This window comes from Pseudoduganella sp. R-32 (assembly GCF_049913245.1).
Taxonomy (GTDB): Bacteria; Pseudomonadota; Gammaproteobacteria; order Burkholderiales; family Burkholderiaceae_D; genus Rugamonas.
The window spans coordinates 1130146-1242732 of record NZ_CP183987.1; the positions used below are offsets into that span (position 1 = coordinate 1130146).

At 62.9% G+C, this 112587-nt stretch carries 101 protein-coding genes, 1 tRNA gene and 2 pseudogenes (2 of these 104 cut by a window edge); 61 read left to right on the plus strand and 43 right to left on the minus strand.

Annotation, left to right across the window (positions count from 1 at the left end; genetic code table 11):
* Window positions 1-1543, plus strand: the 3' portion of a protein-coding gene (locus tag ACN9MU_RS05290) for a CHASE domain-containing protein (RefSeq protein WP_426320907.1). It extends 1427 nt beyond the left edge of the window; only the last 1543 of its 2970 coding nucleotides appear in the window; the start codon falls outside the window, past its left edge; it ends in the stop codon at window positions 1541-1543.
* Here ACN9MU_RS05290 and ACN9MU_RS05295 read toward each other — a convergent pair whose 3' ends face one another.
* Window positions 1544-2908: a serine hydrolase domain-containing protein gene (locus tag ACN9MU_RS05295; protein WP_426320909.1), complete on the minus strand. Its 1365-nt coding sequence runs from the start codon at window positions 2906-2908 to the stop codon at window positions 1544-1546.
* 53 nt (window positions 2909-2961) lie between these two features.
* Window positions 2962-3357 carry a hypothetical protein gene (locus tag ACN9MU_RS05300; RefSeq protein ID WP_426168088.1) on the minus strand — a complete coding sequence of 132 codons (396 nt, stop codon included), beginning with the start codon at window positions 3355-3357 and terminating at the stop codon, window positions 2962-2964.
* A 209-nt stretch (window positions 3358-3566) separates the two neighbouring features.
* On the opposite strand from ACN9MU_RS05300, the gene ACN9MU_RS05305 reads away from it, so the two are divergent.
* The 3 genes from ACN9MU_RS05305 to ACN9MU_RS05315 all read left to right on the plus strand — a co-directional run bounded on the left by ACN9MU_RS05305 (window position 3567) and on the right by ACN9MU_RS05315 (window position 6935).
* Complete coding sequence (locus tag ACN9MU_RS05305; RefSeq protein ID WP_426320912.1) at window positions 3567-3776, plus strand: hypothetical protein; 210 nt, start codon at window positions 3567-3569, stop codon at window positions 3774-3776.
* A 118-nt stretch (window positions 3777-3894) separates the two neighbouring features.
* Entirely contained in the window at window positions 3895-5856 is a 1962-nt protein-coding gene (locus ACN9MU_RS05310) for a GAF domain-containing sensor histidine kinase (RefSeq protein WP_426320914.1), read from the plus strand.
* Entirely contained in the window at window positions 5853-6935 is a 1083-nt protein-coding gene (locus ACN9MU_RS05315) for a hypothetical protein (protein WP_426320916.1), read from the plus strand. Before ACN9MU_RS05310 ends, ACN9MU_RS05315 begins: the two co-directional genes overlap by 4 nt.
* A 174-nt stretch (window positions 6936-7109) precedes the next feature.
* Here ACN9MU_RS05315 and ACN9MU_RS05320 read toward each other — a convergent pair whose 3' ends face one another.
* Together ACN9MU_RS05320 and ACN9MU_RS05325 are read right to left on the minus strand one after the other, a co-directional pair.
* A complete protein-coding gene (locus tag ACN9MU_RS05320; protein WP_426168096.1) occupies window positions 7110-8615 on the minus strand; it encodes a DUF3369 domain-containing protein in 1506 nt (501 codons plus the stop codon).
* Window positions 8616-8727: 112 nt separating this feature from the next.
* The gene (locus ACN9MU_RS05325) at window positions 8728-9516 is read right to left on the minus strand and encodes a DNA-formamidopyrimidine glycosylase family protein (RefSeq protein WP_426168098.1); all 789 of its coding nucleotides are present in this window, start codon (window positions 9514-9516) and stop codon (window positions 8728-8730) included.
* Between the two features lie 55 nt (window positions 9517-9571).
* On the opposite strand from ACN9MU_RS05325, the gene ACN9MU_RS05330 reads away from it, so the two are divergent.
* The 3 genes from ACN9MU_RS05330 to ACN9MU_RS05340 all read left to right on the plus strand — a co-directional run bounded on the left by ACN9MU_RS05330 (window position 9572) and on the right by ACN9MU_RS05340 (window position 13006).
* Window positions 9572-10060 carry a GNAT family N-acetyltransferase gene (locus tag ACN9MU_RS05330; RefSeq protein ID WP_426344272.1) on the plus strand — a complete coding sequence of 163 codons (489 nt, stop codon included), beginning with the start codon at window positions 9572-9574 and terminating at the stop codon, window positions 10058-10060.
* A 108-nt stretch (window positions 10061-10168) separates the two neighbouring features.
* Window positions 10169-12352 carry a PhoX family protein gene (locus tag ACN9MU_RS05335; protein WP_426344273.1) on the plus strand — a complete coding sequence of 728 codons (2184 nt, stop codon included), beginning with the start codon at window positions 10169-10171 and terminating at the stop codon, window positions 12350-12352.
* Window positions 12353-12502: 150 nt separating this feature from the next.
* On the plus strand, window positions 12503-13006 hold the full coding sequence (locus ACN9MU_RS05340; RefSeq protein ID WP_426320924.1) for a DUF3016 domain-containing protein: 504 nt from the start codon (window positions 12503-12505) through the stop codon (window positions 13004-13006).
* Window positions 13007-13015: 9 nt separating this feature from the next.
* Here ACN9MU_RS05340 and ACN9MU_RS05345 read toward each other — a convergent pair whose 3' ends face one another.
* The 4 genes from ACN9MU_RS05345 to ACN9MU_RS05360 form a co-directional block, all read right to left on the minus strand.
* Window positions 13016-13459, minus strand: a complete 444-nt coding sequence (locus ACN9MU_RS05345) for a thioesterase family protein (RefSeq protein ID WP_426168106.1) — start codon at window positions 13457-13459, stop codon at window positions 13016-13018.
* Window positions 13460-13521: 62 nt separating this feature from the next.
* Window positions 13522-14781 carry a PQQ-dependent sugar dehydrogenase gene (locus ACN9MU_RS05350; protein ID WP_426168108.1) on the minus strand — a complete coding sequence of 420 codons (1260 nt, stop codon included), beginning with the start codon at window positions 14779-14781 and terminating at the stop codon, window positions 13522-13524.
* A 66-nt stretch (window positions 14782-14847) separates the two neighbouring features.
* Window positions 14848-15546 (minus strand): dienelactone hydrolase family protein, encoded by a 699-nt coding sequence (locus ACN9MU_RS05355; RefSeq protein ID WP_426320926.1) that lies wholly within the window; start codon window positions 15544-15546, stop codon window positions 14848-14850.
* A gap of 4 nt (window positions 15547-15550) precedes the next feature.
* Window positions 15551-16003: a host attachment protein gene (locus ACN9MU_RS05360; RefSeq protein WP_426168112.1), complete on the minus strand. Its 453-nt coding sequence runs from the start codon at window positions 16001-16003 to the stop codon at window positions 15551-15553.
* Window positions 16004-16150: 147 nt separating this feature from the next.
* Between ACN9MU_RS05360 and ACN9MU_RS05365 the strand changes: the two genes are divergently transcribed.
* Window positions 16151-18949, plus strand: a complete 2799-nt coding sequence (locus ACN9MU_RS05365; RefSeq protein WP_426168114.1) for a bifunctional diguanylate cyclase/phosphodiesterase — start codon at window positions 16151-16153, stop codon at window positions 18947-18949.
* On the opposite strand, the gene ACN9MU_RS05370 is transcribed toward ACN9MU_RS05365, so the two are convergent.
* Window positions 18930-20549, minus strand: coding sequence for a M28 family peptidase (locus ACN9MU_RS05370; protein WP_426344274.1), 1620 nt, complete (start codon window positions 20547-20549; stop codon window positions 18930-18932). The genes ACN9MU_RS05365 and ACN9MU_RS05370 overlap by 20 nt on opposite strands.
* Window positions 20550-20606: 57 nt before the next feature.
* Here ACN9MU_RS05370 and ACN9MU_RS05375 point away from each other — a divergent pair, with 57 nt between their 5' ends.
* The 5 genes from ACN9MU_RS05375 to ACN9MU_RS05395 all read left to right on the plus strand — a co-directional run bounded on the left by ACN9MU_RS05375 (window position 20607) and on the right by ACN9MU_RS05395 (window position 26008).
* Entirely contained in the window at window positions 20607-21416 is an 810-nt protein-coding gene (locus ACN9MU_RS05375) for an SDR family oxidoreductase (RefSeq protein ID WP_426344275.1), read from the plus strand.
* A gap of 166 nt (window positions 21417-21582) precedes the next feature.
* On the plus strand, window positions 21583-23739 hold the full coding sequence (locus tag ACN9MU_RS05380; protein WP_426320931.1) for a DEAD/DEAH box helicase: 2157 nt from the start codon (window positions 21583-21585) through the stop codon (window positions 23737-23739).
* A gap of 154 nt (window positions 23740-23893) precedes the next feature.
* A complete protein-coding gene (locus ACN9MU_RS05385) occupies window positions 23894-24811 on the plus strand; it encodes an alpha/beta hydrolase (RefSeq protein ID WP_426168123.1) in 918 nt (305 codons plus the stop codon).
* Window positions 24811-25257 (plus strand): AAA family ATPase, encoded by a 447-nt coding sequence (locus ACN9MU_RS05390; protein ID WP_426336923.1) that lies wholly within the window; start codon window positions 24811-24813, stop codon window positions 25255-25257. Before ACN9MU_RS05385 ends, ACN9MU_RS05390 begins: the two co-directional genes overlap by 1 nt.
* Window positions 25247-26008 carry a tRNA(His) guanylyltransferase Thg1 family protein gene (locus tag ACN9MU_RS05395; RefSeq protein WP_426344276.1) on the plus strand — a complete coding sequence of 254 codons (762 nt, stop codon included), beginning with the start codon at window positions 25247-25249 and terminating at the stop codon, window positions 26006-26008. The genes ACN9MU_RS05390 and ACN9MU_RS05395 overlap by 11 nt, the downstream gene beginning before the upstream one ends.
* A 283-nt stretch (window positions 26009-26291) precedes the next feature.
* Here the strand turns inward: ACN9MU_RS05395 and ACN9MU_RS05400 are convergent, their stop codons facing one another.
* Together ACN9MU_RS05400 and ACN9MU_RS05405 are read right to left on the minus strand one after the other, a co-directional pair.
* On the minus strand, window positions 26292-26612 hold the full coding sequence (locus ACN9MU_RS05400; RefSeq protein WP_426168129.1) for a nucleotide pyrophosphohydrolase: 321 nt from the start codon (window positions 26610-26612) through the stop codon (window positions 26292-26294).
* Window positions 26609-27058 (minus strand): GNAT family N-acetyltransferase, encoded by a 450-nt coding sequence (locus ACN9MU_RS05405; RefSeq protein ID WP_426168131.1) that lies wholly within the window; start codon window positions 27056-27058, stop codon window positions 26609-26611. The genes ACN9MU_RS05400 and ACN9MU_RS05405 overlap by 4 nt, the downstream gene beginning before the upstream one ends.
* A gap of 70 nt (window positions 27059-27128) precedes the next feature.
* Here ACN9MU_RS05405 and pepN point away from each other — a divergent pair, with 70 nt between their 5' ends.
* Entirely contained in the window at window positions 27129-29783 is a 2655-nt protein-coding gene (pepN, locus tag ACN9MU_RS05410; RefSeq protein WP_426344277.1) for an aminopeptidase N, read from the plus strand.
* Here pepN and ACN9MU_RS05415 read toward each other — a convergent pair.
* A complete protein-coding gene (locus tag ACN9MU_RS05415) occupies window positions 29780-31648 on the minus strand; it encodes a putative bifunctional diguanylate cyclase/phosphodiesterase (protein ID WP_426344278.1) in 1869 nt (622 codons plus the stop codon). The genes pepN and ACN9MU_RS05415 overlap by 4 nt on opposite strands.
* Before the next feature lie 148 nt (window positions 31649-31796).
* Here ACN9MU_RS05415 and ACN9MU_RS05420 point away from each other — a divergent pair, with 148 nt between their 5' ends.
* On the plus strand, window positions 31797-32681 hold the full coding sequence (locus ACN9MU_RS05420; RefSeq protein ID WP_426320940.1) for a CsgG/HfaB family protein: 885 nt from the start codon (window positions 31797-31799) through the stop codon (window positions 32679-32681).
* Between the two features lie 97 nt (window positions 32682-32778).
* Complete coding sequence (locus tag ACN9MU_RS05425) at window positions 32779-33426, plus strand: response regulator (protein WP_426168142.1); 648 nt, start codon at window positions 32779-32781, stop codon at window positions 33424-33426.
* Here ACN9MU_RS05425 and ACN9MU_RS05430 read toward each other — a convergent pair.
* From ACN9MU_RS05430 to ACN9MU_RS05480, 11 genes are all read right to left on the minus strand, one after another.
* Window positions 33400-34032 (minus strand): YoaK family protein, encoded by a 633-nt coding sequence (locus ACN9MU_RS05430; RefSeq protein ID WP_426320942.1) that lies wholly within the window; start codon window positions 34030-34032, stop codon window positions 33400-33402. The two genes, ACN9MU_RS05425 and ACN9MU_RS05430, sit on opposite strands and share 27 nt — an antisense overlap.
* Window positions 34011-34436 (minus strand): DoxX family protein, encoded by a 426-nt coding sequence (locus tag ACN9MU_RS05435; RefSeq protein WP_426168147.1) that lies wholly within the window; start codon window positions 34434-34436, stop codon window positions 34011-34013. The genes ACN9MU_RS05430 and ACN9MU_RS05435 overlap by 22 nt, the downstream gene beginning before the upstream one ends.
* Before the next feature lies 1 nt (window position 34437).
* Window positions 34438-36348: an amidohydrolase gene (locus tag ACN9MU_RS05440; RefSeq protein WP_426168150.1), complete on the minus strand. Its 1911-nt coding sequence runs from the start codon at window positions 36346-36348 to the stop codon at window positions 34438-34440.
* Window positions 36345-36602, minus strand: a complete 258-nt coding sequence (locus ACN9MU_RS05445; protein WP_426168153.1) for a DUF1427 family protein — start codon at window positions 36600-36602, stop codon at window positions 36345-36347. The genes ACN9MU_RS05440 and ACN9MU_RS05445 overlap by 4 nt, the downstream gene beginning before the upstream one ends.
* Window positions 36599-37255: a hydrolase gene (locus ACN9MU_RS05450; RefSeq protein ID WP_426168155.1), complete on the minus strand. Its 657-nt coding sequence runs from the start codon at window positions 37253-37255 to the stop codon at window positions 36599-36601. Before ACN9MU_RS05450 ends, ACN9MU_RS05445 begins: the two co-directional genes overlap by 4 nt.
* 20 nt (window positions 37256-37275) lie before the next feature.
* Complete coding sequence (locus tag ACN9MU_RS05455; RefSeq protein WP_426168157.1) at window positions 37276-38721, minus strand: catalase; 1446 nt, start codon at window positions 38719-38721, stop codon at window positions 37276-37278.
* A 3-nt stretch (window positions 38722-38724) separates the two neighbouring features.
* Complete coding sequence (locus ACN9MU_RS05460; protein ID WP_426320947.1) at window positions 38725-39699, minus strand: alpha/beta fold hydrolase; 975 nt, start codon at window positions 39697-39699, stop codon at window positions 38725-38727.
* Between the two features lie 92 nt (window positions 39700-39791).
* Window positions 39792-42788, minus strand: a complete 2997-nt coding sequence (locus ACN9MU_RS05465; RefSeq protein ID WP_426344279.1) for a sensor histidine kinase — start codon at window positions 42786-42788, stop codon at window positions 39792-39794.
* A 29-nt stretch (window positions 42789-42817) separates the two neighbouring features.
* On the minus strand, window positions 42818-44596 hold the full coding sequence (locus ACN9MU_RS05470; RefSeq protein WP_426344280.1) for a tetratricopeptide repeat protein: 1779 nt from the start codon (window positions 44594-44596) through the stop codon (window positions 42818-42820).
* A gap of 14 nt (window positions 44597-44610) precedes the next feature.
* On the minus strand, window positions 44611-45042 hold the full coding sequence (locus ACN9MU_RS05475) for a nuclear transport factor 2 family protein (RefSeq protein ID WP_426168168.1): 432 nt from the start codon (window positions 45040-45042) through the stop codon (window positions 44611-44613).
* An 86-nt stretch (window positions 45043-45128) separates the two neighbouring features.
* Window positions 45129-45977, minus strand: a complete 849-nt coding sequence (locus ACN9MU_RS05480; RefSeq protein WP_426168171.1) for a CAP domain-containing protein — start codon at window positions 45975-45977, stop codon at window positions 45129-45131.
* 52 nt (window positions 45978-46029) lie between these two features.
* On the opposite strand from ACN9MU_RS05480, the gene ACN9MU_RS05485 reads away from it, so the two are divergent.
* Window positions 46030-46569 carry a DUF2058 domain-containing protein gene (locus ACN9MU_RS05485; RefSeq protein WP_426168174.1) on the plus strand — a complete coding sequence of 180 codons (540 nt, stop codon included), beginning with the start codon at window positions 46030-46032 and terminating at the stop codon, window positions 46567-46569.
* Here ACN9MU_RS05485 and ACN9MU_RS05490 read toward each other — a convergent pair.
* Both ACN9MU_RS05490 and ACN9MU_RS05495 read right to left on the minus strand, forming a co-directional pair.
* Window positions 46559-47539: a cyanophycinase gene (locus ACN9MU_RS05490; RefSeq protein ID WP_426320954.1), complete on the minus strand. Its 981-nt coding sequence runs from the start codon at window positions 47537-47539 to the stop codon at window positions 46559-46561. The two genes, ACN9MU_RS05485 and ACN9MU_RS05490, sit on opposite strands and share 11 nt — an antisense overlap.
* 62 nt (window positions 47540-47601) lie before the next feature.
* A complete protein-coding gene (locus ACN9MU_RS05495; RefSeq protein ID WP_426336931.1) occupies window positions 47602-48306 on the minus strand; it encodes a glutathione S-transferase N-terminal domain-containing protein in 705 nt (234 codons plus the stop codon).
* 121 nt (window positions 48307-48427) lie between these two features.
* Between ACN9MU_RS05495 and ACN9MU_RS05500 the strand changes: the two genes are divergently transcribed.
* Window positions 48428-50866 (plus strand): penicillin acylase family protein, encoded by a 2439-nt coding sequence (locus ACN9MU_RS05500; protein WP_426344281.1) that lies wholly within the window; start codon window positions 48428-48430, stop codon window positions 50864-50866.
* Window positions 50867-50872: 6 nt separating this feature from the next.
* Here ACN9MU_RS05500 and ACN9MU_RS05505 read toward each other — a convergent pair.
* The 3 genes and pseudogenes from ACN9MU_RS05505 to ACN9MU_RS05515 all read right to left on the minus strand — a co-directional run.
* Window positions 50873-51103, minus strand: a pseudogene (locus ACN9MU_RS05505) (VapC toxin family PIN domain ribonuclease); the annotation flags it as partial.
* Between the two features lie 19 nt (window positions 51104-51122).
* The gene (locus ACN9MU_RS05510) at window positions 51123-51377 is read right to left on the minus strand and encodes a FitA-like ribbon-helix-helix domain-containing protein (protein WP_426336933.1); all 255 of its coding nucleotides are present in this window, start codon (window positions 51375-51377) and stop codon (window positions 51123-51125) included.
* A 79-nt stretch (window positions 51378-51456) separates the two neighbouring features.
* On the minus strand, window positions 51457-51918 hold the full coding sequence (locus ACN9MU_RS05515; RefSeq protein ID WP_426336934.1) for a hypothetical protein: 462 nt from the start codon (window positions 51916-51918) through the stop codon (window positions 51457-51459).
* Window positions 51919-52070: 152 nt separating this feature from the next.
* On the opposite strand from ACN9MU_RS05515, the gene ACN9MU_RS05520 reads away from it, so the two are divergent.
* The 5 genes from ACN9MU_RS05520 to ACN9MU_RS05540 all read left to right on the plus strand — a co-directional run bounded on the left by ACN9MU_RS05520 (window position 52071) and on the right by ACN9MU_RS05540 (window position 56547).
* Complete coding sequence (locus tag ACN9MU_RS05520; protein ID WP_426336935.1) at window positions 52071-53648, plus strand: methyl-accepting chemotaxis protein; 1578 nt, start codon at window positions 52071-52073, stop codon at window positions 53646-53648.
* A 114-nt stretch (window positions 53649-53762) separates the two neighbouring features.
* A complete protein-coding gene (locus ACN9MU_RS05525; protein ID WP_426168194.1) occupies window positions 53763-54347 on the plus strand; it encodes an RNA polymerase sigma factor in 585 nt (194 codons plus the stop codon).
* A gap of 23 nt (window positions 54348-54370) precedes the next feature.
* Window positions 54371-54946, plus strand: a complete 576-nt coding sequence (locus tag ACN9MU_RS05530; RefSeq protein WP_426168197.1) for a ferritin-like domain-containing protein — start codon at window positions 54371-54373, stop codon at window positions 54944-54946.
* Window positions 54943-55308: a c-type cytochrome gene (locus ACN9MU_RS05535; RefSeq protein WP_426168201.1), complete on the plus strand. Its 366-nt coding sequence runs from the start codon at window positions 54943-54945 to the stop codon at window positions 55306-55308. Before ACN9MU_RS05530 ends, ACN9MU_RS05535 begins: the two co-directional genes overlap by 4 nt.
* A gap of 36 nt (window positions 55309-55344) precedes the next feature.
* Window positions 55345-56547 (plus strand): diguanylate cyclase domain-containing protein, encoded by a 1203-nt coding sequence (locus ACN9MU_RS05540; protein WP_426336936.1) that lies wholly within the window; start codon window positions 55345-55347, stop codon window positions 56545-56547.
* Here the strand turns inward: ACN9MU_RS05540 and rnk are convergent.
* Window positions 56544-56927, minus strand: coding sequence for a nucleoside diphosphate kinase regulator (gene rnk / locus ACN9MU_RS05545; protein WP_426336937.1), 384 nt, complete (start codon window positions 56925-56927; stop codon window positions 56544-56546). The genes ACN9MU_RS05540 and rnk overlap by 4 nt on opposite strands.
* Window positions 56928-57375: 448 nt before the next feature.
* Here rnk and ACN9MU_RS05550 point away from each other — a divergent pair, with 448 nt between their 5' ends.
* From ACN9MU_RS05550 to ACN9MU_RS05680, 27 genes are all read left to right on the plus strand, one after another.
* Window positions 57376-58332, plus strand: a complete 957-nt coding sequence (locus ACN9MU_RS05550; protein WP_426320970.1) for a glycosyltransferase family 2 protein — start codon at window positions 57376-57378, stop codon at window positions 58330-58332.
* 17 nt (window positions 58333-58349) lie between these two features.
* Window positions 58350-59357, plus strand: a complete 1008-nt coding sequence (galE, locus tag ACN9MU_RS05555) for a UDP-glucose 4-epimerase GalE (protein WP_426320972.1) — start codon at window positions 58350-58352, stop codon at window positions 59355-59357.
* A gap of 117 nt (window positions 59358-59474) precedes the next feature.
* On the plus strand, window positions 59475-60341 hold the full coding sequence (gene galU / locus ACN9MU_RS05560; RefSeq protein ID WP_426320974.1) for a UTP--glucose-1-phosphate uridylyltransferase GalU: 867 nt from the start codon (window positions 59475-59477) through the stop codon (window positions 60339-60341).
* 148 nt (window positions 60342-60489) lie between these two features.
* On the plus strand, window positions 60490-61263 hold the full coding sequence (locus ACN9MU_RS05565) for a glycosyltransferase family 2 protein (RefSeq protein ID WP_426320976.1): 774 nt from the start codon (window positions 60490-60492) through the stop codon (window positions 61261-61263).
* A gap of 140 nt (window positions 61264-61403) precedes the next feature.
* Window positions 61404-62459: a dTDP-glucose 4,6-dehydratase gene (gene rfbB / locus ACN9MU_RS05570; RefSeq protein WP_426320978.1), complete on the plus strand. Its 1056-nt coding sequence runs from the start codon at window positions 61404-61406 to the stop codon at window positions 62457-62459.
* On the plus strand, window positions 62456-63334 hold the full coding sequence (gene rfbD, locus ACN9MU_RS05575; RefSeq protein WP_426320980.1) for a dTDP-4-dehydrorhamnose reductase: 879 nt from the start codon (window positions 62456-62458) through the stop codon (window positions 63332-63334). The genes rfbB and rfbD (ACN9MU_RS05575) overlap by 4 nt, the downstream gene beginning before the upstream one ends.
* A 12-nt stretch (window positions 63335-63346) precedes the next feature.
* Window positions 63347-64228 (plus strand): glucose-1-phosphate thymidylyltransferase RfbA, encoded by an 882-nt coding sequence (gene rfbA, locus ACN9MU_RS05580; RefSeq protein WP_426320982.1) that lies wholly within the window; start codon window positions 63347-63349, stop codon window positions 64226-64228.
* A complete protein-coding gene (gene rfbC, locus ACN9MU_RS05585; protein ID WP_426344282.1) occupies window positions 64228-64773 on the plus strand; it encodes a dTDP-4-dehydrorhamnose 3,5-epimerase in 546 nt (181 codons plus the stop codon). The genes rfbA (ACN9MU_RS05580) and rfbC (ACN9MU_RS05585) overlap by 1 nt, the downstream gene beginning before the upstream one ends.
* Complete coding sequence (locus ACN9MU_RS05590; protein WP_426336938.1) at window positions 64773-65591, plus strand: ABC transporter permease; 819 nt, start codon at window positions 64773-64775, stop codon at window positions 65589-65591. Before rfbC (ACN9MU_RS05585) ends, ACN9MU_RS05590 begins: the two co-directional genes overlap by 1 nt.
* Window positions 65581-66960 carry an ABC transporter ATP-binding protein gene (locus ACN9MU_RS05595; protein ID WP_426320988.1) on the plus strand — a complete coding sequence of 460 codons (1380 nt, stop codon included), beginning with the start codon at window positions 65581-65583 and terminating at the stop codon, window positions 66958-66960. Before ACN9MU_RS05590 ends, ACN9MU_RS05595 begins: the two co-directional genes overlap by 11 nt.
* On the plus strand, window positions 66957-69824 hold the full coding sequence (locus ACN9MU_RS05600) for a methyltransferase domain-containing protein (RefSeq protein WP_426320990.1): 2868 nt from the start codon (window positions 66957-66959) through the stop codon (window positions 69822-69824). Before ACN9MU_RS05595 ends, ACN9MU_RS05600 begins: the two co-directional genes overlap by 4 nt.
* A complete protein-coding gene (locus ACN9MU_RS05605; protein ID WP_426320992.1) occupies window positions 69821-70828 on the plus strand; it encodes a glycosyltransferase family 2 protein in 1008 nt (335 codons plus the stop codon). The genes ACN9MU_RS05600 and ACN9MU_RS05605 overlap by 4 nt, the downstream gene beginning before the upstream one ends.
* Window positions 70806-71753, plus strand: coding sequence for an NAD-dependent epimerase/dehydratase family protein (locus ACN9MU_RS05610; RefSeq protein WP_426320994.1), 948 nt, complete (start codon window positions 70806-70808; stop codon window positions 71751-71753). The genes ACN9MU_RS05605 and ACN9MU_RS05610 overlap by 23 nt, the downstream gene beginning before the upstream one ends.
* A 5-nt stretch (window positions 71754-71758) precedes the next feature.
* Window positions 71759-72283 (plus strand): hypothetical protein, encoded by a 525-nt coding sequence (locus ACN9MU_RS05615; RefSeq protein WP_426344283.1) that lies wholly within the window; start codon window positions 71759-71761, stop codon window positions 72281-72283.
* 97 nt (window positions 72284-72380) lie between these two features.
* A complete protein-coding gene (locus ACN9MU_RS05620) occupies window positions 72381-73394 on the plus strand; it encodes a GDP-mannose 4,6-dehydratase (RefSeq protein ID WP_426320998.1) in 1014 nt (337 codons plus the stop codon).
* A 7-nt stretch (window positions 73395-73401) separates the two neighbouring features.
* A complete protein-coding gene (locus tag ACN9MU_RS05625; RefSeq protein WP_426321000.1) occupies window positions 73402-74427 on the plus strand; it encodes a dehydrogenase in 1026 nt (341 codons plus the stop codon).
* Window positions 74427-75011, plus strand: a complete 585-nt coding sequence (locus ACN9MU_RS05630) for a D-sedoheptulose 7-phosphate isomerase (RefSeq protein WP_426321002.1) — start codon at window positions 74427-74429, stop codon at window positions 75009-75011. Before ACN9MU_RS05625 ends, ACN9MU_RS05630 begins: the two co-directional genes overlap by 1 nt.
* Window positions 75011-75697, plus strand: coding sequence for a nucleotidyltransferase family protein (locus ACN9MU_RS05635; RefSeq protein WP_426321004.1), 687 nt, complete (start codon window positions 75011-75013; stop codon window positions 75695-75697). Before ACN9MU_RS05630 ends, ACN9MU_RS05635 begins: the two co-directional genes overlap by 1 nt.
* Window positions 75698-75700: 3 nt before the next feature.
* Window positions 75701-76246: a D-glycero-alpha-D-manno-heptose-1,7-bisphosphate 7-phosphatase gene (locus ACN9MU_RS05640; RefSeq protein ID WP_426344284.1), complete on the plus strand. Its 546-nt coding sequence runs from the start codon at window positions 75701-75703 to the stop codon at window positions 76244-76246.
* Entirely contained in the window at window positions 76234-77334 is a 1101-nt protein-coding gene (locus tag ACN9MU_RS05645; protein ID WP_426336940.1) for an acyltransferase family protein, read from the plus strand. The genes ACN9MU_RS05640 and ACN9MU_RS05645 overlap by 13 nt, the downstream gene beginning before the upstream one ends.
* Before the next feature lie 245 nt (window positions 77335-77579).
* Complete coding sequence (locus tag ACN9MU_RS05650; protein ID WP_426344285.1) at window positions 77580-77726, plus strand: hypothetical protein; 147 nt, start codon at window positions 77580-77582, stop codon at window positions 77724-77726.
* The gene (gene rfbD, locus ACN9MU_RS05655) at window positions 77723-78601 is read left to right on the plus strand and encodes a dTDP-4-dehydrorhamnose reductase (protein WP_426320980.1); all 879 of its coding nucleotides are present in this window, start codon (window positions 77723-77725) and stop codon (window positions 78599-78601) included. Before ACN9MU_RS05650 ends, rfbD (ACN9MU_RS05655) begins: the two co-directional genes overlap by 4 nt.
* 12 nt (window positions 78602-78613) lie before the next feature.
* Entirely contained in the window at window positions 78614-79495 is an 882-nt protein-coding gene (gene rfbA / locus ACN9MU_RS05660) for a glucose-1-phosphate thymidylyltransferase RfbA (protein ID WP_426320982.1), read from the plus strand.
* Window positions 79495-80040, plus strand: a complete 546-nt coding sequence (rfbC, locus tag ACN9MU_RS05665; protein ID WP_426320984.1) for a dTDP-4-dehydrorhamnose 3,5-epimerase — start codon at window positions 79495-79497, stop codon at window positions 80038-80040. Before rfbA (ACN9MU_RS05660) ends, rfbC (ACN9MU_RS05665) begins: the two co-directional genes overlap by 1 nt.
* Entirely contained in the window at window positions 80040-80858 is an 819-nt protein-coding gene (locus tag ACN9MU_RS05670; protein WP_426336938.1) for an ABC transporter permease, read from the plus strand. Before rfbC (ACN9MU_RS05665) ends, ACN9MU_RS05670 begins: the two co-directional genes overlap by 1 nt.
* Window positions 80848-82212, plus strand: a complete 1365-nt coding sequence (locus tag ACN9MU_RS05675; protein WP_426321010.1) for an ABC transporter ATP-binding protein — start codon at window positions 80848-80850, stop codon at window positions 82210-82212. Before ACN9MU_RS05670 ends, ACN9MU_RS05675 begins: the two co-directional genes overlap by 11 nt.
* Before the next feature lie 52 nt (window positions 82213-82264).
* Window positions 82265-83938, plus strand: a complete 1674-nt coding sequence (locus tag ACN9MU_RS05680) for a hypothetical protein (protein ID WP_426323686.1) — start codon at window positions 82265-82267, stop codon at window positions 83936-83938.
* Window positions 83939-83949: 11 nt separating this feature from the next.
* Here the strand turns inward: ACN9MU_RS05680 and cysN are convergent, their stop codons facing one another.
* Window positions 83950-85869, minus strand: a complete 1920-nt coding sequence (cysN, locus tag ACN9MU_RS05685) for a sulfate adenylyltransferase subunit CysN (protein WP_426321012.1) — start codon at window positions 85867-85869, stop codon at window positions 83950-83952.
* A complete protein-coding gene (gene cysD / locus ACN9MU_RS05690; protein WP_426323688.1) occupies window positions 85869-86765 on the minus strand; it encodes a sulfate adenylyltransferase subunit CysD in 897 nt (298 codons plus the stop codon). Before cysD ends, cysN begins: the two co-directional genes overlap by 1 nt.
* A gap of 641 nt (window positions 86766-87406) precedes the next feature.
* Here cysD and cysQ point away from each other — a divergent pair.
* Window positions 87407-88198 carry a 3'(2'),5'-bisphosphate nucleotidase CysQ gene (cysQ, locus tag ACN9MU_RS05695; protein WP_426321014.1) on the plus strand — a complete coding sequence of 264 codons (792 nt, stop codon included), beginning with the start codon at window positions 87407-87409 and terminating at the stop codon, window positions 88196-88198.
* A 2-nt stretch (window positions 88199-88200) separates the two neighbouring features.
* Window positions 88201-88476 (plus strand): hypothetical protein, encoded by a 276-nt coding sequence (locus tag ACN9MU_RS05700; protein ID WP_426321016.1) that lies wholly within the window; start codon window positions 88201-88203, stop codon window positions 88474-88476.
* A gap of 309 nt (window positions 88477-88785) precedes the next feature.
* Here ACN9MU_RS05700 and ACN9MU_RS05705 read toward each other — a convergent pair whose 3' ends face one another.
* The 8 genes from ACN9MU_RS05705 to ACN9MU_RS05740 all read right to left on the minus strand — a co-directional run bounded on the left by ACN9MU_RS05705 (window position 88786) and on the right by ACN9MU_RS05740 (window position 96227).
* The gene (locus tag ACN9MU_RS05705) at window positions 88786-89142 is read right to left on the minus strand and encodes a hypothetical protein (RefSeq protein ID WP_426321018.1); all 357 of its coding nucleotides are present in this window, start codon (window positions 89140-89142) and stop codon (window positions 88786-88788) included.
* Complete coding sequence (locus ACN9MU_RS05710) at window positions 89139-89873, minus strand: class I SAM-dependent methyltransferase (RefSeq protein WP_426321020.1); 735 nt, start codon at window positions 89871-89873, stop codon at window positions 89139-89141. The genes ACN9MU_RS05705 and ACN9MU_RS05710 overlap by 4 nt, the downstream gene beginning before the upstream one ends.
* Window positions 89870-90778, minus strand: a complete 909-nt coding sequence (locus ACN9MU_RS05715) for a class I SAM-dependent methyltransferase (RefSeq protein WP_426344286.1) — start codon at window positions 90776-90778, stop codon at window positions 89870-89872. Before ACN9MU_RS05715 ends, ACN9MU_RS05710 begins: the two co-directional genes overlap by 4 nt.
* On the minus strand, window positions 90775-92739 hold the full coding sequence (locus ACN9MU_RS05720; protein ID WP_426321024.1) for an NAD-dependent epimerase/dehydratase family protein: 1965 nt from the start codon (window positions 92737-92739) through the stop codon (window positions 90775-90777). Before ACN9MU_RS05720 ends, ACN9MU_RS05715 begins: the two co-directional genes overlap by 4 nt.
* A complete protein-coding gene (locus tag ACN9MU_RS05725; RefSeq protein ID WP_426321026.1) occupies window positions 92736-93626 on the minus strand; it encodes a transketolase family protein in 891 nt (296 codons plus the stop codon). Before ACN9MU_RS05725 ends, ACN9MU_RS05720 begins: the two co-directional genes overlap by 4 nt.
* Complete coding sequence (locus tag ACN9MU_RS05730) at window positions 93623-94420, minus strand: 1-deoxy-D-xylulose-5-phosphate synthase N-terminal domain-containing protein (RefSeq protein WP_426321028.1); 798 nt, start codon at window positions 94418-94420, stop codon at window positions 93623-93625. Before ACN9MU_RS05730 ends, ACN9MU_RS05725 begins: the two co-directional genes overlap by 4 nt.
* On the minus strand, window positions 94417-95979 hold the full coding sequence (locus ACN9MU_RS05735) for a hypothetical protein (protein WP_426321030.1): 1563 nt from the start codon (window positions 95977-95979) through the stop codon (window positions 94417-94419). Before ACN9MU_RS05735 ends, ACN9MU_RS05730 begins: the two co-directional genes overlap by 4 nt.
* 172 nt (window positions 95980-96151) lie before the next feature.
* Window positions 96152-96227: transfer RNA gene (locus tag ACN9MU_RS05740), tRNA-Phe, on the minus strand.
* Window positions 96228-96297: 70 nt separating this feature from the next.
* Here ACN9MU_RS05740 and ACN9MU_RS05745 point away from each other — a divergent pair.
* The gene (locus ACN9MU_RS05745; protein ID WP_426168282.1) at window positions 96298-96786 is read left to right on the plus strand and encodes a hypothetical protein; all 489 of its coding nucleotides are present in this window, start codon (window positions 96298-96300) and stop codon (window positions 96784-96786) included.
* Window positions 96783-98117, plus strand: a complete 1335-nt coding sequence (locus ACN9MU_RS05750) for a GAF domain-containing protein (protein ID WP_426321032.1) — start codon at window positions 96783-96785, stop codon at window positions 98115-98117. The genes ACN9MU_RS05745 and ACN9MU_RS05750 overlap by 4 nt, the downstream gene beginning before the upstream one ends.
* A 12-nt stretch (window positions 98118-98129) precedes the next feature.
* Here the strand turns inward: ACN9MU_RS05750 and ACN9MU_RS05755 are convergent, their stop codons facing one another.
* Together ACN9MU_RS05755 and ACN9MU_RS05760 are read right to left on the minus strand one after the other, a co-directional pair.
* Complete coding sequence (locus tag ACN9MU_RS05755; protein ID WP_426336944.1) at window positions 98130-98816, minus strand: hypothetical protein; 687 nt, start codon at window positions 98814-98816, stop codon at window positions 98130-98132.
* A 161-nt stretch (window positions 98817-98977) separates the two neighbouring features.
* Window positions 98978-99973, minus strand: a complete 996-nt coding sequence (locus ACN9MU_RS05760) for a hypothetical protein (RefSeq protein ID WP_426336945.1) — start codon at window positions 99971-99973, stop codon at window positions 98978-98980.
* A 53-nt stretch (window positions 99974-100026) separates the two neighbouring features.
* On the opposite strand from ACN9MU_RS05760, the gene ACN9MU_RS05765 reads away from it, so the two are divergent.
* Both ACN9MU_RS05765 and ACN9MU_RS05770 read left to right on the plus strand, forming a co-directional pair.
* Window positions 100027-101913, plus strand: coding sequence for a PAS domain S-box protein (locus ACN9MU_RS05765; protein ID WP_426337623.1), 1887 nt, complete (start codon window positions 100027-100029; stop codon window positions 101911-101913).
* Window positions 101914-101952: 39 nt separating this feature from the next.
* The gene (locus ACN9MU_RS05770; RefSeq protein ID WP_426336946.1) at window positions 101953-103236 is read left to right on the plus strand and encodes a hypothetical protein; all 1284 of its coding nucleotides are present in this window, start codon (window positions 101953-101955) and stop codon (window positions 103234-103236) included.
* Between the two features lie 8 nt (window positions 103237-103244).
* On the opposite strand, the gene ACN9MU_RS05775 is transcribed toward ACN9MU_RS05770, so the two are convergent.
* Window positions 103245-103541 (minus strand): PsiF family protein, encoded by a 297-nt coding sequence (locus ACN9MU_RS05775; RefSeq protein WP_426168298.1) that lies wholly within the window; start codon window positions 103539-103541, stop codon window positions 103245-103247.
* A gap of 125 nt (window positions 103542-103666) precedes the next feature.
* On the opposite strand from ACN9MU_RS05775, the gene ACN9MU_RS05780 reads away from it, so the two are divergent.
* Both ACN9MU_RS05780 and ACN9MU_RS05785 read left to right on the plus strand, forming a co-directional pair.
* Window positions 103667-104533, plus strand: coding sequence for a CsgG/HfaB family protein (locus ACN9MU_RS05780; protein WP_426168301.1), 867 nt, complete (start codon window positions 103667-103669; stop codon window positions 104531-104533).
* 58 nt (window positions 104534-104591) lie between these two features.
* Window positions 104592-104840, plus strand: a complete 249-nt coding sequence (locus ACN9MU_RS05785) for a DUF1059 domain-containing protein (RefSeq protein ID WP_426168303.1) — start codon at window positions 104592-104594, stop codon at window positions 104838-104840.
* Here the strand turns inward: ACN9MU_RS05785 and ACN9MU_RS05790 are convergent.
* Window positions 104837-105991 carry a TIGR04552 family protein gene (locus tag ACN9MU_RS05790; protein ID WP_426344287.1) on the minus strand — a complete coding sequence of 385 codons (1155 nt, stop codon included), beginning with the start codon at window positions 105989-105991 and terminating at the stop codon, window positions 104837-104839. The two genes, ACN9MU_RS05785 and ACN9MU_RS05790, sit on opposite strands and share 4 nt — an antisense overlap.
* A 198-nt stretch (window positions 105992-106189) precedes the next feature.
* Here ACN9MU_RS05790 and ACN9MU_RS05795 point away from each other — a divergent pair, with 198 nt between their 5' ends.
* The 3 genes and pseudogenes from ACN9MU_RS05795 to ACN9MU_RS05805 form a co-directional block, all read left to right on the plus strand.
* Window positions 106190-106378 carry a hypothetical protein gene (locus tag ACN9MU_RS05795; protein WP_426344288.1) on the plus strand — a complete coding sequence of 63 codons (189 nt, stop codon included), beginning with the start codon at window positions 106190-106192 and terminating at the stop codon, window positions 106376-106378.
* Between the two features lie 18 nt (window positions 106379-106396).
* Window positions 106397-107623 (plus strand): annotated as a pseudogene (locus ACN9MU_RS05800) (DUF2169 family type VI secretion system accessory protein); the annotation flags it as partial.
* Window positions 107624-107653: 30 nt separating this feature from the next.
* Window positions 107654-112587, plus strand: partial view of an RHS repeat-associated core domain-containing protein gene (locus ACN9MU_RS05805; protein ID WP_426344289.1) — the 5' portion only. It continues 97 nt past the right edge of the window; the window shows 4934 of its 5031 coding nt (coding positions 1-4934); the start codon lies at window positions 107654-107656; its stop codon lies off the right edge, out of view.

Genomic DNA, 112587 nt, shown 5'->3' on the forward strand with positions numbered 1-112587 from the left:
AGCAGCAAGGCTGTGGTCCTTCCGCGACGTCACCGAACGCACCCTGAACGAGCGGCGCGAGGAAGGGCGCCACCAGGTGCTGGAATTGCTGGCCGCCGGTGCGCCGCAGCAGGAGGTGCTGGACAGCCTGATGCGCGGCATCGAGGTGGTCAACCCCGGCATGATCTGCAGCGTGATGCTGCTTGACGAAGAAGGCAGGCACCTGCACCTGTCCGCCGCCCCCAGCCTGCCGGCCTTTTTCAGGCAGGCCATCGACGGCTTGCCGATCGGCTTTGGCAACGGTTCCTGCGGCAAGGCCGTCACCAGCAACAGCCGCGTGATCGTGGCGGACATCGCCAGCGACCCGCTGTGGGCGCCGTACCGCGAGATGGCCTTGCGGGCGGGACTGGGCGCCTGCTGGTCGGAGCCGGTGCACGGCGCCAACGGCAAGGTGCTGGGCGCCTTTGCCATCTATCACCGCGAACCGCAGCGTCCCAGCGTGGCGCAGCTGGCCCTGATCGACCAGGCTGCCAGCCTGGCCGGCATCGCGGTGGAACAGGCGCGCGCCGCCGAAGCCTTGCGCGTCGGCGAGGCGCGCTTCCGCAGCCTGTACGACCATGCGCCGGTCGCCTTGTGGCAGCAGGACTGGTCGGCCGTGCGCGCGGCCTTGCTGGAGCTGGCCGATTCGGGCGTGGAAGATGTGGCGCAATGGCTGCAGGTGAACCCCAGCCAGCTGCAGCGCCTGGCCGGGCTGGTGCGCATCACCGACGTCAACGCCGCCGCGCTGGCCCAGGTTGGCGCCGACCCGGCCTGCAAGCGGCCGGACAAGCTGGGCCTGGCGCAGAATTTCGCGCCGTCGGCCATGCGGGAATTCAGGCGTGCGCTGCTGGCGATGGAGCAGGGCGCGCACCTGTTCCAGTGCGAAGGCAGCTTTCTGCGCCTGGATGGCGTGCAGCGCCAGAATGAACTGACGCTGCTGGTGATGCCGGGCCACGAACATGCGCTGGACTTCGTGATCGTGTCCACCATCGACATCACGGAGCGCAAGCGCCTGAATGAAGAGCTGCTGCAGCTGGCCACCACCGACTTCCTGACCGGCTTGCCGAACCGGCGCGAATTCATGGCGCGCCTGGAAGACGAGCAGGCCCGCCTGCAGCGCGATGTCGGCGGCCGCGCCGCCGTGCTGATGCTGGACATCGACTACTTCAAGGACATCAACGACGCCCACGGCCACGACTGGGGCGACGCCGTGCTGCGCCACCTGGCCGGCCTGATGCGCGATTCGCAGCGCAAGATCGACATGCTGGGCCGCGTGGGCGGCGAGGAATTCGCCATCCTGCTGCCGGGCGCCGACCTGGAAGCGGCGCGCGCTTTTGCCGAGCGCCTGCGCCAGCGCATTGCCGAGACCCCGATGGGACGCAATGGCAACAGCATCGCCATCACGGTCAGCATCGGCATCGCCAGCATGGCGTCGGCCGATCGCAGCGGCGACGCGGCCCTGGTGCGGGCCGACCACGCGCTATACCGGGCCAAGCGCGCCGGCCGCAACCGGGTGGAAGGCTGATCAGTCGGGGCGCATGCGCAGCTGTTCGACCTTGTCGCCCTTGCCCAGGCTCAGGTCGACCAGCATGGCGCCGCTGCCGTAGTTCAGGCGGTAGCTGTACTTGCGCACTTCGCCATCGGTGCTGCGCGCCAGCGCTTCCACCTTGCGCAGCGGTCCCCATTCCTGCAGGTCCTCCGACACCATGGCCAGGAATTCCGGCGGCAGGTCGCCCGCTACTTTGTCGCTCAAGCCTTCCGGCAGCTTGCGCTCGGCAATGCTGGCGAACATGGCCCGCACGCGTTCGGCCACGGCCGGTTCGGTTTCCGCAATCGCAGGCTTCGGCTTGACGGCCAGCGCCGGCAGGTAATGCGCGGCGACGATGTCCCCCAGCTTGCCGGGGCGCGCGCTGGCCGAATTGGCCAGCACCACCACCGACAGCCTGTCGTCCACGAAGCGGTACAGCTGCGAACGGAAGCCTTGCCATGCGCCGCCGTGGGCGATGGCGCGATGGCCGTTACGCTGGAACAATTGCCAGCCATAGCCGTATTCGGTGGCCGTGCCGTCGTTCAGTCTGGCCGGCGTCCAGCTGGCATTGCGCGCGCTGGCCGGGAGCACCTTGTCGCCATACAGCGCCAGGTCCCATTTCGCCAGGTCGCGCGCCGTCAGGTACAGGCTGCCGTCCGCCGTGGTGTTCAGGCGCGGCGCCACCCAGGACTGGTTCACCAGCTTGCCGCCCTTGCGTTCATAGCCGCGCGCGCGGTGCGGAATGATGTCGGCTTCGCTGATGATGCGGGTGCCCATGTCCAGCGGCGCGAAGATGCGCTCGCGCAGCTGGTCGCCATAGAACTTGCCGCCCGCCTTGTTGCAAATGAAGCCGAGCAGGTGGTAGCCCATGTTCGAGTACGACCATTTCTCGCCCGGTGCGAACAGCACGGGGATCTCCGCCTCCAGCGCGATCAGCTCTTCTTCCGTGTAATCCTTGGTCAGGTCCAGCCTGGCGTAAGGATCGCCCAGGCCCGAGGTATGCGACAGCAGGTGGCGGATGGTGATGCCTTCCCAGGCCTTGGGCGTGTTCGCCAGGTGCCGGGAAACAGGGTCGTCCAGCGACAGTTTGCCGTCTTCGGCCAGCAGCATCACCAGGGCCGCGGTGAAGGTCTTGCCGACCGAACCGGACTGGAAGATGGTGGCGGGCGTGACCTTGACCTTGTTTTCCAGGTCGGCCAGGCCATAGCCTTGTTCGCGGATGATCTTGCCGTCCTTCACGACGGCGATGGAAACGCCGGGGATATGGCTGCGTTTCATCTCCGCCAGGATGGCGTCATCGAGCTTGTCAGCGAAGGCGGGGGCAGAGAAGGCGAGGGAGAGCAGCAGGATGGTCGTGCGCATGGATGCAATCCTTGAGTTGCAAAAATTGCATTCTAGCACCCGATCCGGGCGAATCAGGCAGGGGCATGTTCCAGCGCCGGCGCGGCAGCTTCGGCAGGCTTGCGGTGGCGGCGCTTCACCAGCCAGTAAATGAAAAACGGGATCATCAGCGGCAGCAACAGGGGCGACACGGCCGCCATGGTCACCACGGCCGCCAGCGCCAGGGACAGGATCACGATCACGCCGACGCCTGCCATCACCACGGCCACGATGGCTGCCGCGAAGATCATCGCCACCGCCATCACGGCAAACACGCCGCCGGCCAGCACGGTACCGAACAAGGCGCCCAGCGGCCCGTCATAGTCCGTGTCGCCGACCGTGACGACGAGGTCGCTGGCATCGAAGGAGATCCAGGCTGCAACCATGCAGAAGAACAGCAGGACCAGGGACAGGGCAAATACCTTTTTCATGATGGGCCTCTTGGCGTTGAACATGGTGTTACTGTAGGCCCGGCGCCCCTTGCCAGCCATCCGCTTGCGACGAACGGTGGATTTTGCATGATGAATGGAAAAAGTCCGCCGTTCCGCCTTGAATTGATTGACTGTTTGCCTATACTGAATATCCGATCTCTGAGATGGAGGGGAATATGGCTTGGCTAGTAAGAGACGGGAGCCAATCGTTGCTCCTGGTAATCGACAGCGAACCGCGCCAGCGCAGCGCGATGATCGAGTTAGGCCCCAAAGGCCCGCCATCCGCACCACCGACGATTCCACCAATCATCATCAATCCCTTCAAATACCAGACGCCCGACCCGGCCATCGATCCGCGCATCACTCCCCTCGGCCCGCCGGTGTTGCCGCCTCGGCGGCCTGCCATGTCGCTGCATTGATCTGGCACAAACTTGGTTTTCCTGATACAGCCCGCGCACCACGCGGGCTTTGTTTTCCGCTGGCTAGCGTGGGCGCCTCCTGCTATATTTCCCAGACGCATCTAACCTTGGGAATAAGATGGAAAGCCGTCTGCGCCGCCTGGAGGCCGTCCAGGAAATCCTGCTGGAAATTGGCAAGCTGTCCAATAGTTGCACCGACATCTTGGTCTTCCTGCAGTCCGTGCACGCGGCACTGGGCCGCATCATGTACGCCGCCAATTTCTACGTGGCCCTGAGCGACCGAGACGCGCCCGGCAATGCGGTGCGCTTCGTCTATTTTGTCGACGAAGTGGACGACCATCCCTACAAGGACCAACTGGTGCAGCTGGCCACGCCCGACCAGTCGCCCACCGCCTGGGTCATCCTGAACAAGCAGCGCCTGGTGATGACGGGCGACGAACACCGCGCCCGCGCAGAAAACGAAGTGTTCGGCGTCGGCACGATCGCCGAGCACTGGGTCGGTTGTCCCTTGCTGGACCAGGACCATGAGGTGCTGGGCGCCATGGTGATCCAGAGCTACGACAAGGAGCACACCTACAGCGAGGAAGACCAGGCCCTGTTCGCGCAGATTGCCAACCACGTGTCGAGCGCACTGCAAGGCTTGCAGAGCATGGACCGGCTCGAGCGTGCCGTGCGCGAACGCACCTTGGAACTGGAGCGCGAAGTAGCGGAGCGCAGCAAGGCCGAACGCCTGCAGCGCGCGCTGTACGAGATTGCCAGCCTGTCCGCATCGGCATCGGCCGAATCGGACGCCAGGCTGCTGTACGCCCGCCTGCACGAGATTGTCGGCAGCCTGATCACCGCCCGCAATTTCCTGATTGCGCTCTACCATCCCAAGCGCGACGAAATGTCGATCCCTTACTTCGTCGACGAGAAGGACCAGGAAGCGCCGGTCCAGCGTTTCGAATACGGCGTCGGCATGAGCTCCTTCGTGCTGAAGAAGCGCCAGCCCATGCTGCTCGACGGGCCCGCGTTCGCGGCGCTGATGGAGCGCGGCGACATCAATGAACCGCTGGGAAACCAGGGCATCGCCAGCTGGATGGGTTGCCCGATGATGGTGGGCGAGCAAGCGCTGGGCGTGATCATCGTGCAAAGCTACGACGCATCCGTGGTGTACTCGCAGGCCGAACTCGATATCCTGGCCTACGTCGCCAACCACACCGCCGCCGCCATCGCGCGCACCCGCGCCGACCTGGCGATCCGCCGCGCCAAGGCCGAACTGGAAGAACAGAACACCGCGCTGGCCACCGCGCTCACGCAATTGCAGACGGCGCAATCGGAGCTGGTGCGGCAAGAGAAGCTTGCCTCGCTGGGGCGCCTGGTCGCCGGCGTCGCGCATGAAATCAACACCCCGCTCGGCATCTGCGTGACCGCCACCAGCCACCTGGTGGAAGAGCTGCGCCTGTGCCGCCTCGACCTGGCCGAGGGCACGCTGGACGAAGACGGCTTGAACCAGTTCTTCGACACGGTCGACCAGTCGCTCAAGATCATGACCACCAACACCCAGCGCGCAGCGGCGCTGGTGCGCAGCTTCAAGCAGGTGGCGGTGGACCAGTCGTCCGACAATATCCGCCACTTCAACCTGCGCAAATACCTGGATGAAGTGCTGCTGTCGCTGCAGCCCAAGCTGAAGGGCAAACCGATTGCCGTCAACGTCGACTGCCCGCCGGACATCCATTGCGAGAGCTTCCCCGGCGCCGTCTCGCAGATCGTCACCAATATGGTGGTGAACTCCCTGGTGCACGGCTTCGAAGAAGGGCAGAAGGGCACCATCCGCATCACCGGCAAGCTCGAAGGCGACCACGTGCTGTTCGATTACAGCGACGACGGCGTCGGCATGGATTCCACCACGCTGCAGCAGCTGTTCGATCCCTTCTTCACCACCAAGCGCGGCTCCGGCGGAAGCGGCCTGGGGGCGCACATCCTGTACAACCTGGTGACCGGACCGCTGGGCGGCACGGTGAAGGTGGTCAGCTCGCCCGGCATGGGGCTGCACTACCACCTGCGTTTCCCGCGCGACCAGCGCAAGCAGTCTGCATGAGGGCGTTTTTCCTTGCCTTCGCGGCGGCGTTTGCCTGCGCCGCCGGCGCCGCACCGCTGGCTGACCAGCCGCGCAGTTATCCTTTCAAAGACCAGCAAGGCGACGATGCAGTCGCCAAGCTGCCGTGGATCGTAGGCGGCGAGCCCGGCGTGGCTGAGCGTATCAACGCCTATGTGTACGACGCGTTCCTGCATACCCTGCCTTCGGCGGACGCCAAGGCCATCGGCGGCATGATCGACCCGGGCACCATGTCGATCGAATCGAATGGCATCAGCCCTGTGAACGGCGGGCGCATGGCGCGCGTTTCGCTGCAGCTGTCGGCTTGCGGCGCGCATTGCGGCGATTCGAATTTTGACTATTACTTCGATGTGTCGAATGGGCGCATGGTGGAGGCACTGGATGTGGTCACGACGGATGCAAAGGCCAGGTTGCTGCCCAAGGCGCGCAAGGCGCGCAGCGTGACGATGCAAAAGCACATCGCCGAGCTCAGGAAGCGCTTCAAGAAGGGCAAGGACAAATCCGATGCCGAAGACCAGCTCATACTGTATGAAAATTGCCTCGACAACGAAGAACAGCCAACTGCCGGCGATTTCGGCCACCTGGGCATCCGCGACAACCGCCTGGTGCTGCGTTCCATGTCCTGCGGCAGTTATTCGGTCCGCAGCATCGACGAGCTGGGCGACTTCGAGTACGTACTCAAGGGCGATGAAATGCGGCCCTACCTGAATCCCTACGGCCGCAAGCTGATGCTGGGCGAGGGCGACGCACCGGCGCCGCTGGTCGGAAAATCCGCCCAGCTGTACAAAGGCACAATCAACGGCAACCTGGCGGTGACGCTGTTTATCGGCGACAGCGGCCTGTCAGCAAGCCCGTCGCCGCAAGCCCACTATTACTATGACAAGCACCGCAAGCAGATTGAGTTGACGGTGCAGCGTCAGGGCGCGCAGCTGACCCTCACCGAGCGCGACAACGACGGCAAGCCATCTGGCGTGATGACGCTGAAGGTGTCCGGCGCAAGGCTGACTGGTGAATGGCGTTCCGGCGCCAAGCGTATGCCGGTCGAACTGGCCGCGTACTGACGAAAATTCGGGGTCAGGTCTGTCTTTTGGACAGACAGCGCACTCCTTTGACAAAAATCAAAACGGGGCGAATCGCAACCTCGCGTATTCGTTCTGTCCCGTCGTTTTTCGGTGACTTTGATTTTTATCAAACGTCGTTCACCGCTGTCCAAATGACAGACCTGACCCCGAATTTCAGTCGGGGAAGCGCTCGTTGATCGCGAGGGCCTTGTCCATATTGGCGATCAGCAGTTCGACGAATTTCGGGTCGAGGTGAGTGCCCGCCACCTCGCGCATGTGCTCCACCACTTTCTCGACCGGCCAGGCATCCTTGTAGCAGCGCTTGTGCATCAGCGCGTCGAACACGTCGGACACGGCCACGATCCGCGCGTACTCGTGGATATCGTGGCCCTTCAGCCCTTGCGGGTAGCCGCTGCCGTCGAACTTTTCATGGTGCTGGTGGGCGATCACGGCGGCTGCCTTCAGGATCGGGCGCTGCGAGCCGTCCAGGATCGACAGGCCGACCGTCGGATGCTGCTTCATGATTTCCCACTCGGCCGCATCGAGCTTGCCCGGTTTGAGCAGCACCGAATCCGGCGTGGCGATCTTGCCGATATCGTGCATCGGCGCCGCGTGTTTCAGCACGGCGGTTTCATCTTCCGGCATGCCGGAGGCGCTGGCCAGCAGGTGGCAGAATTCGGCCATGCGCCGCACGTGGTTGCCGGCTTCGTTGGAGCGCGATTCGACCACGTCGCCCAGGCGCATGATCAGCTCGGCCTGGGTGTCGGTGATTTCCTGCGTCAGCAGGATGTTGTCGAAGGCGATCGCTACCCCGCTGCAGAAAATCTCCAGCAGCTTCTGGTCGATCTCGGAAATCTCGTCCACGCCCTTCAGCACCAGCAGCGACGCCTTGCCGCTGCTGTTGGGGAAGTAGCCGACGAAGGTGTCGCCGGCCATGCGCGAGATGCGGTTGCGCTCGGCGTCCTTGAGCTGGGCCAGCAGCTCCGGCGTCAGCAGGCTGTCCTCGTCCTGGCCGATCTGGGCCAGCACTTCGTAATCGTGCTCGCCGCTGACGGCGCTGGCGCCGCGCAGGCGCACCAGCATGCTGTGCTCCAGGCGCAGCAGCGCGACCACCTGCTGCAGCAAGCCGTCGGCGAAGTCTTTCAGGTTGCGTGCCTGGAAGATGTGGGCCGAGGCGGCAATCACGCGTTCCAGGCCTTCGCGGTAATGCATTTGCTGCTGGCGCGCTTCTTCCACCTTCATGATGTCGCGGTAGGCGCGCAGGGCGGCGAAGGTGGTGGTGAACAGCTTGGTGCGATCGAGCTCGGTCTTTTCCTTGTAATCGTTGATGTCGTAATTGACGATCACGCGTTCTTCCGGCGCCTGGCCCGGTTGCCCGGTGCGCAGCACGATGCGGGTGAACTGGTTGTCGAGGTCTTCGCGCAGCCAGCGCGCCACTTCCAGGCCGGAGTCTTCGCGCTCCATCACGACGTCGAGGAAGACCAGGGCGATGTCTTTTTCCTTTGCCAGCACTTCCTTCGCTTCGGCGCCGCTGTATGCGTGCAGGAAAGCCAGGCCGCGTCCTTCCAGGCGAAACCGGCTCAGCGTGAGCTTGGTGATGTCGTGGATATCGGGTTCGTCATCAACCAGCAGGATGCGCCACGGCGCAAGTTTGGGCGTAGCAGAAGACAAGAAAGACATATTGGCAAATTCCAAATGTGACACACAGTCCTGGATGATGCGCAATTTTCAGGCGCATCAAATTGATTGTAGTCCTACCCATTGTTATTAACAACAGGCAATACTGGATGAGCTAAATCTTTACAACATCTACTGCGTCGCCGTAACGCTTTTGACAGCGCTCGCACCAGAACGTACGGCGCTGGGTGAGCCCGAGATGGGCCCGGTGCAGCTTGATATTACAGCGCGGGCACACGGCACGGTTGTGCACCAGCCAATGTTTTTTCAATTCAAACGCCAACTTCCATTGTTTGAACTCAAAACTGTATTGGCGCGCTTGCTTGACCAGCTCACGCAACTTTCCTTGTGGCAATTTACTTACCGTGGAGAGAGGGTGTATGTGTAAACGAAACAATACTTCGTTTTTAATAATATTGCCAACGCCAGCGAAGATGTCCTGGTCGAGCAGGACATCGCAGACAAGCCGCTCGGGATTGTCGCGCAGTTTTTTCAGCGCCAGGCGCGGACTCCAATGCGCCGACATCACGTCGCCGCGCCAATCGTAAGCCTGCTCCAGTTCCCCTTCCACCAGCTTGACCGAACAGGTATAGAAGTTCAGCTCGCCGCCTTCTTCGAATTGCAGCGACAGCCGCGGCTCGGCGCCTGCCTTGCGCTCGTCGATGCGGTAGCTGCCGAACATCAGGAAGTGGATGCGCAGCGTGTACAGCGGCAATTCGATCAGGAAGTGCTTGCCCCAGCTGCGTAGCGACAGCACCGGCTGGCCGGGCAGCTCGTCGAACGGCACGGCCTTGCTGTTGCCGCTGGCGCAGGCAATGGTGCGCCCTTCAAACGCGCGCACCTGTTCGCTGAGGATGACGATCGACGGGCCTTCGGGCATGGCGCACCTCCTTGCCGACAGCATCGGCGCTCCAGCGCGACGGCGCCGTGCGCACACGCACAATTGCTATACTCGCTGCATGCTGATCCGACCTACGACCGAACACGACTGGACCACCCTCAAGGAGCTGCGCCTTGCTGCGCTGCTTGATGCGCCAACTGCCTTTGGCGTGACGCACGCCAGCGCCGCTGCCAACCCGGATAGCCAGTGGCAGGACCGTGCCGCGGGGCGCGGGCCGGCGGCCTATCTGCTGGCCTTCGACGGCGGCATGCCGGTCGGCATGATCGGTGGTGTCCTGAGTCAAGCGCAGGAGTTCAGCGTGATCGCGATGTGGGTCAAGCCGGCACACCGCGGCAGTGGCGCGGCGGCAGCGCTGGTCGATGCCATGAAGCGGCACGCGCAAGCGCAAGGCCACCAGCGCGTGGTGCTCGAGGTGTCGCCTGCGAACGGACGCGCTGCAGCGTTTTACCGGAAGCTCGGCTTCCAGTTCCTGCCGCAATGGGAAGCACTGGAAAGCCACCCGCATATCCAGCTGCAGAAGATGGAGTGGCGGGCGAGCGAAAGGTGAACCGGCCGCTTCTTTCGTTTGCGGCGCGCAATCGGCTAGTCACAATGTTGTCATTTTCGCTTCCTAGAATGGCGGGCAGTTTCAACTCCCCCACTTTTGGAAAGCGTCATGGAAAACAAAATCGATCACGACGATATCGGCTACAACGATACCCCGAACGAGCACTTCAGCGAAATTCTCGACAAGCGCATCAGCCGCCGCAACCTGCTGCGCGGTTCGGTAGCGTCGGCCATCTCCGTGATGATGGGTTCTGCCACCCTGACCGCCTGCGGCGGCGGCGACGATGCACCGGTGGTCACCAAGCCGGAAACGCCGGCGCCGGTTGAAAAGCTGCTGGGCTTTGCGGCCGTGGGCAAGAGCCTGGCCGACCTGGTCACCGTGCCGGCCGGCTACACCGCCACCGTCATCTATGCACTGGGCGATCCGTTGACCGCTTCCGCCACGGCCTTCAAGAACGATGGCAGCGATGCCGACTTCGAGAACCGTGCCGGCGACCACCACGACGGCATGGAATTCTTCGGCCTGGACAGTGCCGGCAAACCTTCTGCCAGCGGCAACGACCGCGGCCTGCTGGCCATCAATCACGAAGCGACCACTAACGAAAAGCTGGCATCCTTCTTCATCCACGCCAATGGCGGCACCAACACCCTGCCGCGCCCGGCCGCGGAAATCGACCGCGAAACTTCGCTGCACGGCATCTCCGTGGTGGAAGTGCGCAAGAACGCAGGCAAATGGGAATACGTCAAGGATTCGGCATTCAACCGCCGCGTCACCTGCCTGACTGACTGCGACCTCAGCGGCCCGGTGAAAGGCAATGCCCTAGTGAAGACCAAGTACTCGCCGGACGGCAGCAAGATCCGCGGCACCCTGAACAACTGCGGCACCGGCCGCACCCCATGGGGTTCCTTCGTCTCCGGCGAAGAAAACTGGAGCGGCTACTTCACCCGCAGCGCTACCGACGATGCCGCGCGCGGCAACGACAAGAGCGTCGCCGCGCTCAAGCGCTACGGACGCAGCCAGGGCGCCGCTTCGCGCCACGGCTGGGAATCGGGCGGCGCCGACGACAAGTACGCGCGCTGGAACAACTCCAAGCTCGGTGCTTCGCTCGATGGCAGCGACGACTACCGCAACGAAATGAACGGCATGGGCTATATCGTGGAAGCCGATCCGTACAACAAGGGCAAGAATCTGCGCAAGCGCACCGCGCTGGGCCGCTACGCCCACGAAAGCGCCGCCTTCGGAAAGACCGTGGCCGGCCAGCCGCTGGCCGTGTACATGGGCGACGATTCGCGCAACGAGTACATCTACAAATTCGTCTCCACCGCCACCTGGAGCGAGGCCGACGCTGCGCCGGCCGACCTGCTGGCCACTGGCGACAAATACCTGGATTCAGGCAAGCTGTTCGTGGCCAAGTTTGCTGCCGACGGCAGCGGTTCCTGGATCGAGCTGAACATCAGCAATGCCGCCATCGCCGCTTACACGACCTATAAGTTCGCCGACCAGGCCGACGTGCTGGTCAACGCCCGCCTGGCGGCCGACGCCGTGGGCGCCACCAAGATGGACCGCCCGGAATGGTGCTCGGTCAACCCGGCCAATGGCGAGGTCTACTTCACCCTCACCAACAACAGCGCCCGTACCGCACCGGACGGCCCGAATCCGCGCACCTATGAAGACATGAAGGGCACGTCCAAGCAGACCGGCAACGTCAATGGCCACATCCTGCGCGTCAAGGAAAAAGACGGCAACGCTTCCGCCGCCTTTACCTGGGACGTCTACCTGTTCGGCGCCCAGTCCGATGCCAACCCAAGCCTGGTCAACCTGTCCAGCCTGACTGCCGACCAGGATTTCTCCAGCCCGGACGGCCTGGCCTTCTCGCGCTCCACCGGCATCTGCTGGATCCAGACCGACGACGGCGCCTATACCGACGTCACCAACTGCATGATGCTGGCCGGCCTGCCAGGCCAGGTGGGCGACGGCAAGAAAGTCACGCTGGCGTACGGCGCCACCAATGTCGACACCTTCGTCGGCAAGACCCCGACTGCCGACACGCTGAAGCGCTTCCTGGTCGGCCCGGTCGACTGCGAACTGACCGGCATCACCGAAACGCCGGATGGCAAGACGCTGTTCGTCAACATCCAGCACCCGGGTGAGGGCACGGCCAACGCCAATATCGCCGACCCGGCCAAATACACCAGCCAATGGCCAAGCAATGCCGGCTACGGCGTGGGCAAGCGTCCGCGTTCGGCCACCATCGCCATCACCAAGAACGACGGCGGGCGCATCGGTAGCTGATTGTAAAAAGTTGTCTGAAAAATGGGGTACGTCCCCATTTATTCTGGGCCGGACGTATCCGGCCCGTTTTTTTTGTCAGGAATTGTTTCAATGACAGCAGGGGCGGGGGCGAGGAGTATATTGAAGCTTATCTAGGAAAGGAAACCCATCATGAAACGCCAAACTCGCTTCTGGATCGCCGCTGCCCTGCTGCTGGCGGCGGCTGGCGCCGCCTCGGCAGGCGGGGTGACCGTCAAGTACCAGGACCCGGACAAATTCACGGACGTGCCGTTCTGGGAACAGGACCGTGACCAGGTGCTGAAGGAATTGACTACCCATTTCGAATCCCTGGCCAGGCAATTGCCGGCCAACCAGCAATTGTCGATCACCGTGACCGACATCGACCTGGCCGGCCGCGTCGAGCCGCGCCGCCGTTCCCTGCACGACTTGCGCATCCTGCGCGGCGGGGCCGACTGGCCGACCATGGAATTGCAATATACGCTGCAACAGGATGGCAAGGTGCTTGCCAGCGGCACCGACCGCCTCAGCAACATGATGTACCTGGACGGCCTGAACCGTTACGCGGGCGGTGATTCGCTGCGGTATGAAAAGCCGATGGTCGACGATTGGTTCAAGAAAACGTTCGGCGCACCGACCCAGCTCAGCAGCAAGTAATGTTGCCGCTCAGTCGATCCAGTTCACGCGGCTGAACTTGGCGCGGAAGTCGTCCGGCATCGGCACCACCTGGCTGTGGCGGTAGTGGTAGAACACGAAGCCTTGCTTGGCCATGGCAACCAGCGTGCCATCGGCCGGACGGGTGATGCGGAAGATGACGTCGCCGCCATACTTGTTGAAATCCATCACGCCTACCTCGAACAGCAGCTGGTCGCGCGCGTGCGCTTCGGCGCGGTAGGTGGTGGCCAGGTCGGTGACGATGATGCCGGTGCCGTCGGCTTCCGTTTCCTGCACGCCGAACTCGAACAGGAAGCGCGCCCGCGCTTCCGAGATCATGGAAATCATCGAGTCGTTGCCGAGGTGGTTGGCGCCGTTGATGTCGGTCACGCGGACCGTCAGCTGGGTCGAAAAGCAGAATTGGTCTTCCGGGAACGCAAGCGTCAGTCTGGCCATGTCTTTCGCGGGCTGGTGGGAAAGCGCCCATTGTAGCGCGCCTTCGCCACCGGGACCGGTCCTTACGGTTTGCGGATGATCTGGTACACCTTGCCGGATTCGCTCAGCATGTACAGCTCGCCCGCGGCATCCTGGCCGAAGGCCGGGACCTGGCCGATATCGCCCACCGCCCAGTCTTTCGCTTCGCTGACTGCGCCGTTGCTATACAGGAAGCTCTTCAGGAAGCCCTTGCAATAATCCGAATAGAGGTAGCGGCCGGCCAGTTCCGGCAAGGCCGTGCCGCGGTAGACAAAGCCGCCGGTGATCGAACAGCCGTTGGCATTGTTGCTGCCGTGGTCGTACTCGAAGACGGGCAGGGTCAGTCCTTGCTGGGAACAGGTGCTGGCGTTGTAGCAACTGGTCCCTTCCATGGTGTTCCAGCCGTAGTTGACTGCCTTGGCGCCGGCCGCCACCACGTCGACTTCCTCCTTCAAGGCCTGGCCGACGTCGGCAATGTACAGCGACGATGTCGTGTTGTCGAAGGCGAAGCGCCAAGGGTTGCGCAAGCCGTAGGCCCAGATTTCGCCGCGCTTGCCGGCTTGGCCGACAAAGGGATTGTCGGCCGGCACGTTATACAGCGGCGCCACCACGTCGTCCACCTTCAGGCGCAGCAGCTTGCCCAGCAGGGAGTCGAGGTTTTGCGCATTGCCGCTCGGGTCGCCAGCGCCGCCGCCGTCGCCGGTGCCGGCATACAGGTAGCCGTCGGCGCCGAAGGCCAGCATGCCGCCCATGTGGTTGGTGTACGTCGGGTGCGGGATGGTGATGATGCGCTTGAGCGAGTTGGCGTCGGCCACGTTGGCATCGGCCGAGACTTTCACTTCGTCGATGGCGATGTTGCTGAACTTGTCCGTGTAATAGATGTAGAAGCGGCCGGTCTGGGCGTAGTTCGGATGGAAGGCCATCGACAGCAGGCCGCCTTCGCCGTCCGTGCTGAGCAGGCCGGTCAAGTCGAGGAACGGCGTGCTGCGCAGCGTGCCGTCGCTGCCGAGGATGCGGATGCGGCCCGGGCGCTCGACAATGAAGCGGCGCGCATCGCCAGCCGGTGCGGTCAGCAACAGGGGAGTGCTGAGGCCGCTTGCCACTTCCTTCACGGCCAGCGCGAAGGCCGGCTTCGGCGGTTCCGGCGGCGGTGGCGCCGGTTGCGTCACGGGGGGCGAACTGCCACCGCCGCCGCCACCGCAAGCTGCCAGCAGCGCGGCCATCAAGGTTGCAGCCAGCGTGCTGGCCGGGGACACAGCGAGGGCCGCAGGCGCGGGCCGGGAATTCAGGTCATCAGCCATCATTTCCTCCGGTTGGGTTAGCAGCCAACTTTAGGACTGCCCAACTGCGCCATCTGTGCGGGAACGCACTTACTGGTTTTCACTTAAAAACAGCAGGGTGTGGCCATGCGCTTCGGCGGCGCTGGGCTGGTGGTAGCTGTTGCGGTGGTTGCAGTTGAAGCCGTGTTCGGCGTCCGGGTAGAGGTGGATTTCAACCTGTTCGCGCGCGCCGAAACGCTCGGCCACCTGGCGCACGGCCTCCAGCGGGATGTGGGCGTCGCGCCCGCCAAAGTGCAGCAGCAGCGGCGCGCGGATGTCGTCGGCGCGCTCCAGGCAATGCTGGATGCCGCCGCCGTAGTAGGCGACCGCATGCTCGGCGTGGTCATTGGCCAGGGCCAGGTAGGCCATGCGGCCGCCCCAGCAATAGCCCAGCGCGGCCAGCCGGCCTGCGGCGCCGGGCGTGGCGCGCAGTGCAGCCGCGGCAGCGCCGATGTCGGCCTGGGCCTGCGCCACGTCGGTGCGCTGCATGCACTGGGCGGCGCGGCCCCAGTCCGCCTCGTCATAGCCGAACTCCAGGCGCTTGCCCTGGCGCCAGAACAGGTCGGGCGCCAGCACTACATAGCCGTCGGCCGCATATTGCTCGGCCACCGCGCGGATGTGGGCGTTGACGCCGAAGATTTCCTGCAGCAAGAGCAGGGCGGGGCCGTGGCCGCTGCGCGGCAGGGCCAGGAAGGCGTCGAAGGCGCCGTCCGGGCCCTGCACCGTGACCCATTGCGTGCTGAGGTCCATGGCCTTAGCCGCCTTGCTGCGGCCGGGCCAGCGCCTGCAGGCAGGCATCGAGGTCCTGGCGCGCAAAGGCCGACACGTTCTTGGCCACTTCGGCCGTGACCAGCTTGCGGGTCTGCTTGTCCAGGCTGTCGCGCAGCAGGCCCAGGAAGCGCGGCGCGGCCACCAGGGCCAGGTGCTGGAAGCGGTCCTGGGCGGCGGCCGTATCGAGCCGGTGCCCGATTTCGCGCGCGAACTGGCGCACCTCGTGCTGCACCGGTTCTTCCACCCGCGGCGCGGTGTGGCCGCGCCCTTCGGGGCCGAAATACTGGCCGTGGCCGTCGGAAGCCAGCTGGCGGTTGTCGGCGCGTCCCAGCGGGTTGGCCAGGTCTTCGATCTCTTCGGCCGGCAACTGGCCGTCGCGCAATTGGAAGATGCGGGCGTGGCTGCTGTCAGCCACGACGATCCAGGTGTTTTCCATGGTCGCCTCCTCGTGGTGTGGGCAGCCCAGTATAGGCCGCTGCCGCAGCGCTTGGCGCGCGTGAGCCGGGCGGAAAATGTTTCCATATGGCATTAAATGGCCGACCGTGCGACAATGGTAAGCTGGCAAAGCGAAGGCAGGGACACGATGGACGATCCGATCAGCGCAGCATCACGGCAACCGTTCCGCACGCGCACGGCGGTGCTGGCGCTGCTGTGCGGCTTCGGCCTGACCGGCGTCCTGTTTGCCGGCGTCAGCCGGCTGGAAGCGCAGCGCGCGCAACTGGCTTTCGAGCAGCGCGTGCAGGCGCGCGCTTTCGTGCTGCGCGAGGGCATCGGCAGCGCCCTGGCCAGCCTGCATGCGGTCAACCAGCTGTTCGTGGCCCGCCCCGGCGCCAGCCGCGAGGAATTCCATCGTTTCGTCACGCCGCTGCTGGTGCGCCGGCCCTATGTGCTGGGCATCAGCTACCTGCGCTACATCGAGCACGCCGAACGGCCGGCCTTCGAGGCCGGTCTGCAGGCGCTGCAGCCCGGCGCCACGGTGCGCGAGCTGCGCGCCGGCGCAGCGCAGCCGGCCGCCGTGCGGCCGCGCTACCGGGTGATCGACTACATCGAACCGCTGGCCGGCAACGAGGCGGCGCTCGGCCTCGATACCCTGTTTCCCGGCCGCGACGACGGCGCGCGCCAGCGCGCCTATGCCAGCGGCGCCCCGGCGGCCGGGCCGCTGGTGCAACTGGCGCAGCGCGACGGCGCGCGCCAGCGCCTTGGCGTGGTGGTGGCGATGCCCTTGTACGCCGGCGCCGCGCCGGGCGGCACGGTGGTCGGCGAGACGGCCCTGACCTTGCAGCCGGGCGCAATGATCGAGAAGATCTTCGCCAGCGCCGGGCCAGACGCCGGCGCGCTCGACCTGCAGGTGTATGCCAGCGCCGAACCCGATCCGGTCGCCCTGGTGTACGACGCGGCGCCGGCCCCATCGCACGGCGGCCTGTCCCTGCCGGCCTGGCTGTACCCGGCCCGCACGGCGCCGCTGCAGCTGGCGCTCGACGTGGCGGGCTCGCGCTGGCTGATGGTGGCCACGCCCGGCGCGCGCATCCTGGCCAGCGAGCACCTGGCTTCGCTGTCCACGCTGGCGCTGGGCGTGCTGATTACCCTGATCGGCTCGGCCTTCATCGATTCGCTCAAGCGCCGCAAGCTGCTGATCCAGCAGCGCGTGGCCACGCGCACGGCGGAACTGAAGGCGGCCAACCAGGCCTTGCTGCTGCGCCAGCGCGCCATCGAGTCGAGCACCAATGCGGTGATGATCACGGCGGCCGAACCGCACAACCCGATCGTGTACGTGAACCCGGCGTATGAACGCATCACCGGCTACCGCGCGCAGGAAGCGCTGGGCCGCAGCCCGCGCGTGCTGTTTGGCGATGACCTCGACCAGCCCGGCATCGACGAGCTGCGGGCGGCGATCCGCGAGCAGCGCGACGGCCACGCGGTGCTGCGCTGCTACCGCAAGGACGGCACCCAGTACTGGAACGACGTGGTGCTGTCGCCGGTGCGCGACGAGCACGGCGTGGTGGTCAACTTCATCTCGATCCAGCACGACATCACCGCCATCAAGGCCTATGAGTCGGAGCTGGAACACCGCTCGACCCACGATGCGCTGACCGGCCTGCCCAACCGCGTGCTGCTGCAGGACCGGCTGGCGCAGACCATCCAGCACTCGGGGCGCAAGGGGCATGAACTGTGGCTGGTGTCGATCGACCTTGATCGCTTCAAGTTCACCAACAGCCGCCTGGGCCACAAGGGCGGCGACCGCCTGCTGCAGATCGTGGCGGCGCGGCTGCAGGCGGCCGTGCGGCCGGTCGACACGGTGGCGCGCCTGGGCGGGGACGAGTTTGCGCTGCTGCTGTTACCGGAACGGGGCGGCCTGGCGCCGCGCGCCGAACAGCTGCAGCGCGTGCTGGACAGCCTGGCGGCGCCGCTGGTGCTCGATGGCACCGAGCTGTTCCTGACCGCCAGCGCCGGCATCGCCGTGTTCCCGACCGACAGCAAGGAACCCGGCGTGCTGGCCGAGCGGGCCGACATCGCCATGTTCCGCGCCAAGGAAATGGGCGGCAACCAGTACCAGTTCTACACCGCGGCCCTGAACGAGCGCCTGGGCGAGCGGCTGCGCATCGAAAGCGCGCTGCGCACGGCGCTGGAGCGGCGCGAGTTCGAGCTGCATTACCAGCCCCAGGTCGACTGCGCCAGCGGCCGCATCATGGGCATGGAGGCGCTGATCCGCTGGCGCCATCCGGAAATGGGCATGGTGGCGCCCAACCGCTTCATCCCGCTGGCGGAGGAGACCGGCCAGATCCTGGCCGTCGGCCACTGGGTGCTGCGCACCGCCTGCCGCCAGCTGCGCGACTGGCAGCGCGACGGGCGCAAGCACTTGCGCATCGCCGTCAACGTCTCGGCGCGCCAGCTGGCAGAGCCGGACTTCGTGCAGGGCGTGGCGGAGGTGCTGGCCGATACCGGCCTGGCGCCGCACTGCCTGGAGCTGGAACTGACCGAGAGCGCCGTGATGAACGACGTGGCGCACGCCATGGCCGTCATGCACGCATTGAAGAAGCTGGGCGTGAAGCTGGCGATCGACGACTTCGGCACCGGCTATTCCTCGCTGGCGCACCTGAAGCGCTTCGAGATCGACGTGCTGAAGATCGACCAGACCTTCGTGCGCGACCTGACGGTCGATCCCGACGATGCCGCCATCGTCACCACCATCATCGCGCTGGCCCGCAACCTGGGGCTGGAAGTGATCTCGGAAGGGGTGGAGACGCAGGAACAGCTGGACTTCCTGCGCCGCCATGGCTGCCGCCACATGCAGGGCTACTTCTTCGGCCGGCCGCTGCCGGCCGAAGGCTTCCTCGCCCTGCTGCAGCAGGATGAAGCGGCGGCTAGCGCTTCACAAAGCTGAACGGGTCGCCTTTCTTCCAGGCCGGCATGGCCTTGCCGTTGGCGACTTCATAGCCCAGGTTCAGGGTGAACTGGGCTTGCTGCACCATGCCCGACAAATCCCAGCTGGCATGGTATTCGTCCTTGACGCTGTGGTAGTCGCGCTTGAAGGCGACGATGCTGGCGGCCGAGGCATCGTGCGCATGCTCGAACTCGAAGTGGCCGTCGCCGGAGAACACGGCGGAACCGACGTTAAAGGCCGGCACGCCCGCCTTGGCGAACTGGAAGTGGTCGGCGCGGAAGTAGGCGCCCGACAGGTCGGGGATCGGCGGCGCCAGTTTCAGGCCCATCTGCCTGGCCACCTTGGCCGCGCTGTCATGCAGCGAGCTGCGCTCGGCGCCGGCCACGCCGATGTCCCTGGTGCGGCCGGCAAAATTCATCGAATCGAGGTTCAGGTCGGCCAGCGTGCGCTTGAGCGGGAAGGCCGGGTTGGCGACGTAGGCCTGCGCGCCGTGCATGCCCACTTCCTCGGCGGCCGGCCACAGGAAGACTTGCGAGCGCTTGGCCGGTTTCTGCACCGCGGCGGCAGCCATCGCCAGCAGGGCGGCGGCGCCGGAACCGTTGTCGATGGCGCCGTTGTAGATGCGGTCCGTGCCGTCGGCCGGGCCGTCGGCCTTGCCCAGATGGTCCCAGTGCGCGGAATAGACCACCGCCTGGTCCCTCAGTGTCGGGTCGCTGCCGGGCACGATGCCGACCACGTTGAACTGCTCGACCTGGCGCACGCTGGAGCGGATTTCGCTGTGGGCGCTGATGTTCAGGACCACCGGGCGGAAGTCGCGGCGTTCGGCGGCGGCGCGCAGGGCGTCCAGCTCGAAGCCGGCAGCCCTGAACAGGGTGCGCGTGTAGTCTTCGGACAGCCAGCCTTCAACCAGGTTGCCGCCGCCGGGCGCATGGAAGCGTTCCAGCGAGAAGCTGGTGGCGGGGACGTTCCAGCCATAGGCGGCCGATGGCGTGGTGTGGATCAGCAGCGCGCCGGCGGCGCCGCGGCGCACCGCTTCTTCGTACTTGTACATCCAGCGGCCGTAATAGGTGTAGCCTTTGCCGGCAAAGCGGCTCGGTTCTTCGGCGGTGGGCTGCGGGTCGTTGACCATCATGACCAGGATCTTGCCCTTGACGTCGGCGTCCTTGTAGTCGTTCCAGTTTTCCTCCGGCGCGATGGCGCCGTAGCCGACGAACACCAGCGGCGCATCGAATATCACTTCGGCGCGGCCGCTGCCGGTGCCGATCAGGACGTCCTCGCCCAGGCGCGGCTTCAGGGTGCTGGCGCCGGCAGAGAATGTGATCGAACTGCCGGGCTGCAGGCGGGTGCCCTGGAACCTCACCGGCTGGCGATAGGAGCCGTCGGCCAGCGGCTGCAGGCCGATGGCGGCAGCCTGGGTCTCCAGGTAGCGCACTGCCAGGTCGCCGCCGCGCTGGCCGGTGCCGCGGCCCTCGAGCAGGTCGTCAGCGAGGAAGGAAAGGTGGGCGCGCAGCGGCGCTTCCTTGACGGTTGGCGCTTGCTGCGCTGCGGCAGAAGCGACCGCCAGCAGCAGGCTGGCAGGGATCAGGTACTTGGTATGCATGGCGGGGATCTTACCCCATAATGGAGCGCATTCCCGGCGTCGAAACAAAGGAGATACATGGAAGTCATTATCATCACCGGCGCATCCGACGGCATCGGAGCAGAAATGGCGCGCCAGCTGGCGCGCACGCGCGGCAAGGATGTGGCGCTGGTGCTGGCCGCGCGCAACGAGGCCGCCCTGCAGGCGGTGGCTGCCGACTGCGGCGGCGCCGGCGCGGCAACGCTGGTGGCGGCCACCGACGTGGCGCAGCAGGACCAGTGCCGCCACCTGGTGGCTGCCGCGGTGGAACGCTTCGGCCGCATCGACGCCCTGGTCAACAACGCCGGCCGCTCGGCCCACGCCCTGTTCGAGGACGTGACGGACCTGGGCTGGTATGAAGACCTGATGAAAGTGAACCTGTGGGGCGCCATCTGGTGCACCCACGCCGCGCTGCCATACCTGAAGGCGTCGCAGGGCAGGATCGTGGCCGTGTCGTCGCTGGCCGGGCTGGTTGGCGTGCCGGGGCGCACGGCCTACGGCGCCACCAAATTCGCCATGGCGGGCTTCTTCGAGGCACTGCGGGCGGAAATGAAGCCGCATGGCGTCAGCGTGACCACCGCCTATCCGGGCGTGGTGGATACCCAGATCCGTTATCGAGGTTATAACGCTGCCGGCGGGGAACTGGGCAGGAGCAGCCTGCGCGAAGACGATGCGATGCCGGTGGCTGAATGCGCGCAGCTGATTATCGATGGGATGGCGGGCCGCCGGCGCGAGGTGGTGATGACGGCCAAGGGCAAGCTGGGACGCTGGCTCAAGCTGCTGGCGCCGGGGCTGATCGAGAAAATGGCCCTGAATGCGCTGAAGGATGATGTGAAGCCGCACACCTGAAAACCGGCAAAGCGGTGTCTGACCCGCAGGGTCAGACACCTGGCCTGCGGCGGCCGCGTGTTGGTGTCTGACCCTGTGGGTCGGACACCGGGGTGCCGGTTTAAAAGGGTAAAATAGCGCTTTCCGTCGCATCAGGCGATACAACAATAACCTCACGAGTGCCGCCATGTCTGACACCCTGTTTACCGATTTGAACCTCAGCGCCCCCATTTTGAAGGCGCTGAAAGAAGTAGGCTACGAGACCCCGTCTCCGATCCAGGCCTCCACCATCCCGTACCTGCTGGAAAACCGCGACGTGCTGGGCACCGCGCAAACCGGCACCGGCAAGACCGCCGCTTTTGCGCTGCCGATCTTGTCGCGGATCGACATCAAGCAGGCCGCGCCGCAGGCGCTGGTGCTGGCGCCGACCCGCGAACTGGCGATCCAGGTAGCCGAAGCCTTCCAGCGCTACGCCACCCACATCCCGAAATTCCACGTGCTGCCGATCTACGGCGGCCAGTCCTACGGCCCGCAGTTGCAGGCGCTGCGCCGCGGCGTGCACGTGGTGGTCGGCACCCCTGGCCGCGTCATCGACCACCTGGAAAAGGGCTCGCTCGACCTGTCGCAGCTGAAAACCCTGGTGCTGGACGAAGCGGACGAGATGCTGCGCATGGGCTTCATCGAGGACGTCGAGCGCATCCTGCAGGAGACCCCTGACTCGCGCCAGACCGCGCTGTTCTCGGCCACCATGCCGGCCCAGGTCAAACGCATCGCCACCACCTACCTGAACGACCCGGCCGAAGTGATGGTGGCGGCCAAGACCACCACCAACACCAATATCCGCCAGCGCTACTGGCTGGTGTCCGGCATGCACAAGCTGGACGCGTTGACCCGCATCCTGGAAGCGGAGCCGTTCGACGGCATGATCATCTTCTCGCGCACCAAGATCGGCACCGAGGAACTGGCTGAGCGCCTGCAGGCGCGCGGCTTCTCGGCCGGCGCCATCAACGGCGACATGCAGCAGGCGGCGCGCGAGCGCATCATCGGCCAGCTCAAGGACGGCAAGATCGACATCCTGGTCGCCACCGACGTTGCCGCGCGCGGCCTGGACGTGGAGCGCATTTCGCACGTGGTCAACTACGACGTGCCGTACGACCCGGAAAGCTACACCCACCGCATCGGCCGCACCGGCCGCGCGGGCCGCAGCGGCGAGGCGATCCTGTTCATCACGCCGCGCGAGCGCAACCTGTTGAAACTGATCGAGCGCACGACGCGCCAGCCGGTCACGCCGATGACGTTGCCGACGCTGCAGGCGGTCAACGACGTCCGCATCAGCAAGTTCAAGGACCAGATCACCGACACCCTGGCGCAGGAAGGCCTGTCCTTCTTCGAAAACCTGGTGCGCGAATATGAGGCAGAACACAATATCCCGGCGGTGGAGGTGGCAGCCGCGCTGGCAATGATGGCCTGCGGTGGCAAGCCGTTGCTGCTGGACAAGTCGCGCGAAAAAGGCTGGCATGAAGACGGCGCGCCACGCCAGGAAGGCCAGGGCCAGGGCCGCGAGCCGCGTGAACCGCGTGAGCCACGTGAGCCGCGTCCGAAGAAGGAGCGCATCGAGCGCGAGCCGGAGCAGGGCATGGCGACCTACCGCGTGGAAGTGGGCTACCAGCACGGCGTCAAGCCGGGCAACATCGTCGGCGCCATCGCCAACGAAGGCGGCATCGATTCCAAGTTCATCGGCCGCATTGAAATCTACGACGACTACTCGCTGCTGGACATGCCGGCCGACCTGCTGCCGGGCGACATCGATGCGATTGCCGCGCTGCGCGTTGCAGGCCAGGCATTGCGCATTCACCGCGACGGCGAAACGCCGCCACCGGCGCCAGCCGCCAAGGCGCCACGCGCAGCCAAGCCTGAGCGCGCCGAGCGCCCGGAACGCGCCGCGCCACCGCTGTCCGAACGCGCCGATGACGACGAGCCGATGTTCGAGGAAGCACCCAAGCGCAAGAAGAAGGACAAGGCCGCGGCAGGCGAGGGTGCGCCAATGCCAATGCGCGCCTACCGCGTGGAAGTCGGTTCGGGGGATGGCGTCAATGCCGGCAATCTGGTTGGCGCCATCGCCAATGAGAGCGGCCTCGAGTCGCGCTTCATCGGTCGCATCGAAATCCTCGAAGACCATGCCTTCGTCGAGATGCCGGACGGCATGCCGGACGACATCTTCAAGCACCTGCGCAAAGTCTGGGTCGGCGGCAAGCAGCTGAAAATGTCGCTGGCCGACGCCATGCCGCCGATGTCAGGCAAGCACACCCCGCCGAAAAAGCCGGTAGCCAAGCCGAAGCGCTGATCCACGTCGAAACGACCGGGCCTGGCGAGTCGCCTGGCCCCCTTCTCTGGAGCCCCTGAACCGCGCCGACAATAGCGGCGTCAACCAGGCTTGTTGCCGAATTGGCCATCCACAAGCTATGCTGCTGGCTGTTCCGGACTTCACCGAGATAGCCATGCACAAACTGATCCGCCATTCCCTGTGCGCCGCCGTGGGTGCCGCCGCTGTCGGTGCGTCCGCTGCGCCGGCCGACGCCGTGGTCACCAAGCCCATGGACTTGCAGGATTACCTCGCGCTGAAGGGGCCCGCGCCGGACAAGCGAGTTATGTACGGCCCCTCGCCAAGCCAGTACGTTGAGCTGTTCAAGCCGGCAGGCCCCGGCCCGCACCCCGTCGTCGTACTGATCCACGGTGGCTGCTGGACTGTGCACTTCGGCGGCATCGAGCAGATGCGCAATATGGCGGGCGCGCTGACCCGGCAAGGCATCGCGGTCTGGAACGTGGAATACCGCCGCTACGATGAAGACGGCGGCGGCTATCCCGGCATGTACCAGGACGTGGCCACCGCTGTGGACTTGCTGAAGCACGAAGCCAAGTCCAGTGCCCTGGACCTGAGCCGCATCGTCGCAGTCGGCCATTCCGCCGGCGGCCACCTTGCACAGTGGGCGGTCTCACGCCACAAGCTGCCCGAGTGGAGCCCTGCCTGGGCGCCGCAGCCGCTGAAGATCAACACCGTCATCAGCCTCGGCGGCCTGGCCGACCTGCGCAACGAAGCCGCCCTGATCCGGCGCACCTGCGATCGCGAGACCGCTCAGATTGCCGGCCTGCCGAGCGCTTCGCGCCCCGACGTTTTCGCCGACACCTCGCCGGCTGAAATGCTTCCGGCCGGAGTGAACACGATCCTGATCCACGGCGAGCATGACGATATTTCGCCGGCCGTTACTGGAGAAAACTACGCCCGTCGCGCCAAGGCTGCGGGCGACTCAGCGGAGGTGCTGGTTCTGCCAGGCGGCAGCCACTACGACGAAGTCTCGGCCGACTCGAAAGCCTGGGGAATCGTCAATGCACAGATCCGCAAGGCGCTGGGATTCTGATGGAAGCGATCATGTTTGTCGGCATCCAGGCCTCCGGCAAATCGACCTTTTATAAAGAGCACTTCTTCAATTCCCACGTCCGCATCAGTAACGATTTGCTGAAAACGAAGAACAGGGAAAAACTGATGTTCGCGCTTTGCTTCGATACTGGAATGCCGCTGGTGATCGATAACACGAATGTCAGCAGGGAAGTGCGGGCGCGCTATATCGCGATGCTGAAGGAGCACGGCTATTGCATCAGGTGTTATTACTTCAAGAGCGACCTTGACCGGTCGCTTGAATGGAACGGCCAGCGACAAGGGGCCGAATGCATACCGCAGGTCGGCATCTTCAGCACTCACAAGCGGCTGGAAATCCCGGCGCGCGAGGAAGGCATTGATGAACTGTTCTACGTCGACTGGATTAACGGAGAACGTGTTGTAAAGGAATGGATTAGTGAAGTTTGATGAACTCGACGAATCAATGCGGGTGTATGAAACCGCGCATGACCAGTGCGTCCTGCCGGGCATCTATATGGTCGCGAGGATCGACGGCCGCAGTTTTACGCGCCTGACCAAGGAGCTTGCCGGCTTTGAGGCCCCGTTCGATGTCCGCTTCCGCGACTTGATGATCGAAACCACCAGGCATTTGATGAACTGCGGTTTCAAGGTCATCTACGGTTACACCGAGAGCGACGAAATCTCCCTGCTGTTCGACCCGGACATCAATGTCTTCGGCCGCAAGACCCGGAAATACAACTCTATCCTCGCCGGTGAGGCATCCGCCAAATTCAGCCTGATGCTGGGACAGTTGGGTGCTTTCGATTGCCGGATTTCGGAGCTGCCCACCAAGCGCCTGGTGGTCGACTACTTCCGCTGGCGTAACGAAGACGCGCACCGCAACGCATTGAACGCCCACTGCTACTGGATGCTGCGCAAGGAAGGCGTGGAGCCGAACAGCGCCGCCGCAACGATTGCCGGCAAATCGCTCGCGGACAAAAACGAGCTGCTGTTTAGCCGCGGGATCAATTTCAACGAAATGCCGAACTGGCAGAAGCGCGGCGTGGGCCTGTATTGGGGCGTCGAAGAGAAAGCGGGTTTCAACCCGAAGGACAAAGTGCCGGTCGTGTCGCACCGCCGCGCAATTGTGACGGACCTTGAACTCCCGATGCGCGACGAGTACAGCGCCTTCGTCGCAAACCTGATTGAAGGCGCTTGATCCGCCAGCCTGGCATCTTTCGAACTCAGGCGGAACTTCCCCGACCCCTCGGTTCTAAGCCATTGCGAACAATCGGACGACTCTGAGGGGCTCCTCTCAATTCCGAGGCCGGTCAACTTTGTTCGCAAAGCAGCTCATTGCTGCTTATCCCTGCTCATTCCTTGCTCATCGTAGCTCTTTTGATGCTCGTTTTTGCTCTGAGTGCCGTCGAGTCATCTTGAGCACGATTAAGCAGCACTGGCGCAGTCAATGCGCGAGTAGCCGCTGTAGTCGCTGTGGCCGGTCAAGCTTTCGGCGTTGGGTACTTAATGGCATTGAGCTGGATTTTTTCCAGCGCCGCCGCGTGCAGGTCGACATCGAGCTTGTCGGCGATATGCACCAGGTAAAGCAGCACATCGGCCAGTTCATGGCGGATCGCCTCATGCTGGCCGTCGGCCAGTTCGCCGGCGCGGCCGGTGGGCAGCCACTGGAAATGCTCGGCTAGTTCGGCCACTTCCACCGACAGCGCCATCGCCAGGTTCTTCGGCGTGTGGTACTGCTCCCAGTCGCGCGCAGCGGCAAAGGCACGGGTGCGCTCGCGCAGGTCCTGCAACGAGTCGCTCACGCCGTTTTCTCCATGAACACGCTCAAGGGGTCGTCGCGGTAATCGCCATACGGTCCGCGCACGCGGTAGCCCAGTCGCTCATACAACCCGATCGCTTCCGGCTGCGAAGGTCCGGTCTCCAGCATGAACTGGCGGCAGCCGCGCGCCAGCGCTTCCGTTTCCAGCATCCCGAGCAGGCGCTGCGCCACGCCCTGGCCGCGCGCGGACGGATGCACGAACATGCGCTTCACTTCCCCGTACTCCGGCGTCACGACGATGGCGCCGCAGCCCACCGCAGCGCCGTCGAGATTGCGCGCCACGGCAAACAGCACATTCGGCTGCAGCAGCGAATTCATGTCGAGCGCATACACGCTTTCCGGTGGATACAGCGACAGCTGGTAAGCATCCAGCAGGTCGATCAGGGCCACGACTTCGGGCTGGTTGGGGGTCTCGAGTTTGATGTCCATCGCCCAATGGTATCATCCCTGCGCCACCTGACCGGGGCCGGTCCGGGGCGAGACATGTCTAAGGATAACCATGAAATCGCTAGTTCCTCATGCCATTACACTGGCAGTCAGTGCACTTGTCGCCACCAGCGGCATCGCGGCCGACAATAGCGCCATTACCCCGCGCGCTGAAAACCCTTACCTGAGCCAGGTCGATGCTGCCGCCCGCTCGGCGCGCGTGTCCAATGTCGCTTATGTCCTCGACTTCACGCTGACCGGCCAGGAAAGCTTCAGCAACACCACCACCGTCGCTTTCGACCTCAAAGACAACGCGCAGCCGCTGACGCTGGACCTGGACAAGGCCACCATCAAGCGCCTGCTGGTCAACGGCAAGCAGGTCGCCGCGACGCAGTACAACAACTGGTTCATCACGCTGGCCGCCGCCGACCTGAAGGCAGGCCGCAACAGCGTTACCGTGGAATTCGAGCGCAAGCACAGCACCAATGGCGAAGGCCTGCACCGCATGGTCGATCCGGTCGATGGCCGCGTCTACACCTACTCGCACTTCGAACCGGCCGCCGCGCACCAGATGTTCGCGCTGTTCGACCAGCCGGACCTGAAGGCCACCTACCAGGTCAACGTCACCGCGCCTGCCGACTGGACCGTGGTGTCCACCACGCGTGAATCCAAAGTGGAAGACGTAGCCAACGGCAAGCGCTGGACCTTCCCTGTCTCAAAGATCCTCAGCCCTTACAACTTCTCCATGCACGCCGGTCCGTACAAGGTGTGGGAAGACGCTACCAGCGCCAAGTACCCGATGCGCCTGTTCGCGCGCCAGTCGGTGGCCGACCAGGTCGACCCGGCGCCGTGGTTCGAATACACGAAACAAGGCCTGGCCTGGTTTGACGACTACTTCGGCATTCCTTACCAGTACGGCAAGTATGACCAGCTGCTGGTGCCGGACTTCCTGTATGGGGCGATGGAAAACGCCGGCGCGGTCACCTTCGCCGAACACTCCTTCCTGCACAAGGACAAGATGACCAGCGCCGAGAAGCACGACCTGGCCAGCGTCATCATGCACGAAATGGCGCACCAGTGGTTCGGCGACCTGGTCACCATGCAGTGGTGGAACGGCCTGTGGCTGAACGAGAGCTTCGCTTCCTTCATGGGCACCCTGGCTACCGCCGAAGCCACCGAATACAAGGACTCCGCCTGGCAGTATTTCTATTCGCAGGGCAAGTCGGACGCCTACGTGCAGGACCAGCGCGTCACCACCCACCCGATCGAAACCCCGGTGCCGTCGACCGCCAACGCCTTCGACAACATCGACGCCATCACCTACTCGAAAGGCGCTTCGACCCTGAAGCAGTTGCGCCACCTGCTGGGCGAAGAGACCTTCCGCAAGGGCGTGCATAACTACCTGGTCAAGTACCAGTTCAGTAACGCCAGACTGGATGACTTCATCGGCAGCCTGGCCGAAGCGGCCGGCCGCGACCTGGGCCAGTGGACCCAGGACTGGCTGTACCAGCCGGGCGTGAACACCATCACCGCCAACTACAGCTGCAAGGCCGGCAAGATCGACGCCTTCAGCCTGCAGCAAACGGCCGTGGCGCAATTCCCGACCCTGCGTGAACAGCGCGTGCAACTGGCCCTGATGCAGAAGCAGGGCAAGCAGCTGGATATTGCCAAGGTGCTGCCGGTGACCTACAAGGGCGCCAAGACGGACGTGCCGGAGCTGAAGGGCGCGGCTTGCCCGGACCTGGTCTACCCGAACTACCAGGACTGGGGCTTTGTGAAAGCCAAGCTCGATACCCGCTCCTTTGCCACCGCGCGCCAGGACGTGAGCAAGGTGGAAGACAAGCTGCTGCGCACCATGCTGTGGCACAGCATGTGGGACAACGTGCGCGACGGCGCGCTGCCGCTCAACGAATTCCTCGACACGGTGCTGGTCAACGCGCCGCAGGAAAAGGACTACGTGCTGCTGGGCGACGTGCTGGGCAAGATGGCCCAGTCGATCCGCTACCTGCGCACCATGTCGGCCGACGGCGCCTACACGCGCACCGTGGTAGGGCGCCTGGAAAAGATGGCGTGGCTGCAGGCCAAGGCCAGCAAGGGCGACTTCCAGCGCCGCTGGTTCGGCGCCTACCTTGGCACTGCCGGCAGCAAGGATTCGCTGGAGCGCATCGCCGCCATGCTGGACGGCCGCGAAAAGCTGGCCGGCCTGACCCTGAGCCAGGACCTGCGCTGGGACATGATCGCTGTCCTGAACCGCAAGGATTATCCGGGCGCCGAGGCGCGCATCGCCGCCGAGCAGGCCAAGGACAAATCCGACAGCGGCGAGCTGGCTGCCGTGGCAGCCCAGGCCGCACGCCCGGATGCCAAGGTGAAGCAGGAATGGCTGGCCAGGATCGGCGACACGCAGACCAAGCTGCCGTTCTCGCGCATCCGCACCGCGATGCATGCGCTGTATCCTTCCTCGCAGGTGGCGCTCAATGAGCAGAGCGCTGCGGCGCGCCTGGCCCAGTTGCCCGTGCTGGACAAGTCGGCCGGCCCGGTCTTCATGCGCGACTATGCAGGTGCCATGATCCCGGCCACCTGCACGGCGCAGAGCGTGCAGCGCCTGGCCGATACCGCAGCTGCCAACCCCGGCCTGAGCGCCGGCACCCGCCGCTCGCTGCTGGTGGCGCACCAGGAAGACCAGCGCTGCGTGGCGATCCGCAAGGCCCTGACGGTGAAGCTCAACTAGACGGCAGCCCCGGTGGAGAGCTCGGCCTGCGCAGCCAGCAGGTCGAGCAGCGCCGGCAGCGGCGCCGGACGGCCCAGCAGGTAGCCTTGCAGTGCATGGCAGCCGTGGGCCGCCAGGAAGTCGGCCTGGGCCTGCGTCTCCACCCCTTCCGCCACTACCCGCAAGCCCATCTGGCCGGCCATGGCCAGGATGGTCTGCACGATCACCACGTCGCTGGCGTCGTCCGGCATGTCCATGATGAAGCTGCGGTCGATCTTCAGCTCATACAGCGGCATGCGCTTCAGGTAGGCCAGGCTGGAATAGCCGGTGCCGAAATCGTCGATGGAAAAGCGCACCCCGAGCTCGGCCAGCTCGTTCATGCGCGCCACGATTTCATCCATTTTCTCCACCAGCAGGCCTTCCGTCACCTCCAGGATCAATAGCGCCGGTTCCATGCCGTGCTCCTGCAAGATCGTGCGCACCTGCTGCACGAAGTCGGCCTGGCGGAACTGCTGCGGGCTGACGTTGACCGACAGCGGCAAGGACAGGCCCAGCACCGACATGCGCTGCTGCGCCAGGCAGGCCTGCTTCAAGGCCCATAGCCCGAGCGGCACGATCAGGCCCGCTTCTTCCGCCAGCGGGATGAAGATGGCCGGCGACACCATGCCGCCCTCGTCGCGCTCCCAGCGCATCAGCAATTCGGCGCCGTGCAGCCGCCCCTGGCAATCGAACTGCGGCTGGAACACCACGTGCAGGCGGTCCTGCTCGATGGCCTGGCCCAGCTCGCGCTCCAGCGTCAGGCGCCGCTCGACTTCGGCCTGCATGGCCGCTTCGAAGAAGGCAATGCCGTTGCGGCCGGCGCCCTTGGCGCGGTACATCGCGGTATCGGCCTCGCGCAGCAGGTCGTCGGCCTGCTGGCCGTACCGTGGCAGCAGCGTGACGCCGATGCTGGCCGAGCAGCCGTAGCCCTGGCCGGCAATCTCGAACTCCTGCGCCAGCGCGGCGCGGATCTTTTCCGCTACCGCTTGCGCCGCATTGCCGGCCGCGGCCAGGTCGGGCGCCAGGTGCGCCAGCAGCACCACGAATTCGTCGCCGCCGATGCGCGCCACGGTGTCGCTCTTGCGCACCGCTTCCGACAGGCGCTGCGCGGCCAGCCGCAGCAAATGGTCGCCGGTGGCATGGCCGCGCGCATCGTTGATGGTCTTGAAGCGGTCGAGGTCGACAAACATCACGGCGCTGAACACCTGCTGGCGCTCGGAACTGGCCAACAGCCCGGCCAGGCGGTCCAGCAACAGGCGCCGGTTCGGCAGCCCGGTCAGCGGGTCGTAGAACGCCAGTTGCTCGCCTTCGGCCAGCGAGCGCGCCAGGTGGCGCAGCAGCACGCCGCAGCTCAGGGTGAGGATGCCGGCAATGAACAGGTAATTGAGCGCCACGATCGAAGCGCGCAAGGCGGCGTCGTCGGACAGGCCGACGGCTGCCGGATCGGGCGGCGGCGCAAAGCCGGTCAGCACGATGGCGACGGCGCCGGCCAGCAGCAGCCAGATGGCCGGCTTCAGGCCCACCAGCAGCGCGGCCAGGCAGGGCACCGCCAGCAGGTAGGTGTGCGCCACGGGACCGACCTGCAGCATCAGCGCCACGCCGACCGCGAAGGTAATCAGCAGGAACTGCATGGCGCGCACCGGGTAGGACACTACTTCCTGCAGCCGCCACAGGGCAGTCAGCCAGGACAGCGCAACCGCGTCGACCACCACCACGCCCCACAGCCCTTCGCGCAGCGATTGCACGATGCTTGGAATGGCCGTGGCCAGGCCCAGTACCAGCACAATCTGGACCAGGCGGGCAAAGATTTTTTCGCGCCAGTGGGTGATCTGGTCGGGGGCAGCCATGGGCTAGCTTCCTTGCTCTTCGGAACCTTGATGGTACGCCCAATGGCGGCTTGTGTCACGGCAGCCTCAGCGTGACTATTTGATAGTTTTTCTGGCATGCCTTTCTTATAAAATCGGCCGTTTCATCCAAAAATTAGGGGATCTACGTATGAAGACCAAACTGTTCGCGGCCGTGGCGGCCCTGGCGCTGGCCGGTTGTGCCGGCACCCAACCAACCCTCGGCGGCGGCAGTACCGTGGCCACCGGCAGCGCCGGCGGCGCCACCGCCGCCAATGCCAACACCCAGCTGGAAAAATGCGACCGGCCGCTGGGCACCCTGTCGGTGGTGGAAGACCGCAGCATGCCGTGGTTCCAGCAACTGAGCCAGTACAAGCTGGGCTCCACCACGCCGGTGCTGCGCATGATGATCCAGCAGTCGAACTGCTTCGTGGTGGTGGAGCGCGGCGCCGCCATGGACCACATGATGGGCGAGCGCGCGCTGGAAAAATCGGGCGAGATGCGCGCCAACAGCAACTACGGCAAGGGCCAGATCGCCGCTGCCGACTACACCATGAGCCCGACCATCACCTTCAGCCAGAAAGGCACTTCGGGCGTGGGCGGCGCACTGGGCGGCTTTGGCCTGATCGGCAGCGTGGCCGGCATGGTGGCCGGCAATATGAAGACCAATGAAGCGTCGACCATGCTGCTGATGATCGACAACCGTTCCGGCGTGCAGCTGGCGGCAGCCGAGGGCAGCGCCAAGAACACCGACTTCGGCGCGTTCGGCGCCCTGTTCGGCGGCGGCGCCGCGGCCGGCGCCAGCGGCTACACCAACACCCCGGAAGGCAAGATCCTGGTGGCGGCCTTCATGGATTCGTACAACAACGTGGTGCGCGCGGTGCGCAACTACAAGCAGCAGGAAGTCGCCGGCGGCCTGGGCACCGGCGGCGCGCTGGGCGTGCAGGGCGGCACCACCGCCGCTTCGCAGCAGCCGGTGGCCGCGCAGTCGCAGGTGCAGGCGCCTGCTGCCAAAGCCAAGGCCAAGAAGAAGTAATTCCACCCGTTTGCCGGGCGTACAGCACGCCCGGCAAATTGCCAGTCCCGCCATCCGTTGTTATAGTTCCCCTTGCAGTCTTGCGCGGAGCTATACCTTGAACACCCAGACCATTCCAGACACCGCCGCGCCAATCCGGGTGCTGCTGGTGGACGACCATCCCATGCTGCGCGCCGGCCTGGCCGATGCGATTGCCGGCCAGCCCGACATGCAGGTGGCGGCCGAAGCCGGCGACGGCCGCGAAGCCGTTGCCGCCTGGGCCTCCGTGCGCCCCGACCTGGCCATCATGGACCTCGCCATGCCCGGCATGTGCGGCCTTGAGGCGCTGCAGGCCATTCGCGCCCAGTTCCCGGCGGCGCGCATCGTGATGCTGACCACCTTCGGCGGCGACGCCCAGGTGCGGCGCGCGCTGGAGGCCGGCGCCAGCGGCTTCCTGCTCAAGAGCAGCTTGCGCAAGGAGCTGGTGGGCATGATCCGTGCCGTGCACGGCGGCCAGCGCTACATCTCGCCGGAAATCGCGCAGCAGCTGGCCAGCCACCTGGGCGCCGCCCTGCTCAGCGAACGCGAGGCCGAGGTGCTGCAATGCGCGGCAGCCGGCAACGCCAACAAGCGCATCGCCAGCCAGCTGGCGATTTCGGAAGAAACCGTGAAGGCGCACATGCGCAGCATCCTGGCCAAGCTCGGCGCCAACGACCGCACGCACGCCGTCACCATTGCCTTAAAGCGCGGCATTATCGGGCTTTGATGGCTGCTGCCCGGCCAGCGCCGCCATTGCCAGCAGCAGCGCCACGGCCGGAAGCAGGCCGACGCCCATGCCCCAGCGCGATGCCAGCGCGCCCGCCACGCAGCCCGCCGCAAAGGCCAGCACGCCGCCGCCCAGCGCCGCCAGCGCGGGCCGTTCTGCGCCGCCCACGCGGTCCAGGCAGTCGATCACCAGTTGCGTGACATTGCCGGTCATGACCGTGCTGGCCGGCAGTTTCGCCAGCAGCAGCTTGCCGTAGCCGTTCTGCGCTCCCATGGCGGCAGCGCACAGCAGGCCGGCAGCCATGTCCCAGCGCGCGCTGGCCGCTGCCGCCAGCATCAGCGCCGCCTGCAGCAGGTGGGCCGGCCGCAGCGCCTCCCTGCCGCCGCCCTGGCAGCGCCGCACCAGGGCCCGCACTGCCACCACGCCGCCGACGAAAGCAGGGAAGGCGAGCAGCTTGAGCAGCACGTCATTACCCGGCGACACCACCTCCCGTCCGAGCAGGACGAAGTTGCCCGTCACGTGGGCCGTGAACAGGCCATGCAAGGCCACGAAGCCAAGGGTGTCGACGTAGCCGGCCAGGAAACTCAGGGTCGTTCCGCGTGCCATCTGCCCTCCTTGCGTGTCAGGTCGTGCCAGGCCACCAGCAGGAAGCCGCCAGCCAGGCCGAGGTGCTCGTAAAAGCTGTTGGCCGCCATGAAGCGTTCCATGCCCGCCATTTCCCAATAACGGTTGGCGATGAAGCTGGCCGCCACCGTGAACAGGGCCAGCCAGGCGGCGCCCAGCCAGCGCAGGCGGCCGCTCAGGATCATCGCCGCCGACCCCAGTTCGCCGGCGATGACCAGGATTGCCAGCGGCGCTGCCGGCTGCAGCCCGAAGTGCTGCATTTCGCCGACCGCGCTGCCGAAGTCGAGCAGCTTGTTCAAGCCGCCCTGCAGGTATGCTGCGCACAGCAGGAGCAGGGCCAGCCAGTGCAGGGCGCGGATGCCCGCGCCGGGCCTGTGCGGCGCCATGTCACACCGCCCAGCAGGAGCAGCCCAGCGCGCCCCAGAACGACTTCAGGTCCGCAATCGGCAGGGAGCGGGTCCAGGCCGTCGCGTGCTGGTGGCCGTGCATGCCGCATTGGCTGGAGCAGCCGCAGGCCGCCGCCGCAGCCATGGCGGCAGTCCTGGCGTGGCCTGCTGCGCCACCCTGCGCGCCGCGCGCCACGGCGCCCGGCATGGCGCCCCAGGCGCCGTAGCCGCCGTACTGGCGCACCGGCGACCAGTCCGGCATGGCGGTCGGGGTCGGCGGATCGTACTGGCCGAACGGGCCGGCGCCGTACACCACCTTGCCGCCAACCACGGTGAGCAGGGACGTGGTGCCGGCAATCTCGTCCTCCGGGCAGCGCAGGAAGTCGCGGTCAGGCACCATCAGGTCGGCCAGCTGGCCGACGGCGATGCGCCCCTTCTTGCCTTCCTCGTTGGAGAACCAGGTCACGTTCTCGGTCCACATGCGCAGCGCCGCTTCGCGGTCCAGGAGGTTGCGCTGCGGGTAGAGCCGCATGCCGCCCACCGTGCGCCCGGTGGTCAGCCAGGACAGCGAGACCCACGGGTTGTACGAGGCCACGCGCGTGGCGTCCGTGCCGGCCGACACCTTGACGCCGGATTCCAGCAGGTATTTCACCGGCGGCGTCGCTTCCGCCGCTGCCGCACCGTAGCGCTCGACGAAATACTCGCCCTGGTAGGCCATGCGGTGCTGCACCGCCACCCCGCCGCCCAGCGCCGCGATGCGGTCGATCGATTGCGGCGAAATGGTTTCCGCGTGATCGAAGAACCAGTGCAGGCCGTCGAGCGGCATGTCGCGGTTCACTTTTTCGAACACGTCCAGCGCGCGCGAAATGGTTTCGTCATAGGTCGCATGCATGCGCCACGGCCAGCGGTTCTGCACCAGGATGCGGATCACGCCTTCCAGGTCGTCTTCCATATTGGCCGGCATGTCCGGCCGCGGCTGGCGGAAGTCTTCGAAGTCGGCGGCCGAGAAGGTCAGCATCTCGCCCGCGCCATTGTGGCGGAAGTAATCGTCGCCCTGCTGGTACTTGCTGCTGGCTGCCCAGTGCAGGAAATCGTCCTTCTCCTGTTTCGGTTTTTGCGTGAACAGGTTGTAGGCCAGGCGGATGGTCAGTTCGCCCGCATCGGCCAGTTGCTGGATCACCTGGTAGTCCTCGGGGTAGTTCTGGTTGCCGCCGCCCGCGTCCAGCGCGCCGGTCACGCCGAGGCGATTCAGCTCGCGCATGAAGTGGCGGGTCGAGTTGAGCTGGTATTCCGGCGGCAATTTGGGGCCCTTGGCCAGCGTGGCGTACAGGATGGAGGCGTTCGGCTTGGCCAGCAGCAGCCCGGTGGGGTTGCCGGCGCTGTCGCGCAGAATCTGGCCGCCCGGCGGCTCCGGCGTGTTGCGGTCGTAGCCTACAGCGCGCAGCGCGGCGCCGTTCAGCAGGGCGCGGTCGTACAGGTGCAGGATGAATACCGGCGTGTCAGGCGCCACGGCATTCAGTTCCTCGATGGTCGGCAGGCGCTTTTCCACGAACTGGTGTTCGGTGAAGCCGCCCACCACGCGCACCCATTGCGGCGCCGGGGTGATGGCCACCTGGGCGCGCAGCATGGCCATGGCGTCGGCCAGCGAGCGCACGCCGTCCCAGCGCAACTCCATATTGAAGTTCAGGCCGCCGCGGATCAGGTGCAGGTGGTTGTCGATCAGGCCGGGCAGCACGCGCCGGCCCTGCAGGTCGATCACGCGCGTTTGCGCTCCGGCCAGCGGCAGGATCTCGCGCGCCTCGCCCACACGGGAAAAACGGCCGCCGGTGACGGCAACCGCATCGGCCTCGGGCTGGCCCTTGTCCAGCGTCGTGAAGCGGCCGTTGTGGAGTATCAGCTCCGGAGCAGTCATTGCTTCTCCTCGTTCTTTGCAGCGCAAGGCAGTTCGCCGAAACAGTGCGGCTTAACGTGTTCTTGCAGCCATGATAACTGCTGTTCCTTCGGCGCCAGCCACTGGCGGACCAGCGGCGGCACCTGTTCTCCCAGCAGTATGCCGAGCAGCCCCACCAGCGCCACCACGGGCGGCGCCGGCGAGCGCACGTTCAGCACGCCGTACAGGATGCCGGCCAGCAGGCCGGCACCCAGCGAGAGAAGATAAATCTTCACTGGCCTTCCTTGGCGTGGAACATGGTCTGGGCGTAGATGATGCCCAGGCCGTAGGCGCCGCCGAATTTCTTGGCGATGCCGGTGGTCAGTTCATAGGTGTCGGTGCGGGCCCAGTCGCGCTGCAGTTCCAGCAGGTATTGCAGCGAGGTCATTGGGCGGGCGCCGGCCTGCACCATGCGGTCCATGGCGCGCTCGTGCGCTTCGGTGGACACGTCGCCGCAGGCGTCGGCGATCACGTACACCTCGAAGCCCTGGTCCAGCGCGGACAGTGCCGGGCCGACGATGCAGACGCCGGTCCACAGGCCGGCCAGCACGATGCGCTTCTTGCCGATGGCGTTGACGCGGCGGATCACGTTCTCGTCTTCCCAGGTGTTCATGGAAGTGCGGTCGGTGATTTCCGCGCCCGGGAAGGCGTCCTTGATCTCGTCGAAGACCGGGCCGGAGAAGCTCTTCTCGGCCACGGTGGTGACGATGGTCGACACGTCGAATCCGGCGGCGGCGTGCGCCACCAGGGCGGCGTTGTTGCGCAGCTGGACGGCGTCGATCGAGTGGGTGGCGAACGCCATCTGCGACTGGTGGTCGATCATGATCAGGGTGTGGTCGCGCGGCGTCAGCAGCAGGGAACCCGGGGTGGCTTTGGCGTTAATGGTCATGTTGTTTCCTTTTAAGTGAGTTACCAGAGTGGGCGCAACTTGTCGAGCGCGGCGGACACGCCGGCGCCGTAGGCTTCATCGGCCTTGTTGCAGTTTTCAATGTGGCGCTGCTGGATGTGCAGCGGCACGCCGGCCAGCGAGCGGGCCGTGTTGTCGAACAGGGCTTGGCGCTGCTGCTCGTCCATCAGGCGGAACAGGGCGCGCGGCTGGCTGTAGTAGTCATCGTCGGCGCGGTGGTTGTAATGCGCGGCGGCGCCGTCCAGGGACAGGGGCGGCTCGGCGTAGGCGGCTTGTTGCTGCCATTCCCCCTTCGAGTTCGGCTCGTAGCCGATGGTGGCGCCCTGGTTGCCGTCGACGCGCATGGCGCCGTCGCGGTGATAGCTGTGGAAGGGGCAGCGCGGCGTGTTGACCGGGATCGCGTGGTGGTTCACGCCCAGGCGGTAGCGCTGGGCGTCGCCATAGGCGAACAGGCGCGATTGCAGCATGCGGTCGGGCGAAAAGCCGATGCCCGGCACCACGTTGGCCGGCGTGAAGGCGGCCTGTTCGACGTCGGCGTGATAGTTGCCCGGGTTGCGGTTCAACTCCAGCACGCCCACTTCATGCAGCGGATAGTCCTTGTGCGGCCAGACCTTGGTCAGGTCGAAGGGATTGAAGGCTGCCTGCGCGGCCTGCTGCTCCGTCATCAGCTGCACTTTCAGCGTCCAGCGCGGGTACTCGCCGCGCTCGATCGCTTCGAACAGGTCGCGCTGGGACGATTCGCGGTCCTTTGCAATCAATTCCGCAGCCTCGGCATCGCTCAGGTTGACGATGCCTTGCTGGCTGGTGAAGTGGAACTTGACCCAGTGCCGTTCACCGCCGGCGTTGATGAAACTGAAGGTGTGGCTGCCGAAGCCGTGCATGTGGCGGTACGAGGCGGGGATGCCGCGCTCGCTCATCACGATGGTCACCTGGTGCAGCGCTTCCGGCAGCAGGGTCCAGAAGTCCCAGTTGTTCTCGGCGCTGCGCAGGTTGCTGCGCGGGTCGCGCTTGACGGCGTGGTTCAGGTCCGGGAACTTCAGCGGGTCGCGCATGAAGAACACCGGGGTGTTGTTGCCCACCACGTCCCAATTGCCCTGCTCGGTGTAGAACTTGACGGCGAAGCCGCGGATATCGCGTTCCGCGTCGGCCGCGCCCCGCTCGCCGGCCACGGTGGAAAAGCGCGCGAACACCTCGGTCTTCCTGCCCACGGCGCCGAACAGCGCGGCTTTGGTGTAGCGCGTGATGTCGTGCGTCACGGTGAAGCAGCCGAAGGCGCCCGAGCCCTTGGCGTGCATGCGCCGCTCAGGGATCACTTCGCGGTGGAAGTGCGCCAGCTTTTCCAGGTGCCACACGTCCTGCAGCAGCATGGGGCCGCGCGGGCCCGCGGTTTCCACGTTCTGGTTGTCCGCAACCGGCGCGCCGGCCGCGGTAGTGAGCTTGCGTTCCATTGCTTAGCCCTTGATGAAAGCCAGCAGGTCGGCGTTCAGCTTGTCCTTGTGGGTGTCGGTCAGGCCATGCGGCGCGCCAGGGTAGACCACCAGCTTGGCATTCTTCAGCAGCTTGGCGGCGGACTTGGCGGCAGCGTCGATCGGCACGATCTGGTCGTCGTCGCCGTGCAGCACCAGCATCGGGATGTCGATCTTTTTCAGGTCGGCGGTAAAGTCGGTTTCGGAGAAGGCCTTGATGCAGTCGTAGGTGTTCTTGTGGCCGGCCATCATGCCTTGCATCCACCAGGCGTTAATCATGCCTTGCGATGGCTTGGCGCCCGGGCGGTTGAAGTTGAAGAACGGGCCGGAAGCGATGTCCAGGTAGAGCTGCGAGCGGTCTTTCAGCGAGCCGGCGCGGATGCCGTCGAACACTTCGATCGGCAGGCCGCCCGGATTGGTGGCGGTCTTCAGCATCAGCGGCGGCACGGCGGAAATCAGGCCGGCTTTGGCGATGCGCTTGCTGCCATGGCGGCTCAGGTAGCGCGCCACTTCGCCGCCGCCGGTCGAGAAGCCGAACAGCGCTGCGTTCTTCACGTCCAGCAGGTCCAGCAGCTGTGCCAGGTCGTCGGCGTAGTGGTCCATGTCGTTGCCGTCCCAGGGCTGGCTGGAACGGCCATGGCCGCGGCGGTCGTGCGCGATGGTGCGGTAGCCACGGTCGGCCAGGAACAGCATCTGCGATTCCCAGCTGTCCGAATTCAGCGGCCAGCCATGGCTGAACACGACTACCGGGCCGTTGCGCGGGCCCCAGTCCTTGTAATAGATTTCCACGCCGTCGCGGGTGGTGAAGGTGCCGGAAGTGCGGCCGGCGGCGGCGGAGGCCCTGGCGCCGGCCGGTGCGGCGGCGGCGCTGGAAGCGGAGAGCGAGGCGCCGGCGGCGGCGACGGCGGTGGCAGCGCCCAGCAGGACGTTGCGGCGGCGGTTGCTGATAGGGGATGGCATGGTCGGTTCTTCTTTCTTCAAGTGGTTAAACAGCAATTGAAAGAATAGCCAGCCGATGCCGCAGCCGAATCGCCCATCCGGGGGCGCGCCGCCTACCTCTTTTGGGGGAGGGCCGGCAGCGCCGGCTTGTCGGGCAGCCAGCGCCACAGGCGGCGCAGCAGGCTGTCGCTGCGCCGTTCGGCATAGGCCAGCTGCGCCGGCATCTGCAGGCGCACCGCGGTGCCGCCCTGCGCCGGCGAGACGATGGTGCAGGTGGCGCCCAGCGCTGCGGCGCGTTCCTGCATGCCGACCAGGCCGAAGTGTCCTGGCAGGGCCGGATTGCTGCCGATGCCGCCGCCGTTGTCGCTGACTTCGAGCTGGAACAGGGTGGCGCCGTAGTCGATCAGCAGGTCGACCCGCGTTGCCTGGGAATGGCGCGCGGCATTGAACAGCGCCTCGCGCGCGATGACCAGCACCTCGCAGTGCACATGGTCGAGCAGCGGGCGCGCCGCCTGCGTCACCGACAAGTGGAAGCGCTCGTTCAGCAGCACCGTGCCGTACTGGCGCAGCACCTGGGCCAGGTTCTCCGCCTCGCCGTCGCCGCGCAAGTCCATGATGTAGTTGCGGCCCTCGGCCATCAGCTGGTCGGCCAGCTCCAGCGTCTGCTCGATCCTGGCCTTTTCCTCGCTGTCGCGGGGCAGCAAGGCAGCCTGGCGGTCGAAGAACATGATCAGCCCCTGCACGCTTTGCAGCAGCGTGTCGTGCAAGCCGCGCGCGATGCGGGCGCGCTCGGCCAGGCGCTCCTGCTGCAGGTCGCGCATGCGTTCCGTCAGCTGGCGCACGCGCAAGGCATACAGCGCCAGCAGCGCCAGTGCCGCTGCCGCCAGCAGCAGGGCGTCGAACCAGCCGGTCTGGGTGAACGACGGCAGGATCTCCAGCTGCATGCTGGCGCCGTCTTCATTCCACACGCCGTGCTCGTTGGCCGCCGTCACGCGGAAGCGATAGCGGCCCGGCTGCAAATTGGTGTAGAAGGCCTCGCGCCGGCCTTGTACCTCCTGCCATTCCTGGTCCACGCCCTCCAGGCGGTAGCGGAAGCGCACCCGTTCCGGCATCGACAGGCTGAGCGCCGTGAAAGCGATGGCCAGGTCCTTGCTGCCCTTGGGCAGCTGTAATGCAGGCAGCGGCAGGTAGGATGCGCCACCCGAACGCAGGGCGCGGATCTGCACCGCCGGCGCCAGCGTGTTGCGCGCGATGTTGGCGGGATCGATGCTGGCAATATTGTTGGCGGTCGAAAACCACAGCTTGCCGTCGCTGCCCTGCACCAGCGAGGGCAGGGGGCGGAACTGCTCCGCGCTGCCCAGCAGGCCGTCCTGGGCATCGAAGCGCTCGAACTGCGGCAGGTAGGCCGGGTCGGTCAGCAAGCGCGTGAGCTGCGCGGCCGACAGGCGCGAGATGCCGTCGATGCCGTGCAGCCACAGCTCGCCATGCGCCGTGCGCGCGATGCCGGAAATGCCGCGCAAGCCGGCTTCCACCGCATGGTAGCCGGCGCTGTCGAACCAGCCCAGGCCGAACTCGCCGCCGGCCCACATGCGCGGGCCGTCAGCCTGCAGCGCCAGCACGTTGCCGATGCCCACGCCCTGCTCGGGGCCGAAGATGCGCGCCCGGCCATCCTCGATGACGGCGATGCGGCTGCCCAGGTAGCCGACCCAGATGCGCCCTTGCTCGTCGCTGGCCACGGCGGGCGCCAGGCCCTGCGGCAGGCCGGCCACGCCGCCATCCTTGCGCCAGTTGTTGCCTTCGGCCATGAACAGCCCCTTGCGCGAAAGCGACAGCCACATGCGGCCCGCGCGGTCCAGCGTCATGGCCTGCACGTCGTGCTGCGCGTGTTGCGGCGGGTGCGGATAGCGGGTCAGCAGGCCGGAGGGCGCGCGGCGCCAGCGCTCGCTGTCGGTGCCGAACCAGAGCGCGCCGTCCGGGGCGCGGTAGGCGGCGGTCATGCTGCCGGCTTCGCGCCGCAGGCGCAGGCCTTCGCTGCTGTAGCTGTAGACCGCGCCCGCCATATTGCTGACCAGGATGCGGCCCTCGCTGTCGGCCAGCATGCCCGGATGGTCCAGTTCCTCGGGCGTGGCCAGCAGGCGCAGGCGGTTGCGGCGCAGCCGGTCCAGGCCGGCCGAGGTGCCGATCCAGATATTGCCTTCGCGGTCTTCGAACCAGGTCTGCGGCAGGCCGCCGCTGATGCCGCTCTCGCGCGTCAGCTGCTGCGCCGCATCGCCTTCGGCAGCGCCGTCGCCGGCCAGGCGCTCCAGCGCGTGGGCCTTGAGCAGCCACATGGTCCCGTGGCGGTCGAAGTGGATGCCGTTGGCCGCCACTTCCGCCTGCGGCGCGGCGCCGCTGGCCGGGGCCCGGTCCTGCAGGCGGTAGCCGCGGTCGTTGCCGTCCGTGGCCCACATGGTGCCGTCCGGCCCTTCGGCCAGCGACATCAGGTCGAGGTAGGGCCAGGCGCGCCGGAACTGCAACTGGCCCGGCTCGCGCCAGTAGACGCCGCCCCGCACCGACACCCACTGCCGCCCGTTGCGGCTGAACAGGATCTGGCGCGCGCCGCCGTCCGGCAGCCCGCTTTCGGGCCCGACCCGTTGGAAGCGGCCGGCGCCGGGCCTGAGCTGCGCCAGGCCGCCGCCGGCCGCGACCCAGATGGCGCCGTCCGGGCCCTCCGTCAGGCTCAGCACCGCCGATGCGGGCAAGCCTTCGGCCGGCGTGAATTCGCGCACCTTGCCGTCCACGAAGGCGGTGACGCCGCCGAAGCGGTGCCCGATCCACAAGCCGCCGTCGCGGGTGGCCAGCAAGCCCATGGTGCTGGTCGACTGCAGCCGGTGCCCGGCCAGGCTTTCGATGCGCTCGAAATGGGCGCCGTCGAAGCGGTGCAGACCGCCGGGCGAGGCGATCCACAGCCAGCCGTCGCGCGTCTGGGCGAATTTGACAACGTCGCTGGGCGCGCCCTGCAGGCGGGTCCAGGCGGTATGGGTGTAGTCGGCCAGCAGGCGCGCCGGCGCGGCCTGCGTGGCGCAGCTTGCTGCCAGAGCGAGGGCAGCGATCAGGGAGCGGAGAAACATTCCGCTAGTGTAGGTGATTCGCGCCCGCCCTATAAACGCGAAAGGTCGGGCCCGCCGCTGGGGCCCAGCCAGGTGGCGGCGAATCGCTTGTGCGCAGCGGCGGCGGCGGCCTTGTCGCCGCGTTTCTCGTACACCGCGGCCAGGCCGCGCAGGGCCCAGCCATTGCTCGGCGTTTTGGCGAACGAGGCGCGGAACGCCGCTTCCGCTTCTTCCAGCTTGCCGGCCTTGAGCAGCGCCGCCCCCAGCGACTGGCGCACCGGGTAGTACCAGTACGGCGGCTCGGTATAGGGCAGCGCATCCTGCGCCGCCACCGCCTGCGTGAACAGGGCGATCGCGCCGGGCAGCTCGCCCTTCGCCTCGGCCAGCTTGCCCGCTGCCACCAGGCGCGCGGTGCGCACGATATCGGCGCCGGGCACGCCCCAGTCCTGCAGCGGCTTGAAGTCGGCCTGTTGCTCGATGGCGGCAATGCGGTCAACCTCGCGCTGGCTGTCGTCCCACATCGCCGTGCGCGCAAAGCCGACGGCGCGCGCGTAATGCCACATCGCGCGCAGCAGCACGAATTCCTCGGCCGGAGCCGGCAGCGCCAGCAGCGTGCCGGGGCTGCTGAACTGCACGTGGGCGAAGTAGGGCGCGGCGCGCACCGGCTGCAGCGGCGGAATCGCGCGCAGCTGTTCCGGGCTGATCGACTGCTCCAGGCGTTGCGTCGCCTGCAGTGCGGCCTTGCCGTCGCCGCCCATCAGCGCCGAGACCATCGCGAAGTGGATGTTGTGCGGATAGTAGGCGCCCTTGTACACCGGGTCGCTGGCGGCGCCGCGGAAGTAGGTTTCGTCAATGGCAATGGCATCGAGATTCGCCTGCAGCGCGTCCTTGTACAGGCCGACGCGGTAGTAGATGTGCGACGGCATGTGCACGATATGGCCGGCGCCGGGCATCTGCCTGGCCAGCTGGCGCGCATGGGGCAGGGCTTTTTCGGGATGGGTCGAGGCTTCCATCGCGTGGATGTAGTAATGGATGGCGCCGGGGTGGCTGGGATTGCGCTCCAGCACCCGCTCCAGCGCATCGACCAGCTCCTGCGTGCGGCCTTTCGGGCTGGCGCCGCCCGCTTCCCAGTAATCCCAGGGCGACAAGTCCATCAGCGCTTCGGCGAACAGCACCTGCACCGTGTCCTCGTTGGGGAAGCTGCGCGCAGCGTCGGCCATGGCGGCGGCATAGGCCTGGTCCAGCGCTGCGCGGTCGGCTGGCGGCTGCGCGGCGTAGCGCCGGTTGACGGCGCGCACCAGCGCCTGTTCCACCGGGCTGGCGCTATTGGCTGCCGCCGCTGCGCGCTCGGCTGCCGCAAACGCCGGCCCCGCCATGTCGGGAAACATCGGCGCATTGATGTTCGGCCCCAGCACCAGCGCCTCGCCCCAGTGGCACATGGCGCACTGCGGGTCGGCCTGCTGCGCGGCGTGGAAGGCGCGGGCCGCTTCCGCGTGGTTGAAGGCGAACAGCAGGCGCAGGCCCTGGTCGAAGTAAGCCTGCGCGCGCGGGCTGCGCGTGGTGATCGAGAAATGCAGCTTGCCCAGGTCCTTGTACAGCGGCGGCGGACCGCCTGCCTGCGCCTGGCGCGCCTGCTGCGCCGGCTTGAAGGGCGCCGTTTCGGCCGGCGCCGCCAGCGCCAGCAACAGCGGCCGGCCGCCGGCCGGATTGGCGCATAGCGCGCCATCCAGCAGCGGATCGAAGGCCGGCTCGCGTACTGCCTGCGAGCCGGCAGGGAGGGCGCCGGCCGCCAGGCACAGCATGAAGGGCAGGGCACGGGCGGCCGGCATGTCAGCTCTCCTTGTCAGTGGTGCAAGGGCTTGCCGGCAGCCTGGCCGGTGGTGGCCGGGTGCAGGGCATGCTCCAGCTTGCTGGTGTCGTAGTAGGCGCGCAATGAAGCGACTTTATTGTCGCGCATCTTGAAGACGTGGACGAACGGATTCTCGTAGGCGATACCCGTGCTGCGGGCAATCCAGCTCGAGTCGCCGGTCACCACCACGGTATCGCCTTCCTGCACCATGGTCTTCGGTTCGAGGTAAGTGCACTGCGTGGTCTCATTCAACTTCACGAAGAATTCGGCTATCTGCTGCTTGCCTTGATAGCTGCCACCTATGGGCAGGTAGTCGGAGTCGGGATTGATCATCTCCGCATCGTCGTTATAGCGTTCGAGCAGGCCTTTCAGGTCGCCTGCCGCGAATAGCTTGTAGCCTTCACTGATGAACTTTTTGGTGTCCATGACATCCCCCAAACACCGGCACCTGCAGCGGCATGCCGCAGGCTGCCGATCAGATAAGCCTAGTACGCAGGGGGCAGATGTCAAGCTCAGCGCGGGGCGCCGAATACCTGGGTCCAGTAGGCTGCCGGGCGCTTGCCCTGGCGGATGGCGACGCCGGCGCCGAACTCGGTGAAGCGCGGGTTCATCAGGTTCAAGCAATGGCCGGGACTGTTGATCCAGCCGGCCACGGCCTCCGTCGCACTGGACTGGCCGCGCGAAATGTTTTCGCCGATATGGCGCCAGCGGTAGCCTTGCGCTTCGGCGCGCTGTGACACCTCGTTGCCCTGCTTGTTCTTATGGGCGAAGTAGCCTTGCTGCGCCATGTCCTGGCTGTGGGCCAGGGCGGCCGCTGCCAGGTCCTTGTTCCAGGCCAGCGCCGGCGCAGCGTCCATCCAGGTGTCGCCGCATTGGCGCGCCTGGGCGCGCGCCGCATTAGTCGCCCTGAAGACCTCCCGCGCTGCATCGGCCATATCGGGCAGCAGCATCAGCGGGTTCGGCGCCGGCACCGCCAGCACGATGGTCCATTCATTGCCTGAGCGGTGGGCGCCGATCTCGCGATAGCGCGCGCTGCCCAGCGTGGCGCAATACGAGTCGCGCAGGGCCTCGAAGGCGCTGCGCGCGTCTGCGGGGCCCTCCACATTGACCGCGTCGGCGACTTCCGGGTCGTAGCCGGCGCTGTCCAGCGCCGCCAGCAGGATCATGCCGGGCCGCAGCGCGATGCGCGACAGTACCGGCTTTGGCGCCAGCACCGCTACGGCGGGGCGCTGCTTGCCCTGGCAGGCGGCCGGCGCGGCACGCCAGGCGTTGACCATCGCCACAAGTTGTTCGGCATCGCCGGCATGGGCAGGCGGCAGCAGCGTGGCGAGCGCGGTTGCGAGAATAGCAAGTCTCTTCATGCAGGCACTATACGCGCTCTGCTAAACTTGCGGGCAACAAAGGAGTGTGACAATGGTTTCATTGCAAGAACAATTGATGAAGGCTGGCCTGGTCGACAAGAAGAAGGTCAACAAGGTGCAGCAGGAAAAGTCCAAGCAGCACAAGGAAGAACTGCGCAGCGGCACCAAGGCCGTGGACCAGACGCGCGAGGCGGCCCTGGAGCAGCAGCGCAAGAATGCCGAGCGTGCGCGCGAGCTGAACGCGGCGCGCGACGCGGCTGCCACCCAGAAGGCTATCCTGGCCCAGGTGGTCCAGATGGTGCAGCAGCACCGCCAGCCGAAAGGCAACGGCGATGTCGCCTACAACTTCACCATCGGCAGCAAGATCGAGCGCATTTACGTATCGGATAAGGTGCAGCAGCACCTGGTCAACGGCCGCCTGGTGATCGTGGTGCTGGACGGCGTGGCCGAACTGGTGCCGAAAGTGGTGGGCGAGAAGATCGCCGAACGGGCACCGGAAGTGGTGGTGGCGGTCAAGAAGGCCGCCAGCGAGCAGCCGGCGGAAGACGATCCTTACGCCGACTACAAGATCCCGGACGACTTTACCTGGTAAGCAGCACCCCGGCTTCGGCGGACACGGTGAACGGCACCGTCGCGCCGCCATAGCCGGCCCAGTTGCGCAAATCGAAGCTGCCGCCGCCCGACATGCGCTGTCCCTGCAGGTTCAGGTAGGTCAAGGGCTGCTTTGGCTTGCACACTTGCGGCAGGCCGACCGATTGCAGGAAGGTGACCGAGCCCGTGCCCACGCGCGTGCCCTTGCCGTCTTCCACCAGCAGCGCCGTTTCCACGTCCACCCCGATGCCGCGCGCCATGCCGGCCCAGCCATCATTGACGATGCGGGCGATGAAGGCCACCAGGCGACCCATGCGGTCGCGCGTGTCGAAGTGGGCGTCGGTAATCACGCTGCCCAGGTCGGGCAGCAGCAGGAAGTCGCGCTCAAGCGTCATGCGTTTGTCGTAGGGATTGGCCAGTGCTTCAGCCGAGGTGATGCTGCCGTTCAGTGCCGCAAAGCCGAAGCGCCCCATCAGGGCCAGGCCGGCGCTGGTGCCGCCGATCGGGATCTTGCGCCCGGCCAGTTCCTGGATCGCAGCCTGCACTGGCGTGCCCTGCCAGAAGTTGATGTAGTCCGACTGGTCGCCGCCGGCGATGAACAGTTCTTCCGCATTGCGGATGCGTTCGGCCACGAAGGGATCGTTGGCGGCATCGCGGCTCGGGATCACCAGCGTTTCCACCGATTGTGCCCCGCCCATGGCGAAGATATAGGGGTTGTAGGCGTCGGTGCCGCGGCTGCGGATCACCACGAAGTTGCCGCCGCCGCCTTTCTGGATCATCCAGGCAAAGACGGCATCGACGTCCGGCCCGCCACCCATCAGCACCAGGCTGGGTTTTTTAGGCTGCGGCAGGACGACGTTGGTGGGATCGCCCACCGCGTAATACTGGTAAGGCTTGCCGGCGTGGGCGGGTGCTGCCAGCGCGGCGGCCAGCAGCAGGAAGACAGCAGACAGGCGGTGGAGGCGTGGCATAGCGATGCTCCCGGGCTGGTGGAAACCTGCCCAGCCATTGTACGCCCGTCACTTGCAGGAATTTAGCTGCGGGCTGGAATATTCAGGCCGCGCGCCACAGCCGGGCGGTCGAGGAAGGCGGCCAGCACGCGGCGCACGTTGGCGAATTTCTCGAAGCCCACCAGGTCGCCGGCGCCGTAGTATTCCACCAGGTTGCGCACCCACGGGAAGATCGCAATATCGGCGATGGTGAACTGCTCGCCCATGATCCACTTGCGGCCTTGCAGGCGCTGCTCCAGCACGCCGAGCAGGCGCGCCGATTCGTTGATGTAGCGGTCGCGCGGGCGCTTGTCTTCGTATTCCTTGCCGGCGAACTTGTGGAAGAAGCCCACCTGGCCGAACATCGGGCCGATGCCGCCCATCTGGAACATCACCCACTGGATGGTTTCGTAGCGCGCGGCCGCGTCCTGCGGCATCAGCTTGCCGGTTTTCTCGGCCAGGTAAAGCAGGATGGCGCCCGATTCGAACAGCGGCAGCGGCTGGCCGCCCGGACCGTCCGGGTCGATGATGGCCGGGATCTTGTTGTTCGGGTTAAGCGACAGGAACTCCGGCGACATCTGGTCGTTGCTGTCGAAGCTGACCAGGTGCGGCTCGTAAGCGAGGCCGGTTTCTTCCAGCATGATCGATACCTTGACGCCGTTCGGCGTGGACAGGGAATACAGCTGCAGGCGTTCAGGATGTTGGGCGGGCCATTTGGCGTTGATGGGAAAGTCGGTAATGCCAGTCATGCTCAATCTCTCGCGGTTGGACAATGAACCGCGATTATGGGGCAATCCGGTTTTTCATGCCCAAGCCGGGTTATTATTGCCAAGCAATTAACTTTGCGCATACCGATAACTAGGAGACAAGATGAGACAGCATGTTTTATCCCGTATTCTGACGTTGGTCCCGTTCGCGCTGCTGGCGGCCTGCGGCAGCAGCAGCGACGATCCCCCCGCGGCGCCCACTCCCCCACCGATTACCGGCACCACCTATGTCGCATCGATCCGCTATACCTCCTACGGCGTCCCGCACGTCAAGGCGGAGACTTTCAAGGGAGCCGGCTATGGCTACGGCTACGCCTTCGCCAAGGAGAACATCTGCCTGTACGCGGAAGAACTGGTGACCCTGCACGGCGAGCGCGCGAAATACTTTGGCGGCGCCAGCGGCTATCTGGGCCAGCTGGGCGACACCTTCGGCAATATCGATTCCGACTTCTTCTACAAGCTGCAGTTCACGCCGGCGCTGGCGGCCAAAATCAAGGCCGCCTCCAGCCAGGATGCGCAAGACCTCACCGCCGGTTTCGTGGCCGGCTACAACCGCTACCTGAAGGAGACTCCGCTGGCCAGCCTGCCGGCAGCCTGCAACAGCGCCGTCTGGGTGCAGCCGATGACGGAGGATGATGCCTACCTGCGCTTTGCCCAGGCCGCGATGGCCGGCAGTTCGCTGGCCTTCATCAAGCAGATCGGTTCCGCGCAGCCGCCGAAAACCGCCACGGCCGCGCTGCTCAAGCGCAGCAAGCCGCGCCTGCTGGCCGCCTCCGATTACGCCAATTCCTCGATTGCAAAAGGCTTGCAGGCCATCCAGGAGCACACCATCGGCTCCAACGGCTTCGGGCTGGGCAAGGACGTGACGCAGTCCGGCAAGGGCATGGTGTTCGGCAACCCGCACTTCCCGTGGTGGGGCGCGTTGCGCCTGAACCAGCTGCACCTGACCGTCACCGGCAAAGGCTACGACGTGTACGGCGCCACGCTGCTTGGCGTGCCGCTGCCGCTGATCGGCTTTAACGACAAGGTGGCGTGGACCCACACCTTCTCCACCGACAACCGCTTCACGCTGCGCTACCTGGCGCTCGACCCGAGCAGCCCGACCCGCTACATCAAGGACGGCAAGCCGGTGGCGATGACGGCGGTGCCGCTGACCATCAGCGTCAAGGGCGCCGACGGCGCGCTCACCTCGCTGTCGCGCACCCTGTACACCACCGAGTTCGGCCCGATGCTGATGGACAGCTCCTTCGCCTGGGGCACAACGTCGGCGTTTGCGATCCAGGACGCGAACCTGGCCAACCATAAGCTGATCGACCAGGTCATCCTGAACGGCAAGTCCACCAGCGTGGACAGCCTGCGCACGGCGGCGGCAACCCATGTCGCCATGCCGTGGGTGAACACCATGGCCGCCGACAAGGCCGGCGATACCCTGTACGGCGACTTCTCGGTGGCGGCCAACGTGCAAGATGCCCAACTGGCCGGCTGCGTTCCCGGTGCGGCGCAAGGCGCGCCATTCCAGGACATCATGGCCACCACCGGCGTGGTGGTGATGGCGGGGACGACCTCGGCCTGCGACTGGTCGGGCGCGATCGGCGCCGCCCAGCGGCCCTGGGTCAAGCGCAGCGACTACATCCTGAACGCCAACGACAGTCACTGGTGGCCGTCCGCCAGCACCTTCCTCACCGGTTATCCGAAGATCATCGCCACCGGCCCGAATGTGGAAGGCGCGCCGCAGAACAACCGCACCCGTACCGGCCACGCCATCGTGCGTGACCGCCTGGCCAGTGCCGACGGACTGCCGGGCAACCGCTTCACCATGGCCAACCTGCAGCAGATTTACTTGCAGGCACGCTTCTTCAAGGCGCAGAAATGGCTGCCGGAATTCACCGCCGCCTGCCTGGCTTCCAGCACCGCCACGGCGGCGGCCAAGGATGCCTGCACTGTGCTGCAAGCATGGGACAAGACCCATGCGCCAGGCAGCGCCGGCGCCATCCCGTTCTTTGAGCTGTATGCAGCGCTGGGCGAACTGAATGCGGCTTCGTGGTGGAGCGTGCCGTACAACCCGGCCGACCCGCTGGAGACGCCGCGCGGCGCCGCAGGCATCGCCGCCGCCATGGCGAAGCTGGAGGCGCTGGTCGCCAGCAGCCAGTTCGATACCGCAGCCAAGCGCCGCACCCGCCCGGAAGAAGTGCAAACCCTTTCGCGCCCCGACGGCAGCCTGGCCGTGCCGGGCGGACGCTATACCTTCATGAACTGGCGCGGCGTGAAGAACCAGATCTATCCCGGCATCTGGATCTACACGGCCGATTCGAAAACCAACGCCGGCGCCTACGGCAACAGCTATATCCAGTTCGTCACCTGGGACGATAGCGGGCCGGTAGCGGAAGGCATCCTGACCTACAGCCAGTCCTCCAACCCGGACAGCCCGCATTTCAATGACGAGACCAAGCTGTACGTGAAAGGCCAGTGGATCAAGCTGCCCTATACCGAGGCCCAGATCACTTCCGACCCGGGCTACAAGCTGGTTGAGATCTCGGAGTGAATCTCTTTACCCTGATTGGCCAGGCGGCGCCCATGGATTAAAAACGGAGACGCCTGCCGCTTGGTAAGGAGCCGTATCGCGGAACGCCACAATGAAGTTGCGCGATGCGGCAATCGCAGCGATGTAGCCGACCGGCGTGGGAAATCCACGCCCGGCGGATTTTGCTGCCGCGGCCAGTTCCGCATAATGCCGGGCGGCTTCGATATCGAAGGGAAGGATGCGGCTCCTGAACAAACCACATTGGTGTCGAGGACGATCATTCGAGCGTCAATGGCTCGGCAGGTTTGCTGTCACGGGCTTGAGCTATGGTTTCGATGTCCTTGTCTGTAATGCCGATTTCGCGGCCGAGTGCAGACAAGGCTTCGCCCATGCGGATTCGCGTTTCCGGTTTTACTGCGCTGGCCAGAATTTCCCGCACTTCAGCCTCGGTGCTGCGCCCATTTCCGGCGGCACGCACCCGGAGCGCCCGGTGGACTTCATCGGGAAGGTTGCGAATTGTTAACATTGCCATCGAATCCCTCCGACAAATGCTGTGGATGCATTCATCCTAAACAGATGAATGCAAGCTAGCAAGCGCCGATTGCAATGAATTACGCGGCTCGGCGCGCGGCGCGGCAGGCTTCGAGCTGGGTGCGCAGCTCGGCGGCTTCGGCCAGGTAGTTGTCGCGCGCCGTGGTGGCGCCGACCAGCTCCATTTCCGCCGCCAGCTTGGCATCGGACAGCGTGGCCGCGATGGCGACGCTGCGTTCGAGCTGGCCGCGCAGGTCGGCGATCTGGGCATCCTTGCCTTCGATCGCCAGTTGGTCCTTGGCCTTGCCGACCAGGGCGTCCGCCGCGATATTGCGGGCGTTGCGCAATTCCCCATTCAGGCGCGTGATCTGGTCTTCGTTTTCTTCCAGCGTGGCGTGGGCGGCTGCCAATTGCGCACGCAGTTCTTCGATCTCGCTGCGCAGGGGGCTGCCCGCTTCCTGGGCGGCTTGTTGCACCCAGTTGCTCAGCGCCGCCTTGACCGATTCGGGGATTTCGAGTTGGGGGATGTCGTGCTCTGCCATGTCCGGCTCCGGTGAGGTGTCCACAATCCAGACACGATACCCCTCGATTTGCCGCAGGGCAATGGATGAAAGGAAACTGAAAGCTCCTGTTTGTTACCCTGAAATTTGCTTCTTGGTAACAAGCCAGGGCTAACAATAATAGGGAGACAATCATGGGCTGGTTCTACCACCTGAAGATCGGGAAGAAGCTACTATGCGCGTTCAGCCTGGTCATCGCCTTCACCTGCGTGATGGGGCTGTTCTCCATCGTCGAGCTGGTCAAGGTCAGCAAGTCCTCGACCGACATCGCCACCAACTGGCTGCCGGCAGTACGCTGCGTGGGGCAGGTGCAGACCTCGCTGGCCCGCTACCGCATTTCCGAGGCCAGCCACATCCTGGTGGATGAAGGCGAGGAAATGAGCACCATCGAAAAATCGATGGCCGGCCGCCTGGACACCATGCGCAAGCAACAGGAATTGCTGGCCGCGCTGGTGACCGATGCCGAAGAGTCACGCATTTACGCCGACCTGAAACAGGACATCGATGCCTACCTGGCGCAGAGCGCAAAATTGGCCGCGCTGTCGCGCGCCGGCAACAAGGAAGAGGCGCGCCTGCTGTTCCGTGGTGCTTCCAACAAGATTTACCGCAAGCTCAATGAGCAGTTCGAAGCGCTGTCGAAATATAACGACGAAGGCAGCAGCGGCGCCGAAAAAGCCGCAGCGGAACGCTTCGAGATGTCGCGCAAGCTGATCATCGGCATGCTGGCCGCGCTGCTGGTGGTGGGCGTGCTGCTGGCGCTGTGGGTGGCGCGCATCGTGGCGGCGCCTTTGAATGAGGCGGTAGCGGTGGCGCAGCGCGTAGCGGGCGGCGACCTGAGCGCCAGCATCAAGGTCGAATCGCGCGATGAGACAGGCGCGCTGATGCAATCGCTGCGCGAGATGAACGATAGCCTGGCGCACGTTGTGGGCCAGGTGCGCGGCGGCACCGATGCCATTGCCACCGCCTCGGCGCAGATCGCCAGCGGCAACCTGGACCTGTCGGCCCGCACCGAGAGCCAGGCCAGCTCGCTGGAAGAGACGGCATCGGCCATGGAGGAGCTGACCTCCACTGTGTGCCAGAACGCCGACAACGCGCGCGAAGCCAAGCAGCTCGCGCAGTCGGCATGGAACGTGGCCAGCGATGGCGGCAAGGTGGTGCAGCAGGTGATCCTGACGATGGAAAACATCAGCGCCGCCTCCGGCAAGATCGTCGACATCATCGCGGTCATCGACGGCATTGCGTTCCAGACCAACATCCTGGCTCTGAATGCGGCGGTGGAAGCGGCGCGTGCCGGCGAGCAGGGACGCGGTTTTGCCGTCGTCGCATCGGAAGTGCGCAACCTGGCCCAGCGTAGCGCCTCGGCGGCCAGGCAGATCAAGCAATTAATCGACGACTCCGCGCGCGAGGTGAATACCGGCACCCGGCTGGTGCAGCAGGCCGGCAGCACCATGGAACAGGTACTAGCCAGCGTGCGCCGCGTCAGCGACGTGGTGGCGGAGATCTCGGTCGCCAGCGCCGAGCAAAGCACCGGCATCGATGAAGTCAACCGCGCCATCGGCCAGATGGACGAAGTGACGCAGCAGAACGCCGCCCTGGTCGAACAGGCCGCTGCTGCAGCCGGAGCGCTGCAGGAGCAGGCCGACCAGCTGGCGGGCGTGGTCAGCCAGTTCCGCCTGGCCGGCATGCCGGGCCGGCAGCTGGCGCTGCGCTAGGCGCCTCCCTGCATAATGAAAACCACCTTCGGGTGGTTTTTTTTTGTTTTTCGGGAACGCAGGCGCAACGCGCGACATCCAATGTCTTGAAAACAGCCAGAAACGGGGAGCCCCATGAACGACCTAGCCGCATTCGAACAGCTGATGCGCCGCCATAACCGCGCCCTATACCGCACCGCGCGCAGCATCGTGAAGGACGATGCGGAAGCCGAGGACGTGCTGCAGGAAGCCTACCTGCTGGCTTTCCGCGCGATGGCCGACTTTCGCGGCGAAGCCAGCATGTCGACCTGGCTGACCCGCATCGTGATCAATGAAGCCATCGGCCGCACGCGCCGCCGCAGCGCCGAGATCATCCCGCTTGACGTGGAGGACACAATGGACGAACACCAGGAACGACCGGAGCAGGCCTTGCTGCGCAGCGAGGCGCGGCGCCTGATCGAGCGCAAGATCGATGGCCTGCCCGACAGCTTCCGCACGGTGTTCGTCCTGCGTGCGCTGGAGGAAATGACGGTGGAGGAAACCGCCGCCTGCCTCGCCATCCCGGAAGCCACCGTGCGCACGCGCTATTTCCGCGCCCGCGGCCTGCTGCGTGAAGCCTTGTCGCGCGAACTCGATGTCGCGCTGGAAGATGCGTTTTCCTTCGACGGCGCACGCTGCGACCGCATCGTTGCCAACGTTCTCGAACGGCTGAAAAACTGACCACCCACCACAAGGAGAAAACCATGTCCTTCCTGATTTCCCTCGACGACGCTGCACAGGGCACGCGCCGTTCCTTCCTCTCCAGATCGGGGCTGCTGCTGTCCGGCGCGGCCGTGGCGTTGCTGGCGGGCGAAGACGCCCTGGCCGCCAAAGGCGACAAATCGTCCGACGAAGACGTGCGCATCCTGAACACGGCGCTCGGCGCCGAACTGGAAGCGATTGCCGCCTACCAGCTGGGCGCGGAAAGCGGCCTGCTGCAAAAGTCGGTTCTCGACCTGGCGGTGACCTTCCAGGGCCACCACAAGGAGCATGCCGACATCCTCGCCAAAACGATCGCCAAGCTGGGAGGCAAGGCCGTTAGCGCCAAGGCGAAATATGCCTTCCCGACCGAGAACCTGACATCGCAGACGGACGTGCTGCGCTTTGCCGCGGCACTGGAGAAGGGCGCCGTCAGCGCCTACCTGGGCGCCGTGCCGCTGTTCGGCAACCGCGAGCTGGCCAAGGCGGCCGCCAGCATCCTCGGCGACGAGGCGATGCACTGGGCGGTGCTGCGCAACGCCCTCGGCGAAGCGCCGGTGCCGTCGGCCTTCATGTCATGAAAACCCCGCTTGCCGCACTGGCGCTGGCAGCGTGCAGCGCCACCACGCAGGCCGCGCCGGCTGCCAGCGTGGCCGCTGGCAAGGTGGTCTACGAGCGCTGCCTCGCTTGCCACGCGCTGGCCTACGACCGCACCGGGCCGCGCCATTGCGGCCTGTTCGGCCGCCGCGCCGGCAGCCTTGCAGGATTCCCGTATTCGCAGGCGATGCGGCGCTCGCGCATCGTCTGGAACGAGCAGACACTCAACCTGTTCCTGGCCGATCCGCTGAAGACCGTGCCCGGCACGAGCATGGGCTATGCAGGCGTCAAGGACGACGCCGAGCGCGCCGACCTGATCGCTTACCTGAAGCAGGCTTGCCGATAAACTTGTCCATGGCTTGTTTTGCGGTATCCTCGTTGGATGACCGATGCTTTAGCGCGCCTGCCGGAGCTGTTACTGGACGCCGTCTTCATGGTGGACGAGGGCGGACGCATCGTGTTCGTCAACCCGGCCTGCCGAGCGATCTTCGGCTACGCGCCGGAAGAAATGATCGGCCGCATCATCCTCGACTTCATCCATCCGGATGACAAGGACAGGACCGTGGCTGAAATGGGACATGTGCTGAACGGCCGTCCAGGCCTCGGCTTCGAGAACCGCTACCTGCGCAAGGATGGCAGCGTGGCCCACATCATGTGGACCGCGCGCTGGTCGCCCGAAGACCGCTTGCGCATCGGCGTGGCGCGCGAGATCAGCGAGCGCAAGCTTGCCGAGCAGCGCCAGGCCGGCATGCTGGCGCTGGCCACGGCCGCCCATGGCGCCGACAGCCTGCCCGAACTGTTCCGCAGCTTCGACCAGATCCTGCAAGGCTTGCTGCCCTTGCGCGGCATGGTGGCCGTGTTGCAGCCGGGCGAGCGGCTGGCCTATGCCAGCACGCCGGAACGGGCCGCGCGGCTCGACGCGACAGGCTGGCACCACGTCACCTTGTCGGGTTCCGGCATCGCGTTCGGCGAATTGCGGCTCGACCTGGGCCAGCACGGCGCGCTGTCGGCGAGGGAAATCGATCTGCTGGAATTTACTGCCGGCCAGGCCGGCGCCGTCATCGAAAGGCTGGCGCTGCATGCCGACCTGGCCCACGCCGCGCGCTACGACGAGCTGACCGGCCTGCCGAACCGGCGCCTGTTCCAGGACCGCATCCTGTCCGCCATTGCGCGCTGCCGGCGCGGCCAGTCGCGCGGTGCGCTGCTGTTCATCGACCTCGACGACTTCAAGCAGGTCAACGACCAGCATGGCCATGTGGTGGGCGACCAGCTCTTGCATGCCATTGCCCGCCGCATCACGTCCTGCGTGCGTGAATCCGATACGGTGGCGCGCATCGGCGGCGACGAATTTGTCGCCCTGCTGGAAAACGTGGCCGGCCATGCCCAGGCAGAGGCCCTGGCCAGCAAGATCCGGCAAGTGATTGCCACGCCCCTGGTGCTGGCCGGCCGCACCCTGCAGCCACACGCCAGCATTGGCATTGCCCTCTATCCCGAACACGGGGAAGTCATCGACCAGCTCATGCGCCATGCCGACCAGGCCATGTATGTGGCGAAAGCCGCGCGCAAGGCCGCGGCGGCCAGTTAGCGAAAGCACTCGCCGGCCCGTTCGGGCTGGTACAGCACTTCCAGTACGCGCACCGTTGACAACTGGCCATCGGGGCGCGGCCAGTGGATCGTATCGCCTGTTGACAGGCCCAGCAGGGCCGCGCCGATCGGTGTCAGTATGGAAATGGCGTCCGGCACCTGCGCCATGTCCCTCGGATAGGCCAGCGTCAGGCAATGCGCCTCGCCCGAGCCGTCAATGGCGAAGCGGACGGTGGAATTCATCGTCACAACGTCAGGCGGCATGTCCTCCGGTGCGCGGATATCGGCGCGTGCCAGCTCGTCCAGCAGGGCGGGACCGATGCCGGCCAGAGCTTCAATGCGCTCGGCGTCGAGTGATGAAATGGTGATATTGGGTTGCATGCGGAATTCTCCTGGTTTTCGGTTCAGCTTGTTGAGGGAATCGGAGCGGCTCGGCGGGGTGGCGGTGGCCGGAACAATCCGGTCCGGACCCGACCGAGCCTAGGAAAGCCAGGTGGTGACAGGTGTGCGCGATGCGCTCCCGTGCAGGGAAGCAGCGCTGCAGCGTCCTGGGAAGGGGGCCTTGATCATCATGTCAGCGAGTATAGCGCGTTGTGCTGGCTGAAAAGAGCATGCCCCCGCAACTGGGCTGGGTTATCATAATGGACTCGGCCGGGCGCATGAATTCAATGTCCGGCAATTTGCATTAAAGTATCTTGCTGTGCCATTAAATAAGAGTGAATTGTAATAGGGCATTTGCCGGACGCTTTTATTCACTAGAATTGCGGATGTCTGTAATTTCAATTTGTTCAGGCTGTGAAATGGAGGAAAGTTGGTGACCCAACTTTGTATGGAAAACGTTGGTGCACCGCTGGGGACGAAGCGTGTGGACCCTAAAGTGGCGATCCTGTTGGGCACCTTTTGCGGCCAACAGTATCTCGCGGAACAGCTCCGTTCATTTGAATCCCAAACCCATTCAAATTGGGAGGTCTGGACATCGGACGATGGCTCGACAGATGATACCCTGGCGATTCTCGAACGTTTCAGGGGCGCATGGCCTGCTGGGCGATTGTCGATTCATGCGGGCCCGGCTAAAGGATTTGTTTCAAACTTTCTGGCCTTAACTTGCAATGCAAAGATTCAGGCGGATTATTACGCATATTCGGACCAGGACGATATCTGGGAATTAGATAAACTCGAACGCGCCCTGCGGTGGCTTGAAGGCGTTCCGGCCAATGTTCCAGCCCTGTATTGTGCACGCACCAGGCTAATCGATTCCAATAACCGGGAAATTGGACTGTCTCCGTCATTTGGTAACCCTCGCTTTGCCAATGCATTAGTGCAAAGCATTGCCGGCGGTAATACTATGGTTTTCAATAATGCTGCCCGCTCATTGCTCATGCGGGCAGGTGCGCAACTGCCAGTAGTATTCCATGACTGGTGGGTCTATTTGGCGGTGACGGGATGCGGCGGCGAGGTTTTTTACGACCCGGTTCCTACGTTGCGTTACCGGCAACATGGGGCAAACGTGATAGGGGTAAATTCAAGCTGGGGGGCGCGCCTTCAACGCTTGCGAAAATTTTTGCAGGGGCAGCATCGGAAGTGGTACGAGGACAATATTGCAGCGCTTAGGAAGCTGGAAGACCAGCTAACGCCAGAGAACAGGAAAATATTGAGCCATTTCGCCAAAGCTCGAAAAAAAGGCTTAATTTCACGCCTGATTCACCTCAGCCACAGCGGAGTAAGGCGACAAACTTGGCTGGGCAATATTGCACTGTTTGCTGCGGTCTTCTTTAAAAAACTCTAACCTGACGGCGCAATTTAATGAACATACTCGTGACAGGCGGCGCCGGCTATATTGGATCCCATACCTGCGTGGAACTGCTGGCCGCCGGGCACACGATTGTTGTATTTGATAATTTCAGCAATAGCCATCCGGAATCCCTGACCCGCATCGAACGTATCACGGGGCAGCGCCCCATCCTGGTTGAAGGAGACATCCGCGACCAGACCGCCATTGAGCGGGCCTTGCGCCAACATCGGTGCGACGCGGTCATCCATTTTGCCGGTCTGAAGGCGGTCGGCGAATCAGTAGAAAAGCCACTTGCGTACTACGACTGCAATATTGTCGGTAGCCATCGCCTGTTGTCAGCAATGCAGGCTTGCGGAGTTCACACCCTGGTTTTCAGCTCCTCGGCGACCGTCTACGGCGAGCCCCAGCGCTTGCCGCTTACTGAAGATCATCCACTGTCCGCGACCAATCCTTACGGCCGCAGCAAGCTGTTTGTTGAAGACATGCTGCGCGACCTGTATCGTGCTGACCCGAGCTGGGGGATTGCCCTCCTGCGTTATTTTAATCCGGTCGGTGCCCATGAAAGCGGCCTGATTGGCGAGAATCCACAAGGCATCCCCAACAATCTAATGCCTTTCGTAGCCCAGGTCGCGGTGGGCAGGCGCGAATACCTGAATGTCTGGGGTAACGATTATCCGACCAGCGACGGCACCGGCGTGCGGGACTATATCCACGTGGTGGATCTTGCAATCGGGCACCTGAAAGCCTTGCAACGACTCAATACGCCCCAGTGTTTGGAAATCAACCTGGGCACAGGAAATGGTTACAGTGTCCTAGAGGTAGTACGTGCCTTCGAGCGCGCCAGTGGTCAGACCGTTCCGTATCGCATTTCTCCGCGTCGTTCGGGGGATGTAGCGGAATGCTACGCCGACCCAGCGCGGGCCGAGCGCGATCTGGGGTGGAAGGCGGAGCGTGGGCTCGAAATAATGTGCCGCGACCATTGGAACTGGCAAATGCGAAATCCGAACGGCTACGAATGAAAACGGGTAACTGCCGCGTTTAGGCGGGCAGATTCTAAAACGGTGGGCTGAAACCCAAATGCTATAATATTGGCCAATTTTTAAGTCCGCTAGAAAATTATTATTTGGATTCAAGTAATGAATCACATCAAAAAAGCTGTATTCCCAATTGCGGGGCTAGGAACCCGCTTCCTTCCCGCCACCAAGGCATCGGCTAAAGAAATGCTGCCGGTAGTTGATAAACCACTGATTCAATATGCAGTGGAGGAAGCCTATGCTGCCGGGATTCGTCACATGATTTTCGTGACAGGTCGTACCAAGCGCAGCGTGGAAGATCATTTTGATACTGCCTACGAACTGGAGAATGAGCTGGAGCTGGCGGGCAAGACCGAGCTGCTCAATACTGCCCGCAGCATCGCACCGGAGGATATGGTGTGCACCTATGTTCGTCAGCCCCGCGCCCTAGGGCTCGGCCACGCTGTGTTGTGCTCTAAAGAACTCGTCGGCCATGAACCGTTTGCAGTCCTGCTGGCCGACGACCTGATGGTGGGCAAGCCATCGATCATGGCGCAGATGGTTGAACAGTTTTCCGATTGGGGAGCCAGTATTCTCGCCGTGCAAGATGTGCCGCGGGAAGAAACGAAGCGTTACGGGATCGTTAGCGCTGAAGAGGTCACGCAAGACATCGTCAATGTGACTGGAATTGTGGAAAAGCCTAACGCGGAGGTGGCGCCAAGCACGCTCGCAGTTGCGGGGCGCTATATCCTGACGCCAGGGATTTTCAAGGAACTCGAGAATCTTCCGCGCGGGGTGGGCGGCGAGATCCAACTGACGGACGGCATCGCGAATCTCTTGCGCCGCGAAAAAGTGTTTGCCTACCGCTATAAAGGCGCACGTTACGACTGCGGCAGTAAGTTGGGATTTTTGCAAGCCACTGTTGATTTGGGTGCGAGACATGATGAAATTGGCGCCGAGTTTTCAGAGTGGCTGCAGCGGCGCAGATAGTGCCGTGCTGCTGCTGGCTAAGCGGAATTGGCTTGAACTTCTATTCAGCCGCAATTAGGGCACCCGCCTCTCCCTGGCTTCGCACAACGCCGCGATCACGACACCCTAACTCGGCCCGGTCTTGGGCATGGCCGGGTGCAATCAATATATGCAGAAGAAATTAACCCTCTCGATCGTCAGTCACGGTCATCGCGTCCACGTGGCGAACTTGTTGCAGCATTTGGCAAGACTAGGTCGGAGCGATTTTGAAGTCATCCTCACGCTGAACCTGCCTGAGCCTGTGGAACTCGACGGCCTGCCTTTCCCAGTACGGCTGATTCAGAATCCGACGCCGAAAGGCTTTGGCGCCAATCACAACGCAGCATTTCTTGAAAGCGTTGGCGCCTATTTTGTCATCCTGAATCCGGATATCGAGTTGCCGGAAGACCCTTTCGAGCCATTGCTCGAGTTGGCACAAAGGGATTCCCTGAATATCTGTGCCCCGGTAATTCTCGATGCCGAAGGCCGGGTCGAGGACAGTGCACGCAATTTTCCGACACCCTACAGTCTTTTCAAGCGCCTGTTATGTCGATTACTGGGGCGTCCAATTATTGCCGATACCCTCAGGCAGGATGAGGACACCTTGCTGCCGGATTGGGTGGCGGGTATGTTTGTGATGGTGCCACGCGACCTCTACCAACGGCTGGGCGGTTTCAATGACGCCTATTTCTTGTACTTTGAAGATGTCGACTTCGGGGCCCGGGCTCGTCTGGCAGGCTGCCATATCTTGGTATGTAAGCACGCGCGTGTGATCCACAAGGCCCAGCGCGACAGCCATCGGCGTTTGCGTTTCATGTGGTGGCACGTGCAAAGTGCTGCGAAATTCTTCACTTCCCCCGCCTATCTGCGCGTCTTATGGTGGCGCCAGGCCAAGCCTGGATAAGTTGGTAACTAAGACGTAATTTGTGTTTCAGAAGTTGCGCGATGGGTAAAACGGAAGGGCGGGTCTTACCATATGCGGTAGAATTATCGTTTGCCCGAATGGTAAGTGTTTACTTATAACTTGTTTTAGAGGAAGTTGCGATGATTTTAGTTACGGGTGGTGCGGGCTTTATCGGGGCCAATTTTGTGCTGGACTGGCTGGCGCAATCGGATGAAGCCTTGGTCAACCTCGACATCCTGAGCTACGCCGGCAACCGCGAGACGCTAGCTGCCCTGGAGGGCGATGCGCGCCACATTTTTGTGCAAGGCGACATTGGCGATGCGGCCCTAGTGGCGCGCTTGCTGGCCGAGCACCGGCCGCGCGCCATCGTGAATTTTGCCGCCGAAAGCCACGTCGACCGCTCGATCCATGGCCCGGAAGCTTTCATCCAGACCAATATCGTCGGTACTTTCCACCTGCTGGAGGCGGTACGCGCCTACTGGGGCAGCCTGGAAGGCGAGGACAAGGCCAATTTCCGATTTCTGCATGTGTCGACGGACGAGGTGTACGGTTCGCTGGGCAAACAGGATCCGGCATTCACGGAAACCAATCGTTATGAGCCGAACAGCCCGTATTCGGCCAGCAAGGCGGCCAGCGACCACCTGGTGCGCGCCTACCACCATACCTACGGCTTGCCGGTGCTGACCACGAATTGCTCGAACAATTACGGCCCTTACCACTTCCCGGAAAAGCTGATTCCACTGGTGATTCACAACGCGCTGGCTGGCAAGCCGCTGCCGATTTATGGCGATGGTCAGCAAATCCGCGACTGGCTGTACGTCAAGGACCACTGCAGCGCCATCCGCCGCGTGCTGGAAGCGGGCGTGCCGGGCGAAACGTATAACGTCGGTGGCTGGAACGAAAAAGCCAACCTGGATGTCGTACATACGCTGTGCGCCATCCTGGATGAACTGCAACCGCGCACTGACGGGCAGTCTTACCGGACCCAGGTCACCTTCGTCAAGGATCGCCCTGGCCATGACAAGCGCTACGCCATCGATGCCAGCAAGCTGGAACGTGAACTGGGCTGGCGCCCGGTCGAGACGTTCGAGAGCGGCATCCGCAAGACCGTGCAATGGTACCTGGCGAACCAGCCCTGGGTGCAGAACGTTATCAGTGGCAACTACCGCAACTGGATCGAGAAGCAATACGCATGAAGATCCTGCTGATCGGCAAAAATGGCCAGGTCGGGCAGGAATTGCAGCGAACCTTGTTGCCATTGGGTGAATTGGTAGCGTTAGGCCGCGACGGGCTTGACCTGGGCGACCTCGCGGCCGTCAGGCAAGTGCTGGCGGAGCAGGGCGCCAACGTGGTCGTCAACGCCTCGGCCTACACGGCAGTCGACCGCGCCGAGGCTGACGAAGCCGGTGCCATGGCTGTCAACGCCGCCGCTGTCGGCGCGATGGCGGCGTACGCGCGCGAGCACGGCGCCTTGCTGGTGCATTACTCGACCGACTACGTGTTCGATGGCGACAAGACCGAACCTTATGTGGAAGACGACGCCACCGCGCCGCAAAGCGCCTACGGCCGCAGCAAGCGCGCCGGCGAGGAAGCGATCCTGGCCAGCGGCTGCAAGGCCCTGGTGTTTCGTACCAGCTGGGTGTTTTCGGCCCATGGCGGCAACTTCATCAAGACCATGCTGCGCCTGGCCGGCGAGCGCAATCAATTGAACGTGGTGGCCGACCAGGTCGGCGCGCCGACCTCGGCCGAGTTGATCGCCGACGTCACGGCCCTGGCTGTCGCAGCCTATCGCCGCGGCGCCCTGGCTGACGGCATTTACCACCTGACCGCGGCCGGCGCCACCAGCTGGCACGGCCTGGCCAGCTATGCCATCGGGCGTGCCCGGGAGCGGGGCGCCGCCATCAAGGTGGATGCGTCGCAGATCTGTCCGATCCCGACGGAAGCTTATCCCTTGCCTGCCAAGCGCCCGAAGAATTCCCGCCTTGACACCAGCAAGCTGTCCGGCGCCCTCGACCTGCATCTTCCAGACTGGAAGATTCATGTCGACCGCCTTCTCGACCAACTCCCCTGAACGGAAAACCGCATGAAACGCAAAGGTATTATCCTCGCTGGCGGCTCCGGCACCCGCCTCCATCCAGCCACGCTGGCGATCAGCAAGCAATTGCTGCCGGTGTTCGACAAGCCGATGATCTACTACCCGCTCAGCACCCTGATGCTGGCAGGTATCCGCGATATCCTGGTCATCTCGACGCCGCAGGACACCCCGCGCTTCCAGCAGTTGCTGGGCAACGGCGAACAGTGGGGCTTGAACCTGCAGTACGCCGTGCAGGAATCGCCGGATGGCCTGGCGCAGGCTTTCATCATCGGCGAGCGCTTCATTGGCGACGACTTGTCGGCGCTGGTGCTGGGCGATAACATTTTTTACGGCCACGACTTCCAGGACTTGCTGGGCAATGCCATGGCGCGCGACGAAGGCGCCAGCGTCTTTGCCTACCATGTGCAGGATCCTGAGCGCTACGGCGTCGCCGAATTCGACGCGCAGCGGCGCGTGCTGTCGCTGGAAGAAAAGCCGGCCAAGCCAAAGTCGAACTACGCGGTAACTGGCCTGTACTTCTATGACAACCAGGTTGTCGAGCTGGCCAGGAGCCTGAAACCATCGCCGCGCGGCGAGCTGGAAATCACCGACCTGAACCGCCTGTACCTGGAGCGCGGCCAGCTCAATGTCGAAATCATGGGCCGCGGCTATGCCTGGCTCGATACCGGCACCCACGAGTCTTTGCTGGAAGCCAGCCAGTTCATCGCCACCCTGGAGAACCGCCAGGGCCTGAAGGTGGCCTGCCCAGAGGAAATTGCCTTCCGCCAGGACTGGATTGATACGGCAGGGCTGGAACAGTTGGCCCGGCCGCTGGCCAAGAACGGCTATGGCCAATACTTGTTGCGCATCCTGGAAGAGAAGGTGTATTGATGAATGTGACCCGCTTGCGTATCCCCGAGGTCTTGCTGCTGGAACCGAAAGTGTTCGGCGACGAGCGCGGTTTTTTCTACGAGAGCTTCAACCAGACCCGCTTCGACGAAGCGGTGGGCAGGTGCGTGCACTTCGTGCAGGATAACCACTCGCGCTCGGCCAAGGGCGTGCTGCGCGGCCTGCATTACCAGATCCAGCAGGCGCAAGGCAAGCTGGTGCGTGTTGTCAGTGGCAGCGTGTTCGATGTGGCGGTTGACCTGCGCAAGAGCTCGCCAACCTTCGGCCAGTGGGTCGGGGAAATCCTGAGTGCCGAGAATAAGCGTCAGCTGTGGGTGCCGGAAGGCTTCGGCCATGGCTTTGTCGTGCTCAGCGACAGCGCCGAGTTCCTGTACAAGACCACCGACTACTATGCGCCGCAGTATGAGCGCAGCATCGCCTGGAATGATACGGAGCTGGCGATCGACTGGCAGTTCGACGGCAGCCCGGTGCTGTCGGCCAAGGATGCCCAGGGCACGCCCTTGCGTGAAGCCGAGGTCTTTGCCTGATGCAGAATTTCTCGATCGCGCCGGCCGAGATGGCCGGCAGCGTGTGGCGTCACCGCACCTTGCTGCGTTCGCTGGTCCAGCGTGAAGTGGTAGGCCGCTACCGCGGCTCGTTCATGGGGATCCTGTGGTCGTTTTTCAATCCGGTGTTCATGCTGCTGGTGTACACCTTCGTCTTCAGCGTGGTGTTCAAGGCGCGCTGGCAGGCCGGCAGCGCCTCGAAGACGGAATTTGCGCTGGTGCTGTTTGCCGGCCTGATCGTGTTCAACCTGTTTGCTGAGTGCGTCAACCGGGCGCCGGGACTGGTGCTGGCTAACGTCAACTACGTCAAGAAAGTGGTGTTCCCGCTGGAGATCCTGCCGTGGGTCGGGCTGGGATCGGCCCTGTTCCATGCGGCGATCAGCCTGGCCGTGTGGCTGCTGGCCTATGCACTGCTGTTTGGCGTACCGCACGCGACAGTGTTGCTGCTGCCACTGGTGCTGCTGCCGCTGCTGCTGCTGATTATCGGGCTGGGCCTGGCGCTGGCATCGCTCGGGGTCTACCTGCGCGACGTGGCGCAATTCATCGGCATCGTCACCACGGTGCTGATGTTCCTGTCGCCGATTTTCTATCCGGCCAGTGCGTTGCCCGAAGAGTACCGCCACCTGCTGCTGCTCAATCCCCTGACCCTGGTCATCGAGCAGGCGCGCGACGTGCTGTTCTGGGGCCGGGTGCCGGACCTGGCGACCTGGGCCGTATACCTGCTGTGTTCGTCGGTGCTGGCCTGGCTGGGCTTTGCCTGGTTCCAGAAGACGAGAAAGGGATTTGCCGATGTCCTCTGATATCGCCATCAAGGTCGAGAACCTGAGCAAGTGCTTCCAGATCTATGACAAACCGCATGACCGCCTGAAGCAGGCTATTCTTCCGCGCCTGCACCGCCTGGCCGGTGGTCACGGCGGCCAACAGTATTTCCGCGAATTCTGGGCCCTAAAGGGACTGAGCTTTGAGGTCGGGCGCGGTGAGACAGTCGGCATCATCGGTCGCAACGGCAGCGGTAAATCGACGCTGCTGCAAATGATTTGCGGCACGCTCAACCCGACTGGCGGCACGATCAGTACGCACGGCCGCATCGCGGCCCTACTGGAACTGGGTTCCGGCTTCAATCCCGAATTCACCGGACGTGAGAACGTCTATATGAACGCTGCCGTCCTGGGGCTGAGCCACAACGAAACGGAGGCACGCTTCGACGCCATCTTGGCGTTTGCCGACATCGGCGAGTTTATCGAACAGCCGGTCAAGACCTACTCAAGCGGCATGCTGGTGCGGCTGGCCTTTGCCGTGATCGCACACGTCGATGCCGACATCCTAGTGGTGGATGAAGCCTTGTCGGTGGGCGACGCCTTCTTCACGCAGAAATGCATGCGTTTCCTGCGCAACTTCATGAAGACCGGCACCGTGCTGTTCGTCAGCCACGATACCGCTGCCGTGACCAACCTGTGCACGCGCGCCATCCTGCTCGAAGATGGAGCCGTCGCCATGCAGGGCCATCCCAAGGATGTCATCGAGCGCTACTTGGCATCATTATATGAAACGGCACAGGATGACTCCCCAGCCGGAGCCGAGGCACCGACCAAGCCGGATGCGGCAGTGGCCACCGACTACCGTGACATGCGGACGGCGCTGTTCAACGGCTCGACCTTGCGCAACGATATCGAGGTGTTCCAGTTTGAGCCTGACGAGCAGCAGGCCGGATTCGGCAGCGGGGCCGCCGCAATCACCTCGGTTCGCCTGCTCGACGAGAGCGCCGCTCCACTGTCATGGGTCGTGGGCGGCGAAAATGTCATCCTCGAGATCTGCTGCCGGGCTAGCCGAGCGGTACGCCCGATTATCGGCTTCGTGGTGCGCGACCGTCTGGGCCAGGTCGTTTTTGCTGACAATACCTATTTGGCCTACCAATTCGATGCGCCGCTGGTGGGACCAGGCGAAGACGTGGTGGCGCGTTTTGAGTTCCGCATGCCGGTATTGCCGTCGGGAGACTACAGTTTTTCTCCCGCCATCGCCGAAGGTACCCAGGACGAACATGTGCAGCATCATTGGGTCCACGACGCGCTGATGGTGCGCGTGCACGCTAGCTCTGTCTGCCTTGGTCTGATGGGCGTCCCCATGCGCAATATGACCTTATCTGTTTTACCGACTACTGAGACTTTATGAAATTTACAGGGGAACGCTTTATCCCGGAATCAAGTGTGGACGGCGAGTTGGAACATATCCACCGTTACTTGCTGGCCCGCGAGCTGGTGGCGGGCAAACGTGTGCTTGACATCGCTTGCGGCGAAGGCTACGGCTCGCAACTGCTGGCTGAGCGCGCCGCACAGGTGTCGGGCGTCGACATTGCCGCTGAAACCGTCGATCATGCGCGCGCGACTTACGGCGCGGGCAACCTGGAATTCCTGCTCGGCGACTGCGCCGCCATTCCCTTCGAGGCAGGCACTTTTGACGTGGTGGTGAGCTTCGAGACCATCGAACACCATGACCAGCACGAAAAGATGATCAGCGAGATCCGGCGCGTCCTGAAGCCGGACGGGATCCTGGTGATCTCCAGTCCCGATAAGCGCTACTACTCTGATGAGCGCGGCTACGTCAACCAGTTCCACGTCAAGGAGCTGTACCGCGATGAGTTCGTGGGCCTGCTGCGCAATAGTTTTGCCAATGTTGAACTGTATTCACAGCGCCTGCTGTATGGTTCCGCCATCCTGGCCGAAACTGTGGCCCAGCCGGGGCGCACTTACGGTAGGGCGGACGGCGACTTCAGCGTTGCCGACGGCGTGCGCGCGCCACTGTACCTGATTGCCGTGGCCGGGGCGGGTGCCTTGCCGGCCCTGCCGCATGGCGTGTACGAGACCCCGATCGAAAGCAGCGATGCGTTCAAGGAAATGCTGCGCAGTGCAGCAGAACGCGACGGCATGCTGGAGGCTACCAAGGCAGCGTTTGACGACCGCGACGGCCGGCTGGCGCAAGCCACTAGCGAAATTGAGCGCCTGTCGAGCCTGATTTCGGAGGTCAGCGGAACGCTGGTGGCTGTCGTGGCGGACCGCGATTTCCAGCGTGACGGACTGGCGAAACTGGTGGGCGAGCGCGATGCGTTCGCACAGCGGCTGACCGCCGTGCAGGCTGAGCGGGAAGAGCAGGCGCGTGAAATGGCCGCCACACTGGCCGCTGTGGAAGAGCGTACACGGCAACTGGCCGACTCGCTCGGCGAGCGCGATGGTCAGCTGCGGCAGCTGGCTGCCACGGTCGGTGAACGCGACAGTCAGCTGCGCCAGTTGAACGAGCAACTTGGCGATCGGCACAGCCATCTGCTGCAGGCCAACACGGCGCTGGGCGAGCGCGAGGGCCAGTTGCGGCAGGCCGAAGCAGCCTTGGGTGAGCGCGATGCCCGATTGCGTCAAGCACACGAGGCTCTCGATGCGTGCAACAGCCAGCTCAGGCAGGCGGCCGAAATGCTCGGCGAGCGTGACCAGCAGTTGCGCCAGTTGACCGTCGAACTGGCCGAGCGCGCCAGCCAGATCGGTCAGGTGGAGATGGCGCGCAGTGTCGTGGCGCTCGAATCGGAGACCCGGCGCGCCAGCATGGAGCAACTACAAGCACGGATCGCGCAACTCGACAGCGAGCGCGCTAGCGATATGGTGGCGATGGAGGCCAAATTGAAGGAGCGCGATGCGATGAATGACAAACTGGCGGCGGCCATGGCCGACCTGTACCGATCCAAGTCCTGGCGCGTGACGGCACCATTGCGCGCGATGACGCGCCTGTTGGGTAAGGTCAAGCGTCGCGCCAACCTGGCCCGCCAGGCGGCGCCCTCGGCAAGCGCGGCCGCAGCGGTGCCGCTGGCGGCGAACCCGGCCGGCGCAGAAAACAAGCCCTTCCGCATCCTGCTGGTTAGCTATTACTGCCCGACCCGCGCCCACGCAGGCGGCTTGCGCATTCTCGACATGTACGCCCTGATCCGGCAAAAGTGCCCGCATGTGCAGATCGACCTGCTGACCCATCACCGCCCATCGATTGATTGGTCGATCGATGACTTGCCGAAGATCTTCCATAACGTGTATCTGTCGCCGGTCGAGGACTTGACACCGCTCGGACTGGCGGCTTTGCGCGGCTCGGTACTCCCTTACGACGTGGTGGACCTTCAATTCCACCAGAGCGGCTACCATATCGATGCTTTCCGCGCGATTGGCGGCAAAATCCTGTTTACGCCAATGGAAGCCCAGACCAAGGTGCTGTTGCTCGACCTGCGCGCCAAATTCAGCCAGAGTTACGGCATGCGCCTGCTGAAATTCGCATCGGCCATCCGCACTGCGGCGGTTGAGATTGGCTTCACGCAGAAGGCTGACGACGTGGTCTGCGTTTCGCGCGCCGACGCCGCCTTCCTGCGTGCGGTGACTGGCTCGCACCATATCCGCTGGGTCGACACTGGCGTTTCGTCGTTCGAGTTTGCCGAAGCGCTGACGCCTGGCTTCGTCCCGCCCCCGGCTGCCGAGCGCACCTGCCGCGTGCTATATGTCGCCTATTTCGGCTCCGAGACCAACGTCAATGCCTTGCGCTGGTACCTTGACCATGTCCATCCGCAGATCAAGGCCAGCGTTCCCGGCTATGTGCTGACGGTGGTCGGCCGTGGCGATATGACGCCGTTTGCTGCCTATCACGATGAGAGCATCGAGTTCGTCGGCGAGGTGCCGGCGATTGCGCCACATATCGCCGATGCGCGGGTCTGTATCGCACCGGCCCTGAGCGGCTCCGGCTTCCGCGGCAAGGTCAACCAGTACGCGGTACTGGGCTGCCCGAGCGTGGTCTCGCCGATTGCCGCCAAGGGCCTGGCCTACCAGGACGGCATCGATGTTTTCATCGCCGAGACCCCGCAGGCATTTGCGCAACGCTGCGTGCAATTGCTGACCGATATGGAGCTGAACGACCGCATGGGACAGGCTGCGCGCAAGCTGTGCATGGAGCGTTATTCATGGGAATCGAAGTGGCCGGTAATCCGCCGCCTTTATCAATTGGAGAATCAGGCATGAACATGGCGCAGCCCAAAGTAAGCGTGCTGGTGCCGTCGTATAACCACGGCAAGTATATTCGCGAACGCATCGAGTCGATCGTCAACCAGACTTATGGCAATGTCGAGCTGATCGTGATCGACGATTGTTCGGAAGACGACTCGGACCGCGTGATCCGGGAACTTCAGGCAGCCCACGGCTTTCGCTACCTGCCTAACGAACGCAACTCCGGCACACCTTTTGCCGCGTGGGAGCGGATCTGCACGCTGGCTAGCGGCGAGTACATCTGGGTGTGTGAAAGCGATGACGTCGCCGAGCCGACCTTCCTCGAAACCGCAGTCGCGGCCTTGCAGGCGGAACCGGCAGCGGCCCTGTTTTACAGCAGTTCGCTGGTCATCAACGAAGCCAGTGAAACCATTGGTCACACCGACAGCTATTTCCACGAAGTCTGGAAAGACACGCGTTGGGATGCCGATTTCCATACCGACGGCCTGCGCGAGCTGGTGCAATACCAGTTGCGCGGCCAGACCGTTCCCAATATGAGCTCGGCGCTGTTTACTGCGGCCTCGTTCCGCGCCGCGTTCACGCCGTTCCTGCGCCGCCTGCGCCTAACTGGTGATTGGTTGTTTGTCGGCGATGTGATGAAGCACGGCAAGGTGGTGTTCCATCATGGAGCGCTGAGCCGCTTCCGCAAGCATGCCGTGACGTCGCGCGTGCGGGTCAAGTCGGCCCGTTCGCAAGCCGAATTCATCTTGACCAAATACCGCCTGTTCCGAGGCAGTGGCCAGCCGCTGGCTGCCTTTGCGCCACTGATTGGTACCGATGTGGTGCGTTTCCTGTACGAGCCGGCCAGTTGGTTCGACGTGCTCAAGGCATTGCTGCAAGTGTCGTGGCGCGACACATTCGCCGCCGGCGGCTTGCTGTTGCTGTCGACCAGTAAGAACAAGAGTTACCTGAACAAATTCAAAGAACGTTATATTCACGCCAAGAAATGGAGAACTGATGAACAATCCCATCACGATTAACCCTGACGCAAGCATCCTGATTACCGGCGGCACCGGCTTGGTTGGCCGGGCATTGGTGCGGGCGCTGCAGGAGGAAGGTTTCAGCAAGATTACTGCGATCGGCAGCCGCGATTGCGACCTGCGCGATGTGGCAGCAGTGACGCGCTTGATGGAGCAGGTGAAGCCCGAATACGTGTTCCACCTGGCGGCGCGCGTGCATGGACTGGGTGGCAACCTGCGCTACAAGTCGGACATTCTGGTGGACAACGTCCTGATCAATACGAACGTGGTGGAACAGGCGCGCCGCGCCGGCGTGAAAAAGATTGTGGCCATGGGGTCGGGCTGCGTTTATCCCGAGCTCAAGGGCCAGCAGGAATTGTTCGAGAACCAGGTATGGATCGGTCCTCCGCATGGGTCCGAAGATTCCTATGCCCATTCCAAGCGGCTGATGATGGCGCAGCTGGAAGCGGCCCGTGAACAGTACGGCCTGTCGTCGGCCTTTGTCATCAGCGGCAACCTGTACGGCCCGCACGACAGCTTCAATATCGAAGAAGGTCATGTGACGCCTTCGCTGGTGGCGAAGTTCTTTGCTGCCCGTCGCGCCGGCACCGCCGTGCGCGTGTGGGGCAGCGGCGTGGCGATCCGCGACTTCTCGTACTGCGATGACACGGCGGCGGCGCTGATCGCCATCTGGCGCAATCTGGAGGGCGCGGTGAACCTCGGTAGTGGCCAACGCCATCCGATTCGCGACATCGTCGACACCCTGCACGAACTGACTGGCGTGCCGGTCGAATGGGATGCTAGCAAGCCGGATGGCCAGCTGGTGCGTTTCTACAACCTGGACCGCTTGCATGGCACCGGCTTCAAGGCCAAGGTGGCGCTGGCTGATGGCGTGCGCCGCACTTACGAATGGTACGAACAGAACTGGGAAACCGCACGCAAATGAAGACTATGACTACTAAGATGAAATATGCAGCCCTGCTGGTGGCTGGCGTGTTGCTGGCGGCCTGCCAGGACAAGCCGGCGCCGGCTCCCGCCAGCGCCGCTGCTCCCGCCAGCGCCCCAGCCGCGCCAGCGGCCGAAGACTTCAGCAAGATTACCAATCGCCTGGAAGGCGTCGCCTTTGGCGGCGTCGATGCGATCAACGGCGCAGTCCTGAAAGCTGGCGCAACGGTGTCCGTCAAGGGCGACAAGATTGAAATTGCCGGCAACTATGTCGACGCGGTGAAGGGTGAGGCGGCAGCGGGCGTAGTAGTTATGATCGGCGGCAAGCCGTTTACCGCCATCTACGGTGGCGAACGTCCCGACATCGCTAAAGCCCACAGCAATCCCAAGTACCTGAAAAGCCAGTTCTACCTCGAGGTTCCGGCCTCGGCCATTGACAAGGGAACGCAAGAGTTGTCGGTGCACGTGATTGCCAGCGACCGCTCGGGCTATTACGACAGCGGCGTAGTCGCCAAGATCGACTTGCAATAAGCGATTGTGCGACACGGCGGCCTTGGTGGGCCGCCGTTTGTTTGCTATCATTATTCGTTAATTTTCTTACCAACACACTGAATTTAGAGGCGCCAACATGACCAAGAAACGAGTATTTATCACGGGAATTACCGGCATGGTCGGCTCCCATCTGGTCGATTTCCTGCTCGAGGAAACCGATTGGGAAATCTTTGGCCTGACGCGCTGGCGCAGCCCGCTGGACAATATTTCCCACCTGCTGCCACGCATTAATGCCAACGACCGCGTGCACCTGCTGTACGGCGACCTGCGCGACTACTTGTCGATCCACGAAGCGGTCAAAAAAGCCAAGCCGGACTATGTCTTCCACCTGGCTGCGCAAAGCTATCCGAAAACCAGCTTCGATTCGCCGCTGGACACGCTGGAAACCAACGTGCAAGGCACTGCCAATGTGCTGGAAGCGCTGCGCAAGAACGATATCAAGGCCGTTACCCACGTGTGCGCCTCGTCCGAAGTGTTCGGCCGCGTGCCAAAAGAGAAGCTGCCTATCGACGAGGAGTGCACCTTCCACCCGGCATCGCCCTATGCGATTTCGAAAGTGGGCACCGACCTGATCGGCCGCTACTACGCCGAAGCCTACGACATGACTGTGATGACAACCCGCATGTTCACGCACACCGGCCCGCGCCGTGGCGATGTCTTCGCTGAGTCGACCTTCGCCAAGCAGATCGCCATGATCGAAGCTGGCCTGATCCCACCGGTAGTCAAGACCGGTAACCTCGATTCGCTGCGCACCTTCGCGGACGTGCGTGACGCCGTGCGCGCCTACTACATGCTGGTCACGATCAACCCGACCCCGGCAGCCTACTACAATATCGGCGGCACTTATACCTGCAGCATTGCCGACATGCTGAAGACGCTGATTTCGATGTCGACCGTCAAGGATATCCGCGTCGAAACCGATCCGGAACGCCTGCGCCCGATCGACGCTGACCTGCAAGTGCCGAACTGCGCCAAGTTCAAGGCCCACACTGGATGGGAACCGCAGATTTCGTTCGAACAGACCATGCGCGACCTGCTTGAATACTGGCGCGCGCGCATCAAGTCCGGCCAGGGCTATCTGACTCGTTGAGGACGCTATGACTGTTATCCGTGCCCGCGCCCCGCTGCGCCTCGGCTTGGCCGGTGGCGGCACCGATGTCGCCCCGTATTGTGACCTGTACGGCGGCCACGTGCTGAATGCAACCATCGACCGCTACGCCTATGCAGTCATCAAGACGCTTGACGAGCCGGTCGTGCGCTTCTCGGCGACCGACCAGCAAGCCGAGAAATTGCTGGCCGTGTCACATCCGCTGGAGCTCAATGGCAAGCTCGATTTGCACAAGGCGGTGTACAACGAGATGATCCGCGTTTACAACAATGGCGTGCCGATCGCGCTGGAGCTGAGCACGTTCTGCGACGCCCCGGCCGGTTCCGGCCTGGGCTCCTCGTCGACCCTGGTCGTAACGATGATCCGCGCCTTCGTTGAACTGCTCAACCTGCCGCTTGACGACTACACGATCGCCAGCATGGCGTACAAGATCGAACGCGTCGATTGCGGTTTGCAGGGCGGGCGCCAGGACCAGTACTCGGCCACTTTCGGCGGCTTCAACTTCATGGAGTTCTACGCCGACCGCACGGTCGTCAATCCGCTGCGTATCAAGCCTTGGATCCTGTGCGAGCTCGAGGCGTCGCTTGTGCTGTTCTACACCGGGGTGTCGCGCGAATCGGCCAAGATCATCGCTGACCAGAGCCGCAACGTGGAAGCAGGTCTGGTCGACCGCACGGAAGCGATGCACGGCATCAAGCGCGAAGCGCTGGTCATGAAGGAATGTCTGCTGCGCGGCGATTTCGACGGGATCGTCGAGTCGATGCGTGAAGGCTGGGAGAACAAGAAGCGTTCCGCCAACACGGTCTCGAACTCGCATATCGAAGAAATCTACAACGCTGCGATCGGGGCTGGCGCACTGGCGGGCAAGGTGTCGGGCGCCGGCGGCGGCGGATTCATGATGTTCTTCGTGCCGCCGGATAAGCGCATGGACGTCATCCGCACCCTGAAACAATTCGATGGTCAGGTAAGCAACTGCCATTTCACCAAACACGCAGCACAAGCATGGAGAGTGTAATGAAGGAATATATCAGCGCCCAGATCGCCGAAGCGCAACGCGTGATGGCCGCCATGCTGGCCGACCAGGCCTTGCAGCAAACTATGGCCGCAGCCGCCGAGACTTGCATCGCCTGTATGAAAAATGGCGGCAAGCTGCTGCTGGCTGGTAACGGCGGCAGCGCCGCTGACGCCCAGCACATCGCGGGCGAGTTTGTCAGCCGCTTTGCCTTCGACCGTCCAGGCCTGCCAGCCATCGCGCTGACCACGGACACCTCGATCTTGACCGCCATTGGCAATGATTACGGCTATGAAAAGCTGTTCACGCGCCAGGTGCAGGCACACGGAGACAAGGGTGACGTTTTCATCGCCTATTCCACTTCTGGCAAGTCGCCCAACATCCTGGCAGCGCTGGTCGAGGCCCGCAGCCGCGGCCTGATCTGCATTGGCCTGACCGGCAATCGCGGCGGCCCGATGCGTGAACTGTGCGACCACCTGTTCGAAGTGCCGTCGTCGGATACGCCGAAAATCCAGGAAGGCCACCTGGTGCTGGGCCACATCCTGTGTGGCCTGATTGAAAACGCCTTGTTCACCCCACCGCAGTAATGGAAGCAATCGTCCTCGCAGGCGGGTTTGGCACCCGCCTGAGGCAAGCGGTCCCCGACTTGCCGAAACCGATGGCGCCGATTGCCGGCCGTCCTTTCCTCGACATCCTGCTGCGCTCCCTGGCCGACAAGGACTTCAGCCGCGTGGTGCTGTCGCTTGGCTACATGTCGGAGAAAATCATCGCGCATTTCGGCCCCAGCCATGCCGGCATGGAACTGGTGTACACGGTCGAGCAGTCGCCGCTGGGCACCGGCGGCGCAGTGCGCCTGGCAATGGCGAAATGCCAGCAGGATCATGTCTTCGTGTTCAATGGCGACACCTATCTTGACTTGGAAATCGATGCCGTGGAAAGCCAATGGCAAATCCGGCGTGAACCGATCATCGTCGGGCGCGCCGTGCCGGATACCGCACGCTATGGCCGCCTCGCGACCGACGGCGCCCGGGTCACCGGTTTTGCCGAAAAAGGCGCCGGCGGACCAGGCCTGATCAATGGCGGCACGTATGTGTTGAACCGCGGGCAGTTGGACGGGTTCGCTCTGGAGCAGGCGTTTTCGCTGGAAACCGACTATCTGATGCCGGAACTGGCGCGCAGGCCCTTCGACTTGTTCGTCACGGCCGGGCACTTCATCGATATTGGTGTGCCGGACGATTTTGCCCGCGCACAGACCGAACTGGCAGGACTCTGAGCGATGGCGCGTCCTGCCCTGTTCCTGGATCGCGATGGCGTGATCAATGTCGATCACACCTACGTGTATCAGAAGGAGAACTTCGATTTCATCGAAGGCATTTTTGAACTGGTCGCCGCCGCCAAGCGCGCCGGTTATCTGGTGGTGGTCGTCACCAACCAGGCCGGCATTGGCCGCGGCTATTACACGCCGGAAGATTTTCACCTGCTGATGGACTGGGTGGGGGAGCAGTTTGCCCAACGGGGCGGCATCTTGGATGGCGTCTACTTCTGTCCGCACCACCCGGAACACGGCATCGGAACCTACAAACAGGATAGCCAGGACCGCAAGCCGGGGCCGGGCATGCTGCTGCGCGCCGCGCGCGAACTCGATATCGACCTGGCGCGTTCGCTGATGGTGGGCGACAAGGCGTCCGACGCCCAGGCCGGCCAGGCAGCCGGTTTGACCAGGCTATATTATTTCGGCAACGATGGCGACCATGGTCCTGCTGAGCCGATTGCCCGCCTCGCCGACCTGATTCCATATCTGGAAAAAACATGCGATATCTAGATGGCGCGCTTTCTTCGCGCCAGAATAACTTTGACCTGATCCGGTTGCTCGCTGCGGCACTAGTTATCTACGGACACACGTTCACCTTTGTGGCCAACTCCGGCGCACGCGATATTATCCGTGTACTGACTGGCTTCGATTCCGGCGATCTGGCCGTGAAAAGCTTCTTCTTCCTGAGCGGGCTGCTGGTCACCAATTCGATCATCGAGGGCAAGTCGCTCAAGAAATACGTGGTGTCGCGCTTGTTCAGGATCATGCCGGCGCTGCTGTTCATGCTGCTAATCGTCACGTTCTGCATCGGGACGGCGCTTACCACGCTGCCACTTGGCGACTATTTGGTCCACTCCGACACTTACCGTTTCTTCGTCAAGATGTCCTTGTTTGGCGGCTGGGGCGCAGTGGGCGGCGGCTACCATCAGTTGCCGGGGGTGTTTGAAGCTAGCCCTGCTTCCGGCAGCGTCAACGTGCCGCTCTGGACCCTGACGGTCGAAGTATTTTCCTATGCGCTGATCTTGGCTCTGTTCGCGCTCGGCCTGCTCCAGAAACGCGTAACCCTGGTGCTGGCCCTGGTGATCATTGGCGATTCGATGCTTGGCAAACCGGTGCTGTTCTACTTCTTGCCCGATACCTTGGATCATCGTTTCACGCCATTCTGCTTCGCGCTGGGTGGACTGTGCGCGGTGTACAAGCAGGAGGTTTCGGTATCCTTCCTGATGCCGTTTGGTTTTGGATTGCTGTACGTTCTCTTCAGGGGGGCGGTGTGGGATGACTATGTCTTCTATGCGGCCGTGTTCTCGACCATCCTGGCGGTCGCCTGCGCCCCGCAGGTGGTCAAGCTCAAGGGCGATATTTCCTACGGCCTGTATCTGTGGGGCTGGCCATTGCAGCAATTGGTGTTGTTCATGTGGCCGGGCATTTCGTTTGCTATGCACTTGCTGCTGTCCCTGGTGTCAGCCACGCTGATGGCAATCGTTTCCTGGAAGCTGGTTGAAAGGCCGGCGATGGATCTGGCGCGCAAACTACTGAACCTTTCCATGACACGGTCAGCGGCCGGCGTACCGGAGCCGGCAATCAAGAAGGTCGGCTGAACCGATTCGCCCTGCGCCATCGGCCAATAGCCACGCTGGCCGCTGGTCGGCATGGCTTTTTGGCGGGGCGTCGCTTGGGAGATGTCTGGCTGTGACCGGCAGTTTCTTCCCAAAGATGAAAGGTTGACACGGTTGAAGCAGTTTTGTTGCGCTTGAGTCAAAATGTTAGAATGTTGGCCGAATTTAGGCGATGCAAACGGAATGCTTGCGGTGCTTCAATGGCGACAATTTTAAGATCTGACCCTATGGCTATTTTGGTAACCGGCGGCGCAGACTTCATTGCCAGCAATTTTGTGCAGGACTGGCTGGCGCAATCGGATGAAGCCTTGCTCAACCTCGACATCCTGAGCCACGCCGGCTACCGCAACTGGATTGAGAAGCAATACGCATGAAGATTCTGCTGATCGGTAAAAATGGCCAGGTCGGGCAGGAATTGCAGCGAACCTTGTTGCCATTGGGTGAATTGGTAGCGTTAGGCCGCGACGGGCTTGACCTGGGCGACCTCGCGGCCGTCAGGCAAGTGCTGGCGGAGCAGGGCGCCAACGTGGTCGTCAACGCCTCGGCCTACACGGCAGTCGACCGCGCCGAGGCTGACGAAGCCGGTGCCATGGCTGTCAACGCCGCCGCTGTCGGCGCGATGGCGGCGTACGCGCGCGAGCACGGCGCCTTGCTGGTGCATTACTCGACCGACTACGTGTTCGATGGCGACAAGACCGAACCTTATGTGGAAGACGACGCCACCGCGCCGCAAAGCGCCTACGGCCGCAGCAAGCGCGCCGGCGAGGAAGCGATCCTGGCCAGCGGCTGCAAGGCCCTGGTGTTTCGTACCAGCTGGGTGTTTTCGGCCCATGGCGGCAACTTCATCAAGACCATGCTGCGCCTGGCCGGCGAGCGCAATCAATTGAACGTGGTGGCCGACCAGGTCGGCGCGCCGACCTCGGCCGAGTTGATCGCCGACGTCACGGCCCTGGCTGTCGCAGCCTATCGCCGCGGCGCCCTGGCTGACGGCATTTACCACCTGACCGCGGCCGGCGCCACCAGCTGGCACGGCCTGGCCAGCTATGCCATCGGGCGTGCCCGGGAGCGGGGCGCCGCCATCAAGGTGGATGCGTCGCAGATCTGTCCGATCCCGACGGAAGCTTATCCCTTGCCTGCCAAGCGCCCGAAGAATTCCCGCCTTGACACCAGCAAGCTGTCCGGTGCCCTCGACCTGCATCTTCCAGACTGGAAGATTCATGTCGACCGCCTTCTCGACCAACTCCCCTGAACGGAAAACCGCATGAAACGCAAAGGTATTATCCTCGCTGGCGGCTCCGGCACCCGCCTCCATCCAGCCACGCTGGCGATCAGCAAGCAATTGCTGCCGGTGTTCGACAAGCCGATGATCTACTACCCGCTCAGCACCCTGATGCTGGCAGGTATCCGCGATATCCTGGTCATCTCGACGCCGCAGGACACCCCGCGCTTCCAGCAGTTGCTGGGCAACGGCGAACAGTGGGGCTTGAACCTGCAGTACGCCGTGCAGGAATCGCCGGATGGCCTGGCGCAGGCTTTCATCATCGGCGAGCGCTTCATTGGCGACGACTTGTCGGCGCTGGTGCTGGGCGATAACATTTTTTACGGCCACGACTTCCAGGACTTGCTGGGCAATGCCATGGCGCGCGACGAAGGCGCCAGCGTCTTTGCCTACCATGTGCAGGATCCTGAGCGCTACGGCGTCGCCGAATTCGACGCGCAGCGGCGCGTGCTGTCGCTGGAAGAAAAGCCGGCCAAGCCAAAGTCGAACTACGCGGTAACTGGCCTGTACTTCTATGACAACCAGGTTGTCGAGCTGGCCAGGAGCCTGAAACCATCGCCGCGCGGCGAGCTGGAAATCACCGACCTGAACCGCCTGTACCTGGAGCGCGGCCAGCTCAATGTCGAAATCATGGGCCGCGGCTATGCCTGGCTCGATACCGGCACCCACGAGTCTTTGCTGGAAGCCAGCCAGTTCATCGCCACCCTGGAGAACCGCCAGGGCCTGAAGGTGGCCTGCCCAGAGGAAATTGCCTTCCGCCAGGACTGGATTGATACGGCAGGGCTGGAACAGTTGGCCCGGCCGCTGGCCAAGAACGGCTATGGCCAATACTTGTTGCGCATCCTGGAAGAGAAGGTGTATTGATGAATGTGACCCGCTTGCGTATCCCCGAGGTCTTGCTGCTGGAACCGAAAGTGTTCGGCGACGAGCGCGGTTTTTTCTACGAGAGCTTCAACCAGGCCCGCTTCGACGAAGCGGTGGGCAGGTGCGTGCACTTCGTGCAGGATAACCACTCGCGCTCGGCCAAGGGCGTGCTGCGCGGCCTGCATTACCAGATCCAGCAGGCGCAAGGCAAGCTGGTGCGTGTTGTCAGTGGCAGCGTGTTCGATGTGGCGGTTGACCTGCGCAAGAGCTCGCCAACCTTCGGCCAGTGGGTCGGGGAAATCCTGAGTGCCGAGAATAAGCGTCAGCTGTGGGTGCCAGAAGGCTTCGGCCATGGCTTTGTCGTGCTCAGCGACAGCGCCGAGTTCCTGTACAAGACCACCGACTACTATGCGCCGCAGTATGAGCGCAGCATCGCCTGGAATGATGCCGAGCTGGCGATCGACTGGCAGTTCGACGGCAGCCCGGTGCTGTCGGCCAAGGATGCCCAGGGCACGCCCTTGCGTGAAGCCGAGGTCTTTGCCTGATGCAGAATTTCTCGATCGCGCCGGCCGAGATGGCCGGCAGCGTGTGGCGTCACCGCACCTTGCTGCGTTCGCTGGTCCAGCGTGAAGTGGTAGGCCGCTACCGCGGCTCGTTCATGGGGATCCTGTGGTCGTTTTTCAATCCGGTGTTCATGCTGCTGGTGTACACCTTCGTCTTCAGCGTGGTGTTCAAGGCGCGCTGGCAGGCCGGCAGCGCCTCGAAGACGGAATTTGCGCTGGTGCTGTTTGCCGGCCTGATCGTGTTCAACCTGTTTGCTGAGTGCGTCAACCGGGCGCCGGGACTGGTGCTGGCTAACGTCAACTACGTCAAGAAAGTGGTGTTCCCGCTGGAGATCCTGCCGTGGGTCGGGCTGGGATCGGCCCTGTTCCATGCGGCGATCAGCCTGGCCGTGTGGCTGCTGGCCTATGCACTGCTGTTTGGCGTACCGCACGCGACAGTGTTGCTGCTGCCACTGGTGCTGCTGCCGCTGCTGCTGCTGATTATCGGGCTGGGCCTGGCGCTGGCATCGCTCGGGGTCTACCTGCGCGACGTGGCGCAATTCATCGGCATCGTCACCACGGTGCTGATGTTCCTGTCGCCGATTTTCTATCCGGCCAGTGCGTTGCCCGAAGAGTACCGCCACCTGCTGCTGCTCAATCCCCTGACCCTGGTCATCGAGCAGGCGCGCGACGTGCTGTTCTGGGGCCGGGTGCCGGACCTGGCGACCTGGGCCGTATACCTGCTGTGTTCGTCGGTGCTGGCCTGGCTGGGCTTTGCCTGGTTCCAGAAGACGAGAAAGGGATTTGCCGATGTCCTCTGATATCGCCATCAAGGTCGAGAACCTGAGCAAGTGCTTCCAGATCTATGACAAACCGCGTGACCGCCTGCTGCAAATGCTGGTGCGCAACCGCAAGCAATACTTCCGCGAATTCTGGGCGGTCCGCGATGTGTCGTTTGAGATCAAGCGTGGTGAAACGGTCGGTATCGTTGGCCGCAACGGCAGCGGCAAATCGACGCTGCTGCAGATTATCTGCGGCACGCTGAATCCGACGCGAGGCAGCGTGCAGACCTCGGGACGCATCGCAGCGCTGCTGGAACTGGGTTCCGGCTTCAATCCCGAATTCACCGGACGTGAAAACGTGTACATGAATGCGGCCGTGCTCGGATTGACCCGGGCCGAGATCGAGGCGCGCTTCGATGATATCCTGGCGTTTGCCGACATCGGCGAGTTTATCGAACAGCCGGTTAAGACCTACTCGAGTGGCATGATGGTGCGCCTGGCCTTTGCGGTGGCAATCAATGTCGACCCGGAGATCTTGATCGTCGATGAAGCGCTGTCGGTGGGGGACGAGCTGTTCCAGCGCAAGTGCTTCTCGCGCATCGAGGCGATCCGAGCTAAGGGAGCGACCATCTTGTTCGTGTCGCACGCCGGCAGTACCGTAGTCGAGCTCTGCGACCAAGCGATCCTGATGGATGCCGGCGAAAAACTGGCAGTGGGCAAACCCAAGCAGATCGTTGGGCGCTACCAGAAGCTGTTGTATGCACCAGCGGACAAGCAGGCTGCAATCCGTGAACAGATCCGGCAGGCGGACTTGCTGCTCGAGGCCTCGGCCAGCCATGTCGCCGACCCGGTTCCCGGGCCGGCCGCGGCGGCAGCCTTCGACGATCGCGAAGAAGAAAGTTTTGATCCGTCTTTGAAGCCGTCCAGCACCATCGCATATGAAATGCGCGGCGCGGAGATTTGTGAACCGAAGATCGTCACCATCGGCGGCAGACAGGTGAACCACCTACGGCGGGGTCGGACCTATCGTTATGTGTACACTGCCAGGTTCGACAGCGACGCACGCAACGTTCGCTTCGGCATGTTGATCAAGACCCTGAGCGGTGTCGAGCTGGGCGGCAGTGTCAGTGCCAACGGTGTCTTTGATCGCATCCCGTTCATTGCCGCAGGGACCGAATTCAAGGTTGAATTCAGGTTCAATTGCAGCCTGAATCCGGGCGTCTATTTCTTGAACGCTGGATTGCAGGGGGAAGTCGACGGTGTTGAAACTTACCTACATCGGCTAATTGATATTGCAATGTTCAGGGTGGCGCCTGAAGTGGACGACCTGGCGACTGGCACCATTGATTTTGCCTGCAGTCCAGACGTCGAACCAATGAATCGAGCGAACTGAAAGGTTAATCATGCCAGATAGCAAAGTTACCAGGCTGTTCATTGTTTTAGGGATGCATCGGAGCGGCACTAGTGCCATCACGCGCGGCTTGTCCGTGCTGGGCGTCGACCTCGGCGACCGCTTGCTTCCGGCGGTGGAGGGCAATAATGCTAAGGGTTTCTGGGAAGATATCGATCTGAATGCCCTCAATATCGAGATGCTGAAATTCCTCGGGCGCGACTGGTCGCACCTGGCGATGATCAGGCCGGCGGAGATCGACAGCTTGCGCCAGCAGGAGTTCTTCCTGCGCGCTGTTGAGCTGGTGCGCAAGAAGATCGGCGGCGCACGCCATTTTGGCTTCAAGGATCCCCGTGTCGCCACCTTGCTGCCGTTTTGGCGCGCGGTGTTTGCCCACTGTGGCTTTGAAGTCAGCTATGTCTTTGCTATGCGCAACCCTTTAAGCGTTGTGCGTTCGCTGGGCAAGCGCGATGGCATTGAAAGCGAACAGAGCTATCTGTTGTGGCTGGCCCATGTCGTGTCCGGCCTCAGTCATAGCACGGGTAGCCCTTGCGTGGTGGTCGATTACGATCGCCTGATGCAGGCACCGGAAGCCGAACTCGCGCGCCTGGCGCGCGCGCTGAAGCTGGAAGTTGATGCCGCGGCCCTGCAACTCTACAAAGAGGATTTCCTGGATGAGAATTTGCGGCACACGCAGTATGTTGCCGAAGATTTGCTGATCGACCCGGCTTGTCCGCAACTGGTACATGAAGTCTATCTGGCCTTGCTTGAAGTTGCCGCCGACCGCCTGACGCTGCAAGATACCGCGCTGCAAACGAAAATCCGCTTGTGGTTCCAGCGATATGAACAGCTGCAGCCCTCTTTGCGCCTTAATGATAAATTACTGGACCAGAAAGCTGCGGCACTGGCCCATAGCTTGCAGCAGGAAGCGCGCATGCGCCAGCTGCAACAGGCGAGCGACGAGCGTTTTGCCGCGCAAGACGCGGCATTGAATGAGCGTGAAGTACGGCTGGCGGCCTTCGATCAGCACCTCAAATCGCTGGATGCGGAAATTGTCGAGCTTCGGCAGGCGCTGGCCGCGCGCGACGGGCAAGTTGCCCAGGCGACGCAGCTCACCGCAGAGCATAGCGACCGAGCCGACGAGATGGCTGCCCTGGTGGCGCTACGCAGCGAAGAGTTGCTGGCGGCGAATGCCGCCGCCGTTGAACGCGACCGCCTGATCGAGGGCTTGCGTGCCGCGCACGCTGACTGTGAGCAGCGTCTGGCGATATTGCATGCAGCGCAGGACGAGCGCGAGACACAATTGAACCAATTGCGTGCCACATTGGCCCAGCGCGAGTCCGATTTGGGCGACCTGCGCACCGCGTTAGCCGCACGCGACACTCAGCTGGAGGCGTTGCGCATCGCAGCGGGTGAACGCGAGCACGCGCTGGAGCAGGCGCGCACTGCCTTGGGTGAAGGGGCGGTTCAACTAGCCGCCACGCGCACGGCCTCGGCCGAATGCCGGGCACAGCTCGAGGCTACCGCCCGCGAAATGGCGCAGTGCGACGAAGCATTGAGCCACAGCAAGGCTGAGCTGGCAAAACTGCAGGACGCCGTAGTCGAGCGGGAACGCCAGATCGCAAGCCTGCGTCAAACCGTACAGTCACTGCTCAGCTCGACCAGTTGGCGTGTGAGTGCGCCGGTGCGCTGGCTGGGCAGCGTGGCGCGCGTCCTCGGCCGGTCTTGAGCGGCCAGACGTTATGCCAAACCCAGCTTCAATAGTCGTGCGACGCAGTCATCGAGGGTGAGCTGGCCGCTATCAAGCGTGATATGGGGAGCCAGCGGCGCCTCATAAGGACTGCCGATTCCTGACATGTTCGGCAGTTGGCCTGCGCGCGCTTTCTTGTACAGGCCCTTGGGATCGCGTCCTTCACACACCTCGAGAGGCGCGTTCATGTAGACTTCCACGAAGTTTGCTTCGCCGATCAGCGCGCGCGCCATTTCACGCTCTTGCCGGAATGGCGAGATGAAGGCCGTAATGACGACCAGCCCGGCATCGAGCATAAGCCTGGCTACTTCAGCGACACGACGGATATTCTCAACCCGGTCGGCATCGGTGAAGCCGAGGTCGCGGTTCAGGCCTTGCCGCACATTGTCGCCATCGAGCAGGTAGGTGCGCTTACCCTCCGCATGCAATGCCATCTCCAGCGCATTGGCAACAGTTGATTTGCCGGAACCGGACAGGCCGGTCAGCCAGATCACCTTCGCCGCGTGGCCATTCAGTTTTTCGCGGGCCGCCCGGTTGATCGACAATGCCTGTTTGTGCACGTTTTGGGCACGCCGCAAATTGTGCTGCACTATGCCGATTGCCACGGTGGCGTTGGTGTAGCGGTCGATCAGGATAAAGCTGCCAAGCGGTTTCGATTTCTCGTAATTGTCGAAGACCAGGGGTTTGCTCAGCGCGAGCGTACAGACCGTGATGCTATTGAGCGTCAAATGCTTGCTGGCATGATGCGCAAGCGTATTGACGTCGATCTCATGTTTGATCTTGGTGATGGATGCGGCGGCATCCTGGGTCGCAAGCTTGATCTGGTAGCTGCGGCCGACCAGGCCGGGTTCGGCATCGGTCCAGATCAGGGTCGCTTCCAGCTGGTCGGTCAACTCCAGCGGCATCTTGGCGAGCGACAGGATGTCGCCACGCGAAGCGTCGATCTCGGAGGCCAGCCGCAGGGTAACTGCATCGCCGTGCACGGCGCGCTGGAGCGAGCCATCCATGGTGACGATTTCGGCAATGCTGCTGGTCTGGCCCGATGCGCTGACGCGAATTTCATCGCCGACACTGAACGCGCCCTGCGCTACCGTCCCACTGAAGCCACGGAACGCAGAGTCCGGGCGGTTGACCCACTGCACCGGGAAAACCGGAGCGCTGCCGACCGGCTCAGCCTGCCTTACGGTTTCCAGGCAGCCCAACAGGGTTGGACCGAAATACCACGGCATGTTTAGCGAACGCTGACCCAGGTTATCGCCCTTGAGGGCGCTGAGCGGAATGGCGGTCACGGAGGAAAACTTGAAAGTGGCGGCGAACGCGGCGAATTCCTCGTGGATCTTGGTATAGGCTGCGGCGGAGTATGCCACCAGGTCCATCTTGTTGATGGCCAGCACGACGTGGCGCACTCCCATCAGCGAAGCAAGGAATGCGTGGCGCCGGGTCTGCGTCTGCATGCCGTTGCGGGCGTCCACCAGTAACACGGCAACGTCGGCTGTTGAGGCTGCAGTGACCATATTGCGCGTATATTGCTGATGGCCGGGCGTATCGGCAATGATGAAGCGGCGCAGGGTGGTGCCAAAGAAGCGGTACGCGATGTCGATCGTAATGCCTTGCTCGCGTTCTGCGGCCAGGCCATCGACCAGCAGCGCAAAGTCAATCTCGCCACCCTGCGTGCCATACTTCTTCGATTCTTTCTGCAACGCGTCCAGTTGGTCGTCGAATAGTTGCTGCGACTCCCACAGCAAGCGTCCGATCAGCGTGCTCTTGCCGTCGTCGACACTGCCGCAGGTGATCACGCGCAGCAAATCCTGGCTGTCCTGCTGCCGCTGCAGCGTCTCCAGCGAGGCTAGGGAGGCGGGCCCGCGCAGGGGCTGGCTCGGCGCCGGCGAGGTCTTTTTGGAGCGAGGCATTAAAAGTATCCTTCTTGTTTCTTTTTTTCCATGCTGGCGGCAGCATCGTTGTCGATCGCCCGGCCCTGTCGCTCAGAGTTGCGGGCCTGTGCCAGTTCCATGATTATTTCCGGCAAGGAATTGGCTGTCGATTCGATTGCGCCGGTGAGAGGGTAGCAACCGAGGGTGCGAAACCGGACTGTCTTCTTGAAGATCTGTTCCTCCGGACCGATCGGCATACGGGCGTCATCCACCATGAGCCACATGCCGTCGCGCCGGACCACCGGGCGCTCTTTGGCGAAGTACAAGGGAACCACGGCGATGCCCTCCTGGTGGATGTACTGCCAGATATCGAGTTCAGTCCAGTTTGACAAAGGGAAGACGCGCACGCTTTCGCCTTTGTTGCGACGGGTGTTGTACAGGTTCCAGGGTTCGGGGCGCTGGTTTTTCGGATCCCAGCGATGGCTGGCCGAGCGGAAGGAAAAGATACGTTCCTTGGCGCGCGACTTTTCTTCATCGCGGCGCGCGCCGCCAAACACCACGTCAAACTGGTGCTGGTCGAGTGCCTGCTTAAGGCCGATGGTCTTGGTGATGTCGGTATGCAGGCTAGAGCCATGGTCGAAAGGATTGATATTCTTTTCGATCGCCTCTGGATTAGTGTGGACCAGGATTTCCATGCCGCTCTCACGCACCATTGCATCACGGAAGTCATACATTTCCTGGAACTTCCAGCGCGTGTCGACATGCAGCAGCGGGAACGGCGGCTGGGAAGGATAGAATGCCTTGCGCGCGAGGTGCAGCATGACTGAACTGTCTTTGCCAAGGGAATAGAGCATGCAGGGATTGCCGCCGGCCGCGACTGCTTCCCGCAGGATTTCGATGCTCTCTGCTTCGAGCCGCTTCAGGTGCGGCGATATGCCTAGCACGGGACCGCGGCTGACATTTGGCGGCGCCGCCCTATAGCTGAGCAAGCTGAACTGGATCTCCTTACTGGAACATAAGTCCCGGCAGAAGCCGGCCAGACGGCCGTGTGGGAACAGGGCCAGCGGTTTGCCGATATGCGTTTGAAGCCTGGCCAAGCCACTTGCCACCAACGCCGCATCAACGTCCGCCGTCGCTAATGGCAACCAATAGCGGGCGCCGCGTGCATCGTTCAAGTGCAAGCAGGCCTGATTGCCAGGCAGCTTGCCTAACTGGGCGAAAACGATCAGAGTGCGCTTGCTGCGTGCCTGGCGGATGTCCCAGTCCAGCACGGATGGGGTGGGCTGCCGCCCATGCTCGTCCCGCAGCGCCGATGCCTCAAGCGCCTCAGGCAGCAGATCCAGTCTGTGCAGCAGCCGCTCTGCGGTGCGCTTGCTGTCGGCCATGCCTAGCTCCTGCAAGTGCAGGTAGGCGCTTTCAGTATCCCAAGGGCCAGCGCGATCCAGGTTGAACAAGGCGGAAGGGGGCAATGTCATGCATTCCTCGTTGTGTCGCAATTTGTATTTGACTTGGTTTTTATTTGTAATTCTTGTGATTGATGATAGCATGCTCAAAACAAAATCACGAATGATGCATAATGCGACAAGAGCTGGGCAAGGAACTGGTGGCGGCTGTGATCGCCCTGGCACAAGATGCGGGGGAGGCCATCATGGAGGTTTACCGGGCCGGCGAAGTGAGCTGGACCGTCAAGGGAGACGCCAGCCCGGTTTGCGCGGCCGACTTGCGAGCGCATGAGGTGCTTATCGCTGGGCTGACCGCACTGACGCCTGGCATGCCCATCGTGTCGGAAGAAGGGGGGCAAGCAGTCGCCGTGCGGCAGATCGGCGGTCAGTTCTGGCTGCTCGATCCGCTCGACGGGACTAAGGAATTCATTTCACGCAACGATGAATTCACCGTCAATGTCGCCTTGGTCGAGGATGGTTGCCCGGTGTTCGGCGTGGTTGTCGCACCGGCGCTGGGCCAGACTTTCTGGGGCGCGCGCGGCATGGGCGCCTGCCGCATTGACGCCGGCGGCGTCCGCTCGATCCGGACCGTGCCGCCGGGCGCGGGGCCACTGCGGGTGGTGGCCAGCAAGAGCCACATGAACGAAGCGACGCAGGCGTTCATTGCCCGCCTCGGCGCCTGCACGCTGGTACAGGCCGGCAGCTCGCTGAAAATTTGCCGGGTTGCCGAAGGTGCGGCTGATCTTTACCCGCGACTGGGGCCGACCTGTGAATGGGACACAGCGGCAGCCCATGCCGTACTAGAGGCGGCGGGCGGAGTGCTGTGCACCGAGTCGGGGCAGGCACTGCGTTATGGCAAGCCCGAGGTCTTGAATCCGTTCTTTATCGCATCGGCACCGAGCGGCTATCCACCAAAGGAGATTTGAACATGGAAAAGCAACAGATCCACATCCGTTTCAACAACCGCAACGATAACGATAACCCTTTGCCGTGGCGTGTCTTGACCAAGTGCGACGAAGTGGACGGCGTGCTCCAGTTCACGCAGCAATTTGCGGCGGAAGTCCGCTTCCATGCGCCGGTCGTCACCTCAGAAGACCAAGTGGAGGCTGGCGTTTTCAAATGGCACATCCGTTCCAGCGGCTACGTATCCTGGTGTGGGGATGTGTGCTATGTAAGCGAGCGGGAAGACTTCACACCTGGGTAAGCAGGATTCCCGAAACAATCAGAGAAGCTCCTATCCAAAAGCGCGGCTGCAGGTGCTCGCCGAACAGTTGGCGGCTGCCTAGGGGAACGAGTAGATAGGCTCCAGCCGCAAACGGAACCAATTGCGAGATGGGGAGGGTTTGGAGTGCCAAGACGACCAGACCTACCGACAACAATTGAAGGCCGCCCGCTACAACAAAGCAGGTCAGCCGCCTGATTGGTTTGCCTGGTATTGCTGCCCCCTTCATGCATAACTGCGAGATGCTGCTGCAGGTAAGCGAGGCTAGGCACAATCCGAGTTCCGCCGGGCTCATCGCTGCGCTACTCCGCGGCTGGTCAGTAACACCCCCAAGAGGATGAGTACGATCCCGACAGCATAGCTTGCGCTGAGCAATTCAGCGAAGCACCAGGCGCCTACCAGCGGCGTGATGACATAGATCAATGCTGTCCAGGGATAGGCCACTGCCAGCGGTAGCTGGCGCAGCGTCAGCAGCCAGCAGCAAATGCCGCCGGCAGAACAGGTCACGGCGGTCCATAGCCATGGATTGCGAATGAACCCCGGCAGCGCGCCGACATGGACTACTGAATGCAGGGCGGCGAACTTAAGGAAGACCTGAGACGCGGTCATGCATAGGATCATTCCTGCTAGGGAGGCGACCTTCTTCATCGCTTGGCGACGATAATGCTCTGGCCGCAAGCGATGTCTCTTAGCAGGGGAATGCGTTCGACCAACGGTTCGGCTGCCCGAAGGAACTTGGCAAAGGGATCTGGGCAGAAGAATGGCACCAGGTTCAGCAAGCGACAGCTACGCACGGTCAGGCCAGCTGCGCCCAACCAGGCACCGATCAAGCGGGGACGGAACGAGCGTTCTTCATGCTCGATGTGGTAGCGCGAGAAGCGCTCTAGCAGCTTGAGTACTGGATTATTGCCGTTGGGCTCTAGCACAACCACCGTGCCTTCGAATGTTGCCAGGCCGGCCAAGGCGCGCGCCGGATCGGGCAGGTGGTGCAACACCCCCCTGATCACGATGCAGTCGAATTGGCCAGGACTGAGGTATTGGTCCAGATCATAAATATTGCCAACTTCGAAGCTAACTGTGCCGGCCACGCCCAAGGCGTGAGCGCGGGTGCGGGCTGCCTCGATCGCGACAGCGGCCGGATCCAGTCCGATCACTTGGCGCACGCCAAGGCCAGCGAATTCGACTGTGTAGGCACCGTCTCCGCAACCGAGGTCGAGCACGGATGCATCCTGGAAGTCAAAGGATTCGGCAATGCTACGGCTAATCCGGCCATTGGCGAGCCGGGCAGACAGGCGCTCGCCAGTGTAGGCGTAGGAGCCTTGTTTGCGAACGTCTTCGTCAAAGCGGCGGACATTTTGCTTGAAATCAGACTGGGTCATTTCGAGGGTTCAGGTTTGTAGCCAACAGCGAGCATATTACCTACGTTCATGGCGATTTGGCGATCCGCCAGACCGCTGCGTTCGAGCAGGCGAAGGAGTAACCGCTTGGCGCTGGCAGGCAAAGGGGTGAGCCGCAGCCAATAGCGTAAGGGATAGGCGTTGCGGATGGGCTTGAGTGCGATGTGCTCGAAGCCTGTGCGCGCAAGGAGCTCATGCAGTGCTCGGGGACTGAAAAGCTGCAGGTGCTCGACGTCGATAATTGGCGAACGCGGGCCGAGCAGGCGATTCAGCGGGGCGCGCCAATTGTGCACCACGACCGCAATTGCTCCCCCGGGTTCCAGCAGGCCATGCGCGGTGGAGACGAATTCACCCGGGTCGCGAAGGTGTTCGAGAGTCATGAACGATGTGATCAGGGAGAGGGTCTCGCCTTCCAGCATTGCCGCCGAGAACATGCCTTCCCGCAGCAGTGGTCGTGCTGCTGGCGGAGCGGCCTCGATTGCCGCGCGCGATGGCTCGATCCCGATCACCGGAAAAAAACCTTGCTCCTGGAGGAAGGGGAGCAGTGGTCCGGTACCGGCGCCGACGTCGACTGCGGCATTGCGGCGTGCTAGTCCCGGCAGGTGGACCCGCAGGGCGTCGGCATAGGTTTGGGCTGCTGCCAACGCTTCGGGGCCGGAATCGAAATCCGCGTCGGAATAGGCTGCATGGAGGAAATCCTCGGCAGGGGGGGGCGGCGCATAGACCAGGTCGCAGTCTTTGCAGCGTACCAAGCGAAGGCACATGAATTCCGGTGGCTTGCGCGATGCGTAAGTCAACGCGCCGACGCGTGCCGGATCAATACGCTCATCGGTGAAATGCGCATAGCTGCGGCCGAGGCAGACGGGGCATGGGCGCTCGCTGCTCACACCTGTCCCCGTGGGTCGGCCGGACGAATTGCGCCGCGCACAATCAGGTTGCGGCGAATAAAGGCTGGTCGAGCCTTGGTTTCCTCGAAGATCTTGCCAATGTACTCCCCCAGCAAGCCGATGCCGAGCAGGGTGAAAGAACCAAAGAACATGACCAACAGCGACAGGAAAGTAACACCCCTCGGGACGGAATCGGCTTCGAATAGCCGCACAAAAATGGTAAAGATTGCCAGCAGAACCGTGCCAAAGCTTGCGATGCCGCCCACCGCGGTGAGCAGGTGAAGGGGCATGCGCGAGAAGGAGAATATGCCTTTCTTAGCCCAGCCGATATTCTTGATCCAGTTGTTAGTGCTGACGCCAAACATGCGTTCTGGCCGCACGTAGTCCACACCTTCCTGGCGGAAGCCTACATAAGCGCGCAGCCCACGCAAAAAGGAGTCGCGCTCCTGGCACTGCAGTAGCCAGTACACGACGCTGCGATCGATCAAGGAAAAGTCGCCCGCATCCTTGGGCACCGGCACTTCACTCATGATTGCAAAGACGCGGTAGAAGGCCCGGTAACATGCCTCGATCAGTACCGGCATCTCTCGCTTGATGCGCCGACCATAAATGACGTCTGCTCCAGCGCGCCAGCGTTCGACGAACGCTTCGATCAGCTCTGGCGGATCCTGAAGATCGCCGTCCATTAGCACTACGGCTTCCTTGCTCGCCAATTCCATGCCGCTGCGAAAGGCTGCTTGCGAGCCGAAATTGCGCGAGTGGGTAATGCCGATCACATGAGGATCCTGGGCACTGATTTCGCGTATCGTTTCGGCCGAGTTGTCCGGTGAATTATCGTTGACGAAGATGATCTCGTAATCGAGTCCGAGGCGTTGGAATACCGCTACCAGCCTCTCGTGCATGATAGGAATCGCTTGGCCGTCACGATAACAGGCGATCACGGCGGATATGGAGTTCTTTTCCTGGCGTGATTGAGTCCGCTTAGTCAGCCGTTCAAATTCCGCATGGACGAGATGGGCCTGCCACCAAGCGCGCGTTTGTTGCAGGCCAGCCGCGAGGCTGGTCTTGGGAGACCAGCCGAGCAGGTGTTTTGCCTTTCCAATATCGGCAAACCAGTTGTCGGTATCCCATGCGCGGCCCGCGGCGGGATTGAATCGCGGTTCAGCGGCGAGACCAAAAGACTGGATCGCAATGTCGGCCAATGCTGCAAGTGTAGTTGGCTGGCCACTGCCTATGTTGATGGATTCGCCAGCGATGTCGGGACTCATCATCTGGGCGGCATCGGCAAAGGCTTCGATCACGTCGTCAACGTGCACGAAGTCGCGGCTTACCTCGGCGCGGGCCAGCATCGGCAGTTCACCTTTCAAGCTGGCTTCGCACAAGGCAGGAATCAATCGCGAGCTATCCTCAAATGGGCCGTAAACAGCGTACAGGCGCAGGTTGGCAACCGGAATGCCGCGCACTTTGCCAAAGTAGGCAATGGCAGCGCTCGCCGCAACCTTGCTGACTGCATAATGGCTGTTTGGCAGTAAAGTAGCGTCTTCCACAGGGCCTGCTGAATTGAGGCCATATTCGGACGAACTGCCGGCATGGATAAATGCCGCCAGCTTCAAGTCGGCAACTTCTTCCATCAAGCGGATAAAACTGAGATAGTTCGTAGCATGGACGCGCTCAAAGTCCTGCTCGAAGGAATAGGCGCCAAAGGACGAGCAATCAAAAATGGTCTTGGGGGCGACGCGGTGCAGCACCGACCGGACGCTGACCGGATCCTGTAGATTCAGGAATGCGACATGGGTCGATGAAATGCCGTCGAGGCGCCAGGTATCGCCGGCGAAAACAGTGCCGATAACGTCACTGCGTACAGCCAGCAGGCGGCGCAGTAAGTTGGCCCCAATGAAACCGCTGGCGCCGAGTACCAACACTGGGCCGGCGAGGCTTTTAAGCTTGTCTTCTAAGTTCATTTTCCCTCAGTGACCATATTGCGGATGGAAACCGCATCGAGCCCGCACTGCTTGCGGTGAAAAGCCTGGGAGCCGAAGCGGCCGCCGGGGTAACCGAGTGCCGGTCGGTGAACGAAGCGCCCGGCCGTTAGGCCACGCTTTGCTAGTTCAAAGGCCAGGTGCATGCCAAGACCTCCGTGGGCAACGTGTTCTTCCAGGACGTACAGCGGACCGCGTCTTATTTGGTCCAGGAAACTGGCTGGTATGGCGGCGCCATTGAACTCGCACACCGCCCAAACCGATGGCCTGGCGTCGATGTCGAGACCTGCCAAGGCATGCCATGCAAGCCCAGCCATCGGTCCCAGCGCTGCCAACGCGCCGCTGTTGCCAGGTAGGACTTCGCGCCAAGGGGCATACCCGGGCACGCTCTCGCCGGCCGGCCTGACGTCATAACCAAGTCGAAGGTAGGTAGGCATTTCCAAATGGGCGAGAAGGACCGAAAGGTCGTCGTCGAAAGCCGGAGCCAGGACGCGCACACCTAGGGCGTTCATCGCGGCGCAGTCTTCCAAGGCGTGATGGGTAGGCCCCATATGGCCATATGCATATCCGCCGCCGTTGCCGACTAGACAAACGGGTAGCTTGCCCAGGCACAGGTCGTTGCGGATCTGCTCGAAAGGCCGCGCGTAGCAGAATGGCGCAATACTGTAAACGATAACGCGCAGCTCTTCTCGCGCGAGCCCCGCCGCCACGCCAACCATGTTTTGTTCCGCCACACCGGCATTGACAAAACGATTGCCAAACGCAGTCTGGACCTCTTCCAGAGCCATGAAGCCTAGATCGCCAGTCAGGAAGAACCAGTCCTCGCGATTGCACTGAGTTAAGACGGCTTCTGCAAACGCTTTCCTCATCGGCGACCCTCCTGTTCCACGGCGTTTCGCGCTACATAATAATTGGCATCTGACAGGGGCAGGTAGTGGGACTCAAGCTGATCCGCAAAATGCAGGCCGTGACCTTTGACTGTCTGGAGGGTTAGCACTCTCGGAGCACCAGCGACGGGTGAACTGAGTGCTTCGCAAATTGCATCCGGATCGTGGCCATTGACGTGCTGCACGCTGGCGCCGAACGCAGACAAACGCGGCGTCAGGTCCTCGCAGGAAATCACGTCGGCAGTACGGCCGAATCCTTGGAGCCCATTCTGGTCAATCAGTATGGTCAGGTTATCAAGGCGCTGATGGACGGCAAAATTGAGCGCCTCCCAGCAGCTTCCTTCCTGCCACTCGCCATCAGAACACAGGCAATAGATGTGGTGAGCAAGACCTCTATGGCGTGCCGCGAGCGCGAGACCGGCAGCGAGCGAGGGACCGTGACCGAGGGACCCGGTTGAAAACATCAGTCCTGGAATGCCGGCACCGCTGGGGTGACCCGGGAGTAAAGAATCATCGCGGGCGAAGCTTTCCAGTTCAGCATCCGAGAGTTGGCCCAGGCTCCACTGTGTGACGTAGAGGGCGCCCGCAGAGTGCCCTTTGGAGAGGATAAATCGGTCGCATGGTCTCATCACTTGATGGTGCAGGGTCATCAGCGCTTCGATACACGAGAAGTTGCCTCCGATATGCCCGCTGTTCGCATCTCGGTGAAGTTGGAGGAGCCGCAATTTGGTCTTGCGCAGGAGGTCGCGGAAGTGCGGATCAGGCTTGCCCATCATTCAGTATCTTTCGATTTGAAAATTCTATACGCCGCATTTCCAGCAAACGGCACTGGCAAATAATTCTGCGCTATATATTGTTGAATCAATGGATGTGTATTTTTAAAGCGCAGATCGTCGCGCCCATCGAGTGGCAGATCAATTACGAGGGCAAAGCCAGGCTCGGCCGCCTTGATGCGCTCGATCTCTTTTTCCTCAAAGGCGGCCGGGCGCGGAAGGATTGCATAAATTTCCCACATAGGCGACTTGCGCTCCAGTAAGGCATATGCACCAGGCCAGACCGGCGTTGCAATAAATGTTTTGCCACCTTGAGCGTATTGCCGGCTCAGCTCTCGCAACAGAGCCACATCGTGGGCGGTACTAGAATCCACTTCAAGGTCTTTCCCAGAAACCTCAATAGTGACGCACTGGGTACTCGCGTGGCATTGCCAACCGGGGTGGTATACGTGCATGACCCAAAAGCTGGCGCTAACCAGTGTTAGGGCAAGCGGCCATTTGACCTGGCTTCGCGCTGAGGAGAAGAGCAGCATGCATCCCACCAGCAGTGGGAAAATGCCCTGGGCCAAGTGGCCTATATCCGCACGTGAGAATGCAAAATGCGCGTACGGTAAAGCAAGAAACGCCGATGCCACGAATGCTGGCGCGACAGGTTTCGCCTTGACCTTGCAGTAGGTGACCCAAGCAATCGCTGCAATCGCATAGATCAGAACAGCCATGAAGAAAAGACCGACCAGGACGCTTCGAGCAGTTTCGCCGGCCGGGGCTCCAGTGAAGTCAACCAACCATGGCCAAGGAACAGGCAAGGGTAAATTGGTCGACTTTGTTTCCAGTAAAAAGCGAATACTTTCCCAAAATGCCTTGGAAAAACCCGGGACAACTAGAATCATCAATATGACAGGGAGAAAACCGACTACAACCCCGCCTGCCCAGAGCAGGCTAGCCTGGACGAGGCCTGAACCAGAGCGACTGTTGATTGAAAACCAGGCAAAGACTCCAAGGCAAGCAATAGCGCCATACATGCCGTGGTTGCGGCCAAATATCGCCGCTACGCCCACGCAAACGCCTGCGATAAAATAGCGACGAGCAGTAGGATTCTTGATGAGGTAAGTAAGTGCGCCAATCAAGAATAGCGAAATCGAGATATCGAAAAGCTTATGGCGCGGAAACATCCAAACCATGAAAGTGGCTGCTGCTATCAGCCAAAGTATGAATTCAGTCCGTGGCTTGTTATGCTCAGAGCTTGTAATTAACAGCATTCCCACGAATAACCCGTAGGCCTGGAAGACTGCTACTGCAGCGCGTAGACTCATGATGCCGGCGTCGCCGAAAATGCTCATAATCGTCGCGGACCAGTAATACCTTCCTGGGTCGTAGGCCAGGAAATCGCGAATCGGGATTTCGTTATTGAGTACACGCTGTGCGCCGTACCAGAGATATCCTTCATCCCACAGATTTAGTCCCTTATTGCCTTGCCACATGAAAGAAAGAAAGACAGCTAAACAGGAAATTGCCAGTGTCTTGAGGACGATATAGTCATTCTTTCTTATGACGTCGTGCATGCGGGCATCATTTTGTGAGAAAAATGACATTCTAAACTGTAGGGGGAGGGACGTCACCTTCTTTGCTGGAACCGCTTCCGAAGGGGCAATCTGGGCCGCGAAGTGGACGCGTCAAGCGGGCGCTGAAACAAAAACGCCGACCTGCAAGGGTCGGCGTTTTCATTTTTATTCTTGGTGGCCCGGGGCGGAATCGAACCACCGACACAAGGATTTTCAGTCCTCTGCTCTACCAACTGAGCTACCAGGCCAAGGCGCGCAATTATAGCAGACGGATTTTCCTTTTGCCAAGGCTTCAGCCCAGTACGATAGAATGTTGTCATGAGTGCAGCAAACCTCGATCCCGGACAGATTGCGTTCATGCGCGGAGGCGTGTCGATCAGCGTGGCCAGTTGCGACCGCAACGGCTTGCCCCAGCTTGTGCGCGCCATCGGCTGCCGCGTCAGCGACGACGGCCGCCGGGTCACGGTCTTCGTGCCGGAAGCGAAGTCGCAGGCGGTGCAGCGCGACATCTTTGCCAGCGGCGCCATTGCCGTCGCCTTCACCCAGCCTTCCACCCACCGTACCATGCAGCTGAAGAGCCGCGATGCGCGGGTGGCGGCGCTGCAGCCGGACGACGTGCAACTGGTCGAGGCTTACCGCGACGCCTTCGTGGCGGAGGTGGGCGCGATCGGCTTCCACGAAAAGATGGTGCGCACCCTGCTATCGTGCCCGCCCGAGGAACTGGTGGCGCTGAGCTTCTGTCCCAGCGAGGCCTACAGCCAGACGCCGGGGCCCAACGCCGGCAAGAAGCTGGAGGCAGGCGAATGAGCGCGATCATGCTCGACACCATCCGCGAGTGCTTAGAGGGCGTCATCCCGGCTGTGCTGGGCACGGCCGACCTGGCCGGCATGCCGAACGCCTCCTACCTGTCGCAAGTGCAGTACATGGACCGCGACCACGTGGCGCTGTCCTACCAGTTCTTCAACAAGACACGCGCCAATATCCTGGCCAATCCGCATGCCAGGCTGACGGTGGTCAATCCCTATACCGGAGCCCAGTATTCGCTGGCGCTGCAATACCTGCGCACCGAAACTTCCGGCCAACTGTTCGAAAGCATGAAGGCCAAGCTGGCCGGCCTGGCCTCGCATGTCGGCATGACGGGCGTATTCAGGTTGCTTGGCTCCGATGTGTTCCGTGTCACCGAGATCGTCTGCGTGGACCGCGATGTGGCGCCGCCGCCCCCGCCGCCGCGCAACACCCTGGCCGCACTGCGCCTGTGTTCCGAGCGCCTGCTGGCCTGCCGCGACCTGGCGCAACTGTTCGATGAAACCATGGCTTGCCTGAACGAGAAGATGGGCATCAGCCACGCCATGCTGCTGCTGCACGATCCGCAGGCGGCCTGCCTGTACACGGTGGCCAGCCAAGGTTACGAGCAATCGGGCGTGGGCTCCGAAATTCCGCTGGGGCAGGGCGTGATTGGTGTCGCGGCGCGCGAAGGCACGGCAATCCGCATCAGCCACATGACGGCCGAATACAGCTACAGCCGCGCGATCCGGCAGCAGGCGGAAGGTACAGGGCTGGGACATGCACTGCAGACCGAGATTCCCTTTCCAGGGCTGGCCGCATCGCGCAGCCAGCTCGCCGTGCCGATCCAGGGCTGCGAGCGCCTGATCGGCGTGCTGTACGTGGAAAGCCCGCAAGACCTGCGCTTTAGCTACGATGACGAAGATGCGCTGGTGACCTTGTGCGGCCAGCTGGCGATGGCCATGCACATCATGCAGAACGTGCCGGTTCCCGAGCCTGAGCCCGAAATGGAGGCGCTGCCCGATGTGCAGGGGATGCCATTGGCGGTGCGCCACTTCGGCGACAACGATTCTGTCTTCTTCGGCAACGACTACATGATCAAGGGCGTGGCGGGAGCCGTGCTGTGGGCCTTGCTGCAGGACTTTGTTGCGCATGGCAAGACCGCCTTCAGCAATCGCGAACTGCGGCTGGACCAGCGCGTGCGCCTGCCGGACATCAGCGACAACCTGGAAGCGCGCCTGGTCCTGCTGGCGCGGCGCCTGTGCGAACGCGAGGCGCCGGTGCGCATCGAGAAAACAGGACGCGGCCATTTCCGCTTGTGCGTCCAGCGCCCCTTGCGGTTGACGGAAGCCTGAGCCTGCGGCGCTTCATGCGGCGATCGGCTGCGGCGCTGCCAGTACTGCTTCCAGCTTCTGCATGTCGCGTGCGCTGACCAGGCTGCGCGTGAGTGACAGTATGCCTTCGAACAGCGGCGGCGGCATGCCGGCGCGCATGCCCAGCAGCATGCCGGCGCGTTCGGCCGGGCTCACGGCCGGGATCATCCAGCGCATGGTTGCCTGCATTTCCTCCGGCGTAATGGCAGCAATGATGCGCTCGTGGATCTGGTGCAGTTCCTCGTCGGAGTAGCAGGTCCACAGCACGGCATTGTGCTCGGTTTCCTCCAGGTTCATATGCACCAGGTTCTCGCCGATGAAGACCGACAGTTGCAAGTGCAGGTGCTCCAGGTGCTGGAAGCGGGCGCCGCCGACCGCAGTGGCACAGTGGTCGCACAGCGCCAGCAGCTTGTCGATGGCCCAGTCGTGGTGATCATGGTCGCCTTCGGCCAGCTGCGCCGAGCCGGGACGGCGCGCGTTCATTGCAGGATGCACGAAATCGCGCTCGTGTTGCAGGTGCTTGCGCATCATGGCCAGCAGTTCGCGCACCTGCGCCAGGCTGCCCTGCAGGTCTTCGTTATCGGCGGCGTCGGTGCGGGACAGGCGGCTTTCCGTGTCGCTCATGAAGTGGCGCAGCGCCTTGTGGATGCCGGAGTACATATTGATTCGCGGTTTGCTCATGTCATTCGTCCTCGGGTGGGTACGAAGAGAATGGTAGTCATGAAGACATCGCCGCGTTCTTAAAAACTCCCTCAGCAAACCTTAAAAACTTCTTAAGCAAAAGTCGGGGTCAGGTCTGGCAATCCGCCATTTTGGCGGATTGCCAGACCTGACCCCGACTTTCATGGTGCACGTTGGCGCGACTTCAGCGTGGCGCCGTCGAGGGCGAACAGCAGCACATGCTCGCCCATGCGCGGGCGGCCGTCGGGGCCGGGCTCCAGGGGGATGGGTGGCGTGGACTGGTACAGCCAGACTTCGCGGCCGCTGCCGAAGCGCAGGCTGAGCTGGGGCGGGCCCAGTGCGGCACGCGTTGCCGTACGGTCGCGCGGGGCGGCCGGGCTGGCGGGTGGCGGGTCGTCCATGTATTCGAAGCCCAGCAGGGTGTCGTCCGGCCAGCTGCGGTCCCATATCGGGGCGAAGTAACTGCGGTCGAGCAGCACTTGGCAGTCGCAGTAGGGCATTTCAGCAGCGGGCGGATTGCCCGCATACAGCGCGTGGAAGGGCAGGGTGGCGTGCCGCTCGCCTGCCTGCAGGGTAACGGAGAATAACGGTTTTTCCGTAAAGAACATATAGTTGCCGTGCGGGTCGCTGCATACCTTGTCCGGACTGCGCAGGAACTCATCGAGCCAGGCAAACAGGTGGGCGTTGTTGGACACCAGCCCGGCCTCCATGCCGACCAGGCATTCCAGCCGCAGGTCGCCCAGGCGCCGCATGCCTGCCGGTACGCCCGGGCTGCGCACTTCGGCGCGCCATGTCATGGACAGGGTCTTGCGGTTGGCAAGAACCGCGCTGTCTTCGCGCCACAGTTGTTCGTTGTAGTCCAGCGTGAAGCTGTTGTCGGCGCCGACCGGCACCGACATGCTGGTGGTATCGCCCACCACCTTCAGCCTGATGCCTTGCATATCGGTGCCCGGCTGGCGCGGCAGGAGGCGGAAGCGCAGCGTGGCCTGCGGCGCCAGCGCGCGCTCGCGCTTGAAACGCTCCACGCCCTGCAGCATCTTGCGGTAGGACTTGTCCACCGGTGAACGGGTGCCGGGCACCTCCACCGTGGGCAGCGCCAAGGCCGAGGCCAGCGCCAGCAACAATGTCGTTTTCCACATAATTACAGATTGTGGCATCCTGCTGAAATCCTCGCACAATGAATGCGCGCAGCAGTGCGCGCCCGCTACTGATGATCAATGAAGCCCCGGCGCTTGAGAGTCTGTCAACCAGGTATGAACTCTTGGTATCCAGCATCAGCGACTACGCGATCTACATGATGGACACGGAAGGCCGCATCAGTAGCTGGAATGCGGGCGCCCAGCGTTTCAACGGTTTCAGCGAAAGCGAAGTGCTCGGCATGCATTTCTCGCGCTTCCATACGCCGGAAGACCAGCAGGCCGGCCTGGCGCAGCGCGCCCTCGCAACAGCGCTGCGCGAAGGCCGTTTTGAAAGCGAGGGCTGGCGGGTGCGCAAGGATGGCTCGCAGTTCTGGGCCAGCGTGGTGATTGACCCAATCTATACTCCGGACGGCGAGCACGTCGGCTTTGCCAACGTCACTCGCGATATCACGGAGCGCAAGCGCGTCATGGAAGCGCTGCGCGAAAGCGAACGGAGTTTCCGCCTGCTGGTGCAGGGCGTGATCGACTACGCGATCTACATGTTGTCGCCGCAAGGCCTGATCACCAACTGGAACCTGGGCGCGCAACGCATCAAGGGCTATGCGCCGGAGGAGGTGCTGGGCACCCACTATCGGCGCTTCTTTACTGAAGATGACAAGGCGGCAGGCGTGCCGGATCGCGCGCTGGAAGTTGCGGCGCGGGCGGGCCGCTACGAAAGCGAAGGCTGGCGCGTGCGCAAGGACGGCACGCGCTTCTGGGCCCACGCCGTGATTGATGCGCTGTACGATGATGACGGCGAGTTGCTCGGCTTTGCCAAAGTCACGCGCGACAACACCGAGCAGCGCCAGGCGCAGGAATCGCTGGAGCAGGCGCGCGCGGCCCTGTTCCAGGCGCAGAAGATGGAATCGATCGGGCAATTGACGGGCGGCGTGGCGCACGACTTCAACAACCTGCTGGCTGTGGTATCGAACGGCATCGACATCCTGCGCACCGCGCCGCCGGAAGCTGCCGGTGCGCGCGTGCTGGACAGCATGCGCCGCGCGGTCGACCGGGGCGCCGCGTTGACGCAGCAACTGCTGGCCTTTGCGCGCCAGCAGCCGCTGGCGCCCAGCGTGCAGCAGCTGAACCGCCTGGTGCTTGGCTTCGAAGGCGTGCTGCGGCGCGCGGCCGGCCCGCTGATGCGCTTTGAAATGGACCTTGACCCCAAACTGCGCCAGGCCTCGATTGACGAAGCGCGCTTCGAGGCAGCCCTGCTTAACCTGGTGGTCAATGCGCGCGATGCCATGCCCGAAGGCGGCACGCTGGAAGTCACCACGCGCAACGTCAGCCTCGAAGCCAACCAGGAGGGAGCCCTGCCTGCCGGCGACTATGTGCGGGTCAGCGTTGCCGACACCGGCACCGGCATGAGCGAGGAAGTGCGCCGGCGCGCCTTTGAACCGTTTTATACCACCAAGGAAGTCGGCAAGGGTTCCGGCCTGGGATTGAGCCAGGTGTACGGCTTTATCGTGCAATCCGGCGGCGGTGTGACAATCGACACCGAGGAAGGCAAGGGTACATGCATCAATCTCTTCCTGCCGGCCCTGGAGGAGGCGGTGCCGGAAACGCCGGCGCCGCGCGCGGCGCGCGAGGAACGCGTGCTGATCGTGGACGACGACCCGCTGGTGATGGAATCGGCGCGCGAACTGTTCCAGTCCATGGGCTACGCCACCTTGCATGCCAACGATGCGGCGGCTGCCTTGCGCGCACTGCAGCGCGACAGCGAAGTCGACGTGCTGTTCAGCGACGTGATGATGCCGAACGGAATGACCGGCCTGGAACTGGCGCGCGAAGTGCGCCAGCGCTACCCGCGCATCAAGATCATCCTGTCTTCCGGCTTCCCGCAGTCGGACCAGGAGTTTGCCGTCGTCGGCAAGCCGTATCGCCTGGCCGACCTGGCCCGCCAGTTGCGCACCGCCTGAGTTACACTCTACGGCTTTGGCACAAGCCGCGGAGGGGACATGAAAAAAATCGTACTGGGAGGATTGGCCATGCTGATGGCTGGCAGCGCCATGGCAGCGTCGGTGCAGGACGTGGCGGAACGCTACCGCAAGCTGGTGCTGGCCATCGGCCAGCATGACAGCAGCTACGTCGATGCGTATTACGGCCCGCCGGAACTGGAACAGCAGGCGGCGCAGGACAAGCAAAGCCTGGCATCGATCAAGGCCGGCGTGGTGGCGGCACAGCGCGACATCGCACAGCAGAAGGCCGCTGGCGCCGACGAAGCGCTGCGCATCGAGTTCCTTGCCAAGCAGCTCAAGGCCATGCAGGCCCGTGTCGACATGCTGGAAGGCCGCAAGTTCAGCTTCGACGAGGAGACCGCGCTGCTGTACGATGCCGTCACTCCGCACCACGATCGCGCCTATTACATGACGCTGGTGGCGCAGGTCGACAAGCTGCTGCCGGGCGAGGGGTCGCTGCCGGAGCGCCTGAAAGCCTTCCGCGCAAAGTTCGCGATCCCCAAGGACAGGCTGAAGCCCGTCTTCGATGCTTCCATCGCCGCCTGCCGCGAGCGCACCGCCGCCTTCATGGCCTTGCCGCAGAAGGAAAGCTTCGTGCTGGAGTTCGTCAGCAACAAGCCGTGGTCCGGCTATAACTGGTACAAGGGCAATGCGCATAGCCTGATCCAGATTAATACCGAGTTCCCGATCTACATCGAGCGCGCGGTGGACCTGGGCTGCCACGAAGGCTATCCGGGCCATCACGTCTACAACGCCTTGCTGGAACAGGCGCTGGTCAAGCAGCGCGACTGGGTGGAGTTCAGCGTGTATCCGCTGTTCTCGCCAATGTCGCTGATTGCCGAGGGCAGCGCGAACTACGGCATCGAAATGGCGTTCACCGATGACGAGCGCCTGGCCTTCGAGCAGAAGGTGCTGTACCCCTTGGCGGGATTGGACCCCGCCCTGGCGCCGCAATACGCGCAGCTCATGAAATTGCTCGGCAAGCTGAGCTACGCCGACAACGACGCGGCGCAGGCTTACCTGGAAGGGAAGTGGACGCGCGAGCAGACCATCGAATGGCTGGTGAACGTGGCCTTGTACCCGCCGGAGAAATCGGCGCAGCGCCTGTCCTTCTATGACGCCAACCGCGGCTACGTCATCAACTACAACCTGGGCAAGGACCTGGTCAAGGCCTGGGTGGAAAAACATGTGACGGCCACCGATCCGGTGGCCGCCCGCAAGCAGCGCTGGGAAGCGTTCAAGACTTTGCTGTCGTCGCCGCGCCTGGCCAGCGGCCTACGCTGATGAGCTGATCAGGCAGCTTTTTTCGCGCTCAGGCATTCTTTCATGAAGGCCTTGCGCTCATCGCCCTTCTTGCCTGCCGCGTCTGCGTTGCAGGTCTTCATCTTGTCCTGCTGTGTCGCCGGCGCGGCGGGTTTCGCACTCAGGCATTCCTTCATGAATGCCTTGCGTTCGTCACCCTTCTTGCCTTCGGCTTCCTTATTGCAGGTCGTCATCTTGGATTGCTGGGAGTTCTTTGCCGGCGCCGGGTCCGCGGCGAAAGCGGCGGAACAAGACAGGGCCAGGGCGGCAATGATCAGTTTTTTCATGAGGGGTTCCTTCTAACAGTTGAGTTGGTCTTGCGGTAGTAACTATACATAGATTTTTTGTCGATGTGACCTATCCTCAAAGGACGCCGATGAGTTCAAACGGTCGTTTCTACTGGGGAGTGAACATGGACAAGAACTTGAAAGGGGCAAGCTATGCCGGCCTGGCGCTGCTGTTGCTGTCGGCCTGCGCGGGCACGGATCCAAAACTGGGCGGGGCGCCAACCATGGCCACCGGTTCCGCGGGCGGCGCCACGGCGTCGAATGCGAATACCCAGTTGGAAAAATGTGACAAGCCGCTCGGTACGCTCGGCGTGGTGGAAGATACGGCTGCGCCGTGGTACCACCACCTGTCGCAATACAAGCTCGGCTCAACCGTGCCAGTGCTGCGCATGATGATCCAGCAATCGAATTGCTTCGTCGTCGTCGAACGGGGTGCGGCAATGGGCAAGCTGATGCAGGAACGGGCGCTGGCTTCGTCCGGTGAAATGCGGGCCGGCAGCAACTACGGCAAAGGCCAGATGGTCGCGGCCGATTACACCATGAGCCCGAGCATCACCTTCAGCCAGAAAGGCACGCAGGGTGTCGGCGGCGCGCTGGGCGGCCTGGGACTGCTGGGTAGCGTGGCGGGCGTTGTCGCTGGCGGGCTGAAGGCGAACGAGGCCTCGACCACCTTGCTGATGGTGGACAACCGTTCCGGCATCCAGCTGGCGGCGGCGGAGGGCAGCGCCAAGAACTATGACTTCAACGTTGGCGGCGCGCTGTTCGGCGGCGGCGGCTTCGGCGCGGCCGGTGGCTATTCCAACACGCCGGAGGGCAAGATCCTGATCGCCTCCTTCATGGATTCGTACAACCAGCTGGTGAAGGCGGTGCGCAACTATAAGGCGCAGGAGGTTGCCGGCGGCATGGGCACGGGCGGCGCGCTGGGTGTGCAGGGCGGATCGACGCCGGCATCCAAAGAGCTCGAGAAGAAGGCCGGCAAGAAGAAAAACTGAGTTCCATTGCGGGCCAGGCGAACTATAGTGTAAGTAGCTCTTCGGAAGGGAGGCCGCCATGACCCGCAAATATATCGACTGCCGCGAATTCCCCAGCGATGCGCAATGCAGCGTCGCGATATCGGCAGACAACGAAGACGAGCTGCTGGAAGTGGCCGTCCAGCACGCCGTCTCGGTCCACAAGCATGCGGACAGTCCTGAACTGCGCAGCGCCATCCGCGGCATGATCCATGAAGGCATGCCGCCGGAACATGCGATGCCGCCAGGCGCCACGACAGGCGCGCCGGAAGGCGTCAGGCCGCACTAGGCGGCTTGCTCCGAGGGCCGGGTTTCCAGGTGGCGCAGCAGGTCGCGCCCGAGCACGCGCAGGCGCGCTGTCTCGACCTGGCGTTTCTTGTAGGCGTCATGGCTGGCTGGGCCTTCCAGCGTGCGGCCATGGCTGGCCTTGTCCATCAACTGGATCTCGTACTCGAAGAAGAAGCCGATGTCGTAGTCGGGGCCGCCGCTTGCCGGGTCGTCCGGCGGCAGGTGGATCATCTTGCGGACCGTAACCTGGATGCTGTTGAAGCCGGCGCCGCTGTGCGGGTTGTCGGCCCGCGTTTGCGGCGACGAGATGGCCATCAGCTCCGCATCCATCTTTTCCAGTAATTCAGCCGGGTAGCCGTCGGCCGCTTCCAGCAGGCAGCGGTACTGGCTGAACACTTCCTTCGCGGCCTCCATGTCGAGCAGGGTGTTGCGGGTACGCTGGGAGTCGACATTGGTGACCGATATCAGGTGGGCGCGCTGCAGCGTGCGCAAGGCAAGCAGGCATTCGAAGCGCGTGTTGAACACCAGCCGCACGCCGAGGTGGTCGAAGATGTCGGCAGCCAGGTAGGCGGCCTTTTGCAGCAGCTTCAGCAGGATACTGCCGCGGCTTTTGTTGTTCTTGCGGTCAAAGTGCAGCAAGGGCAGGCAGGTTTCGCCATCGCTCAGGTAGAACTGGCCATCCTCTTCGCGGATCACTTCGTCCAGGCTGGCAAACACTTGCTGGCGAATGGTGTTGAAGTAGCGCAGCTTGAGGTTGTTATCGATGTAGAAAATGCCGTGCATGACTTTCAGCACGGCGCAAGACCACATGCGGCGCAGCTCGACTTGCTCATTGCCGTGCAGGGAAGCGAATACCAGCAAGTCCAGCGGGTCTTCCGGCACCCTCACTTCCGGCGGGACCAGGGCGGCCTGCACGGGGGCGAGGAAGCTGGTGCAGATGAAATCCAGCGCTTCAGCGTGGGCACGGGCGATCACTGCGCGCGCATGCGGATTGTCGATGTCGAAGCCGTATTCGCGCACGAACTGGCGCGCGTCATGCTGGTTGCGCAGGGCCAGGCCGCCGAGGTCGATGGCCGACACGCCGGAGACGATGGCATTCAGGTAGGTCCAGTTCAGGGAAAACTTGCCCTGGCACTTGAGTGAGGGATGCATGGCGGCGTTCGTGAATTGGTGCAACCGTCCAGTCTTTAAAGAAAGTATCGCAGTCGCCGGTGCAAGCCGCAAGCGCGGTGTTGTATCGAAAGCGGCCCTGAGTTCCGGCGGGCTGCGCACGATTGAAAATCGCATTTACAACGACGTTATTATTTTAATAATATAGTGTCGGCCGAAAATTATTCTCCTGAAATAACTGTGATTCCACCCATTCCCAGCCTGCGGTTTGATAACCGTACCGAGTTCGACGCGCTGCACTTCGATACCATCGACCAGAACGGTGTCGCGTTTCACGTGATCGTCGCCAAGACAGGATACCGCATGGCGCCGGGTGAAACCGCTGGCATGGCCAGGCTCATTCCTACCGATGAGCCGTTGCCGCTGTAAGACAAGGACCAACACTTTGATGACGATCTGGAAAAGAGTGTAAGGGTAGAAAGCGACCTGGCGCCGTATAAGCCGCTCTGCGATGTCTTGGTCATCGGCGAAGCCCATCCACCAGCCAACGTTAAGGTGCCGCATTTCCATGTCGGGCTGCGGGTGAACCATCCTGATGTGCCGGCGCCGATCCCCGAGCGGCCGCGCGCGCTCAATCCCATGCAGGCTTTGTCGCCCGCTGTTTTCGAGGAATGGCAGCGGGAAGTGGAAATCGCGGAGCGAACACGCCTACCCGGCAAGGTCCTGATCGACAAGACCCTGAACGTGACGGGGAAGCGCTATCTGCGTCGCCGTGCCGCGCCTGTTCGATGGCTGGGTGGCTTGCTGCGTGCCGCGCCGTGGCGCCTGACATCCGCAGAGCCGGCAACGGCTATCCCGCTGCGCTACGAGTCGGCTTTTGGCGGCCAGTGCCGCGTGGAGCGCGCCAGCGGCTTGACGAAACGGATTCCAAAGAAGCACCGCATGAAAGATGAGCAGGCCGCCAATTATCCGACGCCGCCTGGCGCCCCGGACGCGCACGACAGCAGCCAGTAAAATCCGGCAGGCTGTGGTTTCAGCAGGAAGTGGTACCTGGACGCGACCCGGACTTCCGAACTGCCGGCACCCTGCATTGAATATCCGGCGCGGCCGTTCAGTGCGGACTTGTTCTGGAAGGTAGCCCAAGGCCAAACCGACCTGGAGAGCGCCGGCATGGGATATGTGGGGCGTGGGTGGCTGCCTCGCCGCACGCTGGTCGGTACGGTCGAAGAAAAGTCCGACTGGCAGGAAAACGAGATACCGCTTCTGCCCAAGGATTTCGATTTCCGCTATTGGAACGGCGCCCCGGATGACCAGCAGTGTCCTCACCTGGCTGGCGGCGAGCAGTTCACGCTGACCAACTTGTCGCATCCTTCGTCGACCCTGGCGCAGCTTGACCAAGCGGGCAACCGTCACCTGGCCTTCGCCTTGCCGCAGCAGTCGCTGTTTGTCATGGGCGCAACGGAGGCGGGCGGGATTGCGGTCCTGCCGCTGGCGATCGACACCGTCGTGATCGATATGGAAGCCGAACGGCTTGAATTGGTGTGGCGGCTTGCCATTGTCGCCGACGGGGAATTCGAGGACGTTCGCCTGATGCACGCTACCGAACCCGAGCAGCTGGCACGCCTGAACGAATGGCCGTCTACCCAGCCTGAACCCGCTCCCCTGGCCGCCTGATACACCGCACAACCCGCAACAAGAATCGCCATGGCTCACGAAACAGTCACCAAATCGAAACGCTTCTACTGCGTCAGCCTCAGTCCGGACTTCTGCAAGACGCCAGTGGGAAGCAGCGTTGCCGTACTCCCTTACAACATCAAGGGGGAATTCAAGGACGCGGCCGACGTCTCAAGAAACGTCAAGACCCAGGGCGAACCGGTCCTGCTGCACAACAAGAGCTTCATCCCGAGCATCACAGGTGATGAACGAGGCACCTTGGGTGGCATCAAGAGCCAGACCTACCTCAAGCGCGCGCAGCCAATGGAGTTCAGTTCGACCAAGGGATCGAATGGCGCGCAGACGATACAGGAATCGCGCCTGATCTACATGAACGACAAGAATACGATCGGACGTATTCACGAACGCCAGGTGCAAGCGCCGCGTCCGCGGCTGACAATTCTGGGTGTCGAACTGCCGACGTTGAAAGAGGCTGCACAGGAATACAAGGATAAGTACTCCGAACCGATGCACCAGTTCGGCGGCAAGGCAATGGATGTCGGCGGCAAGATCGGCATGGGCAGCGCCGCGCTGGGCGGCGCTGGACTTGCGGTCGGCACCACCGGCGTCGGCTTGCCGGCAGCGGCTGTGATGGAGACTGGCGCTGCAGCCGGTGCTACTGTTGGCGGCGGCGTGGCTGCTACGGGGCTTGCCGTTGATTCGACGGCTACTGCACTTGATAATGCCGCCAACTTCGTCCTCACCGGAAAGGCGCCTGACGTGATGGGCATGGCCGGCGATATGGCATGGAACGCTGCGGAAAACCTCGCTCTGAAAAAGCTGCCCTTCGTCGGCGGTTGGATCAAGAAACTGGCAGCCAAGAAGAATGCCGTACCAGGCAAGACCCCGACACCGCCCAAGAAAGCGCCGCCAGAACCCAAGAAAGCGGATGGTCGCAAAGGTGACAAGGAAGGGCATGATGGTGGGAAGACCAAGAAGCCCAAGGGAGAAAAAGCGGAAAAACCGTTCGACTGCTGCCCCAAAAATGGCGCGCCGGGCGGCAAACCCGTGAAAAGCAAACGCCCTGTGCACTTTGGCACTGGGGAAGAAATCCTGCAACAAACGGACTTTGTATTGGAAGGACCGACACCCCTGGAGTGGGTCCGGACGTATCGATCCGGTTCCGAAACGGAAGACTGGGGCGTATTGGGCGCGCGTTGGGCGACGCCTTTCACGAGCTCAATCTCAGTTTGCGCCCAAGGCATTGTCTATCATGACGACAGCGGGCGTGCACTGCGCTTGCCCATGCTCGCCATCGGCCAGGAGCACGATAGCAGAGCCGAAGGTTTTACCTTGCGCCGCGACAGCGAAAATCAGATCACGCTGGTTTGGCGCGATGGGGCGAACGATACCTACCTCTCAGGACCGGATGGCTGGCTGCCGCATGGTTACGAAGGCGTCAACGCAATGCTGGCGCCACGTGCCCCGGTGCGTGCCCAACGGTACTATCTGGGCCGGCACGCTGGTCGTGACGGGAACGGCATCCAGATCGAGCGCATCCATGAGGCCAAACCAGGAGAAGCGCTGCTGCGTATTCGCACTGACGACGGACTGATGCTCGAAGCGCTGCGTGACGGCTATCTGCCAGAAGAGGTGGCTGACGATGCGCCAGTAGCAATGCCACGTATTGGCCGCGTTGAACGAGTCGATGCCGATGGCAGCCGCCAGTGCCTCGTTCGCTACAGGTACGAAGCCAGCCTTATTGACGCCAGCGATCCTCTCACCACATTCCCACTGCGCTGTGATCTGGTAGAGCAAACTGACCTGGTCGGCCAATCGCGTACCTACAGTTATCAACATCACCTGCTTAGGCTATACACCACTTACACAGGGTTCGCGCACGGGCTGGAATGGGTCAGCCTGGCCTTTCTGCGTGAACGCTGGGCTGGCTCCCTACTCGGAGCCCCACAACTCGCTGAACGCCATCCGATCAACTTCAACAACAGCTATCAGGCGCGCGCCATACGCACCAACACGTCCGACGGAAATGGCGAAGTACAGATCGACTATGTTGATGCCGACACTACCCGCGTCACTGAAGCTGACGGCGGTGTACTGGAATACAGTTTCAACGCCAACTGGCTTGCGACATGCGTGCTCCGCATTGGACCTGACGGCAATGCACGCGTACTGGGACGGCGGGAATGGGACCGTGACGGCATGCTGCTGGCCGAAATCGATGCCGAACACAATGCCACGCGATACGAGTACGACCTTGCTGGCAACCTGACGTCGATCACCGATGCCCAAGGCAATACGACCCATATCGAATATGATGGTCACAACCAGCCCATCGCCGTCACCGATGCGCTGGGCCATACCACTCGTAGCCGTTATGACGAGGCTGGACGCATCGTCGAGCGCATCGATGCATTGGGTCACAGCACCGGCTATGCCTACGATGCGCAAGGACGCCTTTCGCTGCTGACAGATGCACGCGGCGGCACCAAGCGCCTTGTATATGACCAGGGCGGTCGACTGGCTGCGTACACTGATTGTTCCGGCTTTACCACGCGCTACAACTATGATCGGAATAGCCGCCTGGCCGAGCATATCGACGCCGCCGGCAATACCAGCCATTACGCCTACAATGCGCATGGCCAGCTCGCAGCCGTGACGCGCCCCGATCAAACGACAGAGCAATTTGAATACGACGCCGAAGGGCAACTGCTTGCCTATACGGACGGCAAAGGCCAGGTCACGCGCTATCGCTACAATGGGCATGGCCAGCCAATCGAACGCATCGACGCCAAAGGTCAGACACTAAGCTATGTCTACGACAAGGCGCTCCGCTTGATCGAACTGATCAACGGTAATGGCGAGTCATATCGCTTTGCTTATGACGCCGAAAGCCGGCTGGTCGGCGAAACCGGATTCGATGGCAAGACCACGAGCTACACGTACAACCAGGCGGGCCAGCTGATTGGGACTGCCTGCAATGGCGTACAAACCGAATTTGCCCGCGACGCGCTGGGCCAACTGCTGGCGAAAAGCAGCCCCGATGGCGCGGTGCGCTACGCCTACGATGCGCTTGGGCGTTTGATTGCGGTGACGTCGCCACAGGCCGAGAATCGCTTTGAGTATGACCCGCTAGGACAATTGGTTGATGAACGTGTCGCTTATGCACTGGCCGCCCCACGCCTGCCTGACACCCCAAGAGAGTATGTGGCGGCCTTTACGATGACCCATGCCTACGATGAGCTGGGCAATCGTATTCAGACTATCCTGCCCAACGGCCGCCGTATCGACACGCTGCGCTACGGTTCTGGCCATTGGCATGGCACGTTATGGCAAGGTAAATCACTGGTCGATTTGGAGCGCGACCAGCTGCATCGAGAAACTGCGCGTCAGCTTGGGGGCGAACGGGAACGCCTGACGGAGAGCCGAAGCTACGACCCGCAATCGCGCCTGCGCACCTTCACGTTGAGTAAAGGAGCTGAGCGCCTGCATGAGCGACGTTACGAATACGACGCTGCGAGCAATCTGACGCTAATCGACGACCTCTCAAGCGGCAGTACACGCTACACCTATGATCCGCTAGGCCAGCTGCTCTCAGCAACGCAACGCGACTTGAAGGAAACGTTTGCCTTCGATCCTGCCGGCAATTTACTGGATCCAGATGCGAGTGGGAATCCGGTTCAAATCGACACCCGCAAGGTCCTGCGTGAACTGGATGCGCAGCCAACCAATATAGCGGCCATTCCGCCAAAGCTGGCCAAAGTCACGCATAACCTGCTGCGACAATACATGGGGTATGTGTATGAATACGATGTGCAGGGGAACACCATCAGCAAGCGCTTGCGCGTGGCAGCAAGTGCCAACGACGAAGGCGTCCTTGAATTTTCCTACGATACAGAAAGCAGACTGACGACTGCAACTCGTACTTTTGCCAATTCTCGGCAAATTGCACGCTACAGCTACGATGCATTTGGAAGGCGCATTGCCATGCAGTTGACCTCGCAACACTGGGAAGCCGCACAACCCGTCCCGCAAGTCGACGTCGCCCTTACCGACTCAATAACAATCTTCGTTTGGGACGGGGACAGGTTAGTACAGGAAGTCAATGCTGAGAGGACGGTAACGTATTTGTACGAGCCGGATAGCTTCGTGCCGCTGGCCAGTGTCGAGTCAGGCGAGGGGGCTGCCACCTACATGCCGAGCGGAACTCACCTGCGGCATATTAGGAACTGGGAATTACACGGCATCAAGGACGACTTGGGCGAACACGTAAAAGCACGTCAATGTCACTTGGAGGCAGCCAGGGCGAGCTGTCAGCAAAATGATTGGGAGCGCCGACAGCACCTGGCCTGCAATGACGCTTCAAAGGATATTATCCTCTACTACCAGTGTGACCACCTTGGTACTCCGCTTCAATTGTTGGACGAGAATGGAAAGATCTATTGGTCGGCACGTTATCGTGTTTGGGGCGAGATACTTCAATACTATGCTACTGACGTCTTGCAGCCGCTGAGGTTTCAAGGGCAGTATTATGATCAGGAAACGGGACTGTACTACACACGGCACCGTTACTTTGATCCAGTTACGGGGCGATTTGTTTCTCAAGATCCTATTGGATTATTGGGCGGCGAAAATCAATATCAATACGGGCCGAATCCTACCGGATGGATAGATCCATTAGGGCTGCAAAGGAAAAATAAGAAGTCCGCGCCGGAAAGGAAAGAAGGTAATCCCAATAGCGCAGAGACGAGCCCCTGCAAGAATTTCGTACGGGTCAGACATTACACTGGGGTTAGTAGAGCAAAAGCCATTATAACTAGCGGTGTTATTCAGCCAGGGGAACACAACCGCGTATATCTTGAACTTGCATCAAGTAAGCCGTTGAGCGCGCAAAAAGTTGCCGATAAATATAGAATTCCTATTGAGCGAGGCAAGGCTTATGTTGAAACAGATGTTTGTGAAGATAA

What these genes read in the sequence shown, in the direction of transcription:
- ACN9MU_RS05435 (WP_426168147.1), bottom strand. Translation starts at nt 34,436, where the DNA reads ATGGCGCCGCACAGGCCCGGCGCGGGCATCCGCGCCCTGCACTGGCTG.
- ACN9MU_RS05615 (WP_426344283.1), top strand. Translation starts at nt 71,759, where the DNA reads ATGACTACTAAGATGAAATATGCAGCCCTGCTGGTGGCTGGCGTGTTG.
- ACN9MU_RS05595 (WP_426320988.1), top strand. Translation starts at nt 65,581, where the DNA reads ATGTCCTCTGATATCGCCATCAAGGTCGAGAACCTGAGCAAGTGCTTC.
- ACN9MU_RS05750 (WP_426321032.1), top strand. Translation starts at nt 96,783, where the DNA reads ATGAGCGCGATCATGCTCGACACCATCCGCGAGTGCTTAGAGGGCGTC.
- ACN9MU_RS05330 (WP_426344272.1), top strand. Translation starts at nt 9,572, where the DNA reads ATGCTGATCCGACCTACGACCGAACACGACTGGACCACCCTCAAGGAG.
- ACN9MU_RS05420 (WP_426320940.1), top strand. Translation starts at nt 31,797, where the DNA reads ATGAAGACCAAACTGTTCGCGGCCGTGGCGGCCCTGGCGCTGGCCGGT.
- ACN9MU_RS05640 (WP_426344284.1), top strand. Translation starts at nt 75,701, where the DNA reads ATGGCGCGTCCTGCCCTGTTCCTGGATCGCGATGGCGTGATCAATGTC.
- ACN9MU_RS05320 (WP_426168096.1), bottom strand. Translation starts at nt 8,615, where the DNA reads ATGTCTTTCTTGTCTTCTGCTACGCCCAAACTTGCGCCGTGGCGCATC.
- ACN9MU_RS05650 (WP_426344285.1), top strand. Translation starts at nt 77,580, where the DNA reads ATGGCTATTTTGGTAACCGGCGGCGCAGACTTCATTGCCAGCAATTTT.
- ACN9MU_RS05390 (WP_426336923.1), top strand. Translation starts at nt 24,811, where the DNA reads ATGGAAGCGATCATGTTTGTCGGCATCCAGGCCTCCGGCAAATCGACC.
- rfbA (WP_426320982.1), top strand. Translation starts at nt 78,614, where the DNA reads ATGAAACGCAAAGGTATTATCCTCGCTGGCGGCTCCGGCACCCGCCTC.
- rfbD (WP_426320980.1), top strand. Translation starts at nt 62,456, where the DNA reads ATGAAGATCCTGCTGATCGGCAAAAATGGCCAGGTCGGGCAGGAATTG.
- ACN9MU_RS05340 (WP_426320924.1), top strand. Translation starts at nt 12,503, where the DNA reads ATGAAACGCCAAACTCGCTTCTGGATCGCCGCTGCCCTGCTGCTGGCG.
- ACN9MU_RS05600 (WP_426320990.1), top strand. Translation starts at nt 66,957, where the DNA reads ATGAAATTTACAGGGGAACGCTTTATCCCGGAATCAAGTGTGGACGGC.
- ACN9MU_RS05675 (WP_426321010.1), top strand. Translation starts at nt 80,848, where the DNA reads ATGTCCTCTGATATCGCCATCAAGGTCGAGAACCTGAGCAAGTGCTTC.
- ACN9MU_RS05490 (WP_426320954.1), bottom strand. Translation starts at nt 47,539, where the DNA reads ATGCCACGCCTCCACCGCCTGTCTGCTGTCTTCCTGCTGCTGGCCGCC.
- ACN9MU_RS05310 (WP_426320914.1), top strand. Translation starts at nt 3,895, where the DNA reads ATGGAAAGCCGTCTGCGCCGCCTGGAGGCCGTCCAGGAAATCCTGCTG.
- cysQ (WP_426321014.1), top strand. Translation starts at nt 87,407, where the DNA reads ATGCGACAAGAGCTGGGCAAGGAACTGGTGGCGGCTGTGATCGCCCTG.
- ACN9MU_RS05380 (WP_426320931.1), top strand. Translation starts at nt 21,583, where the DNA reads ATGTCTGACACCCTGTTTACCGATTTGAACCTCAGCGCCCCCATTTTG.
- galE (WP_426320972.1), top strand. Translation starts at nt 58,350, where the DNA reads ATGAACATACTCGTGACAGGCGGCGCCGGCTATATTGGATCCCATACC.
- ACN9MU_RS05630 (WP_426321002.1), top strand. Translation starts at nt 74,427, where the DNA reads ATGAAGGAATATATCAGCGCCCAGATCGCCGAAGCGCAACGCGTGATG.
- rfbC (WP_426344282.1), top strand. Translation starts at nt 64,228, where the DNA reads ATGAATGTGACCCGCTTGCGTATCCCCGAGGTCTTGCTGCTGGAACCG.
- rfbB (WP_426320978.1), top strand. Translation starts at nt 61,404, where the DNA reads ATGATTTTAGTTACGGGTGGTGCGGGCTTTATCGGGGCCAATTTTGTG.
- ACN9MU_RS05670 (WP_426336938.1), top strand. Translation starts at nt 80,040, where the DNA reads ATGCAGAATTTCTCGATCGCGCCGGCCGAGATGGCCGGCAGCGTGTGG.
- ACN9MU_RS05470 (WP_426344280.1), bottom strand. Translation starts at nt 44,596, where the DNA reads ATGCCGGCCGCCCGTGCCCTGCCCTTCATGCTGTGCCTGGCGGCCGGC.
- ACN9MU_RS05565 (WP_426320976.1), top strand. Translation starts at nt 60,490, where the DNA reads ATGCAGAAGAAATTAACCCTCTCGATCGTCAGTCACGGTCATCGCGTC.
- ACN9MU_RS05495 (WP_426336931.1), bottom strand. Translation starts at nt 48,306, where the DNA reads ATGACTGGCATTACCGACTTTCCCATCAACGCCAAATGGCCCGCCCAA.
- ACN9MU_RS05610 (WP_426320994.1), top strand. Translation starts at nt 70,806, where the DNA reads ATGAACAATCCCATCACGATTAACCCTGACGCAAGCATCCTGATTACC.
- ACN9MU_RS05605 (WP_426320992.1), top strand. Translation starts at nt 69,821, where the DNA reads ATGAACATGGCGCAGCCCAAAGTAAGCGTGCTGGTGCCGTCGTATAAC.
- ACN9MU_RS05765 (WP_426337623.1), top strand. Translation starts at nt 100,027, where the DNA reads ATGATCAATGAAGCCCCGGCGCTTGAGAGTCTGTCAACCAGGTATGAA.
- ACN9MU_RS05770 (WP_426336946.1), top strand. Translation starts at nt 101,953, where the DNA reads ATGAAAAAAATCGTACTGGGAGGATTGGCCATGCTGATGGCTGGCAGC.
- galU (WP_426320974.1), top strand. Translation starts at nt 59,475, where the DNA reads ATGAATCACATCAAAAAAGCTGTATTCCCAATTGCGGGGCTAGGAACC.
- ACN9MU_RS05735 (WP_426321030.1), bottom strand. Translation starts at nt 95,979, where the DNA reads ATGCACGACGTCATAAGAAAGAATGACTATATCGTCCTCAAGACACTG.
- ACN9MU_RS05365 (WP_426168114.1), top strand. Translation starts at nt 16,151, where the DNA reads ATGGACGATCCGATCAGCGCAGCATCACGGCAACCGTTCCGCACGCGC.
- ACN9MU_RS05645 (WP_426336940.1), top strand. Translation starts at nt 76,234, where the DNA reads ATGCGATATCTAGATGGCGCGCTTTCTTCGCGCCAGAATAACTTTGAC.
- rfbA (WP_426320982.1), top strand. Translation starts at nt 63,347, where the DNA reads ATGAAACGCAAAGGTATTATCCTCGCTGGCGGCTCCGGCACCCGCCTC.
- ACN9MU_RS05295 (WP_426320909.1), bottom strand. Translation starts at nt 2,908, where the DNA reads ATGCGCACGACCATCCTGCTGCTCTCCCTCGCCTTCTCTGCCCCCGCC.
- ACN9MU_RS05730 (WP_426321028.1), bottom strand. Translation starts at nt 94,420, where the DNA reads ATGATGGGCAAGCCTGATCCGCACTTCCGCGACCTCCTGCGCAAGACC.
- rnk (WP_426336937.1), bottom strand. Translation starts at nt 56,927, where the DNA reads ATGCAACCCAATATCACCATTTCATCACTCGACGCCGAGCGCATTGAA.
- ACN9MU_RS05375 (WP_426344275.1), top strand. Translation starts at nt 20,607, where the DNA reads ATGGAAGTCATTATCATCACCGGCGCATCCGACGGCATCGGAGCAGAA.
- ACN9MU_RS05745 (WP_426168282.1), top strand. Translation starts at nt 96,298, where the DNA reads ATGAGTGCAGCAAACCTCGATCCCGGACAGATTGCGTTCATGCGCGGA.
- ACN9MU_RS05385 (WP_426168123.1), top strand. Translation starts at nt 23,894, where the DNA reads ATGCACAAACTGATCCGCCATTCCCTGTGCGCCGCCGTGGGTGCCGCC.
- ACN9MU_RS05300 (WP_426168088.1), bottom strand. Translation starts at nt 3,357, where the DNA reads ATGAAAAAGGTATTTGCCCTGTCCCTGGTCCTGCTGTTCTTCTGCATG.
- ACN9MU_RS05515 (WP_426336934.1), bottom strand. Translation starts at nt 51,918, where the DNA reads ATGGCAGAGCACGACATCCCCCAACTCGAAATCCCCGAATCGGTCAAG.
- ACN9MU_RS05785 (WP_426168303.1), top strand. Translation starts at nt 104,592, where the DNA reads ATGACCCGCAAATATATCGACTGCCGCGAATTCCCCAGCGATGCGCAA.
- ACN9MU_RS05335 (WP_426344273.1), top strand. Translation starts at nt 10,169, where the DNA reads ATGGAAAACAAAATCGATCACGACGATATCGGCTACAACGATACCCCG.
- pepN (WP_426344277.1), top strand. Translation starts at nt 27,129, where the DNA reads ATGAAATCGCTAGTTCCTCATGCCATTACACTGGCAGTCAGTGCACTT.
- ACN9MU_RS05530 (WP_426168197.1), top strand. Translation starts at nt 54,371, where the DNA reads ATGTCCTTCCTGATTTCCCTCGACGACGCTGCACAGGGCACGCGCCGT.
- ACN9MU_RS05480 (WP_426168171.1), bottom strand. Translation starts at nt 45,977, where the DNA reads ATGAAGAGACTTGCTATTCTCGCAACCGCGCTCGCCACGCTGCTGCCG.
- ACN9MU_RS05355 (WP_426320926.1), bottom strand. Translation starts at nt 15,546, where the DNA reads ATGGACCTCAGCACGCAATGGGTCACGGTGCAGGGCCCGGACGGCGCC.
- ACN9MU_RS05620 (WP_426320998.1), top strand. Translation starts at nt 72,381, where the DNA reads ATGACCAAGAAACGAGTATTTATCACGGGAATTACCGGCATGGTCGGC.
- ACN9MU_RS05760 (WP_426336945.1), bottom strand. Translation starts at nt 99,973, where the DNA reads ATGCCACAATCTGTAATTATGTGGAAAACGACATTGTTGCTGGCGCTG.
- ACN9MU_RS05370 (WP_426344274.1), bottom strand. Translation starts at nt 20,549, where the DNA reads ATGCATACCAAGTACCTGATCCCTGCCAGCCTGCTGCTGGCGGTCGCT.
- ACN9MU_RS05720 (WP_426321024.1), bottom strand. Translation starts at nt 92,739, where the DNA reads ATGAACTTAGAAGACAAGCTTAAAAGCCTCGCCGGCCCAGTGTTGGTA.
- ACN9MU_RS05455 (WP_426168157.1), bottom strand. Translation starts at nt 38,721, where the DNA reads ATGGAACGCAAGCTCACTACCGCGGCCGGCGCGCCGGTTGCGGACAAC.
- ACN9MU_RS05360 (WP_426168112.1), bottom strand. Translation starts at nt 16,003, where the DNA reads ATGGAAAACACCTGGATCGTCGTGGCTGACAGCAGCCACGCCCGCATC.
- rfbD (WP_426320980.1), top strand. Translation starts at nt 77,723, where the DNA reads ATGAAGATTCTGCTGATCGGTAAAAATGGCCAGGTCGGGCAGGAATTG.
- ACN9MU_RS05345 (WP_426168106.1), bottom strand. Translation starts at nt 13,459, where the DNA reads ATGGCCAGACTGACGCTTGCGTTCCCGGAAGACCAATTCTGCTTTTCG.
- ACN9MU_RS05725 (WP_426321026.1), bottom strand. Translation starts at nt 93,626, where the DNA reads ATGAGGAAAGCGTTTGCAGAAGCCGTCTTAACTCAGTGCAATCGCGAG.
- ACN9MU_RS05325 (WP_426168098.1), bottom strand. Translation starts at nt 9,516, where the DNA reads ATGCTGTCGGCAAGGAGGTGCGCCATGCCCGAAGGCCCGTCGATCGTC.
- ACN9MU_RS05450 (WP_426168155.1), bottom strand. Translation starts at nt 37,255, where the DNA reads ATGACCATTAACGCCAAAGCCACCCCGGGTTCCCTGCTGCTGACGCCG.
- ACN9MU_RS05535 (WP_426168201.1), top strand. Translation starts at nt 54,943, where the DNA reads ATGAAAACCCCGCTTGCCGCACTGGCGCTGGCAGCGTGCAGCGCCACC.
- ACN9MU_RS05500 (WP_426344281.1), top strand. Translation starts at nt 48,428, where the DNA reads ATGAGACAGCATGTTTTATCCCGTATTCTGACGTTGGTCCCGTTCGCG.
- ACN9MU_RS05510 (WP_426336933.1), bottom strand. Translation starts at nt 51,377, where the DNA reads ATGGCAATGTTAACAATTCGCAACCTTCCCGATGAAGTCCACCGGGCG.
- ACN9MU_RS05780 (WP_426168301.1), top strand. Translation starts at nt 103,667, where the DNA reads ATGGACAAGAACTTGAAAGGGGCAAGCTATGCCGGCCTGGCGCTGCTG.
- cysN (WP_426321012.1), bottom strand. Translation starts at nt 85,869, where the DNA reads ATGCCTCGCTCCAAAAAGACCTCGCCGGCGCCGAGCCAGCCCCTGCGC.
- ACN9MU_RS05405 (WP_426168131.1), bottom strand. Translation starts at nt 27,058, where the DNA reads ATGGACATCAAACTCGAGACCCCCAACCAGCCCGAAGTCGTGGCCCTG.
- ACN9MU_RS05465 (WP_426344279.1), bottom strand. Translation starts at nt 42,788, where the DNA reads ATGTTTCTCCGCTCCCTGATCGCTGCCCTCGCTCTGGCAGCAAGCTGC.
- ACN9MU_RS05680 (WP_426323686.1), top strand. Translation starts at nt 82,265, where the DNA reads ATGCATCGGAGCGGCACTAGTGCCATCACGCGCGGCTTGTCCGTGCTG.
- ACN9MU_RS05700 (WP_426321016.1), top strand. Translation starts at nt 88,201, where the DNA reads ATGGAAAAGCAACAGATCCACATCCGTTTCAACAACCGCAACGATAAC.
- ACN9MU_RS05550 (WP_426320970.1), top strand. Translation starts at nt 57,376, where the DNA reads ATGGAAAACGTTGGTGCACCGCTGGGGACGAAGCGTGTGGACCCTAAA.
- ACN9MU_RS05705 (WP_426321018.1), bottom strand. Translation starts at nt 89,142, where the DNA reads ATGAAGAAGGTCGCCTCCCTAGCAGGAATGATCCTATGCATGACCGCG.
- ACN9MU_RS05315 (WP_426320916.1), top strand. Translation starts at nt 5,853, where the DNA reads ATGAGGGCGTTTTTCCTTGCCTTCGCGGCGGCGTTTGCCTGCGCCGCC.
- ACN9MU_RS05775 (WP_426168298.1), bottom strand. Translation starts at nt 103,541, where the DNA reads ATGAAAAAACTGATCATTGCCGCCCTGGCCCTGTCTTGTTCCGCCGCT.
- ACN9MU_RS05350 (WP_426168108.1), bottom strand. Translation starts at nt 14,781, where the DNA reads ATGATGGCTGATGACCTGAATTCCCGGCCCGCGCCTGCGGCCCTCGCT.
- ACN9MU_RS05440 (WP_426168150.1), bottom strand. Translation starts at nt 36,348, where the DNA reads ATGACTGCTCCGGAGCTGATACTCCACAACGGCCGCTTCACGACGCTG.
- ACN9MU_RS05755 (WP_426336944.1), bottom strand. Translation starts at nt 98,816, where the DNA reads ATGAGCAAACCGCGAATCAATATGTACTCCGGCATCCACAAGGCGCTG.
- ACN9MU_RS05485 (WP_426168174.1), top strand. Translation starts at nt 46,030, where the DNA reads ATGGTTTCATTGCAAGAACAATTGATGAAGGCTGGCCTGGTCGACAAG.
- ACN9MU_RS05540 (WP_426336936.1), top strand. Translation starts at nt 55,345, where the DNA reads ATGACCGATGCTTTAGCGCGCCTGCCGGAGCTGTTACTGGACGCCGTC.
- ACN9MU_RS05415 (WP_426344278.1), bottom strand. Translation starts at nt 31,648, where the DNA reads ATGGCTGCCCCCGACCAGATCACCCACTGGCGCGAAAAAATCTTTGCC.
- ACN9MU_RS05430 (WP_426320942.1), bottom strand. Translation starts at nt 34,032, where the DNA reads ATGGCACGCGGAACGACCCTGAGTTTCCTGGCCGGCTACGTCGACACC.
- ACN9MU_RS05625 (WP_426321000.1), top strand. Translation starts at nt 73,402, where the DNA reads ATGACTGTTATCCGTGCCCGCGCCCCGCTGCGCCTCGGCTTGGCCGGT.
- ACN9MU_RS05590 (WP_426336938.1), top strand. Translation starts at nt 64,773, where the DNA reads ATGCAGAATTTCTCGATCGCGCCGGCCGAGATGGCCGGCAGCGTGTGG.
- ACN9MU_RS05525 (WP_426168194.1), top strand. Translation starts at nt 53,763, where the DNA reads ATGAACGACCTAGCCGCATTCGAACAGCTGATGCGCCGCCATAACCGC.
- ACN9MU_RS05460 (WP_426320947.1), bottom strand. Translation starts at nt 39,699, where the DNA reads ATGCCATCCCCTATCAGCAACCGCCGCCGCAACGTCCTGCTGGGCGCT.
- ACN9MU_RS05635 (WP_426321004.1), top strand. Translation starts at nt 75,011, where the DNA reads ATGGAAGCAATCGTCCTCGCAGGCGGGTTTGGCACCCGCCTGAGGCAA.
- rfbC (WP_426320984.1), top strand. Translation starts at nt 79,495, where the DNA reads ATGAATGTGACCCGCTTGCGTATCCCCGAGGTCTTGCTGCTGGAACCG.
- ACN9MU_RS05475 (WP_426168168.1), bottom strand. Translation starts at nt 45,042, where the DNA reads ATGGACACCAAAAAGTTCATCAGTGAAGGCTACAAGCTATTCGCGGCA.
- ACN9MU_RS05710 (WP_426321020.1), bottom strand. Translation starts at nt 89,873, where the DNA reads ATGACCCAGTCTGATTTCAAGCAAAATGTCCGCCGCTTTGACGAAGAC.
- ACN9MU_RS05520 (WP_426336935.1), top strand. Translation starts at nt 52,071, where the DNA reads ATGGGCTGGTTCTACCACCTGAAGATCGGGAAGAAGCTACTATGCGCG.
- ACN9MU_RS05790 (WP_426344287.1), bottom strand. Translation starts at nt 105,991, where the DNA reads ATGCATCCCTCACTCAAGTGCCAGGGCAAGTTTTCCCTGAACTGGACC.